The sequence below is a fragment of the Polaromonas sp. P1_F4 genome, from assembly GCF_056405675.1.
This window is the reverse complement of sequence record NZ_JBFUBP010000002.1, coordinates 1-115,343: the sequence shown is the minus strand read 5'-3', so window position 1 is coordinate 115,343 and position 115,343 is coordinate 1. Positions and strand designations below refer to the sequence as shown.

Below are 115,343 nucleotides of genomic sequence, written 5' to 3'. Positions count from 1 at the left end.
CACGACTTTTGTGTTGGTCACCCACGATGACGCTGGCCGTGCGTTCGGGCGGCGGTTCACGCTGGTGCCGGGGCGGCTGCCGGCCTGGGAGTGAGGCGAAGTACCTGTTGCGGCCTGACCTGCGGGCGCCAGAACGGAACAAGGCCATTTACGGCCGCCAGCCCGCACGGCGCTAGACAGGCATAATCCTTGATCCCTCCGCCGCGCGCGTAGGCGTATCGCCTCACTTCGTGAGTCTTTCAACATGCCGTGCAGCTCCCTGCCTGCGGTCCAGGACACAGCCACCTTCGCATGACTGATCACTACACCGCCCTCGGGCTGGACAGCGCGGCAACGCTGGCCGATGTCAAAAAAGCCTTTCGCCTGAAGGCCTCCTTCTGGCACCCGGACAAAAATGCCAGCCCTGATGCACCCGAGCGCTTCAGGGCGGTGCAGCAGGCCTATGAGGTGCTGTCGGACGCCGACAAGCGCCAGGCCTATGACGACAACCGCCGCCGCAACCTGCTTGACAGCCCGATAGACACGGCGCGTGCCATCTGGACCGACTATTTCAACCCGTTACTGTGACCCTGGCTGACCGAAAGAAAAACACCCCATGAAAAACCCGTCAGCATGAGCGTCTCCCCCTATTTCCTTGACCTGCGCTCGGCCTACCAGTCCGAGATGGATGACCTGCGATTCGACTCCGAGGGGCGTGACGTGTTGCACCAGCGCCTGTCTGGCAAACGCCAGGAGATGGCGTTTCTGGTGCAGATGATGGACACCAGCCCCGAGATGGTGGCGGTGGTGTTTCACCAGGGTTTTGATTTCACGGAAAAAGCCGTGATGGAACACCTGCTCACCCACGATGTCGATGGCTTTCCGGGCTGGAACAGCCTGGCAGGTGGCTTTGTGCTGGCGCCCTGGGCCCAGGACCTGGCGCACATCGTTCTGCAGGCACCCGGCGGGGAGAAGTTCCTGACGCTGACGGCGGGGCTGGAATACATGGCCGGGCTGCCGGTGGCCGCGTCCATCGTGAGCGCAGAAGAAGATGATGACGGTGATGACGACGAAGACAGTGATGAGAACGGTGACGGCGCCCTGGTGATGTTTGAGGGCGATGACGATCGTGAGCAAAGCGCCGATGCCCGGGCACGCCACGAGGCAGGTTCCGACTGGCTGGTCCAGCAGGGCTTTGACGCCAAAGACTGACGCAAGCAAGCATGAACTGGAAGGTAAAACCCTGATGACAACGCATCTCGCCCTGATCGAAAAAACCCAAAGCCTGATTGCGGCCGGCGACATCGTCGGCGCCGAGGCTGCACTGGTTGCGCTTGCCGACGACGAAGGTGATGCCGCGCTGATGGTGGTGCTGGAGCAGTTGCCGCCCAAGGACGTCCTGGCCGTCATTCGCGAATACGACAACTCCCGGGAGTCGGTGGTCGGCCTGCTGGTCACGCCCGCGCAGTTTGCCCGCGCCGTGGTGATTGAAAAGCTCTACAAGGACCTGACCCGCACGCATCTGCGCGGCATGGTCAATGCGGTGATCTTCCGGGAGGACGCGGACCCGTTGGAATTTCTCAGCGCGATCGGCGACCTGGAGGGCGGCAGCGAAGCCCTCGCCGATTATTTTTCGGACCAGTGGAGCCGTGTCGAGGGCTTTGCGCGCAGCGGCAGCTTTGAGGCGGCCGACGAGTACGGCAAGATGCTGTCGCAGTCCGCCCTGCTGGCCTCGGCCTACGAAAGGCCGCGTGTCCAGCAAGAGGAGGTCGCCGACAACGACTGGATGCAGCTCGCCTGGCTGCTGCGCTACGAACTGCCGGACCTCTTCATTGAAATGCTGATGGTGCTGCGCGCCAAGGGCAGTGCGCACAAGGCGGCCTCTGATGAGGATGAAGAGAACGAGGACGATGTGCAGGACGACGGTAAGGTCGAGACCGGTGACACCGATCGCGGCAAGGCCACACCGACTGCGCGCGAGTCCGACGAGGAATCGGCGATCTGAACTTGCGCACCCCCATGTCTTCGCCTTCCACCATCTCGCTCTACGATGCGCGCCCTTTTTTTGAGAAGGCGCTGCAGTACGGCGTGCAGCACGGCATCATCAATGCCGAAAAAATCGAAGCCATGCGGGTCGAAGGCCCCAAGGGCATGGTGCAGATCGCGCGTTATTTCGGCAATGAGTTCTTGCGCCCGGACCTGGAAAAGGCCCGCGATCGTATGGTGAACCTGGTCAGCCTGTACCTCGAACATTCCTTCCAGGGCGATCTCCGGCAGGCGGCTGAATCGCTGCGCGATTTCTCGCTGCTGTCTCGCTCCAAGGGCGGCTCGGACATGCTCAAAGCCCTGATCGCCATGCCGCAAAACAGCCACTTCGGCATGAATGAACGCGGCGGCTTCACCGACGAGCACATTCCGCTGCTGGCCAAATGGTCGCTGCGCAACCTGGCCGACTACCAGGCCGAACTTGCCCGGCGCAGACAGGTGGCGCAGGTGGTGGATGCTGCCGTCTGGTTAGCTGGCGAGCTGGGCATGGACGCCGCCGAACTCGAAGAAGCGGGCAAGGACGCCGAAGCGGTGATTCGCACCGCCTTGCTGGTGCTGGCGACGGGTCGCACCGAGATGCCCGACTGGGTCGCGTTCGAGAAGATGATTGCTGCCTTGCGCAAAAAGCACGGGGCCGTTCCGCCTGTGGTTGCGGCTGCGCTGCCGCTCGCCGCTCCGAAAAAGCTGCCTGCCCACCTGCGGGATGTGGTGGAGGCGGTGCGGCAGTCCGTGATGGCCGACGCGCCAAAAATACTTGATCCGGCCTTGCCAACGCGCCAGCTGTTTGACCGCAGCCCGGCCTTCATGGGCCGCTACTTCTGGGTGGAAGACGGCCTGAACGAGGTCGATCACCATGACCGCCAGGCATCCGCCGTGTGGAGCAAGGTAACCGGCGGCAATGCGGACGATGGTTCGCTGCTAACCCTTTTCCTGTGCGTGGCCGCCGGCTCCGCGCCCAAGACCCTGCTGACCGGGAAAAGCGCCGCGACCCTGCTGCGCAAGATCCGCAAATCCGGTTTCAAGCCCGCGCTGGCCCACCAGTACATCGTGGACCACGCGCCGGTGCAGCACCAGGACGCCTACGCCAGCTTGTGGGATGACTTTGTAGAAGAGGCACAGGCCACACTGCAAAGCGATGCCGTTCAGGCGTTTGACGACGCGCTGGCGTTGCTGCGGCGGGAATGCCACGTGCAATAGGCGGTTTGTGCCTGCGATGGCGGCCCGTAGTACACGACCGCTACTCTCTGCCTCGAATCGCGACCCAGAACATCAAACCGGCGAGTGCAAGCAGGAGTCCGCGTATACCCCAGGGGCCAAGAAAATAGTAGGCTGCTTGAAATAGCGGCTCGAGCAGATTGCCGCAACCGGTTGCGCAGAGAGTTGGCTTGGCGAAGCTTAGCAAGGCAACGCAGAGGAGAAAAACTCCGAGCAATGCAGCGATGAGCCTCGAATTCATTGAGCCGAGATCCGATGTTTGGGTTGGGTGCTCACATCCGAACAGCGACCAAGACGGCGTAGCTGGCCTGGCATCCGTTTGATGGGGCGGTTGGGTTGCTGCGACAAGGCCTACGGCTTTACGGCCGGATCCCAGTGCTCAGCAATCTTGCCGGCCTCAATACGGAACATGTCAAACCACGTCGTCGTGTACTTCTTTGACGGATCTTTGGGATCCGTCTGCTCGCGCACAAAACTAAGGATGACCAGGTTTCCTTCCGCCGTAATGGCCACGAGTGGAGCTGCGACCTTGGCTTCTATCGGCTTCAGTTTCTTGAACTTCCCGAAGAATTCGACAAACGCTGCGCGGCCAGTGGGAACATTCGGATTGTGCTGGATGTAATTTTCAGCCAGGTACTTCTCTGCTAGCTCTAGCTGGCCGGCTTCGAAGACTTCGCGCCAGAAGTCATAGACCAGGCGCTTGTTTTCCGAAAGTTTTGGATCTGCGCTTTGCAGAAGGGTGGAATGATCCAGCGCCGCGGTAACAGCAACTTGTGCGAAGGCTGCACTGGCAGCAACAGCGCCAAGAAAAAGGGCAACGATGGTGTTTCTCGTACTCATGAATTACCTCGGTTGTGATTTGGGATACCTGACATTTGGCATGAGCGGCGGCTGGAGACGCGCCAAGCTCGCGTAACTATCGAAGCTTGGGATCCGGAAATGGCAACTGATCTTGCGAGCTGCTCGGCTGGGCCACCCATTTATTGCCGCGGCGGTAAAAATCTGCCTGGGTTGCAGAACTCCCAGCCCCAATTTTCAATGACACCGTGCAGGCCACCTGACCTGGGTGTTTGGCGTCAACGGCCGGGATGCAGGTGCCGAGCTTGAGTTCGGCGGTTTTGTATTCCTGCATCTCCATCATTTCAAGGAATGCCTGCGTAGCCTCTTTTGTATCCGGTAATACGAGTGCAGTGGCACTGGCAGCGGCGGATGTGGTGGCGGGCACTGTGGGTGGGATGACCGCGGTGGGTGGAGACGATGTTTCGCTGCAGGCAGAGCAAAGAAGCAATGTTGACAAGATGACTGTGTAGCGCATGAAGAAATTCTCTGTTGTTGTGTCTGGCGTGAAGATGACCGGACCATAACACCTCGTGGCGAAGGCGCGTTCTGCTATTGAGGGCTCGTGTCGATTGACATGTTAAGCAGCATTGCTGGCCATTGCCTCCAGGCAGCTCGCGTGAATGGTAGCAACGTCAGCTGCGTGCCGCTTACGTATGGATTTGGAAAGGCGCGCGGGTAGTTCTCCTCTATCTGCGACCACCGACAACGCCACAAGAAGCTCTTCCAGGCCTGCGGCCTTGGAAACATTGGTGGCATCGACCGGCCAGAACAAGCCGAGCAGCCGCTTTTCGGGATAGTAAAGGGCGCTGACGTCTTTGCCCTTGCCCTGGTACAGGACGATTTGCTGAACCGCAACCAACCATGCACGCGGGAATAACGGGATGATCGATTCAACGTCGCGGCGAGAGAGGCCGTGTGTGACACCGTTTTGGACAGTTACCTTCATTGGCGCGGCTTGAAGTTGGAGATGACCGGCTGATAGAACGTCCGCGTCGATCGACCTGTTAGACCGTGGTATCCCGGCCGCAGCGAGGTCAGTCGAAATTGAGCGGTAGCCGCCGCGCTCAAGGAGCCAAGTACGCACGTGCCTTTTCCCTCGCCTGGTTTAGTACCTGCGGACTCACGCCTCCAGTCTCCAGGAGTTCTCCCAGCGGGACATACGCGACTTCCTCGAGCGTGGTCATTCCGGCACGAAGGAGCAACACGGCCACTGATTCGGGCACGCCAAGCACGGTCACAAACAAAGAGACTGGGTCTTGATCGTCGTCCATGGGTGCTCCTGCGGTATAGCCTGGCCGCTGAAATCCAGCCAGGTAGTTGTTATCAAAAGACTTCTCGTTCATTTTCGGTTTCGTTCAGCTCGATGAAAAGGAACCCAAACCCCGCACCGATTCTAGGGAGACAGTGTGACCACCGCCTCGGCATGGATCAATGCGGCATAAACCTGCGGGCGCGGGGCGTCGATATGGAGGGAGATTCGGGTTGAACTCATCGAGCAGATTAATGCCAGGCACACATAAGAGCAAGCCCGGCACTCCTGGTGGGCACTCGGCGCTTATGTGGACATCGATGCACCCTTACAACGGCATCAGCCGCATCCGACAAACCGGAACCCCATGATGGGTACGATAGGAATTCTTTGCATCCTGGCGGGCGCCGGGTGCCCATGCTTAACTCTTCAGGAGACAAGAAATGACCAGCAAGAAAGTCAGCAAGAACACCATTTGCCTGTGGTACGACGGTGATGCCCTCGATGCAGCGAACTTCTATGCCAAAACATTCCCCGACAGCACTGTCGGCAGGATCTTTTATGCACCGAGCGACTATCCTGACGGCAAACAGGGAGATGCCCTGACGGTTGAGTTCACTGTTGCGGGTATCCCCTGCATTGGCCTGAACGGCGGGCCGCTGTTTAAGCACAGCGAGGCCTTCTCTTTTCAGATCGCAACCGATGACCAGGCAGAAACCGACCGCTTGTGGAACGCAGTCGTCGGCAACGGTGGGCAGGAAAGCGAATGCGGCTGGTGCAAGGACAAATGGGGCCTGTCATGGCAGATCACCCCGCGCGCGCTCACTGACGGCATAGCCGACCCCGACCCCAAAGTGGCCAAGCGCGTGTTCGACGCGATGATGACCATGAAAAAGATTGACGTCGCCGCGATAGAGGCGGCGCGCCGGGGCTGAGGCGCTTGGTGGGATGACGCGTTTGTGTTCCGTTGCACGTACGCTCCTGTTCAGGCTTGAGAAGTGGTCCGGGCGGGACTTGCATGCGAAATTTCCTCCGGAGGTACCGGGCGTAGTACGTACCGATATCGGGAGTTCGTCCTACACCACAGAACCCGCAGCCTCCTAGCATGAAGACACCAGCAATGAAAAGCCACCCCGGCGTGCAGCCGGTAACCGTGTGCGATTCATTCACGTGAAGAGGCTCTGGCGGCGTGATCAAGCGGCATTTGCTCTTCACTTTCATTAACGTTCTCAAGGAGACTGAAATGATTGGAATCAAACAAACTGCACTTTGCGCGGTGATATTTGCAGGTTTGGCGGGCTGTAGCGGCATGACGACTCAGGAGAAAAACACCGCCATCGGCGCCGGTGTAGGCGGTGTGGCCGGCGCGGCTCTGACCGGCGGCAGTGCCTTGGGGACCGTAGGCGGCGCCGCAGTCGGCGGTGTGATCGGGCACGAGGTCAGCAAACCGAAGAGGTAAACCGGTCCTCGTTCACAGAACGACTCGCACGCGCGTGAGTGTCCTTGTTGGCGCTCCATGCGCGTGCATTCGTACATTGCCGTATGCGCGTCGACACCGTAGAGCATGAAGGCCTGAGCCTGGGCTTGCTGGTGGCAGGTAATTCCGCCAGGCCCGCGATTGTGCTATTGCACGGCTGGCCTCACTGCAAGGAAGTCTATGCACCGGTGGTCGATGCGCTTGCCACCGAACATTTTGTTCTGGCCTTTGACTTGCCGGCGATAGGAGATTCGCGCGGCGCACCGCCTTCTGCCGAAAAAACCATCCTGGCAGATATCGTTGTCAGTGCAGCAGAACGCGCCGGCGCGCGCTCAATGGTGATGGCTGGCCTTGATGTCGGCGGCATGATTGCCTATGCCGCCGCACGCGACCATGGGCACCGCATCGCGGGGGCTGTGGTCATGAATACCGTCATCCCCGGCATAGATCCCTGGGAGAAGGTGCTGTCGGATCCTCGTATCTGGCACTTTGCATTTCATGCGCTGCCGGAGCTGCCGGAGCTGCTGGTTTCAGGCCACCAGCGTACCTACTTTGATTTTTTCACGGACTTCCTGGCGGGCAACAAGGAGGCCGTGACTGAAGCACATCGCGCCGCGTTTGCGCGCGCCTATGAGCGTCCCGAGGCGCTCAAGGCCGGCTTCGACTGGTACCGCACCCTGCAGGCCGATGCCCAGCACAACAGCCGGCACAAGAACATCGAAACACCGATGCTCTACCTCCGCGGCGACGCCGACGGGCGTTCACCGGACGACTACCTACCCGCCTTGAAGACCGCTGGCGCCAGGCGCATCAAAGGCGAGGTGCTGCGCGGCAGCGGCGAATTCGCGCCGCTGGAGGTCCCTGAAGCCTTCACGCAGGCACTGACTTCGTTCGCGAAGGAATGCCAGAAGCATTGAACGGATAGAACTGCGGCAGTCTCAAAGAGGGGATTTTTTGATGTCAGAGAGGCACAGAGAGATTTTGAAGAAGGCCAACGCGGCTATCGCCGAAGGCGATGTTGAAGGATTCCTGAAGTTCTGCACGGAAGATTCGGAATGGGTTTTTGTGGGCGACAGGACGATCAAAGGGAAAGAAGCCGTTCGCCAGTGGATGACAACCGCGTACCAGGAGGCACCGAAGTTTGAAGTCCATCACATGATCGCGGAGCACGACTTTGTCGCGGCGCTCGGTGAAATCACCCTGAAGAACGAAGAGGGAAAGGCGGTGCGCCATGCCTACTGTGATGTCTGGCGCTTTCGGGATGGCAAGATGGCCGGGCTGCGGGCCTTTGTTGTCGAGGCTGGGTCGACCTGATGATCACTTTTGCGTCGTAATCGCTGCTGCCGCAGGGGCTTTGTCTTAAAGAATCCGGTTAAACCACAGCAGCGACAAACTCGCCGACACCAACGCCAGCACGGCGGCAAGCAGCGCCAGCAACCCCGAGACCTCGGTTTCTTTTTTCTCAATCGCCAGGCGCGAACTGAGGGTTTCATACACTTTCTTCAGGTCGGCCGCCGTACCTGCGTAAAAGTACTCGGCCTGTGTTGCACGGGCAATGCCTTTGAGGGTTTCCTCGTCGAGCTTGACGCGCATGGACCAGCCTTCAAAACCAATCGTTTCCCCATCCACCGTGCCCACGCCGACGGTGTAGATGCGGACACCGCGGTCTGCTGCGAGCTTGGCGGCGTCGATTGAATCCACGCCCGTGGTGCGCTGGCCGTCGGTCAGCAGGATGATGGCGGCCGAGGTGTAGGAGCCGGGAGCGACGGGGGTGAATTCTTTCTTCGCGTTCTTGTCGGGGTTCAGGGCCTGGTCCAGCGATGTGCCGCGGGGCTTTTCCCTTCCGTACTGCATGGAGGCGATGTCGATGCCTGCGTCGGGGAACAGCTCGGCCAGCGACACGACGATGCCATTGCCAATGGCGGTGCCGCGCTGCAGCTGGAACTTGTCAATGGCTGCCGTCAGGTCTTCGCGGCTGAGGGTGGGCTGCTGCACGACGGCGGCAGTACCCGCAAAGGCGACGATGCCGACGCGTACATTGCGCGGCAAATCGGCCAGAAAAGCCTTGGCGGCGTTCTGGGCGGCGACCAGGCGGTTGGGCTGCACGTCGGTGGCGCGCATGCTGCCCGACACGTCCATGGCAAGGATGATGGTTTCGCGTTGGGAGGGAAGGCTGATCACGGCGAAGGGGCGCGATGCCGCCACCAGCATGGCGGCGATGGACAGCAAAAAAAGCAGGGGTGGAACATGCCGGCGAAAGCTCTGGCCGCGGCCCATGGCTTCGCGCACGATGGACAGGCTGGCGTAGCGCAGCGCCATCTTTTTTTTGCGGCGCAGCAGCCACACATACACGACCACCAGCAGGGGAATGCCCAGCAGCAGCCACAAAAATTCCGGCCAGAGGAAAGTCGGCAGAGGTAGCTTTGACATGAATGAGGTGAGCCAACTGAAGTTCATAGGTGTTCCTTGGCGGCTTCTTCAGGCGGCGTGTTGCAGGTGGGCTGGCAGCTTGCCGCCCGCTGCGTTGGCGCCTGATGTACGGCTGCGCCGTTTGCGGAGCTCGGTAAACCGCAGGATGGCGTCAACCAGGTTGTCGTCTGTGGACAGCTCCAGCGTGTCCACGCCGGCACGCGCCAGCGACTGCCGCAGCTCGGCCTCGCGCTGGGCCGCGATGCGTGCAAAGCGTTTGCGAAAGCCCGCGTCGTGGGTATCGACCAGCAGTTGCTCGCCGGTTTCGACATCGCGGATGGGAATGAGGCCCAGGTCGGGCAAGTCCAGCTCCAGCGGGTCGAGCAGGCGCACGGCCACCACTTCGTGCCTGCGGGCGAGCTGGCCCAGCGGCTTTTCCCAGCCCGGTTCGCTGATGAAGTCGGACACCACAAACACGGTGGAGCGTCGGCGTATGAAGCTGGCCGCGGACTCGAGCAACTCGTGAAGGCGTGTAGGGCCGAGGTCTGTGGTTTCGGGCCGGGCCTGCAAGGTGTGCAGCAAATGGAGAACGTGGTGGCGGCCGCCGCGTGCGGGGATAACGGCATCAACACCGGAGCCATAGAGCATGGCGCCCACGCGGTTGCCGTGGCGTGTCAGCATGCGGGCCAGCACGGCGACAAATTCAGCGGACACATTGCGCTTTCGCAGCTCGCTGGAGCCAAAGTCCATCGAAGGGCTCAGGTCCAGCAGGAACCAGGCGCTCATTTCGCGGTCTTCGGTAAACACGCGCACATGGGGTTGCTCAAGCCGGGCGGTGACGTTCCAGTCGATATGGCGCACGTCGTCGTGGTGCTGGTACTCACGCAGGTCGGCCAGGTCCATGCCGGTGCCGCGCAGCAAGGTGCGGTAGTCACCCTGCAGCAGGCCGTCAAGCCGACGCAGCACGGTCCACTCCAGCCGGCGCAGCAGTTGTTCGGCGTTGGATGAGGAGCCGTTCACGGACATGCTCCTGACGGTCGCAGAGTCGAGGGGTCTTTAACCAAGCCGGGGCCGCGGAACCGGCTTTGCCGGGCCGCAGGCGCAGCGGCCCCCTCGGGGGGCAGCGACCCGCGTAGCGGCGGAGCGTGGGGGCTCACTTTTTTAGGCTGCGAGTTTTTCATGCTCTAAGGGTTTTGCTGGGGGCGGGATTTTGGCCATGATCTTCGCGACTAGGCCGTCGGCCGACAGACCTTCAGACAGCGCTTCGTAGGACAGCACCAGCCTGTGGCGCAGCACGTCGGGTACCAGGTCGGTCATGTCTTCGGGCAGGGCGTAGCTGCGTCCGCGCAGCATGGCCAGCGCGCGGGCGCCTTCGGTCAGGTTGATGGTGGCGCGCGGGCTGGCGCCGAAGGTGATGAAGCGCTGCAAGTCTTTCAGGCCGTGCTTTGTCGGGTTGCGTGTGGCCGACACCAGCCGTACGGCATATTGCACAAGGGACGGGTCAACGTAGATGCGTCGGCATTCGGCCTGCAGTGCGGCCAGCTGTTCGGTAGTGGCCACCGCGCTCACCGCCACAGCCGGGCCGGTCACGCGCTGGACGATGACGAATTCTTCTTCGTCGGTCGGGTAGTCCACCAGTACCTTCATCATGAAGCGGTCGACCTGCGCTTCGGGCAGCGGATAAGTGCCTTCGGTTTCAATCGGATTTTGCGTGGCCATGACGAGGAAGGGCTCGGGCACTTTGTGGGTGATGCCTGCAATCGTGACCTGGCGTTCCTGCATCACTTCCAGCAGCGCGCTTTGCACCTTGGCGGGCGCGCGGTTGATTTCGTCGGCCAGCAGCAGGTTGGTAAACACCGGCCCGAGCGAGGTGGTGAACTCGCCGGTTTTCTGGTTATAGATGCGCGTGCCCACCAGGTCAGCCGGCACCAGGTCGGGGGTGAACTGGATGCGCTTGAAATTGCCCTGCACGGTGTTGGCCAGCGTCTTGATGGTCAGCGTCTTGGCCAGGCCGGGAACGCCTTCCACCAGCAAATGCCCCTGCGCCAGGATGGCGACCATGACGCGCTCAAGAAAGCGGTCTTGCCCCACCACCACGCGTTTGACTTCATAGAGGATCTGCTCCATCAGCTGCGCGGTGGCGTCATGGCTGGCGGAATGTTCGGGCGTGTGCTGTTCCATGCGTCGATGTCCTTAAAGTCTTCAGAAGGGGGGCATGCCGGCGGCCGAAGCCGCATTTTCAATCGGCACCGCAAAACCGATGCCGACAAACGTGCGCTGCTGGTTGGGGTTGAAGATGGCGGTCACGATGCCGATCACTTCGCCGTCCATGGTGACCAGCGGACCGCCCGAGTTGCCGGGGTTGGCGGCAGCGTCGAACTGGATCAGGTTGCTCATCATCTGCTTGCCTTCGGGCGAGCGGAAGTTGCGCTTGAGACCCGAAATGACACCGGCCGAGGCCGAGGGCCCGATACCGAAGGGATAACCCACGGCCATGACCTGGTCGCCCGGCGCCAGGTCGGCGGTGGAGCGCATGGTGGCGGCAATCAGGTCGTCGGGAATCTTGTGGGCCTGCAGCACGGCCAGGTCGTTTTCGGGTTGCACGCCGGTGATGCTGGCGGTGGACTCCAGGCCGTCCGCGAACGTGACCTTGATGGTTGTTGCGCCCTGCACCACATGCAGGTTGGTCAGGATGATGCCTTTGTCGACGATGACCACGCCGGTGCCCACGCTACGCTCGCCATCTTCCTTGCCGTCCTTGTCTTTACCCAGCCCCACGATGCGCACGACGGAGGGAATGATGGTGTCGTAAGCCCGGGTTCCAGGAGAGGGAAGGACCGTGGTTTCCAGCGTTTTGAGGACGGCCGCGTTGATGTCTTCCTGCGTCAGCTTGCGGGCCGCAGGCCGCAGCGGGGAGGCAAAGCTGATGGCCAGCAGCAGGGCCAGCAGGCCGACGACCGACCAGAGCAGGTAAAGCTGGTTTTGGGCAAGCCGTTTGGCGAGGCGGGAGACCCGGGGGAAACGGGAAGGTGCGGGGGCTGTAATGGCGCCGTCTGGGCCGGCAGCCTGCTCGGGCGGCTGCGCCTGGGCATCACCCGCGCCCTGCGCCGGACGGTTTGAACTGCTGTAAAGGGCTGGCCTGCGCATCCGTTCACCTGTGAGGTCAATGTCAAAACCGGGCTGATACCACCGGGCGTGAAAACCTGCTTCAGGCCCCGTATTTACAGTTGCACCGTATCACGATTTGTGCATCCGTGCACGTGATTTGGGTATAGGCGTAGGGGGCTTTGTAAAGCGCTTGTTACTGCGCAGTCTGGGCTCGATTCGAGCCCGATTTTGGGGCGGCTTGGACTGCTTCAGGCGCTTCAGGCGCCGGGGCTGTCGGCGGGCTTGCGCAGCAGGGTCAGCGCCAAGGCCGCCGAGGCCAGCATCAGGAACAGGCTGACGGCATTGAGCACCGGCGTGGCGCCCTCGCGCATGCGTCCGTACATCATGACGGTCAGCGGTGCGTCCGAGCCGACCAGCATCAGCGTGGTGTTGAAGTTCTCGAAGGACATCAAAAACGAGATCGCTGCAGCGCCGATGAGCGCGGGTTTCAGGTAAGGCAGGGTGATGGTGGCGAAGACCGCGGCGCGGGAGGCGCCCAGGTTATAAGCGGCTTCTTCCAGGGTGATGTCAAAACGTTTCAGGCGGGCCGAAATGATGAGCGTGGCGATGGACACGATGTAGGAAAACTGGCCGAGCACCACCAGCGGCAGGCCTGGGCGCAGGAAATCCAGCTCCAGCCCCCACCAGTCGTCGGCAAACTGGGCCAGGCGGCTGGCAAACGCCAGGATGGAAATACCCAGGATGACGCCGGGAATGACCAGCGGCGCCAGCATCAGCATCGACAGCACCTGTTTGCCCGGAAAGCGGCTGCGTTCAATCAAAAAGGCGTTGGTCGTGCCCACCAGCACCGCCAGCAGCGTGACCCAGCCGGCCACCACCACGCTGGTCCAGAGGCTGGCGAGCATGGGGCCGTCGGCAAAAAGGCCTGTGCGTCCGGACTTGCTGCCAAAAAACCAGTCGAGCGTGAAGCCGCGCCAGGGCGGCGCCGGGTAGGGTGCGTCATTGAAGGCAAACACCGCGACCACGACCAGCGGCAGGAACAAAAAGGCGAAAAAGGCCAGCGCGTACACCACCGTGCCTGTGCGCAGCCAGACGGGCCGGGGCAGGGAGGCGATCATCTAACACTCTCCCCAAGTCTTCGCCAGTGACGGCGCGGAGCCGGCTTTGCCGGGCCGTAGCGGTCGCCCTCTGCCAGCGGGGAGGGAGCTACACGCAGTGAGGTCCAACGGGGGTGTGTCATGTTTTTCTCATGACTTCGCCGAATTTCTGGCCCGTTAATTTAAGGCCAAGCCAGACGATCGCTGTCGACAAACCCAGCAGCAAAAAGCCAAACGCCGCGCCTTGCTCCCAGTTAAAGCGCGTGATGAACTGGGTGTAAATCTGCTCGGTAAACCACAGCGAATTTTTGCCGCCCAGCAAGGTAGGCGTGAGGTAGTTGCCCAGCGTCAGCATAAAGACCACGATGCAGCCCGCCAGGATGCCGGGCGCGGCATGCGGAATGACGATTTGCCGCAGGATGGAGGGGCCATTCCCGCCCAGGTCATAGGCGGCCTCGATCAGCGTGTCGTCCAGGCTTTCAAGGGCGCTGATCAGCGGCACCACCATGAACAGCATGGAGGTATAGACCAGGCCGACCAGGATGGTGGCGTCGCGGTAGAGCAACTCGACGGGTGCATCAGTGAGGCCCAACTGCACCAGCACGGCGGGCAGCACGCCGGATTCGCGCAGCAAAATCATCCAGCCCAGGGTGCGCACGGTTTCGCTGACCCAGAAGGGAATCAGGCACATCACCAGCAGCATTGACTTGGCGCGGCCGCGCACCAGCTTGGCAATCGTCCAGGCGATGGGAAACGCCAGCAGCAGTGTGATCAATGTGGCCAGGATGGACATGACGGCGGTGCGCACAAAGGTGTGCCAGTACAGCGGTTCGTCGATGAAGGTGCGGTACTGCGCGATGCTGGGCGCATATTGCCGCGGTGCGATGCGTTCGCGCAGCGACAGGATGGCCAGGTCGATGTGCGGCAGCACGATCAGGCCCACGAGCCAGATCAGCGCCGGCGCCAGCAACAACAGCAGGATGAGTTTGGCCTGCGCCGATGCGGGTCCGGCATTCGCTGCGGGCAGGGTAGCTGTGGCTTGCATGATCTGCAGGCGCTAGGCGCCGGCTGTCCCGAAACAGGTGGCTTGCGCGGGGTCGAAGCTGAAGGCCACCGTTTCACCGACACGCAAGTCGGCGAAGCGGCCGGTCTGCGGTAGCGCGATGCGAAATTCCGTGCGGCTGGTGGTTTCGCGCAGCAACACGGCCGAATTGGCGCCGTCAAAGAGCAGGCTCTCGACCTGGCCCGCATAGGCGGTGTGGTCAGCGGGCAGCTCTGCGGCGTCGCGGGCCAGGCTGATTGCTTCGGGCCGCACGAAAGCCTGCACGGTCTGACTCGGCAGAACTTTGCCGACGGCACGGGCATGCATGGCAAGGCCCTGGCCGGTGGCTAGCGCCACCACGCTGCCGGCTTCCGCGCCTGCGGCGGCACTGCCTTGCAGCTTGTTGTTGGCGCCCACAAAGCCCGCGACAAAAGGCGTTTGCGGCTGGTAGTACAGCTCTTGCGGTGTACCCACCTGCTCAAAGCTGCCGGCATTCATGACTGCGACATGGTCGGACAGCACCAATGCCTCGGACTGGTCGTGCGTGATGTAGACGAAAGTGGTGCCGAAGGCCGCCTGCAGCTGCTTGAGCTCGACTTTCATGTGCTCGCGCAGCTTTAAATCCAGCGCTCCCAGGGGTTCGTCGAGCAGCAGCAGGGTGGGCTCGAGCACCAGGCTTCGCGCAATCGCCACGCGCTGCCGCTGCCCGCCCGATAGCTGGTCGACGCGCTTGTCCTGCATGCCGGGCAGGCTCACGCGTTCGAGCATGGCGCCGACCTTGGCGCTGATGTCGGCGCGCGAGAGGCCGCGCCGTGCCAGGCCGTAGCCGACGTTTTCACCGACCGACATCATGGGGAACAGTGCCAGGTGCTGGAACACCATGTTGACGGGCCGCTGGTTGGGCGGCACGCCGTTCATGGGTTTACCGCCGATGTGGATCTGGCCCGCATCGGGCGACAGAAAGCCGGCGATCATGCGCAGCAGCGTCGTCTTTCCGCAGCCCGACGGGCCGAGGATGGAAAAGAAGCTGCCGCGCTCCACGGAAAAGGACAAGTCCTTGACTGCGGGCTGGCCGGCGTAGGTTTTACCGACGTGTTCGGCTTGAAGGTCTGCGTGCACCGGTGATAGGCCGGTTGCCGGTTATTGGGCTGCTTTCACGCGGTCTAATACGCGGCCTTCGATGTCCTCGATGCCGGCAGGCACTGCGGGATACCACTTCACGTTTTTCAACGCGGCTTCAGGGAAGCTGGCGGCGAACTGGGCTTTCAGCTTGGGATCGGCCAGCTGGTCGGCACCTTTGGAGGCGGTGAAGTTGCCGGCAGAACCCGCGACCTTGGCAGCGATCTCGGGACGCATGTTGAAGTTGATCCAGGCATAGGCGGCGGCATCGTTGCGGCCTTTGGCGGGAATGGCGAAGGTGTCGATCCAGCCGAGCGCGCCCGACTTCGGTGCGATGAACTGGATTTCAGGTTTTTCGGCATTGAGCTTCCAGCCGCCGGTGTCCCACATCATGGCTCCTACCACCTCGCCGGCGCGCATGCCGTTGAGCAACTGGTCTTTGTTGTCCCAGTAGAACTTGATGTTGCTCTTGCAGGCAATCATGGTCTTGCCGACTTCGTCCATCAGCGCGCCGTAGGCTTTCGGGTCCTTGTAGAGCGCAAACGGGTCTTTGCCGGAAGCAAAGGCGAAGGCCAGCAGGGTGGGGCGCTTCAGGCGCACGGCGGTTTTTCCCTTGACATCGGCCTTGCACAGGTCAGGGTAGTCGGTCATCTTGGCCAGCTTGGTGTTCACCACCAGGCCGTCGGTACCCCAGATGTGCGGCAGGCCGTAGACCTTGCCGTCCAGCGTGGTGTTTTTCTTGGTGGCTTCCAGCATGGACGGGATGAACAGATCTGACTTGATCTTGCTGAGGTCCATGGGTTTGTAGATGCCGAACTCCTGCTGCGGGCCGGTGATGCGGTCCTGCGAGGGCTGGGCCAGGTCGAAGCCGGCGCCGCCTGTGGCGCGCAGCTTGGAAATCATTTCTTCGTTATTGGACAGCGTGAGTTCAACATCGATCCCGGTCTCTTTCTTGAACTGCGCCACGACATCAGCCGGGACATAGTCGGCCCAGGTAATCAGCCGCAACTTCTGGTCTTGTGCCCAGGCGGGGCTGGCCATGCTTGAAACAACGAGGCCGGCTCCGAGAATGTGGCTCATCAGACGGGATAATTTCATGTTGGCTTTTCCTTGGGTTATCAGTCGACGGTGGTTGACAGAGGTTGACGAAAAGAGATCAGGCAGAGGAAAACGGTAACGAATTGCGCGTGAATTTCCTCAAAAAAAGCATAGCGTGTCCCGATTTCATTTCTGTGTCAACATCTTCCGCAAGCAAGGCCTGCGCCAGGTCGTCCCCTTTTCCTGCACCTTTTCTTTTCGCATCCCGGGTGCCTACCGCATTGACTGAATGACTTTCTGGATAGACACACACTGCCATCTTGACGCCGGTGAACTGTCCGCCGATGTCGCTGAAGTTCGTGCGCGGGCTGCCGCTGCAGGCGTTGCACACTGCGTGCTGCCGGCGGTGGGCGTGTTCAATTTCGAGGCAGTCCGTGTGCTGGCATACCGTTTTTCCGACAGCTATGCGCTGGGCATCCATCCGCTGTGTGTGCCCCAGGCGCAAGACGCCGACCTGCAGGCGCTGGATAACGAGCTTGCGTTGAGGCGGTCTGATCCGCGATTGGTCGCGGTGGGTGAAATCGGCCTTGATTATTTTGTGCCTGCCCTGACACAAAGCCCGATGCGTGAACGCCAGGAGCACTTTTACCGTGAACAACTCAAGCTGGCGCGCAAGCACGGCCTGCCGGTCATCCTGCACGTGCGGCGTTCGGCCGACAAGCTGCTCAAGCACCTGCGCGACCTGGCGCCCGAAGGCGGCTGGCACGGCATCGGCCATGCGTTCAATGGCAGCGAGCAACAGGCGGGAGAATTCATCAAGCTGGGCTTGAAGCTGGGCTTTGGCGGCGCCGTCACGTTTGAGCCTGCCTTGCAACTCAGGCGCCTGGCGGCAGAACTGCCCCTGGAGGCGCTGGTGATGGAAACGGATTCGCCCGATATCCCGCCTCACTGGATCTACAAAACAGCGGCGGAGCGCGAAGCGGGTCAGGCCCAGGGCCGCAATGAACCGGGCGAGTTGCCGCGCATTGCGCAGCAGGTGGCGGATTTGCGGGGAATTTCGCTCGCGTCGCTGGCGGCCGCAACGACTGCCAACGCATTGCGGGCGCTGCCGAAACTGGGAGCCCTTCTGGCGTGAAAAAGGGCACCGCGAAACCTGTGTTGGCGGGCTTGGCGCCGCTGGTTTCTCCCGGCACCCGCCTGCTGGTACTGGGGAGCTTTCCGGGCGTCGCCTCGCTGGCTGCGCAGCAGTATTACGGCCACCCGCAAAACCATTTCTGGAAGATTTTGCAAACCATTTGGCCCGATGGGCCAATGGGGACGGGCGCTAGCAGCTATCAAATTCGTAGCGAATGGCTTTTGTCAAAAGGGCTTGGCCTGTGGGACGTGTACGCTGCCTGTGAGCGCGAAGGCAGCCTGGACAGCGCGATCCGCAATGCGCAGGTCAACGACCTCGCCAGCCTGCGGCGACTGTGTCCGGCGCTGGAAGCGATTGCCCACAATGGCGGCGAAAGTTTCAAGCATTCGAAGCACACCTTGCAGCTGGGCCTGCCGGTCTACAAACTGCCTTCTACCAGCCCGGCGAATGCATCATGGAGCTTTGAGCGCAAACTCGCTGCCTGGCGTGAAGTTTTTGAAAAGCATGGATTGGTTTGATGTCGAAAAAAGAAGCAGCGAAAACGGTGGCCGAGTTACCCGAAGTCAATTTCTCCGACTACGGTGAGGTGCGCTTTTTGCACTTAGGCACCGAGTGGGTGCAGGGCTCCATGCTGCGCGATGCACCGTATGACATCGAACTGGAGTACGTACAGCGCATGATGGCGGGGTTGCTGTTCACCGACGCGGCGGCTGTGTCCAAAAAGCATGCGATGCAGCTGGGCCTGGGTTCTGCCGCGCTGACCAAGTTTTGCTATAAAAAGCTGCGCATGAAAACCACGGCGATTGAAATCAATCCGCAAGTGATCACGGCCTGCCGGCTCTGGTTCAAGCTGCCGCGGGACGACCTGAGGCTGCATGTCATTGAGGCCGATGCGGCGCTGGAAATCAAAAAGCCTGCGCACCAGGGGACGGTGGACTTTCTGCACGTCGACCTGTATGACCACGAAGCGGCGGCACCGGTGCTGGATAGCGCGGAATTTTATGAGGACTGCCGTGGACTCCTGGCAGAAGACGGCGTGATGACGGTGAATCTTTTTGGCCGTGACTCGAGCTACTTGCAATCGCTGACAAAAATCGCGGAAGCGTTTGGACCCGAGGCGGTCTGGGCGTTCCGGCCTACGCGCGAAGGCAACACTGTGGTGCTGGCCCAACGCGACCCTACACGTCCCGAGCGGGCCGACCTGCTGCAGCAAGCCGGTGTCATTGAGTCGTACTGGAAGCTGCCTGCCAAAAAATGGCTGCGGCTCTTCGCACCGGCGGCGTAATGATGCGGTCGGGGTGGATGGTAAAGACCCGGGTGGATGGGGTACAGTGCGACCCATGAGCGCCGTGACGCACCCCAAACACCCCAAAGACCTGCACGTGAAAAAGACCCACACCGGGCTGCTGGACTGGCGCATGCTGGTTGAATGGCTCAGTGAAGATGGTGTCATCAGCGCGGCCGAAGCGCAGCGAACGATTGCACGCTGCTCGCAGGTGCAAAGTGCGCAGCCGCCCCTGACCCGGCTTGCCAGTGTCGGCATGACACGTGTGGCCGACGGCAAACCCCTGGACATGGAAACGATTACGCAGTGGCTGGCCGGCCGGGCCGGCCTTGCCTATCTGCGGATCGACCCGCTCAAGGTGGATGTGGGCAAGGTGGCGGACACCATGTCCGCCATGTACGCCGAGCGGCACAAGGTGCTGCCGGTGCAAGTGACCTCCAGCGAAGTGGTGATTGCCACTTCGGAGCCTTTTGTGACCGACTGGGTACAGGAAGTCGAGCGCCAGGCCAAGCGCAGTGTGCGGCTGGTGGTTGCCAGCCCCCTCGAAATCACCAAGTTCACCGCCGAATTTTTTGCACTGGCCAAATCCGTCAAGGCGGCGATCAAGGCCGGCGGTGGGGCGACGTCGGCGAGCTTTGAACAACTGGTTGAGCTGAACAAAAGCAACAAGCAGCTGGACGCCAACGACCAGGGCGTGGTGCAGGTGGTGGACTGGCTCTGGCAGTACGCCTTTGACCAGCGCGCCAGCGACATTCACCTGGAGCCGCGGCGCGAGCAGGGCGTGATCCGCTTTCGCATCGACGGCGTGCTGCATCCCGTGTATCAGCTGCCCATGGGCGTGCACAACGCCATGACCGCCCGCATCAAGCTGCTGGGCCGCATGGATGTGGTGGAAAAGCGCCGACCGCAGGATGGCCGCATCAAGACCCGCAACCCGCGCGGCGACGAAGTGGAGATGCGCCTGTCCACCTTGCCCACGGCCTTCGGCGAGAAGATGGTCATGCGTATTTTTGATCCGGACACCACGGTCAAGGACCTCGATGCGCTGGGGTTTTCGCAGCATGACGCCGAACGCTGGGAGCAACTGGTCAAGCGGCCCTATGGCATTGTCCTGGTCACCGGGCCTACCGGTTCCGGCAAAACCACCACCTTGTATTCGACCCTCAAGCGGCTTGCGACTGAAGAGGTCAACGTCAGCACGATTGAGGACCCGATTGAAATGATCGAGGCCTCCTTTAACCAGACGCAGGTCCAGGCGCACCTGGACTTCGATTTTCCCGAAGGGCTGCGCGCGTTGATGCGGCAGGACCCGGACATCATCATGGTGGGCGAAATCCGCGACCTGCAGACCGCCGAGATGGCCGTGCAGGCGGCGCTGACCGGTCACCTGGTTTTCAGCACGCTGCATACCAATGACGCCCCATCGGCGGTTTCCCGCCTGATGGAACTTGGTATTCCTTCCTACCTGATCAATGCCACCTTGCTGGGTGTGCTGGCCCAGCGGCTGGTACGCACCTTGTGCAGCAATTGCCGCCAGCCCGACGAGGCCGCCTCACGCGAAACACTCGCCGACCTGGTCAAACCCTGGCAAATCAGCGGCGGCTACCGGCCGTACAAGCCGGTGGGCTGTGTGGATTGCCGGATGACCGGGTTCCGTGGGCGCATGGGTCTTTATGAGCTGCTGACCGTCACGGAAGGCTTCAAGGAAAAGGTCTCGAAAGAGCCCAATATCGATGCGCTGCGCCGCCAGGCGGTCAGCGAAGGTATGCGCCCGCTTCGGTTGGCCGGCGCGCTGAAAGTGGCAGAGGGTCTGACTACCATCGAGGAAATTTTGGCCTCCACCCCGCCCTTGTCCTGAGAGACCGCGAGCCAATTCCGGCATTGCGGGTTTTCACAGGGTCCGGTCTCGATGTAAGCAAGAGGTAAGCCAAAAGATTACGAAAGGTAAGTGAAAGCCACATGGCGAGGGCCGGGTGATTGAATGCACAATCCACCGATTCTTTCTTTTATATGTATTGAGGAGACAGCCGTGAATATCAAGAGTCAGAAAGACTTTTTCTCCGGCCTCATGTTCATGGGCGTCGGTGTGGCGTTCGCATGGGGGGCAACCACCTACAACGTAGGTGAAGGTGCCCGTATGGGACCGGGGTACTTCCCCCTCATGCTGGGTATTTTGATGGCTGTTCTGGGAGGTGTTATTACCTTCAAGGCGCTGGTGGTGGAAACCGTAGGCGGCGACAAGATCGGCAAGTGGGCCTGGAAGCCCCTCATTTTCATCATTCTGGCCAATCTGCTATTCGGCATTTTGCTGGCCGGTTTGCCGAGCATCAAGATTCCCGCCATGGGCATGATCGTGGCGATTTATGCGCTGACCTTCATTTCCAGCATGGCCGAAGAGGGCTGGAAGGTCAAAAACACCTTCATTCTTGCGACGGTGCTGGCCATCGGCAGTTACCTGGCTTTCGTCGTCCTGCTCAAGTTGCAGTTCCCGGTCTGGCCATTCTTTATCGGCTAAGGAGAATAAAAAATGGAATTGCTAAATCATTTGTCGATAGGTTTTGGCGTGGCATTCACGCCGATCAATTTGTTGTACTGCCTGATCGGCTGTATTTTGGGTACCTTGATTGGTGTTCTGCCGGGTATCGGCCCTGTGGCTACGATTGCCATGCTGTTGCCGGCCACCTACGCGCTGCCTCCCGTGTCGGCGCTGATCATGCTGGCCGGTATTTATTACGGCGCCCAGTACGGTGGCTCCACCACCGCCATTCTGGTGAATCTGCCAGGGGAGTCGTCTTCAGTGGTGACCTGTATTGACGGGTACCAGATGGCGAGAAAAGGCCGGGCCGGCCCCGCGCTTGCCGCGGCAGGCCTGGGATCTTTCTTTGCCGGTTGCGTAGGCACCTTGATCCTGGCCGCGTTTGCACCGCCGCTGACCGAACTGGCCTTCAAATTCGGCCCTGCTGAATATTTTGCGCTGATGATTCTGGGCCTGATCGGCGCCGTGGTGCTGGCTTCCGGCTCGCTGCTCAAGGCGATTGCCATGATCGTGCTGGGCCTGTTGCTGGGTCTGGTCGGAACCGACGTGAATTCCGGTGTTGCCCGCTTCAGCTTTGACATTCCCGAACTGACTGACGGCATTGGTTTCGTGACCATCGCCATGGGTGTGTTCGGCTATGGCGAGATCATCAGCAATCTGGCGCAACCGGAGCATGAGCGTGAGGTTTTCACCGCCAAGGTCTCGGGACTTTTCCCCACCAAAGAAGACTTCAAGAACATGGCGCCTGCCGTGCTGCGGGGTACTTTCCTGGGTTCGGCACTGGGGATTCTCCCCGGCGGTGGCGCCTTGCTTGCCGCATTTGCGGGTTACGCCCTTGAGAAGAAAATCAAGATGCGGCCTGGTGAAGTGCCTTTCGGTCAGGGCAACATCCGCGGCGTCGCAGCACCTGAGTCGGCCAACAATGCCGGCGCGCAGACCTCCTTCATTCCGCTGCTGACGCTGGGCATTCCGCCCAACGCCGTAATGGCCTTGATGGTGGGCGCCATGACGATTCACAACATTCAGCCCGGCCCGCAGGTCATGACCAGCAACCCTGAACTGTTCTGGGGCCTGATCGCTTCGATGTGGATCGGCAACGCGATGCTCGTGATCCTGAATCTGCCGCTGATCGGGATGTGGATCAAGCTGCTGACTGTGCCTTACCGCTACCTGTTCCCGGCCATCGTGCTTTTCTGCGCGATTGGCGTGTATTCCACCAACAACAACACCTTCGACATCTGGATGGTGGGCATCTTTGGTGTGATCGGCTACATGTTCGTCAAGCTCGGCTGCGAACCCGCTCCCTTGCTGCTGGGCTTCATCCTGGGCCCCATGATGGAAGAGAACCTGCGCCGGGCCCTGCTGCTTTCACGTGGCGACTGGAGCGTGTTTGTGACGCGTCCACTGTCGGCCGGACTGCTGGGAGCCGCCGTGCTGCTGCTGGCCATCGTGCTGCTGCCAAGCATCAAAAACAAACGGGAAGAAGCTTTCGTTGAAGCTGACTGATCAACGGGAAGCACATACAAAAAAGGCACCTTCGGGTGCCTTTTGTTTTGCCTGTTTGCGACATAGTCGGCGCTCAAAATCGTTGCACAATGGCCAGATGAAACGTAGACATATTATTTCCCTGGCTGCGGCTTCCGCCGTGACTCTCGTGGGCCCCGCCATGGCCCAGAACTATCCGTCCAAACCCATTCGCATGATCGTGCCGTTTCCGGCAGGCGGCGCGACGGACATCCTGGCACGGGCCCTGTCGCAAAAGCTGGGCGAGAAAATCGGCCAGACGGTCGTGGTTGAAAACCGGCCGGGCGCCGGCGGCACGATAGGCGCCGATGCTGCGTCCAAATCGCCTGCTGACGGCTACACGCTGCTGCTGGCGACTTCAAGCACCCACAGCATCGGGCCGGCCGTCAACCCCCGGATTCCCTACAACGCGGAAACAGACTTCACGCCGATTGCCTATGTGGCAAGTTCCCCTAATGTGGTGCTGGTGCCTAACACGTCGCCGGCAAAGACCATGGGCGAATTTATCGATCATGCACGCAAGAACCCCGGGCGTTTGAACTACGCGTCCAGCGGCAACGGCACCATCATCCACTTGATGAGCGAATACTTCAAGGCGCAATCGGGGACCTTCATCCTGCACATCCCTTACCGCGGTACGGCACTGGCCATGCCGGACCTGATCAGCGGCAAGATCGACGTGCTGTTCGACTCCTTTGTCACCGGCATGCCGCATGTGAAAGATGGAAAGCTGCGGGCCCTTGCGGTCACCAGCCTCAAACGCACGGCGCTCGCTCCCGATCTGCCGGCGGTGGCGGAAACCCTGCCGGGCTTTGAGTCGGTCACCTGGTTTGGGGTGTACGGCCCCAAAGGTATGGCGCCAGACCTGGCGGGCAAGGTCAACCAGGCGGTGAACGCAGCCCTGGCCGATTCCGATGTGAAAGACCGCTTTGCCAGACTGGGCGCCGAACCCGCGGGCGGCACCCCGCAGGCCTTTGCGGCCATGGTGAAGACGGACACGGCCAGGTGGAAGAAAATCATTGTCGAGCGGAAAATCAGCGCCGATTGATGCCTTTCACCGCATCGCGCCGCCTGGTCGTAACGATGCCGGTCAGTTTGACTTCCCGCCTGCGGTTGCACACCATGACCGCCGGCATCCATTCTTCCTTGCCTTGCCTTCAACAGGTGACCCATGAATTTCAACTACAGCAACCCCTACACCTCCACCCGCCTGCCGCTGTTTGCCCGTAACGTTGTTTCGACTTCGCACCCGTTGGGCGCGCAGGCCGGTTTGCGCATGATGCTCAAGGGCGGCAATGCAGTAGATGCCGCGATCGCCGCTGCCGCCGCCATGACCATCGTCGAACCTGTCAGCAACGGCCTGGGCAGCGATGCTTTCTGCATCCTCTGGGACGGCAAGGAACTGCATGGACTGAATGCATCGGGCCGCGCGCCGCAAAGCTGGACGCCGGATTACTTCAAGCGCAAATACGGCAGCGATGCGCAGACGCCGCCCAAGCGCGGCATGGATTCCGTGAGCGTGCCAGGCGCGGTGGCCGGCTGGGTGGCCTTGAGCGAGCGTTTCGGCAAGCTGCCCTTCGCCGACCTGATGGAGCCTGCAATTGAAATCGCCGAGCGCGGCTATTTGTTGCCGCCCGTGGTGCAGCAGAAGTGGGCGGCCGCTACGGAGGAGTTGAAGTCGCTGCCGGGCTTTGCCCAATCTTTCCTTCCCTGGGGCCGGGCGCCGAACGTCGGTGAACTGTTCCAGTTCAAGGCCGCGGCCAAAGCGCTGCGGTCAATTGCGCAAACCAAGGGCACGGCGTATTACGGTGGTGCCATTGCCCAAGCCATCGAAAAATTCTCTTCACAAAACGGCGGCAGCATCACCGCCAAAGACTTTGAAAGCTACAAGCCGGAATGGGTCAAACCCATCGGCAAGGATTACCGTGGCTACACCTTGCACGAGATCCCACCCAACGGGCAGGGTATTGCGGCGCTGATTGCGCTGGGCATCCTGGATAAATTCGATGTGGCCGGGCTGCCGGTCGATGGCGTGGATTCCCAGCATCTGCAGATCGAAGCCATGAAGCTGGCGTTTGCCGATATTTACCGGTACGTGGCTGAGCCTTCGTCAATGGAGGTGACGGCCGAGCAAATGCTCGATGACGCGTATCTGGCATCCCGTGCCAAACTCATCGACATGAAAAAGGCACAGGACTTTGGCGCGGGAAATCCCGTCAAGGGCGGAACGATCTACCTGACGGCCGCCGATGAAGACGGCATGATGGTGAGCTTCATCCAGAGCAACTACATGGGTTTCGGTTCGGGCTGTGTCGAGCCCGAGTTCGGCATCAGCCTGCAGAACCGCGGACACGCCTTCAGCCTGCAACCGGGCGCCAACCAGGTTGCACCGGGCAAGCGGCCTTTCCACACCATCATTCCGGCCTTCCTCAGCAAGGACGGCAAACCCGTGATGAGCTATGGCGTGATGGGCGCCAACATGCAGCCGCAGGGCCACATGCAGACACTGGTGCGCATGCTGGACTACGGCCAGGGCCCACAGGTGGCTTGCGATGCACCGCGCTGGCGCTACAACGCCGGCCTGGAGATCAATGTGGAAGCCACGATGGACCCGAGTACCGTGCAGGGCCTTGCCGACCGCGGCCACCGCATGGAGGTCATCAACGACTCTTACCAGGACTTCGGCGCCGGCCAGTTCATCTGGCGCGCCGGCAACCCCAAGGTCGAGGGCTATGTGGCGGCGAGTGATCCACGTCGCGACGGCCAGGCCGTGGGTTTTTAAGAAGCGACCTTGAGCGATAAATCTGATACAAAGAGGCTGACAGACCAGGAAGGACGGGCGCAAGCAGCTACTAAAAGCATAGCGCCCGGTTTGCTGCTGGCCACTTTCGGAGCGATTGCCTTCAGCGGCAAGGCCATCATTGTCAAGCTGGCTTACCGCTACGGCGTCGATGCGGTCACGCTGATCATGTACCGCATGCTGTTTGCGCTGCCCATCTTTGCGGTGATGGCGTGGTGGGCCAGCCGGGGCAAGGCGCCGCTGACGCGCAAAGACTGGCTGGGCGTGCTCTGGCTCGGTTTTACCGGCTACTACCTCGCCAGCTTCCTGGACTTCGCCGGCCTGGCATTTATCAGTGCGTCGCTGGAACGGCTGATCCTCTATCTCAACCCCACGCTGGTCTTGCTGCTGGGGCTGGTGATGTACAAGCGCCGCGTCGGCGGGTTGCAAATCATTGGCATGGCCATCAGCTACTGCGGTGTGGTGCTGGTGTTCGGCCACGAGATCACGCTGCAGGGTGCGGACGCTGCCTGGGGTGCGCTGCTGGTGTTCCTGAGCGCGGTGAGCTATGCGCTCTACCTGGTTTACAGCGGTGAGATGGTCAGGCGGCTCGGCTCATTGCGTCTGGTGGGGCTGGCTACCTCTGTGGCCTGCCTGTGCTGCCTGCTGCAGTTCGTGTTGCTGCGGCCCCTGAGTGCAGCGGCCGTGGCGCCGGAGGTAATCTGGCTGTCACTGCTCAATGCCACGCTGTGTACTGCCGTGCCGGTGCTGATGGTGATGATGGCCATTGAGCGCATCGGCGCCGGCATGGCCGCGCAAACCGGCATGGTGGGCCCCATGTCCACCATCCTGATGGGTGTGCTGATCCTGGGTGAGCCGTTCACGGCCTGGGTGGCGGCGGGAACGGTGCTGGTTATCGCCGGCATCTTTGTTTTCACCAGAAGCCGGACATAACAGCAGAGCTCTTCACCAGCAGGGGCCGCAGGCGCAGCGCCCCCTCGGGGGGGGCAGCGAACCACACGAAGTGGGGAGCGTGGGGGCTCTACTTCTTTGCCGTAGGCCGGCGGTTCGAAGCGCTCATTCGCTGCGTTACCGTGACGGACGGCTGGCCCGCGTAAGCATCGAGCCGGTTACCCATGGCCTGCTCAAGCTGGTTCAGGCGAACCTGTGCCGGTGGATGGGTGCTGAGCGACAGGGCAAATAGCGCATCGTCCGGCGCTGCGCTGCGCAGTTGCTGCAGCACCGCCACCAGGCCGTAGGGATCGAACCCAGCGCGCGCGGCGAGAGCCACGCCGGTCCGGTCGGCGTCAAACTCGTCCTGCTGGTCCAGGCCCTTGGTGTACATGTTCTTGCCCAGTGCCAGCAACTGCGACGACACCAGGCCGCCCAGGTCGCTCTTCAGCTGAGAGCTGATCACCTGCGTCAGAAGGCCGGCGCGTGCCGCCTTGTTCATGGCGATCAGGTGGTGCTTGGCTGTGACATGGGTGATTTCATGGGCCAGGATGCCGGCCAGTTCGCTTTCGTCCGCCACGCGGTCCATCAGGCCCTTGGTGACGAAGACATAACCGCCTGGCGTGGCAAATGCGTTGAAGCCGGGGTCGTCGAGGATGGCGAAGGTCCAGGGCAGGTCGGGCCGCGATGACTGCAGGCTGATCCAGCGGCCCAACTGGTTGATATAGCGCTGCGCAGCCACGTCAGGGTAAAGCGGTTTGCTGCCCAGCAGCACGGCTGCCAGTTGCTGGCCGATCTGGATTTCACGTGGCTCGTCAATCTGATCCAGCGATTGTGACAACAGCTGGAACAGGTCACCACCTTGGGCCGCCTGCTGTCCGCCCGGTGTAAGGCTGGCGCCCAGCAATGCGCCGGCCAGGCCGGCCGCAGAATTGGGTTGCGCGGGGGCGGGTTGCGCCGGCTGGTTCGGGCGTATCAGTGACTGGAACAGGCCGCCCAGCGCTTTGCCTGCATCCTGGGCATGAGCGCCCAGAGGGAGCAGGCCGGCCAGCAGGGCCAATACAAAAAACGCACGGCGTGCGGGCGTTGCCAGTGTTTGGAGGGTGTGAAGATTCATTGCGGGGCCTCTTGTCTTGTTTTTAGCCGCCGTATTGTTCGGTCCTGGCGCTGGGTGCGGCAGCCGGCGGTGTGGGTGTGGGCAGGGGATCGACCTGCCGGACGTTCAGCGAGGCACTGCCCGCGAACTGCCGGGCTTGCGCAGCGTTCGCACGGTTGGCGTCGGCTTGCGCCACGGCCGCCAGGTTGGGAACGGCATTGGCCAGGTCTTCCGCACCCAGGCCGCGAATGCCGACGGTGGATGTGGCAACTGCGCCGCCCGGCGCCTGTGCGCTGCCCTTGTTGAAAAAGCTCGACAGGCTGCGCAGTGCACCGGTGCCGGCACCGGCCTGCGAGCTGGGGGCCGTGATGTCAAACATGTGCACCCAGCCGCTGGTGCCGTCGGCTGTGCGGACCTTGATCCACGCGCCGTTGCGCTCGCCCAGCCGGGTCACCGAGGTTTGAACCGGCAGCGGGGCCAGGCTGCGGGCCGATTCGCCCGGACCTTCGCGCAGTTGGGCTGCGCGCTTGATCAGTACGGCCTCGCCTTGCGGCTGGGCCTGTGCCGCCGCACTGAAAACCAGCATGGATGTGAGCAGGGGAGCGATAACCATTCCCGCCTGCATTTTGTATTTACTCAGTATCATGAGCCGCTCTCCCCTGTGGTTGTAATGAGGAATTATTATGGATTTGGGTATTGCAGGCAAATGGGCGCTGGTCTGCGGCGCCAGCAAGGGTTTGGGTCTGGGTTGCGCTGAGGCGCTGGTGCGCGAAGGCGTGCATGTGCTGATCGTGGCGCGCGGCGAGGAAACGCTGAAGGGCGCAGCTGAAAAACTGAAGGCGGACAAGGTCAAACCCGCGGGCACCAGCGTTCAGTATGTTGCCGCCGACATCACCACGCCCGAAGGCCGGGCCGCGGTTTTTGCGCTGCGCAAGGACTTCGACATCGTGGTGACCAATGCCGGTGGCCCGCCGCCCGGTGACTTCCGCGACTGGGACCGTGACGCCTGGATCAAGGCGGTGGATGCCAATATGCTGACCCCCATTGAACTGATCAAGGCCACGGTCGACGGCATGGCGGCACGCGGCTTCGGGCGCATCGTCAACATCACTTCCAGTTCGGTCAAGTCGCCCATCGACATCCTCGGCCTGTCCAACGGCGCGCGCAGCGGCCTGACCGGCTTCGTGGCCGGCGTGGCGCGTACCAAACTCGCGGCGCAAGGCGTCACCATCAACAACCTGCTGCCGGGCGCCTTCGACACCGACCGCCTGCGCGGCACCATGAGCGGCGCGGCGCAAAAAACCGGTCAACCTCTTGAGGCCATCATGGATGCGCGTCGCAAGAACATCCCCGCCCAGCGCTTCGGTACGCCCGAGGAGTTCGGGGCCATCTGCGCCTTCCTGTGCAGCATGCATGCCGCCTACATGACGGGGCAGAACGTGCTGGCCGACGGCGGGGCCTACCCGGGCACCTACTGAGCATTGAGCGCGCCCTTGAGCCTGGACTACCTCCACTTCGATTACGCGGAAGGCAACGACGGCACGGGCACGCTGGAAGCCATGGCCTCCACCTGGCCCGAGCAGGTGCAGGTCGTGCAGGCCGAGGTCGTCCAGGTGCTGGCATGGGCCCACGCGGAGTTCCCCGGGCGGCGCGGTCCGCTCGAGGAAGGCTTTGACTGGGACTACGACCTGCATGGCCTGCAGGAGATGACGGCACCCGAGGCCTTGCACTATGACGAGGCGGCGCATCGCCTGAAGGTGGACGCCGGCAAGCCCGGCAAGCCGCGGCACACGCTGACCCTGTCGCTCAGCGGGATCGCGGAGTTTTGCGATGCGTTCAGGCGGCACTTCGGCCTGGACCAGGATTGAGTGCCGAAGGCACTCAAGTTAGCGTTAACATTCGGGCATGAAGTCACCCACAGAGACTCTGCGAAAAACCAAGCGCGCCCCGCGCCCCGGAACCGGCGGCATCACCCTGAGCGACGTGGCCAGTCTGGCCGGTGTTTCGGCCATCACGGTGTCGCGTGCGCTCAACACACCGGCGGCCGTGTCGCCCGAAACCCTGGAGCGTGTGCGCAGCGCGATTTCGCGCAGCGGCTATGTACCTAACCTCATCGCCGGCGGCCTGGCGTCCAATCGCAGCCGCCTGGTGGCGGCCCTGGTGCCCACCATCGCCGGCCCGGTATTTCTGGAAACCATACAGGCGCTGACCGACGCGCTGGCCGAGGCCGGCTGCCAGCTGATGCTGGGGCAAAGCGGCTACGGCGGCGCGCGTGAAGACGCACTCATTGATGCCATCGTGGGCCGCCGGCCCGACGGCATCGTGCTGACCGGCATCATGCATTCGCCGGAAGGGCGACGCCGCCTGCTGGCCTCGGGTATTCCCATCGTCGAGACCTGGGACATCACGCCCACGCCCATCGACATGATTGTGGGTTTCTCCCACGAGAAAGTCGGCGCGGCGGTAGCGGACTACCTGTACGACCAGGGCTTTCGCCGGCCCGGCGTGGTCATCGCGGAAGACCAGCGCGCCTTGCGCCGCCGCGCCGGATTTGAGGCGCGGCTGGCCGAGCTGGGCGTGCACGGCATCCCGGTCTGTACCGTGCCTGCGCCTTCATCGCTGGCCAACGGCAGGGCCGGTTTCGCCGACCTGCGCGCGCGTCATCCTGATATTGATGTGGTTTTTTGTGGTTCCGACGTCATTGCCCACGGCGTCATCACCGAGGCCCAGGCATTGGGCCTGTCTATTCCGGGTGATGTGGCGGTCATGGGTTTTGGTGATCTCCCGTTTGCTGCTTTTACCCATCCCTCCCTGAGCACGGTGCGTATCGACGGCACATCCATAGGTCGTCAGGCAGCCCGATTCATCCTCGACGTCGCTGAAAATCGCGACGTCGGCGCGCGGGTGCGAGACCTAGGGTTTCTCATAGTAAAAAGAGCCAGCGCCTGACTTGACGCAAGGCGGGCCTTTATTCTAATATTCATTTGTTAGCGCTAACAAATTGGTTGAGGCAATAGTCAATTAATTTCCTGTTGTCAGGCGGCCCCAGCCCCTTGTTTTGCTAATGCGATGCAGGGCACCGACCTTGCCGCCGGCAAATAAAAAGGAGACAAACATGAGTCAGAACACTGTGCGCGCGCGGCGCGGGTTTCTCAAAACCGCTGTTGGCGCCAGGGCTGCGAGGGCCGCTTTTGTGTGCGTGGCTACGGCCATGGGTCTGCTGACCCTTCCAGTTCAGGCCCAGACCGACTATCCGTCGAGGGCGATCAAGCTCATTGTTCCGTTCCCGGCGGGCGGCACCAGCGATGTGATGGGACGCATGATCGCGGATGAGCTGACCAAAGCCCTGAAGCAGCCCGTGGTTGTAGAGAACCTTGGCGGTGCGGGCGGGGTCATTGGCACAGAGAAGGGCGCCAGAGCGGTGCCCGATGGCTATACGCTGATACAAACAGGTGTTGGCCAGAATGCGGTGGCGCACGGACTCAACCCCAAGCTCGGCTACGACTCCGTCAAGGATTTCATCCACGTCACGCAGGTCCATTCAGGACCGAACGTGCTGGTGGTCCATCCTTCTGCGCCCTTTAATACCTTCCAGGAGTTGGTCGCTTACGGCAAAGCCAATCCCGGAAAACTGAGCTATGGCTATGTGCCTGCGGCTTCCGGTCACATGGCGATGGAGCTGCTCAAGCAAACCGTCGGCACCTGCTCGGGCGCCAAAAAAGAAAACTGCAAGCCCCTGTTCATGGTGGGCATTCCCTACCGGGGCGGCGGCCCCATGCTGACGGATATTCTCGGCGGACAGATCCCCTTGATGTTCATCAACCAGGACGTGGCGTTGCCGCATATCAAGGCGGGCAAGCTCCGGGCCCTGGCTGTGACCAGTCTGGCGCGCAATCCGCTGTACCCGGACGTGCCCACCATTCACGAATCGGGTTACCCCGGTTTCTCCGCCTTGTCGTGGTCCGGCCTGTCGCTCCCCAAAGGCACGCCCAAGCCCATTGTGGACAAAATAGAAGCTGCCGCTGTCAACGCGATGCAGTCCCCCGCCATCCGCGCGCGGATGGAGGCCAACGGTTTTGTGCTGCCGGCCCAGGGCAGTACGGAATACACGCAGTTCGTGGCACGGGAGCTGGACCGCTGGACGCGGGTCATCAAGGTCGCCGGCATCAAGGCTGAATGATGGTTGGGCGGATGAAAAGTATCAAAATCAGCGCAGTCCGGATCACGCCCATTGCGTTTCGCGATGCGCCGCTGCTCAACGCCAGCGGTATCCACGAGCCCTGGGCGCTGCGCAGCATTGTCGAATTGGAAACTTCGGACGGGCGCGTTGGCATCTCTGAAACCTACGGCGACGAGCCCATGGTGAAAGTGCTGGAGCAGGCCCGTGCCCTGGTCCTCGGCTTGTCTCCGTTTGAGCTGAACGTCATGGAAGAGCGCGTACGCGCAGCCATCAAGCCCGGACACGCTACCGACGGCAGCGTGCAGTTCGAGCTTGCACCGGGCTCGCATACTGCCAAAAATGCCGACAAGGTCATCAGTGCGATGGAAGTCGCCATGCTCGACCTGCAAGGGCAGATCCTGGGCATGCCCGTGTGCGACTTGCTGGGCGGTGCCGTGCGCGCAGAGGTGCCTTACAGCGCCTATCTGTTCTACAAATACGCAGAGCACGCTGACAAACCTTATGCGCCCGACGCCTGGGGCGAAGCCGTTACGCCTGAGCAGGTTGTGAAGCAGGCGCAGCGGATGGTGAGCCTCTATGGCTTCAAGAGCATCAAGCTCAAGGGCGGCGTGTTCCCACCGGCTGAAGAAATCGCCGCCATGAAGGCGCTGTCCAAGGCCTTCCCCGGTGTGCCCTTGCGGCTGGACCCGAACGCCAACTGGTCGCTGGAGACCAGCATTGCCGCCGCAAAAGAACTCGACGACTTGCTGGAATACTACGAAGACCCGGCACCCGGCCAGGAAGCCATGGCCGAGCTGGCCCGGCACTGCCGCATGCCGCTGGCGACCAACATGTGCGTCACCACGATGGAGGAATTCAAGCGCAATGCCTCCACGCATGCGGTCAGTATCCTGCTGTCAGACCATCACTACTGGGGTGGCCTGCGCGCCACGGCCTCACTGGCGCGCATGTGCAGTGTTTTCGGGATGGGCATGTCCATGCATTCGAACTCGCACCTCGGCATCAGCCTGATGGCCATGACGCACGCCGCCGCCGCGATCCCCAACCTCACCTATGCCTGCGACACGCATTACCCGTGGCAGGAGGAAGAGGTCATCAAGGGCGGGCGGATCCAATTCGACCAAGGCGCCGTCAAGGTGCCGACGGCGCCCGGCCTGGGCGTGGAACTCGATCCGGCCAGATTGGCCGAATTGCACCGGCAATACCTGGATTGCGGCATCCGAAACCGCAACGACCTCGCGCAGATGCGCAAGTACCAGCCGGGGTTTTCCGGCATCAGCCCGCGTTTTTAAGAGGCCGCAACGAGCCTCGAATTTTGAGTCCACAGCAACAACGAAGGAGACAAGACCATGACGAAGTTCAAGCATTTGATGTCCCGCCTGGGAGGGGGCCTGCGGGCCGCCGGTGTCCTGGCAACGATAGCGGGCGTTCCGCTATTCACGGCCGGAACGGCCTATGCGGAGCCCGTGACGCTCAATGTCGTCGATGTGGCGGGCAATCTGGCGTTGACGCAGGAGGCACTGGAGAGCTTTGCAGCGAAAAATCCGAACCTGGTGTCGCGCATTACCTTTACCAAGGCGCCCGCACCCGAGCTTCCCGGGAAAATCAGGGCCATGCAGGCGGCCGGCCGCACCGACATCGACCTGGTACTGACCGGCACCGACGCGCTGGCTGCCGGCATGGCGCTCAACCTGTGGGAGCCCATGCTGCCTGCGCACGCGGCCAAGTTCCCGAACCTGATGGACAACTACCTGCCCAGCGCCCGCAAGATGCAGGACCTGGCCAACGGCCAGGCCGTCATGGTGACCTATATGCCTGCAGGCCCGCTGCTCGAGTACAACCCCGACAAGGTCAAGGCACCGCCTAAAACACCGGCTGAGTTGCTGGCCTGGTGCAAGGCCAACCCCAACAAGCTGATTTACGCTCGCCCCGCCAACTCGGGCCCGGGCCGCACCTTCCTGATGGGCTTGCCCTACCTGCTCGGCGACAAGGATCCCAAGGAACCCCTGGCCGGCTGGGACAAGACCTGGGCTTACCTGAAAGAGCTCAACAGCTGCATCGAGTACTACCCCACAGGCACCGGCGCCGTGATGAAGGAACTCGGAGAAGGCTCGCGCGACATGACTGTCACGGTGACCGGCTGGGATATCAATCCGCGCGCGCTGGGCGTGGTGCCCAAGCAATTCAAGGTGGCGGCGCTGGGCGGCTTCACCTGGGTCAATGACGCGCACTACATGGCGATGCCCAAGGGCTTGCCCGCCGCCCGTCAGGCGGCGGTGATGGAACTGATGGCCTACCTGCTCAAACCCGAGCAGCAGGCGCTGACCTATGACTCCGGCTACTTCTACCCCGGCCCCGCCGTGAAAAACGTCCCGTTGACCGCAGCGCCGCAAAAGAGCCAGGACATCATCAAGGAATACGGCCGCCCCGAGTACGCCGACTGGATCGCCAAGCAGCCGCACACCCAGCCGCTGGATGACAAGGCCATGGTCGCCGCGTTCAAGAAGTGGGACCAGGAAATCGGTTCCGGCAAAGGCAAGTAAGAGCCGCACACAAAACCCTCCTGGCGTTGTTGCGTCGCCTTGCCAGGACCGCTTCGCTGGGTTTTGTGAGCAACTCTAAATAACAAGCAAACCCGCGCTGCGGGCGTGAAGAAGGTTTTTGACATGGTGATGCCCAACACCGCGGGACGGCCCGCGGGAAAAAACGAGTTCAGGCAGTTGCGCCTGGACGGCGTGAGCCGCAGCTTCGGCGGCGCCCACGCGCTCGAGAAACTCTCGCTGACCATAGAGCGTGGCGAGTTCATCGCGCTGCTGGGCCCCTCGGGCTGCGGCAAGTCCACCGCGCTCAACTGCATGGCGGGGCTGTTGCCGCTGTCGGACGGAAGTATCTGGCTGGACCAGCAACGCATCGATACGCTGCCGCCCGAGAAACGCGGCTTCGGCATGGTGTTCCAGAACTATGCGCTGTTCCCGCATCTTTCGGTCAGCCGCAATGTGGGCTTCGGCCTGAAGATGCGCGGCATGCCGGCGGCAGAAATCGACAGGCGCGTGGCGGGGGCGCTGGACACCGTGCAACTGCTGGGACACGCGGACAAGCTGCCCGGGCAGCTCTCGGGCGGGCAGCAGCAGCGCGTGGCCATCGCGCGTGCCATCGTCATCGAACCACCACTGATCCTGATGGATGAGCCGCTGTCCAACCTGGACGCCAAGCTGCGCATTGAAATGCGCTCTGAAATACGCCGCATCCATCGCGCCCAAGGCTGCTCCACGGTGTATGTGACGCACGACCAGGACGAGGCGCTCGCCATGGCTGACCGTGTGGTGGTGATGAAGCTGGGTGTGGTGCAGCAGGTCGGCACGCCGCAAGAGGTGTTCGCGCGGCCGGCCACGCTGGATGTGGCGCGTTTCATGGGCTACCGCAATGTGCTGCCGGCCCGCGTGCTGCGCGCGGACGGCGACCATGTCACGGTCGAAGGTGCGGGCGGTGTGCGCCTGTCGGGAACGGCCATGCAGGCATTGACTGACGGCGCCGGTGTGATGGTGGCCGTGCGACCCGACGAGATCGCGATCGGCGAGGGTGCGCATGCATTCCCGGGCACAGTGGAAACCGCGGAGTACGGCGGCCGTGAATGGCTTCTCCAGGTCAGGACGGCATTCGACGATTTGCTCTACGTGCGTTCCGCGCGCGTGGTCTCGCCGGGCGACACCGTGATGCTGGTTGCGGCGCCGGAACGGGTTCTGGTTTATGCGGAGGAGTCCTGATGGCCACGTTTGCCACGCCCTCGCCGGTTAACCGTTCACGCCCGCCGCTGGACCCGGCCGTGATGCTGGTCGCGCCGGCGGCCGCGGTGATGATCATGTTTTTTGTCTACCCCTTCGCCTACGGCCTGCTGCTGTCCTTTCAGCCGGCGCAGGGCGGAGTGCTGCAGAACTACATTCATTTCTTCCAGACGCGCGACCTGTGGAAGACCATAGGCAACACCCTGCAGCTGGCGCTGCCGGCCACGTTGATCAATGTCGGGTTCGCACTGGCGATCGCCTATGCCACGCGGACCAAAAGCCCTTACCAGCGCCTGTTGTCTACCTTGCTGGTGGTGCCGCTGACGCTGGGCACAGTATTGATCGCCGAAGGCATGCTGACCTACTTCGGCCCGCAGGGCTGGCTGGCGCAGACACTGCGCTGGCTCCATCTTTACGAAGGTTCGATCCGGCTCACGCACAACTATTGGGGCGTGCTGATTTCGCTGGTCATCACCGGTTTCCCGTTTGCCTATCTGCTGATCCTCTCTTACATCACCGGTATTGATCCGGCGCTGCCGCGTGCGGCAGCGACGCTGGGCGCAGACGGCTGGAATCGCTTTCGCTACATTTATCTGCCGCTGCTGACGCCCGGGCTGGTCATGGCCTTCTGTCTGAGTTTTGTGCAGGCCTTCTCGGTCTTTCCTTCGGCGGTACTGCTGGGCTCGCCGGCTGGTACCACGCGGGTAATCGCGATTGCTGCCTACGAAGCTGCCTTTGAGCAGTACGACTATTCGCTGGCCTCAGCTGTCGCCATGATCATGGGCCTGGCTCAACTTGCGATCGTCGCTGCGGCGCTGGGCCTGCGCCGTCTGTTCTACCGCGGTCCTGTTACCGGAGGCAAGGGATGAGCGCCGCGGCACGCAACTCCAGCCCGCTGCGCGATCGTGCCTGGCGTGCGTTGATCTGGGGTGTCATCGCCTTCTTTCTGGTCAACGTCGGCCTGCTGATCGTCGCGGTGGCCACCAATTCGGTGGCCACGCGCTGGCTGGGCACCTGGCTGCCCGAGGCCTACACCCTCAGTTGGTATGTATCGGCGTGGAAGGAATTCCAGCTGGGCCATGTGCTGGTGGTCACGGTGGTGGTGGTGTTCTCGGTGGTCTTTTTGTCGCTGCTGATCGGTGTGCCCGCCGCCTACACACTGGCACGCAAGGACTTTCGCGGCAAAAAGTTGCTCACGCTGCTGTTTCTGCTGCCGCTGATGGTGCCGCCGATTACCTACGGCATTCCGCTGGCCACCGTGATGTACCAACTGCACCTGGCCGGCACCTTGCCGGGCGTGATCATCGCCAACATGATTCCGGCTCTGCCTTTTGTGATCCTGGTGATGACGCCTTTTGTCGAGCAGATAGACACCAATATCGAATCGGCGGCGCGCGTCTTTGGTGCCAACACGCGGCAGATGTTCCTCTACACCCTGGTGCCGCTGCTGGCGCCCGGGGTGCTGGCGGCGGGCCTGCTGGTGCTGGTGCGCACGGTGGCGATGTTCGAGCTGACCTTTCTGGTGGCCGGGCCTGACACCCAGACGCTGGTGGTGGCGCTGTACTACGCGGTGTTTGCAGCCGGCGTCCGTGCAGGGCAGTCGGTCGACGCGATGGCGATGATCTACATGGCGATCACGGTGCTGTGGCTGCTGATTGCGCTGCGTTTCGTCAACCCCACGCAGCTGGTCAGCCGCGTCAAGGAGCATCCGGGCAAGGCTTGATGAACTGAACCGGGGCCTGCAAAGATTTCCGTTGGTGGAAATTGGGCGCGGAAAGCAGCTGGGCTGCTCTCCGTGCTTTTTTTTGCCCACGCGGATCATTCCAGCGAGGGCTCCAGCGATGGTGCCATGCCGCCGACACGCCGCATCAGCGCGTGCTGCAGGCCGAACACCTGAAGCTGCTCCGCATACGGCGCAAGCATCTGTTCTTCCTTCGCGATGGCCACGCCCAGGAGGCTGGCCATTTTCTCTTTGCTCACCTGGCCGTTTTCCAGCAGTTCGTCCACGATGCTCAGTAGCAAGGCCGAATCGGTTTTGAGAATCTCCTGTGCGCGCGCGTACGCCTGCGCGAGCAGGGCCTCGATCTCGGCGTTGGTCGGCTCAACATCGGTGTTGAGGTTGTCGTCCATGTCGTGGGTCACGTCGGTGTGGCTCAGCCGGTTGCCGAAACCGAAGTGGCGCACAAAGCGCGCGGCCAGGGCGGTGGCGTTCTTGAAGTCGCTCTCGCTGCCCGTGGTGCAGGCATCGTCGCCGAACACCAGCGCCTCGGCGGCGCGGCCGGCCAGGCCCACGCAGAGGCGGTCCAGGCAGCTTTGACGTGATTCGGCCTTCATGCGCACATAGCTGTTGTAGCCGCCCTCGAAAGACGCCACGTTGATCTTGACTTCCTGCGGCGCATGGCCGAACAGGCGGCCGTAGGCCAGGCCGTGGCCTGCTTCGTGCACGGCCAGCAAGGCCCGAAAGTCGGGGCTGGCGCGCTGCTTGAGCTGGTTGAGGTCCAGTGGCACGGGGTAGGCGATGCTCCCGCCCCCGCACTCGCCATGACTGACGTGCAGGGATTGCGTGGCGGCGTCCAGCCTGACGTGCAGCGTGGTGTCCGCCGGCACATCATGCTCAAACGCCCACAGCACGGCATTCACCAGCGGCGCACTCAGGATGGCGTGAATCGACGAGAACAGCGGGCGTGTGCCCTGGGCCGGGAAGACCGCATTGGCATAAATTCCCTGGTACACCGATTCATTCAGATCAAAAGACAGCCCTGCACTCGCCTGCATTTCACCAACGTACCTGGCACAGGTGCTGCGGATCAGCCGCTCATACGTGGCCTGGCTCAGCGAGGGGTAGATCACGTGGTTGTTCCCCAGCCGGGCGATCTGCTCGGGCTTGAAGCGCTCTCCCAGGGCCTTCTTGACGTCAATGACCGACAGTTTTTTCGTCAGTGCATGAAAGATGTCGGCATCGGTGTCGCAGTCTTCCACGCGTTTGGCGGTTCCCTCATACATCTCGTCGAGGTTGCCCGAAACGATGATGAGCAAGCGGCTGTAATCCGTTTCCCACGAGTCGGTCGATGCCCTGAACGCCAGCATGCGCTCCTGCAGTTGCTGGGGTGTCCAGGTCATCACCTCCTGTAGTGGTTCCTTGAGCTTGAGGCTTTGCTTGAATTCCTGAGCCTGGTAGGGCGAGAGGGCGAACTTCAGCTTTTTGGCCTGGACGCCGTCCTTGGCAGGCTTTTCATCAGCCTGTTCCTCGCGTTCGTGGTCATACAGCGAGAAAGCCAGAGAGGATTCCAGCTCCTGCAGAAAAGACAGCGACGGCGGCAGGCGCCCGTCGGACAGCAGCTGCCACACGTCCTGGTAGCGTTTGACGGCGACCTCATCGCCCTTTTCGTTGATGGTGCGAAAGCGCTGGAATTCATCCAGCACCAGAATGCCAGGCTCGCTCTCGGCAACGGCGGACTCCGCCAGCATGCCGCTGATGGAGTCGGCGCTGCGCCAGCTGCTGCCGTTGCTGAAGCCGTCCATCTGTACTTCGACAAAGCGGTCGTAGAAACCCAGCTTTTGCGCCAGGCGGCGCGTGAGCTGGGTCTTGCCGGTGCCGGTCAGGCCCCACAGGCACACGATCACCGGGCGGCGAATGATGTGGGGCAGTACATACCAGGCGCGCACGGACTCGATCACCCGGTCGATGATGTCGTCAATACCGAACAGCTCGGTCTTCAGCTCGGTGGCGACCAGGGCCAGCTGGGCACTGCGTTCGCGCATGAGTTCGGGCGGCACGCGGGCTGCGGCCGCCGTCTCGGTTGTCATATCGTTCTTCATGTCAGTCAGTCAAATTTTTGAGGGCTTTTTGCAAAGCCACGGTTTCAGCCCGGCGGTGAGCGCCGGCGCTGCGAATATGTTTGCCCGCACCCGACGTGATGGCACGCTGGACGAGGGCCCGCACCACGGGATTGCGCGGTGTGGGTGGCGGCAAGGTCAAAGCCAGCGGCTGCTTCATGCGCCGCAAATGCTTGACCTTGCCTGCGGCAAAGTCACGGGAAAAAGTTTTGGCACTCATGTGCACGCTCCGAAAAAGCAAAACCCCGGCGAAAAATCAGCCTGGGGTTTGCGGAGCGCGCTTCACACGTGAAGGCACGGCACCGACTGCCCGCAGGGCTGGGTATGGTTGGCACCACATCCAGCCGGGGGCAGTGGAGGGTGCGTCAGGTGTGAGTGAACAAAGTCATGGTCTTGAGGGCTTCAAGGTGTTTACTACGCAAGGTTATTCGTTGCGCAGTGGCTCAAAGCAAGGAACGGATTCTGAAGAGCCCGCGTGGGCTTGGCAAGTTTTACGCGACGGTTTTCCGTAATGTGTTGTGAAAATCAAACCACTGCGTCGAGATTCACCGTTCGGGTCAGCGCCGCGACGACACCACGATGCCGCCCACGATCAGTACAAAAGCCAGCGCGTGGTAGAGGTGCGGCAACTCACCGAGGAAGGCCGCCGACAGCAACGCAGCGAACAGCGGTGTGAGGTTGGAAAAGAAGCCCGCAATCGCCGGTCCGACACGCTGTACGCCCATGCCCCAGCAACGATAGGCAATCACCGCGGGTCCCACGGCCACGTACAGCAGGGCTGCGGCCAGCGGCCAGCCCCATTGGACGTGCGCGTTGGTCAACGCCCATTCGCCGGCGGCAAACGCACCCGACCAGGCCAGTCCGAACACGATTTGCGCGAGCAGGAAGGCCGCCCAGTCGCGGCGGATTTCCGCCGGCTCTTTGGGTTGAGACAGCAGCCAGCTGTAAAACGCCCAGGCCAGTGTGGCCAGCAGCACGTAGAGGTCGCCGGGCACCAGTTGCACCTGCATTAAGAGCTCCCACTGGCCCCGCGAGAGCACCACCAGCACGCCAGCAATCGACAGCACGGCGCCGGCGACTTGGCGCTTCGACACAGCCTGGCCAAAAAACAGCGCCCCCACCACCAGCATCCAGATCGGCACGCTGGACGCCACCAACGTCACGTTGAGCGGGGTGGAGGTTTTGAGTGCCAGATACTGCAAGGCGTTATAGCAACCCACGCCCAGCAGGCCAAGAACCGCGAAACGTTTCCAGTGAGACCACAGGCTGCTGCGCGGTTTGAGCAGGCGCCAGGCCAGTGGCAACAGGATCACGAAGGCCAGGGCCCAGCGCAGGAAGTTGAGCGTCATGGGCGGCACCAGGCCAGTGACGAGGCGGCCGACGACGGCGTTGCCGGCCCAGAGCAAGGGAGGGACCACCAGCAGCGTGGCGGTGGCGGGCGTGAGGCGTTGGGTCATGACGGGGACTTTATCAAGCACGACCGTTTTCCTCTCACCGCACGGGGTTCAACCCTCGGCGCCTGCGGCCCATTTCGATTCATGGCACCATGTCGGCCACCCTTTTTCTTTCTCCATCTGCAACCTTTGCAAGGAAATCCATGGCCTCCATCACCTCCAAAGCCGTACGCATCAACCAGCACGGCGGACCTGAAGAACTCACACTGGTAGATGTGACGGTAGGCGACCCCGGCCCGGGCGAAATACGCATCCGTCACAAGGCCGTTGGCTTGAACTACATCGATGTTTACCAGCGCAGCGGTGTCTACCCGTTTGCCATGCCGCTTCAGCTGGGCATGGAGGCTTCCGGCATCGTCGAGGCTGTTGGTGAGGGCGTGGCTCACCTGAAAGCGGGTGACCGCGCGGCTTACGCCAGCCAGCCGCCCGGTAGCTACTGTGAAGTGCGTGTGATGCCGGCCAAGTGCGTATGCAAGCTTCCCGACGCGATCTCGTTTGAAACCGGCGCGGCCATGATGCTCAAGGGGCTGACCACGCAGTACCTGCTGCGCCGCACACAACCGCAGGGCGGCCTGCAGTCCGGTGACTACGTGCTGTTTCACGCGGCCGCCGGCGGCGTGGGCCTGATTGCTTGCCAGTGGGCCAAAGCTCTGGGCCTGCAACTCATCGGCACGGCCGGCTCTGACGAGAAATGCGCGCTGGCGTTGTCGCGGGGCGCGGCCTTTGCCATCAATTACGCCAAGGAAGACTTCGTGGCCCGCGTCAAGGAGATCACCGGTGGCAAGGGCGTGAAGGCGGTGTACGACTCGGTCGGCAAGGACACCTTCCTCAAGTCACTCGACTGCCTGCGCCCCTTTGGTCTGCTGGCCAACTTTGGCAATGCCTCGGGCAAGACGCCACCGCTGGACATCGGCATGCTGGCTGCCAAGGGCTCGCTCTACGTTTCACGGCCGACGCTCTTTACCCACATTGCGACGCGTGAGACCACACAGGAAATGGCGGATGAATTGTTTGCCATGGTCACCAGCGGCAAAGTCCATATCCCCATAGACCAGCGCTTTGCCCTGGCCGACGTGGCCGAGGCGCATCGTGCGCTTGAAGCCCGCAAGACCACGGGCTGCACCATCCTGACGCTGTAATCACCGGCCCTGGGGCGGTAAACCTGTGTAAAGCCACGGGCGGCATTCAACGCAAGGCGCGGTGGATGCGTTACAAGGGGCGAGGGCCTGTTAACAGACCCCAGGAGAACACCATGCCCACAGCGATCACCCAGGCCGGCATGCTCGCGGCCTTCCTGGCTTGCCTCGCCGCTCCGGCAGCGCAGGCCCAGGCCGATGCCGTGCCGCCGCCGGCCAAGCTTGCCGCCACATGGCGCGCCGCTTCGCGCCTGGGGTATGCGCCCACGCCGGCCTCGACGCAGGCCGCCGCGGCCTCACCCCGCGCCTGGGCGTTGCAGCAGCTGGATGTGGCCTATGCCGCAAGCCTGCGTCCTCCCAACCTTCCCGCCGAACTTGCCGGCATCAACGCACCGCTCAGTGACATTGCGCGCAGCTTCCAGGCCGAGCGGGAGATGCGCCGGGCCGCGCGCGAAACGCCCAAGCCCGGTATGGCCGCCGCGGCCGATACAGGCGGGGAAAAATTCAGCCGCGAGATGGCCCAGGGCGCGGCCGCCTGGCGGCTGATGTCCTGCAGCGATCCGGCGCTGGAAAATCCGCTGCTGGCCCGGATGACCGAGTTCTGGTTCAACCACCTCAACGTGTTCGTCGGCAAGGGCCCGGTGCGCCCCTTTGTCGGCCACTACGAGATCAATGTGATTCGCGCCAACGCCCTGGGCCGTTTTGAAGACCTGCTGCTGGCCAGCGCCAGGCATCCGGCCATGCTGTTCTACCTGGACCAGGCGCAGAGCAACAGCCGCGGCCTCAATGAAAACTACGCGCGCGAGCTGATGGAGTTGCACACCCTGGGCGTGAACAGCGGCTACACGCAAAAAGACGTGCACGAACTGGCCCGTATCCTCACCGGCTGGACGGTGAACCTCAAGGACGGCGAAGGCTTTCGCTTTGCCGAGCGCCTGCACGACAAGGAAGGCAAGGTACTGCTGGGCCGCACCTTCGGCAGCGAAGGCGTTGCGGAAGGCGAGGAAGCCATTCGCTACCTGGCACGGCGGCCTGAAACGGCACGGCGTGTGTCCATCCGGCTGGCCAGTTTTTTTGTGGCCGACAAACCCTCGCCCGCGCTGGTTAACCGGTTGGCGACTGCCTTCACGGCTACCCAGGGCGACATCCGCGCAGTGATGCGCGCCCTGATCGAGTCACCGGAGTTCTGGGCGCAAGACAACCAGTTGTTTAAAACCCCGCTGGACTTTGCCTGTTCGGCGCTCACTGCGGCCGGGGGCGTCAAGGAGCGCCGCGATATCGTGCAAACCCTGGGCTTCCTGGCGCAGGCCGGCCAGCCCATGCATGGCTGGCAAACGCCCGACGGCTACAAAACCGATGCCGGTACCTGGCTTGCGCCCGAGGCTTTGACGCGCCGCGCCGATTACGCCATGGGCCTGGCCCAGCGCACAGCTGAGCCGTCTTACCTCAACGCCTTTTTCAGCATTGCGACGCGCGAGCGCATTGCGCAGGAACCCGCGCAGATGCGCACCGGCCTGATGCTGGCCAGCCCTGACTTCATGCGCAAATAATTCCATGTCCAAATCAAACGTGCACTTTGTCGGCCCGCCTTGCCGTGCTGTAGCACTGTCTGCAGCGGGCCTTCGCGTTCACGCTTGATCTGGACATGGAATATGCCGCAACAAGGACTCCTATGAACCCCAATTTTTCTTCATCGGCGAATCTGCTGCAACGCCGCCAGCTGGTGGGCCTGGGCGCGTTGTCCGCCTTGTCGCTGGCAGCGCCCGGCGTGTGGGCGCAAGCCTTGCCCGCAAGCCGATCAAGCCTGGACGGCGGGCGCCTCGTCGTCGTCTTCCTGCGCGGCGCGTATGACGGTCTGTCGGCCTTTGTGCCCTACGCAGACAAGGACTACTACGCTTTGCGCCCCAACATCGCGATTGCGGCGCCCGACGGCACGACGCAAACCGCCTTGAAGCTCGACAGGACTTTTGCCCTGCATCCCGCGCTGGCTCCACTGCTGCCGCTGTGGCAGCAAGGCGTTCTGGGTTTTGTGCCTGCGGCCGGCCTGCCTGCGCCCAACCGTTCGCATTTCGATGCGCAGTACCAGATGGAGATCGCGCAGGGCGGCAAGACCAGCAGCGCACCCGGGTGGCTCAACACCACGGCGGGCCTGGGCAAAGCCGCTGCACCGGGCGCCACCGCTCTCGGCGTGGGCGAGGCCAACCCCGCCATTCTGGGCGGGCAGGCTGCCGTCAGGTTGATCCCTCGCGGCCAGTCGGCCGAGCGCACCGGCGTGCTGGCCAACGACCGAACCCGCCAGGCGCTGATGGACCTGTATGCCGGTGACGACAAGATCAGCGAAGCCTTCCGCCAGGGTGCGGGTAGCCGCATGCAGAGCGCGCAGGAGCTCACGGAACAGAAAAACGCCAGGGCCGAAAAAATGGCGGAAGACAGTAAACGCATGGCAGACAAGCGCCTGGACCGCGACGGCACGCCCGGCAATCCGCAGGCCCTGAATGCGCAAATGCAGGCGGCCAGCAACGGCGCGGCCGACCCTGTGGGCCTGCAACTCGATGCGCAGCACCTGGGCACGCTGATGCGCAACGACCGAAAATTACGCCTTGGTTTTTTGTCGGCCGGCGGTTGGGACACGCATGCCAACCAGGGCGCCGCCACCGGCCAGCTGGCCAACAACCTAGGCAACCTGGCGCGCGGCATCGCGCAGCTGCGCCAGGATTTCTCCGAACCCGGCGACGTGGTCGTAGTGATGAGCGAATTCGGCCGCACCAGCGCCGAAAACGGCACACGCGGCACCGACCACGGCTTTGGCAATGCCATGTGGCTCATGGGCAACCGCGTCGCAGGTGGGCGATGGCATGGCCAGTGGACGGGCCTGGCCCAACTCAACGAAGGCCGTGACTTGCCGGCCCACCATGATTACCGCGCGGTGCTGGCGCAGGTGCTGCGGGGAACCTTTTCGTTTGGCGACGCGCAGCTGGCTGATGTGTTGCCGGGAGCCAGGTGGGACAAGCGCCTGGACGGTTTGTTCGTCAAGGCTTGACCCAGCAGGTCGGGATTTAAGGGTTTTTGCCGTTCTGCCCAATAGGAACGTGCGCAAGCAGCTATTAAATTAATAGCAAATAAACTTCCGGAAGGTGATGCGTCGTGTTTTACCGGAAGGCTTGCAGCGGCGATGGATACGGGCGAAGTAAACTGCTCAGCAGAATCCCGGCTGGCCTGCTGCCCTCCGGTCTTTTGCATATCCACGGCCTGCCTGGCCCCAAGGACGCATGATGATGCCGCCTGCTTTTGATGCCCGATGGCTGCAAGCCCTGCGCGCTGGAGCGATCCAGCCACCGCTGCGCCCACGTGTGCCGCTGTGGGCCGGTGAATCGGTGATCGGCTCGGTGGAGCCCGGCTTCTTCCACAAGCGGGCCCTCCACGCCATGACAGACGGCCACCATCCCCTGCTCAAGGAAGAACACCCAGGTGGCCTGGGCTGGCGCTTGATGGGCGATGTGACCACCAGCCTGAACAAAATCGCGATCGCGCTTCATGAGGCCGGCCTGGCTGGCGCGTGGCGCAACGAACAGCTCGCGGTGCCCGACCAGTTCGGCCACCGCAAGGGCACGGTGGAGCGCGCGGCTGTGCGGCCGCTGGGCATCACCACGCTGGCGGTGCACCTGGTGGGGCAGTCACCTGACGGGCGCTTCTGGGTGCAGCAGCGTGCTTTCAACAAATCGAATGATCCGGGCCTGTGGGACACGCTGATGGGCGGCATGGTGTCGGCGGCCGATACGGTGGAAACCGCGCTCGTGCGCGAGACCTGGGAAGAGGCCGGCCTGCACACGGCCGCGCTGCAGGCTATGCGCTACGGCGGGCGCCTGGCGGCGCGGCGGCCGGCCACCGACGGCAACGGCGCGGGTTATGTGGTGGAGGACATCGACTGGTATGTCTGCACCGTACCCGAGGGCATGGTGCCCGACAACCAGGACGGCGAGGTCGAGCAGTTTCGCTTGATGGAGGCCGGGGACTTGCTCGAGGCCATGCAGCGCGGCGAATTCACGGCCGAAGCGACGCTGATTCTTTCAGACGCCATGGGCCTTACTTAGGCCTGGTCGGTCAGTGCCGGCTGGCGCAAGCGATTGGGGGCCAGTGCGCCGGCCGAATCCAGGATCGGGTAGGCGATCGAGCAGATGTGCGAGTTGATGCGCTTGAGTTCGCTGATGAGGTCAATGTGCAGCGAGCTGGTTTCCAGGCTCTGCACCGTATTGGCTGATAGCCGACCCAGGTGGGTCGTGGCATAGGCACGTTCCAGGTCGCGGAAACGGGCTTTTTCTTCCAGCAGCTTTTGCGCGTCGCGCACCGTTCCATTGAGGAACACGCTCATGCCCAGGCGCAAGTTGGCCACCAGGCGCTCGTGCAGTTCGACGATTTCAGCCATGCCGGCGTCCGAGAAGTTGCGGCCTGGTTTGATCTTTTTGTCTTCGATATCGATCAGTACGCGCTCGATGATGTCGCCGATCTGCTCCATGTTGATGGTAAAGCTGATGATGTCTGTCCAGCGGCGGCTTTCTTCCTCGGCCAGTGCTTCGCGTGAAATCTTGGTGAGGTAGTACTTGATCGACGAATACAGCTCGTCGACGGCATCGTCCATCTTGCGCAGGTCTTCGGCCAGCTTGAGGTCGTTCTTCTGGATGACCGCCAGCACGCCCAGCAGCATGGTTTCCACCACGTCGGCCTGGTGCAGCGCTTCACGGGCCGCGCAGGAGATGGCCAGCGACGGCGTGGCCAGTGCGGAAGGGTCGAGATGATGGGGGCGGCCGCCGGCCTTGTTTTTGTCGGGCTTGGGCAGCAGCTTTTCCACCCAGCGCGCGATCACCTGCGTCCAGCCAATGAATATGGCACCCACCACCATGTTGAAGGTGAGATGGAACAGCACCACCACGGTGGCGGCTTCGCCAAGGTAGGGGCGCACGTGGCGCAGCCACAGGCCGATGAAGGGCGCCGCGACGATGATACCCAACAGCTTGAAGAACAGGTTGCCCAGCGGAACCTGCCGCACCTCAACGGCCGAGCGCAGTGTGGTCAGCACCGCCAGCAGCCCGCTGCCGAGGTTGGCGCCCAACACCAGGCCCAGCGCCACGTCGATGGGAATAACGGCCGAGGCGGCCAGCGTGGCCGTGAGCAGCACAATCGCCAGGCTGGAATACGACACCACGGCCAGGAAGGCACCTGCGGTGATTTCGAGCAGCAGGTCGCTGCTGAGGGAACCCAGCAGGGCTTTCACGGCCGGTGCCTGTGTCAGGACTTCAGTGGAGGCCGTGACCAGCCGCAAGGCCAGCAACATCAGGCCCAGGCCGATCAGCACCCGGCCGAAGCGGCCGACATTGGTGTCCTGCCGCGAGATGAACAGCACGACGCCGACAAAGATAAAGAGCGGCGACAGCCAGGACAGGTCAAAAGAGAACACCACGGCCATCAGGCTGGTGCCGATATCTGCCCCCAGCATGACGGCCAGCGCCAGTGGCAGGGTGACCAGGCCCTGCCCGACAAATGACGAAACGATAAGGGAGGTGGCGGTGCTGGACTGCACCAGGGCCGTCACTCCAATGCCCGAGACGGCCGCAGCCAGCCGGTTGCTGATGCTGACCGCCAGCACGTGGCGCAGATTGGCACCGAACACCCGCAGGATGCCGGTACGAACGAGATGGGTGCCCCACACGAGCAGCGCAATGGCTGCCAAAAGATTCAACAAATGCTTCATAAGGTCGGAACCACTATACCCTTGAACCGGATGGCTGCAAGCGGTTCGGCTCCTGTTTATCGGGTACGCCGAACCCGGAGCAGCTCATCCAGGATGAGGCAGACAGCGCCTACGGTGATGGCGGCATCGGCGATATTGAACGAAGGAAAATACCAGCCGTGCCAGTGGAACTGCAGGAAATCCACCACATAGCCATGCAGGGTGCGGTCAACGACATTGCCGACAGCGCCGCCCAGGACGCAGGCCAGCGCGAAGGAAAACAGCTTTTGCCCGGCATGCGAGCGCAGCATCCACACAATAAAGAGCGCCGCGGCAACCCCGATGGCGGTGAAAAACCAGCGCTGCCAGCCAGAGGCTTCGGCCAGGAAAGAAAACGCCGCACCGGTGTTGTGCACCCGCACGACATTAAAAAAGCTCGTCACATAGGTGGAGTCGCCCAGGCGGTAGTAGCCCAGGATCAATACCTTCGTGAACTGGTCAGCGATCAGGATCAGCAGTGCCAGGCCCAGCCAGGGGAGCATGCTGCCCTCTGATTTGATGAAGGTCATCTTGGCCATCAGGCGAACTTCCTGTCTTCACCGGCACCATACAGGTTGCTGGTGCAACGGCCGCAAATGGTCGGGTGGGCGGGGTCGTGTCCCACGTCACTCCGGTAGTGCCAGCAGCGCTCGCATTTGATGTCAGAACTGGCTGAAACCCGCGTTGATACTGCGCTAGCAGCTATTAAATCAATAGCGGATGTGATGAAGACAAATTTGAGATCTTCACCGAGCGAGGCCAGCAGTGCATGGTCTTCGGCGGCCACTTCCAGCGCGACATTGGCCTGCAGCGAAGAGCCTACCTTGCCGTCGGTGCGCAGGGCTTCGATGTCCTTGTTGACCGTGTCGCGGATTTCGCGGATGCGTGACCACTTGGCCAGCAGCGCTGCGTCGGGCGCGGGGAACTCGGCATAGGTTTCCATGAAGATGGACTCGGACTGCCCGAACACCTTCCACGCTTCTTCGGCTGTGAAGCTCAGGAAGGGCGCCATCCAGCGCAGCATGGCGTGCGTGATCTGCCAGAGCGCAGTTTGCGCGCTGCGGCGGGCCAGCGATTTGGGGCCGGTCGTATACAACCGGTCTTTCAGGATGTCGAGGTAGAAGGAGCCCAGGTCTTCGCTGCAATAGATCTGCAGCTTGGAGACCACCGGGTGGAATTCATACACCTCGTAATGCGCCAGGATGTCGGCCTGCAGCTGCGATGCACGGCTGAGCGCGTAGCGGTCGATTTCCAGCATCTGCTCAAACGGCACGGCGTCTTTGGCCGGGTCGAAGTCGCTCACGTTGGCCATCAAGAAGCGCAGCGTGTTGCGGATGCGGCGGTAGGCGTCCACCACGCGGGCCAGGATCTTGTCGTCGATGCCCAGGTCGCCCGAATAGTCGGTCGAGGCGCACCAGAGGCGGATGATCTCGGCGCCCAGCTTGTCGCTCACCTCTTGCGGTACCACGACATTGCCTTCGCTCTTGCTCATCTTGCGGCCCTTGCCGTCGACGGTGAAGCCGTGCGTGAGCAGCCCTTTGTAAGGCGCACGGTCGTACATCGCGCAGGCGGTGAGCAGCGACGAGTGGAACCAGCCGCGGTGCTGGTCGTGGCCTTCCAGGTACAGGTCGGCCGGCCAGGTTGATTGCGCGGCGTGGCTGTGACGCAGCACGTGGTCGTGCGTGGTGCCCGAGTCAAACCAGACGTCGAGGATGTCGGTGCTCTTGATGTAATCCGGCGCATCGGCGCCGATGATGGACTCGGCCGTGGCCTTGCTCCAGGCCTCGATGCCGCCGGCCTCCACCATGGCGGCTGCCTGGTCCATGATTTCCATGGTGCGCGGGTGCAGCTCGCCGGTGGCGGTGTGGATGAAAAAAGGCAGGGGCACGCCCCAGTTGCGCTGGCGGCTGATGCACCAGTCGGGCCGGCCGGCAATCATGTCGCGCAGCCGGACTTTGCCGTTTTCCGGGTAGAAGCTGGTTTCTTCGATGGCGGCCAGGGCCAGTTTGCGCAGCGTTTGCGGCGCTTTGTCTTTGGTGAAAACGCCTTCGCCCTCGTCCATGCGCACAAACCACTGGGCAGCCGCGCGGTAGATTACCGGCGTCTTGTGGCGCCAGCAGTGCGGGTAGCTGTGCAGGATGTCTTGCGTGGCAAAGAGTCGTTCGTGCTCACGCAGCTTGTCGATGACCAGCGGTGCCGCCTTCCAGATATTGAGCCCGCCGAACATCGGCAGTTCGTCGACATAGCGGCCGTTGCCCTGCACCGGGTTGAGGATGTCGTCGTAGGCGATACCGTTGGCCACGCAAGAGTTAAAGTCTTCCACCCCATAGGCGGGCGAGGAGTGCACGATACCGGTGCCGTCGTCGGCGGTGGCGTAGTCGGCCAGGAAGACCGGGCTGAAGCGCCGGTAGCCTGCATCGACGTCATAAAAGGGATGCTGGAATTTCAGCAGCGCCAGGTTTTTGCCCAGCGTGGTGGCCAGCACGGTGCCAGTGAGCTGGTAGCGCTCAAGGCATTTCTCGACCAGCACGGAGGCCAGCAGCAGGATGCCGCGCTCGGTGTCGACCAGTGCGTATTCGAGCTCGGGGTTCAGGTTGAGTGCCTGGTTCGCCGGGATGGTCCAGGCGGTGGTCGTCCAGATCACGGCGAAGGCGTCTTTGGCCAGGCTCTTGAGGCCGAATGCGGCTGCGAGCTTTTCGGGTTCGGCACACTTGAAGCCGACATCCAGCGTCTGCGATTTCTTGTCGGCGTACTCGATCTCAAATTCGGCCAGCGACGAGCCGCAATCAAAGCACCAGTACACCGGCTTCAGGCCGCGGTAGACAAAGCCGCGCTCCATGATGCGTTTGAGCGCGCGGATTTCATTGGCCTCGTTGGCGAAGTCCATCGTGCGGTAGGGGTTGTCCCATTCGCCGAGAACGCCCAGGCGCTTGAAGTCGGCCCTCTGGCCCTCGATCTGCTCGGTGGCGAAGGCTCGGCTCTTGGCCTGCACTTCGTCCCTTGGAAGATTGCGTCCGTGCAGTTTTTCGATGGCATTTTCGATGGGCAGGCCGTGGCAGTCCCAGCCCGGCACGTAGATCGCGTCCAGGCCCTTGAGCTGGCGCGCCTTGACGATCATGTCTTTCAGGACCTTGTTGACGGCGTGGCCGATATGGATCTTGCCGTTGGCATAGGGTGGGCCGTCGTGCAGCACGAACCTGGGCTTGCCGGCGCGCACGTCGCGCAGCTTCTTGTAGATGCCTTTTTCGTCCCATTCCTTGACCCAGCCTGCTTCGCGCTTGGGCAGGTCGCCGCGCATCGGGAAGGGTGTGTCGGGCAGGTTCAGGGTGCTGCGGTAATCGGTTTTGGTCTCGGACATGGGATGCTTTTGGAATGCTGTTGTTAGGGCGGCCTGAAAAGGCGGGCCGCCGGAAATACGGTGGGGAAGTAAGCCGCTCGCCAGTGGAAGGCAAAGCGAGGGCCAGAGGCGACGAGATCGTCTAAATTCGGTCGCGCGTGGTCTGGCGGCTGGTTTCCGTGTGCATCGAAGCCGAAAACGACTTGGGCGGCTGGGCAAAAAACGCCCGCGCTTCGTCACAGTCTTTGGCAATGCCTGTTTTCAGGCTGTCCAGGCTGTCGTATTTCAGTTCGTCGTGCAGTTTGTGCAGCAGTTCCACACGGATGATTTTACCGTATGCCCCCTCGGAGCCCAGGCTGGTCGGCCATTCGAGGCAGTGGGTCTCCAGGAGCACGCGCCCGCCGTTGATGTCTGCAGGGTCCAGCGAGGGCCGGATCCCCAGGTTGGCTACGCCGGGAATGGGCTGGTCGGCGAGGCCGTAGACCTGCACCGCAAAAATCCCGCTGGCCGCCGGTTTCCAGTGGGAAAACCGCAAATTGAGGGTGCGAAAACCGAGGTCACGGCCCAGCTTGCGGCCATGCACCACATGGCCGGAGATGCTGTAAGGTCGCCCCAGCAGGCTGGCCACACGGGTCATCTGGCCCCGCGCCAGCGCCTCGCGCACGGCCGAACTGGAGACCCGGGTGTTGCTGACCTCGTAGCTGTTCATGCGGGCTACGTCAAAGCCCAGGCGCTCGCCGGCGGCGTCCAGCATGGCGTAGTCGCCCACCCGTTTGGCGCCAAAGCGGAAGTCGTCGCCCACCAGCACGTACTTCACGCCCAGGCCTTTGAGCAACACATCTTCAATAAACGATTCGGCCGGCTGGGATGCGAGTGCTGCGTTGAAGGGCAGCACAACGCATTGGTCGATGCCGCAGCGCGCCAGCTCGGTCAGCTTGTCGCGCAGCGTGGCGATACGTGCGGGGGCCAGCTCGGGTTTGCGGGCCACGCCGGCGAAATAGTCGCGTGGATGCGGCTCAAAACTCATGACGCAGCTGGGGACCCCGCGGTGCTGTGCCTCATTTTTCAGCAGCGCCAGCATGGCCTGGTGGCCGCGGTGCACACCATCGAAATTGCCGATGGTCAGGGCGCATTGCGCCGCCAGCTGGGGATGGTGGTAGCCGCGGAAAATTTTCATGGGGCAATTATCGTTTTTATAGCGCTGGAGGCCGTCTCAACGGGGCTTCAAAGTGGTTTATGGGGGATTTGAACCTGTTTGTCATGATTTCACTGTATATTGATACACAGTCAGCCGAACGCCGTGTTTCCATGCGTCATCCACCATGATGGAGGTTCGTTTTGAAGGTCTTGAAGCTCTCAGCCCAGGGGTTGCCGCAATCCTGGATCAGCCTTGAACAAGCCGTGTTGCATTACGCGGCCGACGAGGTGCGCTGGGAGATGGGCGCGCGGGTCGTCACCTTCCATGGCGGTCACAACGCCATCACGGGTGAGCAATCCATCATTACCGTCAACAGCATCATCGGCACCAAGGGCGTGCCCAACATCAACCCGTTTGACCTGAAGCCGGGCCTGACCAACGGCAAGCTTTTCGCCCGCGACCGCAATGTGTGCGCCTACTGCGGCGGGCATTTCCATGAAGAAGACCTGACGCGCGAGCACATCATTCCGTTTGCGCAAAAGGGCATAGACACCTGGATGAACGTGGTGACGGCCTGCCGCGCCTGCAACCACCGCAAAAGCAGCCGTACGCCCGAGCAAGCCCACATGCCGCTGCTTTACACGCCTTATGTGCCTAGCCTCTGGGAAGATTTCATCCTGCGCAACCGCCGCATCCTGGCGGACCAGATGGAGTTTTTGATGGCGCATATTCCGAAAACGTCACGCCTGCACGCGTGACGCCTTCCATCCCCTCACGCCTGCACGCGTAACTCTCCTGATAGGGTAGCGCGGCCGGGCCAAGGCCACCGCGGAACCGGCTTCGCCGGGCCGCCAGTGGCGCCCCCTTGAGGGGGAGGCGGCCGCAGGCCGCTTCGGGGGGGAGTGTTGCTCTAGGCAAATACGCCGGCCGTCTCCTGCATGCGGCTCGACACTTCGCCGAGTTGATGCAGCGTGTCGCCAAACGTCATTTCCAGCTGCGTCAACTTCTTGAAGTAGTGGCTCACGATGTACTCGTCGGTCACGCCGATGCCGCCATGCAGCTGCACCGCCTGTTGGCCGACAAAGCGCATCGACACGCCCAATTGGTACTTTGCGCGCGCCAGCGCACGGGCGCGTTCATCGGCCGGCGCATTGAGCTTGAGTGATGCGTAGTAACTCATCGAGCGCGCCAGCTCCAGCTGCATCTTCATGTCGGCCACGCGGTGGCGCAAGGCCTGGAAGCTGCTGATGGCCACGCCGAACTGCTTGCGGGTGTTCATGTATTCGACGGTGATGGCCAGGGTCTTGTCCATCACGCCGACGGCTTCGGCGCAGGTCGCGGCAATGCCGATGTCGATACCGTGGGCCAGGGCCGTGAGGCCGTCCAGTGTGACCAGGGTGGCGGGCGCGTTTTTAAGCGTGATCTCGGCAGCCCGGCCGCCGTCCTGCGTACTGTAGCCCGTGGTTGTTACGCCGGCAGCGCTGCGCTCCACCAGAAACAGCGCCAGCTTGCCCCTGGCCATGGCGGGAACGATGAAGGCATCGGCTTTATCGCCGGCCGGCACTATGCTTTTGATAGCTGTTAGCGCCCATCCATCGCCGGCTGCAGCCGCATTTGCCTCGCATTTTTTGAAGTCGTAGCGCGCGGCGCGTTCCTGGTAGGCCAGTACCACCAGGCTTTCACCTGCGGCGATTTTCGGCAACCAGGCTGCTTTGACGGCTTCGGGGGCGTAGTTCGACAGCACGCCGCCGGCAATCAATGTCTGCGCCAGGGGTTCCAGCACAATGCCGCGCCCCAGCTCTTCCATCACCACCATGCCCTCGACGGGGCCCATGCCGAGGCCGCCGTCGGCTTCTGGGATGTAGAGCCCGGTCAGGCCCAGCTCGGCGATCTGGCCATAGGCCTCGCGCGAGAAGCCGCCCGCCTTGGCGATGCCGCGGCGGCGTTCAAAGTCGTAGCCCTTGTCGACCCATTTGCGCACGGCGTCGCGCAGCTGTTCCTGGTCGTCGGTGAAATCGAAATCCATGGTGTGTTTCCTGTTTTCTGGTGCGACCAAATCAGCCGAGAACGACTTGCGAGACGATGTTGCGTTGTACTTCGTTGGAGCCGCCGTAAATCGTGGTCTTGCGCATGTTGAAGTAAGTGGACGCCAGCGGCGCATCGCCAGGCAGACCGCCGGGGAAGTCGCCCTGCCAGCCGGCCTCCATGGCCTCTTCGATAAAGGGCAGGCTGAAGGGGCCGGCGGCCAGCATCATGAGCTCGCTGTAGCGTTGCTGGATCTCGCTGCCGCGAATCTTGAGCAGGCCCGCGATGTCCAGCGAGTTCTTGCCTGATTTTTCGGCCGAGAGCACGCGCAGCACCAGCATTTCAAGCGCCACCACGTCGACCTCGAGCTTGGCGATCTCGTCGCGAAAGCGTTGGTCTTCATAGACGCCTTCGGCCTTGGCGATGCGTTTGAGGCGCTCCAGCTCGCGCTTGGCGCGGTTCACGTCGGCGATGTTGGTGCGCTCGTGGCTCAGCAGGTGCTTGGCATAGGTCCAGCCCTTGTTCTCTTCGCCGATCAGGTTGTTGGCCGGCACCTCGACGTTGTCGAACCAGACTTCGTTGACCTCGGCCTCGCCGTCCAGCAGCACGATGGGGCGCACCGTCACGCCGGGCGACTTCATGTCGATCAGCAAAAACGAAATGCCGGTTTGTGGTTTGCCTTCAGTGCTGGTGCGTACCAGGCAGAAAATCCACTCGCCGTACTGGCCCAGCGTGGTCCAGGTCTTCTGGCCGTTGACGATGTATTTGTCGCCCTGGCGCTCGGCCCGGCATTTGACGGACGCGAGGTCCGAACCCGAACCCGGTTCGCTGTAACCCTGGCTCCACCACACTTCGCCGCTGGCGATGCCGGGCAGGAAGCGCTTTTGTTGTTCGGGGCTGCCGAAGGCCATGATGACGGGTGCCACCATCACGGGGCCGAAGGGCACCACGCGCGGCGCGCCGGCCAGCGCGCATTCTTCTTCAAACAAATGCTTTTGCACCGCGTTCCAGCCCGGGCCGCCGAACTCTTTGGGCCAGCCGTGGCCGAGCCAGCCCTTTTTCCCGAGGATTTTGGCCCAGCGCTGCATGTCGTCACGCGACAGGCGCAGGGCGTTGTGCACCTTGTGCGAGATGTCTTTGGGCAGGTTGGCGTGAACCCAGGCGCGTATCTCTTCGCGAAAGGCCTGTTCTTCAGGGGTGAAAGCTAAATCCATGGCGGGGTTGTCTCCAGGCGGTTGGCAGGCATTTCTGCGGTCGATTTCTTATTTTTAGCACGGTCGTTCGTAATTTTATGTCTCAGGTGGGACATAACGCAAAGGCCGGGCAACGAGAAGGCAGTTTGCCTTTTTCTTTGCCCTTCAGCCGCGTTCTAAACTAGAGGGCTATGGCAACTGCGCAGAAAAACATCGTCATCCTGATTTCGGGGGGCGGCTCCAACATGGCGGCCATCGCCCGCGCCGCTGAAAAAGAGGACTGGCGCAGCAAATGGGGGGTGCAGGTAGCCGCGGTCATCAGCAACAAAGCGGACGCCCCGGGGCTGGCCCTGGCCCAACGCCTGGGAATTGCTACCGAAGCTGTGCCGCACAAGTCTTTTGATTCCCGGGAGGCTTTTGATGCGGAACTCATGGCCCGCATTGACCGGTATTCGCCCGCGCTTGTGGTGCTGGCCGGTTTCATGCGCATTTTGACGCCGGGCTTTGCGCAGCACTACGCTGGCCGCTTGATCAACATTCACCCTTCGCTGCTGCCGGCCTTCACGGGGCTGGACACCTACCAGCGCGCCATCGATGCGGGCTGCAAGGTGGCGGGCGCTACGGTGCATCAGGTCACGGAGGTACTGGACCACGGCGCCATCCTGGCGCAGGCGGTGGTGCCTGTGCTGCCGGGCGACACTGCCCAGACGCTGTCTGCCCGCATCCTCACGCAGGAACACCTGATTTTCCCGCAGGCTGTGCGCGCGTTTTTTGAACCTGCCGCCTGAGCTCTGCCCGCGCGCCCGCGCGGCGAAAAGCGTTGATGCATCCTGATTGATACGTTTGATTTGAATCCAGCCGGTCTTCGGCCCCGTATTCATGTCAGCCGCTTTGAAAACCCTTCCGGTTGCGGCTTGCGTATCTACTTCATCAACATCAGTTCAAAGGTATTCACATGCAGACAAAACACAAACTGGCATCCGTCGGCGTGGCCATCGCCCTGTCATTGGCTGCCGCATCTTCCTTCGCCCAGGTCATGGTGGGCGGTGCGCCCATGCTGGCCAGCAAGGACATCATCGACAACGCTGTCAACTCCAAAGACCACACCACGCTGGTCGCCGCGGTCAAGGCCGCGGGCCTGGTCGACACGCTCAAGGGCCCGGGTCCGTTCACCGTGTTCGCGCCCACCAATGCGGCCTTTGCCGCATTGCCCGCCGGCACGGTCGACACCCTGCTCAAGCCCGAAAACAAGGGCATGCTGACAGGCATCCTGACCTACCACGTCGTGCCCGGCAAGTGGGACGCTGCAGCCATCAGCAAGATGATTGCCGATGGCAAGGGCATGGCCACCATCAAGACGGTGGCCGGTGGCACGCTGGTGGCCAAATCGGCCGGCGGCAAGGTCACGGTGACCGATGAAAAAGGCGGCTGGGCCACCGTGACCATCGCCGACGTGTACCAGTCCAACGGCGTGATCCACGTGGTCGACAAGGTGCTGCTGCCCAAGTAAGCCGGCACTTCTTTCCCGAGCCCGCGCGCGGCTTGCTGCGCGCGGGTTTTCGCGCGTCGGCCTACTTCTGGTTCAGCATGTGCAGCGCTGCCTTGACGATGCTTTGCGCGTCGACGCTGAAAAATTCACGCAGCGCGGCGCGTGTGTCGCTGCGGCCAAAGCCGTCGGTGCCCAGGGTAAGGTAGCGCCTGCCTTCGGGCACAAAGGCACGAATGCTTTCCGGCACAGCGCGCACATAGTCGGTGGCGGCCACGATGGGGCCGGTGCTGCCTTGCAACTGCTGAGCGATGAAGGGCGCAGTCACAGCGCCGTCATTGATCGCCTCTTGCTGGCAAGCTGCACCATCACGCGCCAGCTCACTCCAGCTGGTCACGCTGAGGACCGTGGCCTCAATGCCCTGCGTGGCCAGCTGCTGCGCAGCCTTGATCACTTCGGTCAGGATCGCTCCAGAGCCCATTAAAACGACTTTTTGGACCTTTTTTTGAGGTGTTTTAGCGCTGGGGGGCAATAAATCCGGGCGCGACCAGCTATTGAATTGATAGCACCCGCGAATAATGTCCGCCTCGGAACCGGCTTGCAAATCAGGCTGGGCGTAGTTCTCGTTCATCAGCGTGACGTAATAGAAGACGTCTTTTTGTTCGACCATCATCTCCTGCATGCCGTGGTCCAGGATCACGGCCAGCTCGCCCGCGAAAGCCGGGTCGTAGGCCTTGCAGTTGGGAATGGTCGCGGCGATCAGGTGGCTGGTGCCGTCCTGGTGCTGCAGGCCTTCACCGCCCAGCGTGGTGCGGCCCGAGGTGGCGCCCAGCAGGAAACCGCGGGCGCGCTGGTCGGCGGCAGCCCAGATCTGGTCGCCCACACGCTGAAAGCCGAACATCGAGTAATAGATGTAGAAGGGCAGCATTGCCAGGCCGTGCACGCTGTAGCTGGTGGCCGCGGCCGTCCAGCTGGCCATGGCGCCGGCTTCGCTGATGCCTTCTTCCAGGATCTGGCCGTCGAGCGCCTCGCGATAACTCAGCACCGAGCCAATGTCTTCCGGCGCATAACGCTGGCCCACGCTGGAGTAAATGCCGACTTGCTTGAACAGGTTGGCCATGCCGAAGGTGCGTGCCTCGTCGGCCACGATGGGCACGATCTTGGGGCCCAGCGCCGGGTCTTTCAGCAAGCCGCCCAGCATGCGCACAAAGGCCATGGTGGTGCTCATTTCCTTGCCGTCGGCCGCCAGCGCGAATTGTGCGTAGGAGGGCAGGGCGGGGATGTTCACGATGTCGGCCGCCGTTTCACGCCGCGGCAAATAGCCACCCAGTGCTGCGCGTTTCGCGTGCATGTATTGCATCTCGGCGCTGTCTGCAGCGGGCTTGTAAAAGGCCAGGTTTTTGGCTTGCTCGTCAGACAGTGGCAAATTGAAGCGGTTGCGAAATTCGATCAACTCTTCGCCGTCGAATTTTTTCTGCGAATGCGTGGTCATCTTGCCCTGGCCGGCGCTTCCCATGCCGTAGCCTTTTTTGGTGTGCGCCAGGATCACCGTGGGCTGCCCCTGGTGGCTGGCCGCCGCGGCGTAAGCGGCATGGATCTTCACCAGGTCGTGGCCGCCGCGTTTGAGGCGATCGATTTGTTCATCTGTCATGCCTTGGGCCAGGCGTGTGAGTTCAGCGTTCTGGCCGAAGAAGTTGTCGCGGTTAAAGCGCCCGTCTTTGGCGGCAAAGGTCTGCATCTGGCCGTCCACCGTCTGCGCAAAAGTTTTGGCCAGTGCGTCCGTCAGGTCGCGCGCAAAGAGGCCGTCCCAGTCGCTGCCCCAGACCAGCTTGATGACGTTCCACCCGGCGCCGGCAAAAAGCTTTTCCAGCTCGTCGATGATGCGGCCGTTGCCGCGCACCGGGCCGTCGAGCCGTTGCAGGTTGCAGTTGACGACCCAGACCATGTTGTCCAGCCCTTCGCGCGCGGCCAGGGTTAGCGCGCTCATCGATTCGGGCTCGTCCATCTCGCCATCGCCGAACACGCCCCAGACCTTCCTGCCCGTGCAATCCAGCAAGCGCCGGTGCGTGAGGTAGCGCATGAAACGCGCGTGGTAGATCGAGCTGATCGGGCCTATGCCCATGGAGCCGGTCGGGAACTGCCAGAAGTCCGGCATCAAATAAGGGTGCGGGTAGCTGCACAGGCCTTGCGCGCCCTGGCTGGGCGCGGTGAGTTCCTGGCGGTAAAAGCCCAGGTCTTTTTCATCCAGGCGGCCTTCCAGGTAGGCGCGTGCATACACGCCCGGTGCGCTGTGCGGCTGGAAGAACACCAGGTCGCCGCGGTGCTGGTTAACACCGTCAAGTTGGCCCACGCCTTCGCGTGCGCGAAAGAAATGGTTGAAGCCGGTTTCAAACAGGTCGGCTGCACTGGCGTAGCTGGCGATGTGGCCGCCGAGTTCGGCCGAGCCGCCGGTCTCGGCCTGGTTGGCGCGCACCACCATGGCCAGCGCATTCCAGCGCATCAGCGAGGCCAGGCGCTCTTCCATCGCCAGGTCGCCGGGGAACACGGGCTGCTCGTCTACGCCAATGGTGTTGACGTAAGGCGTGGCCAGTTCGGGCTGCCAGCCGATGCGCTGCTTGCGCGCGACGCGGCTCAGCTCGTGGAGCATTTCCCGCGCGCGGGCCGGGCCTTGCGTGAGGGCCAGGGCTTCAAATGCCTCGCGCCATTCGGCGGTTTCCTGTGGGTCAGGGTCAGCGGAAGAATCGGTGTAAGAAGCGGCCTGCATCAGTAAATGGTGGGGTGTGGAGTCGTTCATGGCACCAATCACTTTACGCAGAATCACCCGGAAGGTGTTGCTTCAATATCGGGCAGTGACACCATTTAAAAGCATAAAATGCTGTAAATAACGAATTTTAAAGATGATACAGCTCGATAACCTTGATTTGAAGATTCTGGATGAGTTGCAGCGAGATGGCTCGCTGACCAACGTGGAGCTGGCGCGCCGCGTGCACCTGAGCCCTTCGCCGTGCCTGGCCCGCGTCAAGGCGCTGGAGGCCGGCGGCGTGATCGACCGCTACGTGGCCATTGCCAACGCGGCGGCGCTGGGTTTGGGCCTGAATGTGTTCATCTCCATCAGCCTGCGCACGCAAAGCAAGGAGTCGCTGGCCGACTTTGAACGGCGCATCGCCGAGCACGACGACGTGATGGAGTGCTATTTGATGTCGGGAGACAGCGACTACCTGATTCGTGTGGCTGTGGCCGATATCGGTGCGTTGGAGAAGTTCATCCTGGAGCAACTGTCGCCGATTCCGGGCATCGAGAAAATACGCTCGAGCTTTGCGCTCAAGCAGGTCAGGTACAAGACGGCCTTGCCCTTGCCTGTGGCAAGGGCGCCTGAACCCACCGCCAGGGTGTCAGCGGCCCGGGGCTGACGTCTGTTCGCTGGCCAGGGCCGGGTGCGAAATTTCAATTTCGTTGATCTTGGCCAGCAGGTCTTCCCGGCGGCTCATGTCTTCTCCTGCGGCACTCACGGTATCGCTCGGTGAATCGACAAACTGCACATAGCGCTTTGTTCCAGAGGACATCTGGTGCAGGCGGGACTTGAGCCTTTCAACCACTTCCTGCGCGGTCGTCTGGGCGGTGGGCGTGTCATGCCAGAGGGCGACGTGCAGGTTAAAGGCATTGGCCTCGCCCAGCTTTTCAGAGGCGCGTATGCAGTCGGCCAGGATCTTGGTTGAAACTTCCGACAGGGTTGTGCGGTTGACCGGGCCTTCGATCAGCATCATGAAGTCGTTTTCGCCATGGCGAACCACGGTGTCCACGTCGCGTGCTGCCCCGCGCAGGATTTCGCCGATGCGGGAAAGTGCGGCACCGCGCTTCTGGTCGCTTGCCGCGTCATGGCTCGGGGACTGGTCGAGCCAGCGCAACATCAATACGCCGAATGCCGACTTCTGCCGCCGCGCGCGAAGCAGCATGGGCGGCAGCCTGTCGTCGATGATCCGCGGCAACATCAGCCCGCTGGCCGGGTCGTATGTCGCCAGTGCGGCGCTGCGGTGGTTGGCAAACAGCGCCGCCCGGCTGCGCCATGCCAGCACGAGAAAAACCCAGAGCAGGCCGATCATCGCTGACAGGACACCGGCTGCCTGTGCCGCTTCAACATTCCAGACCCAGCCCGCGTTATAGGAAAGCCGGGCCAGCGCGGCCAGCCCGATGGGCGCGGCGCCCAGCAAGATGAGGAGGTTCCAGGTCTGTCCCCGCAAAGACATCCACAGGAGGCTTCCCATGATGGCCAGGGTGGAAAACGCCAGCCACAGGTTGCGAAGATCGCGCGGCACGAGGTTCTGGCTCGCAGCCATCAGGCAAGCCATGAACAGACTGCCCGCCGCCACGACAAGCAGCAGGCGGTGTATGCGCGGGTAGCCGCTCTTGGCATAGCTGGCCTGGGTGCAGAACCACGCACCGGCGGCCATGCTCACCGAGGCCAGCACCCAGCCCATGACCTGGTTCAGGTGTGCGCTGTGCGGCCAGATGCGCCAGCCGCCGTAGCCGATCAGCACCAGCTGCGTGAACATGAGCGTGACCACGACGGCGCCGAACCACAAAAATACCTTGTTATGCGCCATGACGAACGCGGCCAGGCATAGAAAGGCCAGCAGGCTGAACATTCCCCACATCAATCCGATCACCACGCCAACCCGGGACGCGCCGTCGATGTACTCAATGGGCGACAGCAGCATGGGCCGCGCCGTGATGGCCCTGCGGTGCTCAAAGCGCAGGTAGTAGGTCTGCATGCCGTCGCCGCGCGTTTGCAGTTCAAAACTCGGCACGCGTGTACGCAAGGCCCATGCGGCCGGAGCAATCGCTTCGCCGGCGGATTGGACCAGCCAGCCGCCTTGCGGGTTGCGCGAAAAAAGGCTCGCCTTGAAGATCGCCTGGCCCGGCATCCGGATGTACCAGGTCTGCAGGGCTTCGGTGGCCGGCAGTGAAAAAGTGGCCCAGACATCCTGCGTGTTCGAGGTGGGGAGGATGGAGTCGTCTGTATAGGGCTGGAAGGTCCACGGCCCGGTTGCGGGATCGCCGGCTGTCAAGGCATCAGGTGACTCGATGGAATCCTTGGGCACCGCGACCCATTGCAGCGGCTGGGCCAGTGTGATTGTGGGACTGTCTTCGTACAGGCGGTCAAAGACCTGTGCATGGGCTGCGCCGAAGAATGCGCAGAGCAACATCAGGAAAAAAGCACGCAGGCTTGCCGTTCGATACATCTGCATAGCTTATTGCAAAAAAACGGCCTGCCCGCAAGGCCGTGGCCCTGCCGTGCAAACGCCCGATGCGGACCCGGGGCGCTGTGTGTAATCAGCGCGTCACATGCGTTGGCCACCATCCGCTTTTCATCAACAGTGGATTGCCCATGCCTTCTTCCCGTTTTGCCGCCAACCGGCGCCCCGCATTCAAATCTGTCTTCAAAGCCATCTTTCCTGCGCTGGCAGCCGTTGCGCTGGCTGCGCCGCTGCAAGCCCAGACCGCCTTTCCGGCCACGCTGGCCGGCCATGTGGTGGCGCCCGCCCGGTCGTTTATTGCCGCGCCCAAAGATGCACCGCAGGACCTGCAGGTCAGCGGCAAGTTCACCAATGGCAAGCGCACGGAAGCGCTGGGCACGGTGGAAGGCCTGTCTGCCGGCAGGCCTACGGGTGTGAGTGTGCCTTTCAAGGGCCAGCCCTTGCAGGGCCATTCAGGCATCAAAAAAATGCCCGATGGCAGCTTCTGGATCCTGACCGACAACGGCTTTGGCTCCAAAGCCAATTCGCCGGATGCCATGCTGTACCTGAACCGCTACAAGGTTGATTTCAAGGCTGGTGCCATGAAGCGGCTGGAAACGATTTTCCTGCACGATCCCGACAAAAAAGTGCCGTTTCGCATCGTCCATGAAGGCACGAAGCAGCGCTACCTCACGGGCAGCGACTTTGACACCGAAAGCTTCCAGTTCGCCGGTGGCGCCTTGTGGATCGGCGACGAGTTCGGCCCCTTCCTGATCAAGGCCGACATGAAAGGCAAAGTGCTGGCGGTGTTTGACACGCTGGTTGACGGCAAGGCCGTGCGTTCGCCCGACCATCCCGCCGTGACGACTCCCGGTGTGCCGGGCGGTGCGGTGGATTTCCAGGTTCGCCGCTCCAAGGGGTTTGAAGGCATGGCCGCTTCGAAAGACGGCAGCAAGCTGTATGCGCTGCTCGAGGGAGCCCTTTATGACGCCGCCACCAAGGGCAATGAAAACGTGGGCGGCAAGGACTACCTGCGCGTGCTGGAGTTTGACGTGAAGAGCGAATCCTGGACGGGCCGCCACTGGAAATACATGCTGGAGAGCAACAGCCACGCGATCGGCGACTTCAACATGATCGACGGCACGACCGGGTTGATCATTGAGCGCGACAACGGCGAAGGCACGGCCGACAAGGCCTGCCCGGAAGGCCAGAAGCGCACCGACTGCTTTCATGACATCGCCAGGTTCAAGCGTGTCTATAAAGTGGAACTGAGCGACGCCAATGCCGGCGGCGCGCTGCGCAAGATCGGCTACATCGATTTGATGGCCATTGCCGACCCGGCGAAGCTGGCGCGCAAGCCCCTGAACAACGGCGTGCTGACCTTCCCGTTCTTCACCATTGAAAACGTGGACGTGGTGGATGCCACGCACATCGTGGTGGGCAACGACAACAACCTGCCGTTTTCCAGCAGCCGCGAGCCCAACAAGGCGGACGACAACGAGCTGATCCTACTGGAAGTGGGCGATTTCCTCAAGGCCCAGTAAGCCGGTGCGTCACGGAACGAGCACAGGTCGCTATAAATTTTATAGCTGCTTGCGCCCGTCCTGATTGGTCTGCAGGCCAAAAATGCTTACATTTTTGACTGAAAAACCAGCCCGGCGTGCTCGCGCAGCGCATGGAACTTGATCTTGGGCCACTGCTGCTCCACCGCGCGCAGGGTGGCGCTGTGGTCCACAAGCAGGGTGGGGGCATCGACCGCATCCAGTGCCACGCGGTGGGCATTAGCGTCCATGAATTTCTTCAGTTCGTTCGGGTCCTCGGACGTTACCCAGCGGGCCAGGTTGAAGTTGCTGCCCATGATGCGGGCCTTGACGCCGTATTCATGCTCCAAGCGGTGAGCCACCACTTCAAACTGCAGCTGGCCGACAGCGCCCAGCAGCAGCAATGAGCCGGCAATCGGACGGAACACCTGGATCGCGCCTTCTTCACCCAGCTGGGTGAGGCCGGCGCGCAGCTGTTTGCTGCGCAGCGGATCGGCCACCTCGACGGCGCGAAACATTTCAGGCGCAAAGAAGGGCAGGCCGGTGAACTGCAGGGCTTCGCCTTCGGTCAGCGTGTCGCCCAATTGCAGCACGCCATGGTTGGGAATACCGATGATGTCGCCGGCGAAGGCGGTGTCGAGCAGCTCGCGGCGCTGGCTCATGAAGCTCACCACGGTGTTGGGCCGCAGCTCTTTGCCGCTGCGCACCACCTTCAGGCGCATGCCGCGGGTGAACTCGCCGCTGGCCACACGTAAAAACGCGATGCGGTCGCGGTGCGCCGGGTCCATGTTGGCCTGGATCTTGAAGACCACGCCGGAGAATTTTTTCTCTTCGGGGTGCACCACGCGCTGGATGGCTTCGCGCTCGGCAGGCGCGGGCGCCAGGTCGACCAGCGCATCCAGCACTTCCTGCACGCCGAAGTTGTTGATGGCCGAGCCGAAGAACATGGGCGTCTGTTTGCCGGCCAGGAATTCGGCGCGGTCGAACTCGGGCGTGGCGCCGGCCACGAGTTCGATCTCGCCCTGGGCCTGGGCGTATTCGGCGCCAAAACGCCTGGCGGCTTCGGCGTTGTCCAGACCGGCCAGGATTTCATCGTCGCCGCCGGCTTTCTCTTCGCCGGGGCTGAAGACGCGCATGCGGTCTTCGCGCCTGTCGTAGACGCCGTGAAAGAGCTTGCCCATGCCGACCGGCCAGGTGAAGGGTACGACCGTCATGCCGAGCTCGCGTTCGATCTCGTCCATCACGCTCATCGGGTCCTGCACCTCACGGTCCATCTTGTTGACGAAGGTCAGGATGGGCGTGTTGCGTGCGCGGCAGACCTGCAGCAGGCGGCGCGTCTGCGGCTCAACGCCGTTGGCCGCGTCGATCACCATCAGCGCCGCGTCCACGGCGGTCAGCACGCGGTAGGTGTCTTCCGAGAAATCCTGGTGGCCTGGTGTATCAAGCAGGTTGATCACGCAGTCGCGGTATTCCATCTGCATGACCGAGCTGGCGACCGAGATACCCCGCTGCTTTTCAATTTCCATCCAGTCGGAGGTCGCGTGGCGCGCAGCCTTGCGGGCCTTGACGCTGCCGGCGATCTGGATCGCGCCCGAGAACAGCAGCAGCTTTTCGGTCAGCGTGGTTTTACCCGCGTCGGGGTGGGAGATGATGGCAAACGTGCGGCGGCGCTTGACCTGTTTTTCAATTTCAGTGAATTCGGACATAACCCACGATTATCGGTGAGATGGCCCCCACGCTCCGCCGCTACGCGGGTCGCTGCCCCCCGAGGGGGCTGGCCTTGCTTGGGACGGCCCGGCGCGGCGGCCGCCGTTTCTCTTATTGGGGATGCGGTGCTTAACCAGGTTGCCGGGCGAAACGCGGTTGTTTCACCCCGTCGATCACGACCTCTTCATTGAACATGCCAGCAGGCCGCACCCACAGCCCTTTTTCACCGTAGAGCGCGCGGTACAGCGTCATCGGCTCCAGGCTTTCGCTGTGGCGCACGGTGCCGACCACCTCATACAACATGCCCTTGTAGTGGCGGTACAGGCCGGGCGGGGTTTCGATCAGGGGCGGCAATTCTTCTGCGGGGATTTCAGGCATGGGCAGTCTGGGTTCCAAAGGGCTTTAAAAACGGTGCGGCGAGACCGCAGTGGGACAATAGGGGCTATGCATCCTAAAGCCTTACTCGACAGTTGTTCCGAGCTTCTCAAGCAGGTCCTCAAATTTGATCATCCCGCCGACATGGTGGTGTCACGCTATTTCCGCGACTACCGCCTCGGCCCCCGCGAACGCGCCACCGTGGCGGAAACGATTTACGGCGTTCTGCGCAAGAAAAATCTTTATACCTATCTGGCGCAGCATGGCAGCGGCGCGCCGGAGCGGCGTCTTGCGATTCTCGGTTTTGCGGCGGACCGCGACTTTCTTTTAGGCGCGTTGACTGACCAGGAGAAAGACTGGCTGGCACGCTGTGACCAGGTCAAGCCATCGGACCTGATGGAGCTGCACCGCCACAACCTGCCGCAGTGGCTGGTGGAGCCACTGAAAGAGCAGCTGGGTGATGATTTCTGGCCGCTGGTCGAAAGCCTGAACGCACCGGCCGGGCTTGACTTGCGCGTCAACACGCTCAAGGACAAACGGGCTGATGTCCAGAAGGAACTTGCGAAAGCAGCTATCAAAACCGTAGCAACACCGTATTCGCCCTGGGGCCTGCGGATTGCCGACGGCAAGCCCCAGCTGGGCAAACTGGATGCCTTTACGCGTGGCGCCATTGAAGTGCAGGATGAAGGCTCGCAGCTGCTGGCCCTGCTGGTCGATGCCAAGCGCGGTGAGATGGTGGTCGACTTCTGTGCCGGGGCAGGTGGCAAGACCCTTGCCTTGGGGGCTTCCATGCGCAATACCGGTCGCCTTTATGCGTTTGATACGTCGGGGCACCGGCTCGACGCGCTCAAGCCGCGGCTGGCGCGCAGCGGCCTTTCCAATGTTCATCCGGTGGCCATTGCCCATGAACGTGACGACCGGATCAAGCGCTTGGCCGGGAAGATAGACCGGGTCCTGGTAGATGCTCCGTGCTCAGGGCTCGGCACTTTGCGGCGTAATCCTGACCTCAAATGGCGGCAAACGCCCAAGGCGATTGAGGAGCTCAGGGCCAAGCAAACTGCCATTTTGCAAAGCGCTGCGCGGCTTTTAAAGCCCGGCGGACGCCTGGTTTACGCGACCTGCAGCGTTTTGCGTGAAGAAAACGAAGCCATCGCTGAAGCCTTCAGTGAGGCGAATAAAGAGTTCAACGTCCTTGAAACAGGCCCCTTGTTGACTCATCTGGGGGTGGAACACGCGGAAAAACTCTGCCGCGGACCTTACCTTCGGCTGTGGCCCTACCTGCATCAGACGGACGGGTTTTTCGCAGCAGTATGGCAAAAGTCGTGATATTTTTGGCGACAAAAGACGACAGATAGGCTGATGTTACATATTCATTCGTGATTTTTCGCACTGTTTTACCCTTGGGGCCTGTACTGAAAGTGACTTGGTATTTGTGGGGGATCGCCTTACAATAAGGGGTTATTTTTTGCAGCGCCTGGAGACACATCTGGATAGGCGACTGCTTCAGATTGTTTAAAGGATTTTTATGATCTTGTTTGATGCGGCCCTCGACTGGCTTGCCAATGGGTTGCTTGCCGCCAGCTGGTGGCAAATCGTGTTGTACACGCTGGTGACCACCCATATCACCATTGCCAGCGTCACCATCTATCTGCACCGTCACCAGGCGCACCGCGCCATGGACCTGCACGCGATTCCTTCGCATTTTTTCCGCCTTTGGCTCTGGCTGGGTACGGGCCAGGTCACCAAGGAATGGGTGTCCATTCACCGCAAGCACCACGCCAAGTGTGAAACCTCTGAAGATCCGCACAGCCCGCAGGCTTACGGCATCAAGAAGGTTTTCTGGGAAGGCGCCGAGTTGTACCGCGCCGAAAGCAAAAACAAGGAAACCATGGCCAAGTTCGGCCACGGCACGCCCAATGACTGGATTGAGCGCAACGTCTACACCCGCTATAGCTGGCAGGGCGTGGGCCTGATGATGATCATCGACCTGGCGCTCTTCGGTGCTGCAGGCCTGGCTGTCTGGGCCGTGCAAATGGCCTGGATCCCCGTGACGGCGGCCGGCATCATCAACGGCATCGGCCACTATTGGGGCTATCGCAATTTTGAGGCGCCTGATGCCAGCACCAACATTTCGCCCTGGGGCATCATGATTGGCGGCGAAGAGCTGCACAACAACCATCACACCTACCCGACGTCGGCCAAGTTCTCGGTCAAGCCCTACGAATTCGACATCGGCTGGGTGTATATCCGTGCCATGGAAAAAGTTGGCCTGGCCTCCGTCAAGAAGGTCCCGCCCAAGCTCCAGCTGGGTTCCATCCAGCCTGTGGCAGATGAAAAAACCCTGGAAGCCCTGATCGCCCATCGCTATGAAGTCATGGCGGGTTTCGCGCGCGAACTGCGCCGCGCCGGCAGGGCCGAACTCGAAGTGCTGAAGGCCAGGAAAGCCGACGTGTCCGTGTTGCGCGCAGCCAATCGCTGGCTGCACCGCGATGACGACAAGGTGCCGGCTGCAGCCAAACCCCAGCTGGCGCAGGCCCGCGCCGAACATCCCGTGCTGGACAAGATGGTCACCATGCGGGAAGAACTGCGCCAGATGTGGCTGACCACCTCGGCCTCCCGTGAGCAGCTGGCTGCGGACCTGCAGGCCTGGTGCCACCGCGCTGAGGAAAGCGGCATCGCCGCTTTGCGCGAATTCTCGATGAAGCTGCGGGCTGCCCGCACCTGACCTGACGCTACATATCCGACCTGGTCACCCGGTCGAAACTTCAAGGCCGCTTCCGGAGAAATCCAGGAGCGGTTTTTTATTGTTCGGCGCAAAGTACGGGTTCCATGATCGAGCGCCCCAAGATTTGGTAATGGTAGGGTCGCTACCAGCGCACTGATCAGGGCGTCCGAGATTAGTCATCTTCTGCACACAGAAGAGCCTTCTCACGTGAATTGCGCTGAACCTGACACACTCTCGAGGTGAAAGCGCTGTCCCCACATTCGACAGCTGGTGGTCGCGCCCACTGACGAGCCAAACGCTGCCACCGGCAGGTCGTAGTGCTTGAGGTTCTTCCTCCAGGAAGCCGGCTGTTTGCCAATACTCGAGGCAAGAATCGCGGAAGCAGCGGCGCACCTTGATGCAGATCCCACACACACGCAACTCAAAACGGGCTATTGGGTCGATGTTCCGCGGCGTAAATGGTCGTCTGGCAGGTGACTTCACACCCACTTCATACAGTTCATCAAGACCTCACAGATGCGTATCAGACTGCACCTATCGAAAGCCGAGTGCATCAAATCTGGTGTTTTCATTCGAAGAAAGGTCGGTCTGTGAGTTCAATCTGTAGCGTCGCTACTCTTCCGCCATACACAAGAATTTTCGGCCCGGTGACGACAAGAAAGACTGTCCGGCTTCTAAAACTGTATCTGCTGCTCGTTACGGGCGGCTCGGCTTTGCTGCTTTTCGCGCATCAGGATGCCTTGCAGATTTTCGGCTTGGGGTTGATGGTGCCGGGCGGTGGATTTCTGGCGCATGCTGATATCTGCACAGGCGGTGGCATAGGTCATATAGCCGCGTGGCTGTGTTCGGTTGGTGCCTTGGCGTTGGCGCTGTTGGTCTGGTTTGGCACGGGCAACGTGTTGCTGCCTCCGTTTGTATGGCTCGGTTCGGCATTTTGGGCCGCGAGCATGAACCATGGCGCAATTCAGCCAGGGGTGGTAATTAATGTGTACTACGCGCTCATGCTGTTTGCTGCAGCAGGCTACCTGTCGATGCTGGCCTGGTTTATGTTTTCAGGCCGGCAAAGGCGCATCGATAACGACTACTTGATCCGACAAACGGCTCGATTGGACACGATCTTCACAGCCCAATCACCAAGGAAAAAACCGGAAATGTCTTTGGCGCATCTGCATCGTGTGAGGTTCGCACTCGATCGGGCTCTGCAACCTTTAGATAAATTTTCCGGATTCGAGCAACGCGATCAATTTCAGACGGCGGCGCTTCGCTATCAAGTCAACTTTCTGGCTTATGGCATTGCCTTGACGCAGGCACGCTTCACGCCTGCGTTAGGCGGGTACATGAGCGACGCGCAAAGCAAGCTGCTGAACAAGCAGACACAGCATCGCGCATGGGCCTACTGGTCGCTGGAAAATCTATGGGGAAACTTCCGATGGAACTCCGACCCTACGGTCCGTGAAAACATCATGTACACGGGCTTCGTGGCGCTGCAGATGGCCCTGTTCCAGGCCAGCACAGGAAGTCAGGAATTTTCGAAAAAAGGTGCCTTTACGCTGGTGCACCCGAACGGAAAACGCTACGAACACAGTTTTGAGTCCTTGCTGTCCAGGTTGGAAAAAGAATACGAACGTTCACCCTTCTATTTGATGGCCTGCGAGCCCAACTGGGTCTATCCCCTGTGCAACACAATGGGGGCCGCGGCATTGCGTGCCCACGATGCGCGGTACGGTCAGATGAAATGGGCCGGTCACGCGTCAGAGTTTCGCCGGCAGCTGGAGGCGGAGTTTCTGGATGGTACGGGTCGCTACGTGCCATGCCGTTCTACGTATACGGGATTGGCCTTGCCCGCCATTGGTGGCGCAATGCCCCTCGCGATGCCCTGCTACTTTTTGAATGCGCTGGAACCTGACTTGGCGCGTCGCCAATGGCTGTTGTTGAGACGTCAGCTGTTCGATGGTCATGAGCGACTACGACGCAGTGAATTCTGGCCCATCGACACAGGAAACTATGGTTTCTCAAGAGGCAGTGCCTACGCAGTGACGGCCTTGGCGGCGGCAGAGTTGGGCGATGAGTGTGTGTATCAAAACTGCATGGATGCCCTGGAGCGCGAGTGTCCAACTACTCTCAGTCATGGGGTCGCTCACAGGAATAAGGCCTCGGTATGGGCGCATGGCGTCGAGCTGATGGCGCACTCCGGAGGGCGCGACAGTTTTCGAGACTTGATCAACAACCCACTTTCATCAAAAGGTCCCAGGTTGGAACCCCTGTCCTATCCCGATGTGCTGGTCGCATCTGCGCACTCCGATGCTGTAAGCAGCTCTTTGCAAGCGGTGCTGTACGGCGGAGCCGGCGATGGCATTAAGAGCTTGGGCGTGTCGGGCTTGCGTCCGTTAGCACCTTATCGGGTCACAGGCGCATGCCTGACGCAGGTTCTGGCTGACGACACGGGAAATGTGTGCTTGCAGATTCCGCTTGCTGGGCGCACCTGTTTGACGCTGGAGCCGGCCGGCGCGCTGTGATGGGTTGCTGTATTTTGATGGCCACGGTATGGGGCTGCTTGTATGGGTTGCAGGTTATGCAGGTGTGCACTGTTCGACGTTCATGTGTTGCCCAGGCTTGGCGGTTGGTAAATAGGAAGGACGGGAAATGAAAGAAGTCCCTTATGCCCGCGCGCCGCAACGATTCACTCTGGTCGCACGCCTCAAGAGCTTTGGTTATGCCTTCGAGGGGATTGCTTTGATGCTTAAAACACAGCACAACGCATGGCTGCATCTAATCGCCACAATGCTGGTGACGGGATTGGCCGCTTGGTGCCGAGTGGACGCCGGCGATTGGCGCTGGCTGATTGGTGCGATGACCATGGTTTGGATGGCAGAGGCCATGAACACTGCAGTGGAGTCGCTCTGCGATGTTGTGTCGCCACAATATTCATTGGCAGTCAAATGCGCAAAGGATATTGCCGCCGGCGGCGTGTTGATTGCGGCTTGTGCAGCAGCGGCAACCGGTGTCATAACCTTCTGGCCCTATTTTGGAAATAGTCTATAAATTTCCGTCGATGGCTCTGCTCTTGGAGTTAGCCTGAGTTGGCTGCGGATGTGGCTTGCCAGATGATTGCGTTGTGGCGCTGTGCGTGGTGCGCCGCCTTGGTGGTAAGACTTAAACCAAAAATGGGCTTATGTGGACCAGATTTCGACAGGATTCAAACAAGCCACGTGGCAACCTGCTTATTTGGTGGGAGTTTTGCTTTCTAGATCCCAGAAAAAAAGGACACCGAGGTGTCCTTTTTTTCTGGGTGTGCCGACCGAGCGGGTAGTTTTTAACTAGGCACGGATTCGTAACTATTTATTTCAGCTTGATTTCTTTGTATTCCACGTGCTTGCGTGCCTTGGGATCAAATTTCATGATCAGCATCTTGTCGGGCGTGGTTTTCTTGTTTTTGGTGGTCGTGTAGAAATGACCCGTACCGGCAGTCGATTCCAGCTTGATTTTTTCGCGTGCGCCTTTAGCCATGATGCTTCTCCTTAGACTTCACCGCGGGCACGAAGGTCCACCAGGACCGCATCGATGCCTTTTTTGTCGATCAAGCGCAGACCAGCGCTGGTGATGCGCAGGCGCACCCAGCGGTTTTCGCTTTCAACCCAGAAGCGGCGGTACTGCAGATTAGGCATGAACCGGCGCTTGGTTTTGTTGTTTGCGTGAGAAACATTGTTTCCCACCATCGGGCCTTTGCCCGTTACCTGACAGACGCGTGCCATGAGCACTCTCCGTAAAAAATTAGAAATCGGATGCTGGCAAAGGGTAAATCTGCACGAGACAGACCTGCAAATGCCCAGCTAAGCCATAGATTATAGCCTGAAAACTGATTTGTTCCAATTCCGCCGATTGAGAGCCTCGGCAGGGCGGCAAAAGAGCTGGAAAAAAGAGACAAAAGAGGAAGTCAGCGCTTCCTCTGGCTTTTAGGAGCCTTGCTCCAGGAAGCGCTGGGCATCCAGCGCCGCCATGCAGCCTGTTCCGGCACTGGTAATTGCCTGGCGGTAAATATGGTCCTGCACGTCGCCGGCAGCGAAGACGCCCGGAACGCTGGTCATGGTGGCAAACCCCTGCAGCCCGGTTTTGGTGATGATATAGCCGTCTTTCATTTCCAGCTGCCCTGCAAAGATGTCTGTGTTCGGCTGGTGGCCGATCGCGATAAAACAGCCTTTGAGGGTGATGTCCTGCGAGGCATCGCTGTTTGTGCTCTTCAGGCGGACGCCTGTCACCCCTGAAGCGTCACCGAGCACCTGCTCCAGCGTGTGGTGCAGTTTGAGTTCGATCTTGCCTGCGGCCACTTTTTCGTGCAGTTTGTCGATCAGGATGGCTTCGGCCTTGAATTTGTCGCGGCGGTGTACCAGCGTGACCTTGCTGGCGATGTTGGATAAATACAGTGCCTCTTCGACGGCGGTGTTGCCGCCACCCACCACGCAGACCTCTTCTCCGCGGTAGAAGAAGCCGTCACAGGTGGCGCAGCCGGAAACGCCGCGGCCCATGAATGCCGTCTCCGACTCCAGGCCCAGGTACTTGGCGGAGGCACCGGTAGCGATGATCAGCGAGTCGCAGGTGTAAGTCCCGCTGTCGCCCGTCAGGGTAAAGGGGCGTTTGCTGAAGTCGACCTTGTTGATGTGGTCAAAAATAATCTCGGTCTTGAAGCGCTCGGCGTGCTCCAGAAAGCGCTGCATCAGGTCGGGCCCCTGCACGCCATGCACGTCGGCCGGCCAGTTGTCGACCTCAGTGGTGGTCATGAGCTGACCGCCTTGCGCAATGCCGGTGATCAATACCGGGTTGAGATTGGCGCGCGCTGCGTAGACGGCTGCGGTATAACCCGCAGGCCCTGAACCGAGGATGAGGACTCTGGAATGTTTCATGATGAAAAACTGATTGGGAAAGTGTAAGAACTCATGTAGAGTCATGCCGCATAAGTGCAGCGTCAAGTAAAAACAGCTGCTGGTACTTTTCAGGCATTTGATTTCTTATGAGATTGCGTGCCATTGTAAGAACTCACACGACTAGCCGTCCGATGTGAGGTTGGGAGATATCTGCTATGACAACGATGGTGTCTAACCTGGAATTGATTCGCCGGGTCCCGCTTTTTTCCGTGTTGACTGCCAGCCAGGCTGCATCGGTCGCCGATACCGTGGTCAAGCGCCGGTTCAAGCGCGGCGAGCCTATCGTGGAGCAGGGCAAAAAATCCAACGCCCTTTCCATCATCCTGACTGGCCGCGCACGCGTTATCACCACAGATTCCCGGGGCCGCGAGGTCATTCTGGCCACCATGCACCCTGGTGACTACGTGGGTGAAATGAGCCTGATCGACAATGAACCTCACTCCGCCACGGTGCGTGCCGAGATCCAGACTGATGCCCTGATTCTGGGCCGCCTGGAGTTTGCACGTTGCCTTCCGGAAAACAGCTCCATGGCCTATGCCGTGCTGAAGGGGCTGGTCCAGCGACTGCGCCATGCAGACCGGCAGATTGAGTCGCTGGCCCTGATGGATGTGTATGGCCGTGTGGCCAGGGCATTGCTCGAATTCGCCAATGAAGACGGCAGCGGAAATGCCGTGATCCGCGACAAGGTTTCCAGGCAGGATCTGGCCAAGATGGTCGGCGCTTCGCGCGAAATGGTCAGCCGGGTGATGAAGGATCTTGAAGAGCGCGGATTCATCGAAACCCGCGACGATGGCTCGCTTTTGGTGAAAGAGCGTCTTCATACGCTGGGATAGTGCCCTGACAGACCCTGCCGTACGGTTTGGCGTCTCTGGCGCTCCCTCAAAGCCCTTACCCAACTGCGGTAAGCTTGGTACTGCAACCCGGAAATATCGAAACATGAATGCGCGTCTTCGTACCTATGGCGGCGTTGCAAGCCTTGCGAAGGCATATAGCCTTCGCTGCGGCTCGCGCCTTGCCTTGGGCACGAATCCATCCCTTTCATTTTGTCTCGCTACTTCCGGCTTGCAGTACTAGCCGGGCCATGACTTACTCACTCGATACCCTGAACTCCAGAAATTCCCCAGCCGTGGGCGCGCCCAGCGGCATCAAACGCTTTGCCCATGAAGTCAGCCTGATTCTGGGTCTGCTCGGCCTGATTTTCTGGCTCGCGGCATTGCTCAGCTATTCACCGCAAGACGCTGCCTGGTCAACATCCGGTACCGCGGACATCCTGGGCGGCGCCCAAGCTGCGGCCCGCAACTGGGGTGGCCGCCTGGGCGCATGGCTGGCAGATGCGAGCTATTTCCTGCTGGGCTTTTCCGTCTGGTGGGCATTGGCGGCAGGCGCACAGGTCTGGCTGTCTTCATTGGCGCGCTGGCTTCGCGGCGAACCCCTTGCTCCCGATTCTTCCCACTCCGCCGGCCGGATCCGGTTTTGGCTGAGCCTGCTCCTGCTTTTGCTGGCCAGCGCGGCGCTGGAATGGTCACGGCTGTACCGTTTTGAATTCAGATTGCCCGGTCACGCTGGCGGCGTGCTGGGTTACCTGGCTGGAACGCAGGGCGAGAAATGGCTGGGTTTTGCTGGCTCAGGCCTGGTCTTCATTGCGCTCGGCGTTATCGCCGTGTCCGCCGTATTTGGCTTTTCCTGGGGGCATGTGGCCCTGCGTGTTGGCGCGTGGATTGACAACCTGATTGACTCCCGTCGCGAAAAGCGCGAAATTGCCGAAGACCTCGCCTTCGGCAAACTGGCTGCGCGTGAGCGCGAAGAGACCTTGATAGACGAGCGTATCGAGATTGAAGAGCACCACCCGGTGCCGGTCCTGATCGAGCCCGTGCTCGTGGACATTCCCAAAAGCGAGCGCGTGGCAAAAGAACGGCAAAAACCGCTCTTCAGTGAGATGCCCGACTCCAAGCTGCCGCAGGTTGACCTGCTCGATGGTGCGTTGACGCGCCAGGAGACCGTGGCCCCCGAGACGCTGGAAATGACCTCGCGGCTGATCGAGAAAAAGCTGAAAGATTTCGGCGTCGAGGTGCGTGTCGTGGCCGCTGCGCCAGGCCCCGTCATCACCCGTTATGAAATCGAGCCGGCGACGGGTGTGAAGGGTTCGCAGGTCGTTAACCTGGCCAAAGACCTGGCGCGCGCCCTCAGCCTGGTTTCCATTCGCGTGATCGAAACCATTCCCGGCAAAAACTACATGGCGCTGGAGCTGCCCAACGCCAAGCGCCAGTCCATCAAGCTCAGTGAAATCCTGGGTTCACAGGTCTACAACGAAGCCAAGTCCATGCTCACCATCGGCTTGGGCAAGGACATCAGCGGCGCTGCGGTGGTGGCTGACCTCGCCAAGATGCCGCACTGCCTGGTGGCCGGTACCACCGGCTCGGGCAAGTCGGTCGGCATCAACGCCATGATCCTGAGCCTGCTCTACAAGGCCGATGCACGTGACGTGCGGCTGCTGCTGATCGACCCCAAGATGCTGGAGATGAGTGTCTATGAAGGCATTCCGCATTTGCTGGCGCCGGTCGTGACCGACATGCGCCAGGCCGCCCACGGCCTGAACTGGTGTGTGGCCGAAATGGAAAAACGCTACAAGCTCATGAGCAAGCTGGGCGTGCGCAACCTGGCTGGCTACAACGCCAAACTCGACGAGGCCAAGGCCAAGGGCGAATTCATCTACAACCCCTTCAGCCTCACGCCCGAGCAGCCCGAGCCGCTGGAGCGCCTGCCTTACATCGTGGTGGTGATCGACGAGCTGGCCGACCTGATGATGGTGGTCGGCAAGAAGATTGAAGAGCTGATTGCCCGCCTGGCGCAAAAAGCCCGGGCTGCCGGCATCCACCTGGTGCTGGCTACCCAGAGGCCAAGCGTGGATGTGATTACCGGCCTGATCAAGGCCAATATTCCCACCCGCCTGTCTTTCCAGGTCAGCAGCAAGATCGACAGCCGGACCATTCTTGACCAGATGGGCGCCGAGGCTTTGTTAGGAATGGGTGACATGCTTTACATGCCGAGTGGTACAGGCTTTCCAATTCGGGTGCATGGTGCGTTTGTGAGTGATGACGAAGTGCACCGCGTGGTGGCCTACCTCAAGCAGCAGGGCGAACCCAATTACATCGAAGGCGTGCTCGAAGGCGGTACCGTCGATGGCGAGGACGGCGACTTGCTGGGTGATGGCGGCAGTGGCGGCAACGGCGGTGGTGAAAAAGACCCGATGTACGACCAGGCCGTGGAAGTTGTACTGAAGAACCGCAAGGCCAGCATTTCGCTGGTGCAGCGTCACCTCAAGATCGGCTACAACCGCGCGGCGCGGTTGGTCGAAGACATGGAAAAAGCCGGGCTGGTCAGTGCCATGAGTGGCAGCGGTCAGCGCGAAATCCTGGTGCCCTCGCGGGCGGAGTGACGATCATGAAGAAATATTTTGCTACTGTTTTGATAGCTGCTTGCGCCCATCCTGTATGGGCCAATGGCCTGGAAAGCCTCGAAACTTTCGTGAAGACCGTCAGCAGCGGCCGCGCCGAGTTCACCCAGGTGGTGACGGCGCCGGGCAAGGACGGCCAGGCTGCACGCAGCAAGACGTCGAACGGTACGTTTGAGTTTTCGCGGCCCAACCGTTTCCGCTTTGTCTATAAAAAGCCTTTTGAGCAAACCATCGTGGCCGATGGCCAGACCTTGTGGCTCTACGACGCAGACCTCAACCAGGTCACCTCGCGCAAGCAGTCCAGCGCGCTGGGCTCGACGCCAGCTGCCTTGATCGCTGCGGCTCCTGATTTGCGCGCGCTGCAGGCCGATTTCACCCTGGCTGCGGCGCCCGACGCCGGCGGTCTGCAGTGGGTAGTTGCCACGCCCAAGGCCAAAGATGGGCAACTGCAGACCGTGCGTGTGGGCTTTCGCCCCGGCGAAAAGTCGTCAGGCCTCGCTGCGCTTGAAATCCTCGACAGCTTCGGGCAGCGCTCCGTGTTGAGCTTCAGCAAGGTCGAAGTCAACCCCAGCCTGCCAGCCGATACGTTTCGCTTCGTACCGCCCCCCAAGGCGGATGTGATCAAGCAGTAAAGACGGGTAACACGGCGCCGGTGCCGCCCGCGAAGCGTCAGGTGCTCAAGGCGGGACAACGCAAAGACTCATGGCCACCAAATCCTCCCACCAGCCACTGGCCGAACGCTTGCGCCCCCAAAACCTGGGCGAAGTGATCGGTCAGCAGCACCTGCTGGGTGAAGGCATGCCACTGCGCATCGCGTTCGAATCGGGACAGCCGCACAGTTGCATCCTTTGGGGCCCGCCCGGCGTCGGCAAGACCACCATCGCGCGGCTCATGGCGAGCAGTTTTGATGCTCACTTCATCACTATTTCCGCCGTGCTGGGCGGCGTCAAGGACATCCGGGAGGCAGTCGAGCAGGCGTCTGTCTGGCAGGGGCAGGGCGGCAAGCGCACGATTGTGTTCGTCGATGAGGTACACCGCTTCAACAAAAGCCAGCAGGACGCATTTTTGCCCCATGTGGAAAGCGGCCTTTTCACCTTCATTGGCGCCACCACTGAAAACCCATCGTTCGAGGTGAACTCGGCCTTGCTCTCGCGCGCGGTGGTGTACGTATTGCAGCCGCTGGGTGAAGCGGATCTCAAGAAAATAGTGGCCAAGGTGCTTGCGGAACGGGCGCTACCAGCTATAGAAACCATAGCAGATGAGGCCGTTGACAGGCTGGTTTCCTATGCCGACGGCGACGCCCGCCGCCTCTTGAACACGCTGGAGTCCCTCAGCGTGGCGGCCAAGGCCGAGAAAGTCACCGAGGTCACCGACGCCTGGCTGCTCAAGGTACTGGGCGAACGCCTGCGCCGTTACGACAAGGGCGGCGAACAGTTCTACGACACCATTTCCGCCCTGCACAAGTCGGTGCGCGGCTCAGACCCCGACGCGGCGCTCTACTGGTTCATGCGCATGCTCGACGGCGGCGCCGAACCGCGCTACATGGCGCGTCGGCTGGTGCGCATGGCCAGCGAAGACATCGGGCTGGCCGACCCGCGTGCCTTGCGCATGGCGCTGGATGCTGCGGAAGTCTACGAACGCCTCGGTTCCCCCGAGGGCGAGCTGGCGCTGGCCCAGTGCGTTATCTATCTGGCAGTCGCGCCCAAGTCCAATGCCGTCTACAAGGCCTTCAACGAGGCCAAGGCTTTCATCGCCAAAGACGGCACCCGCCCGGTGCCTCTGCATTTGCGCAATGCACCAACAAAGCTCATGAAACAGCTGGATTACGGCAAAAACTACCGTTACGCCCACGACGAGGAGGACGGCTTTGCCGCGGGTGAGAATTATTTTCCGGAAGGCATGTCACCTCCAGGTTTCTATCGCCCCGTCAACAGGGGGCTGGAGATACGCATAGCTGATAAGTTAAATGAGTTGAAAATTAAGAACAATAAGAAAGGCTAATAAAAAACAAAAGCCGCTGATAAAGGCTGATCCAGCCCCGAAAATACACTCCCTCAAGGGTAAACCCCGCGAAAACCGCACCGCTGGCTCGATTCTCGCTAGAGACGCTTGGCTACAATTTGCGGATTAGCTCGCCAACTTCACCAGCCATCCGGCTTTGATAGGCGGGCTTTTTGTTAACTCGCGCCAGCCGCCGGTGATCCCGGCAGCTGGCGGTCGCCAGGCAGAGTTGGCAATTTCATCAAACGGACGGAGAGTGAGTTATGGAAATATTGCTACAGCAGATCATCAATGGTCTGGTGCTGGGCAGCATGTATGCCTTGATCGCCTTGGGCTACACGATGGTGTACGGCATCATCAACCTGATCAACTTCGCACACGGCGAAGTACTGATGGTGGGGGCTTTGACCAGCTGGACCATCATCGGCCTGATGCAGGATTCCATGCCGGGCACGCCAGGCTGGATTATTTTGCTGATTTCGCTGCTGATCGCCTTTGTGGTGTGCGGCGCCCTCAATTTCGCGATTGAGAAAATCGCCTACCGGCCCTTGCGAAACTCTCCCAAACTGGCCCCGCTGATCACCGCCATCGGCATGTCGCTGCTGCTGCAGACCCTGGCCATGATCATCTGGAAGCCCAACTACAAACCCTATCCCACGCTGTTGCCTTCCGAGCCTTTCCAGGTCGGCGGTGCCGTCATCACCGTGACCCAGCTCTTCATCCTGGGCGCAACCGTTGTCTCCCTTTCCGTGCTCATGTGGCTGGTGCATTACACCAAGCTGGGCCGCGCGATGCGTGCCACCGCTGAAAACCCCCGCGTCGCGGCACTGATGGGCGTGCGGCCCGACACTGTCATCTCGGCCACCTTCATCATCGGCGCCATCCTCGCCGCGCTGGCCGGCGTCATGTACGCCTCCAACTACGGGACGGTGCAGCACACCATGGGCTTCCTGCCCGGCCTCAAGGCCTTCACGGCGGCTGTGTTCGGCGGCATCGGCAACCTGGGCGGCGCGGTGCTCGGCGGCATTTTGCTGGGCCTGATCGAATCCATCGGCGCCGGCTACATCGGCCCGCTAACGGGCGGCGTGCTGGGCAGCCAGTACTCCGACATCTTTGCTTTCATCGTGCTGATTTTTGTGCTCACGCTGCGGCCGTCGGGCTTGCTGGGTGAGCGTGTAGCGGACCGGGCGTGACGCCGCGTCCATCCGGTACACAAGGAGAACATTCATGAATTCTGTCAAATCGAAAAAACTCATTACCTTCCTGATCGTCGCGGCGGCGCTGCTGGTGCTGCCCCTGATCCTGCAGCAGGGCGGCAACGCCTGGGTGCGGATTGTCGACATGGCGCTGCTGTATGTGCTGCTGGCCCTGGGCCTGAACATCGTGGTTGGTTACGCCGGCCTGCTGGACCTGGGTTACGTTGCCTTCTTCGCGGTCGGCGCCTACCTGTTCGCGCTGCTCGGCTCGCCGCACCTGGCCGACGCCTTTCCCTGGATTGCAGCGCAGTTTCCGAACGGGCTGCATTTGCCGATCTGGGCGATCATCCCGGCCGCAGCGGCCCTCGCCGGATTCTTTGGCGTTGTGCTGGGCGCACCGACCCTCAAGCTGCGTGGCGACTATCTCGCCATCGTGACACTGGGCTTCGGTGAAATCATCCGCGTGTTCCTGAACAACCTGGACCGCCCCATCAACCTGACCAACGGTCCCAAGGGCATCAACCAGATCGACTCGATGAAGTTCTTCGGCTTCGACCTGGGCAAGCCGCATGAGTTTTTCGGCTTCGAAGTCAACTCGGTGTCGATGTACTACTACCTCTTCCTGGTGCTGGTGATCGTCTCGGTTGTGGTTTGCCACCGCCTGGAAAACTCCCGCATCGGCCGCGCCTGGATGGCGATCCGTGAAGACGAAATCGCCGCCAAGGCCATGGGCATCAACACCCGCAACCTGAAGCTGCTGGCCTTCGGCATGGGCGCCACTTTCGGCGGTGTGTCAGGCTCCATGTTTGCCGCCTTCCAGGGGTTTGTATCTCCCGAATCCTTCAGCCTGATGGAGTCGGTCATGATCGTCGCCATGGTGGTGCTGGGTGGCATCGGCCATTTGCCCGGCGTCATTCTGGGTGCCTTGCTGCTCGCGGCCTTGCCTGAAGTGCTGCGCCATGTGGCCGGCCCGCTGCAGGCCATGACCGACGGCCGGCTTGACTCCGCCATCCTGCGTCAGCTGCTGATCGCGCTGGCCATGATCAGTGTCATGCTGATGCGTCCGCGCGGCCTGTGGCCCGCTTCCGAGCACGGCAAGTCGCTGAACAAGCCCGTCGGCCCGGACCCTATCCAGTCAATCAACCCCTAAGGAGAATGGACATGAGCGAAACCATTCTTAAAGTCTCGGGTGTCTCCAAGCGCTTCGGCGGTTTGCAGGCCCTTTCCGATGTCGGCATCCATATCGAGCGTGGCCAGGTGTATGGCCTGATCGGCCCCAACGGCGCCGGTAAAACCACCTTCTTCAATGTATTGACGGGCCTTTACACGCCCGACAGCGGCACCTTCGAGCTCGCCGGCAAGCCCTACAAGCCGACGGCGGTCCACGAAGTGGCCAAGGCCGGCATTGCCCGTACCTTCCAGAACATCCGTCTGTTTGCCGACATGACCGCCCTCGAAAACGTCATGGTCGGCCGTCATATCCGTACCAGCTCGGGCCTGATTGGCGCCGTGCTGCGCACCCCCGGTTTCAAGCACGAAGAAGCCGCCATCGCCAAGCGCTCGCAGGAGCTGCTGGACTATGTCGGCATCGGCAAATACGCCGACTTCAAGGCGCGCACCCTGAGCTACGGCGACCAGCGCCGCCTCGAAATTGCCCGGGCTCTCGCGACCGACCCGCAGCTTATTGCGCTGGACGAGCCGGCCGCCGGCATGAACGCGACCGAAAAAGTGCAGCTGCGCGAACTGATCGACCGGATCCGCAAGGACAACCGCACCATCCTGCTGATCGAACACGACGTGAAGCTGGTCATGGGCCTGTGCGACCGGGTCACCGTGCTCGACTACGGCAAGCAGATCGCCGAAGGCGCGCCCGCGGACGTACAAAAAGACGAAAAAGTGATCACCGCCTATCTGGGCACAGGTCATTGAAGGAAAGCAAGAACATGGCAAACACACTCCTTAAAGTGACCGGCCTGAAGGTCGCCTACGGCGGCATCCAGGCGGTCAAGGGCGTTGACTTCGAAGTCAACGACGGCGAACTGGTCACCCTGATTGGCTCCAACGGCGCCGGCAAGACCACCACCATGAAAGCGATCACCGGCACGCTGCCGATGCTGGGCGGCGACATTGAATACCTGGGCAAGAGCATCAAGGGCCGCGGCGCCTGGGATCTGGTCAAAGAAGGCCTGGCCATGGTGCCGGAAGGCCGCGGCGTGTTCACCCGCATGACCATCACCGAAAACCTGCAGATGGGCGCCTACATTCGCAGCGACAAGGCGGACATCGCCGAAGACATGGAAAAGATGTTCGTACTTTTCCCCCGACTGCGTGAGCGCAAGGACCAGCTGGCCGGCACCATGTCGGGCGGCGAACAGCAGATGCTGGCCATGGGCCGCGCATTGATGAGCCGCCCCAAGGTGCTGCTGCTGGACGAGCCCTCCATGGGCCTTTCGCCCATCATGGTCGACAAGATCTTCGAAGTGGTCAAGGACGTTTCAGCCCGCGGCGTGACGGTGCTGCTGGTCGAGCAGAACGCCAGCCGCGCACTCGGCATTGCCAACCGCGGCTACGTCATGGAGTCGGGCAACGTCACCATGAACGGTGACGCGAAAGACCTTCTGAACGACCCGCGCGTGAGGGCCGCTTACCTCGGCGAGTAACCAGGCGTCCCGCACTCCGGCAGGCATTGCGGGACGTACGTTTCCACCAAATCTGGCGAACCAGCGCGAGGGCATAAATGCCTTGCGGCGCCTAATATTTACGCATAAAGTTCGAAGGGTACGCACCACGCGCACCCTTGTTGAACCTTGGGGAAGCCAAAAATGAACCAGTATGTTGTCCGCACTGCTGTCGTGATGTTCGCCTTTCTGGCCTCATCCTTTTTCACCGGGGCTTCGGCCCAGTCACTGCGCTGCAAGGGCGACCTCGCGCAGATCGGCAATTCCAAAGGCACGATCCTGCAGAAATGCGGCGAGCCCGTCATGAAAGACACGTTCTGCAAAGCCACGCCTGACACCGTGTCCAGCTCGACCGTCGTGACGCCAAATACCGCAGGTTCCACCGCCAGCACCACGACCAACGTGACGGTCAACACCTGCCAGCAGGTGGAAGAGTGGACTTACAACCCGGGTTACGGGCAGTTCATGACCATGCTGCTGTTTGAGGGCGGTTCCCTGAAGAGCATTCGATACGGGGATCGAGTCACGCGTTGAGCCCCCACGGTCGCTCACTGCGTGTAGCTTCCTGCCCCCCGAGGGGGCCGCTGCGCCTACGGCCCGGCAAAGCCGAAAAATTGGCACACCCCTATCGAGCTCACTGCGTGTAGCTCTTTTCCCCTTGCAGGGGACCGCGCCAGCGGCCCGGCAAAGCCGGTTCCGCGGCACCCGCTGGCTTGAAGAATTCGGTGGGTACGACCAGTGATGAAGGTATTTCACCAGTGGGGGCCGAGGGTCCGGCTTCGCCGGCCCCAGGCGCCGCCCCCTGAGGGGGGAACAGGCTACACGCAGTGAGCCTGGAAGGGGGTGGACCTATTTCAATCCACCTTCGCGCCTGACGCCTTCACCACTTTTTCATACTTCGCCATTTCGCTTTTCATGAAGGCGCCGAACTGCTCGGGCGTGTTGCCTACGGGTTCGGCCATCAGTGTGGCAAAGCGGGTTTTGGCTTCGGGTGAATTCAGCGCGGCGACGAATGCCTGGTTGAGTTTGGCGATCACGTCTTTCGGGGTGCCCGCAGGCGCCACCAGTCCCCACCAGGTGTCGATCTCAAAACCCTTGAGCGTTTCGGCCACGGTGGGCACATCGGGCAGCATGGCGCTGCGCTTCGCTGTGGTGACTGCCAGCGCCTTGAGCTTGCCGGCCTTGATGTTGGCCGATGCCGTGGCCAGGTTGTCAAAGTTGTAGTCCACCTGGCCGCTCAGCAGCGCCAGTTGCGCCGGGTTGCCGCCGTTGTAGGGAATGTGCAGCGCAAAGATGCCGGCCTGCGCCTTGAACATTTCGCCGGCAAGGTGCCCGGCGCTGCCGTTACCGCCGCTGGCGTAATTGAGCTTGGCCGGGTTGGCTTTGGCGTACTTGATCAGATCGCCCAGCGAGTTGATGTTCAGGCGCCGCGCGGAGTCGGCGTTGATCACCAGCACATTGGGCACGCGCACCAGCTGCGTGATGGGCGCAAAGTCGGTGGCCGCGTTGTACGGCATCCTGCTGTAAAGCCAGGGGTTGATGGCGTGGGTGGCGACAGCGGAAATGCCGATCGTCATGCCGTCGGGTTGCGCCTTGGCGATGGCGTCGACGCCGATGTTGCCGCCGCCGCCGGGTTTGTTTTCAATGATGACCGGGCCAAGCGTGTCCTTGACGCGTTCGGCCATCAGGCGGGCCGTCACGTCGATCGGGCCACCGGGGGCATACGGCACGATGATGCGCATGACCTTGGGCTGGGCGTGCGACAGAGGGGCCGACAGTGCCATGCCGGCAATCAAAAGAGCACCCAGGCATTTGCCGGGCAGGGAAGTGAGGAGGGAAACGGGTCGAATGTTCATGCTTCGTATTGTTGCAAATAATCAGGCCTCGCCGGCTTGCAGCGAACCCGGCTTTTCATGAGCCGGAGCGCATTCCCATAAAAATGCCCCGGCTGACGCATCAGCCGGGGCACTTCTTTTTTCTTCTTGTTTGTCGGGTGTGTGTGCGCCGTTCAGGTCTCGGCGGGCACGGTTGCCTGCGCTTTTTCTTTTTCAGTCACAAAAGAGTCGGCATAAAACTCGTCCTCCGGCAATCCTGCAGTCGTGTAAGCCGCCTTGGCCGAATCCACCACGATGGGCGCGCCGCAGGCATACACCTGGTGGCCCGACAGGTCGGAAAAATCTTCCAGCACGGCCTGGTGGACGAAGCCGGTGCGGCCCGTCCAGTTGTCCTCGGGCAGGGCATTGGAAATCACCGGCACGTAGCGCAAATTCGGCATTTCCGCTGCCTTGGCCTTGACCCATTCGTCCATGTACAAATCGGCCGGGCGGCGGCCGCCCCAGTACAGCACGGCAGGGCGCGTGATGCCTTTGTGTTGCAGATGCTCAATCAGCGCCTTGATGGGCGCAAAGCCGGTGCCCGATGCCAGCAGCACCATGGGTTTGTCGCTGTCTTCGCGCAGGTAAAAGCTGCCAAAGGGGCCTTCGATGCGCAGGATTTCTTTTTCTTTCATGGGGCCGAATACGTGCTCGGTGAACTTGCCGCCCGGCATGTGGCGAATGTGCAGCTCTACGCCCGGGTTGTTGGCCTGGGTGTGTGGTGCGTTGCCCATCGAATACGCGCGGCGGTCGCCGTCGCGCAGCAAAAACTCCACATACTGGCCAGCGTGGTACTTGAACACATCGCTGGCCGGCAATTGCAGGCGCACCACCATCACGTCGTGCGAGGCCTTGGCCAGGCTGTTGATGCGCACCGGCATCTTCTTGACCGGGAAGGCGCTTTCATCGGTGACGTGGCGTGATTCGAGGACGATATCGCTCGTCGCCCTGGCGCTGCAGGTCAGGATGAAGCCGTTCGCCTCTTCCTCGGGTGACATGGCCTTGACCTGGTGCGCGCCATGGAGGACGGTGCCCTCCAGCTTTTTGGACTTGCAGGAGCCGCAGGCGCCATCCTTGCAGCCATAGGGCAGGCCAATGCCCTGGCGAATGGCGGCTGCCAGCAGCGGTTCATCCGCCTCGGCGATGAATGTCCGGCCACTGGGTTGCACGGTCACGGTAAAGCTCATATTCGGTATCCTTGCGGTATCTGTTCTCGACTCGGCCGGTTTCCCGGCAACCCCCAATTTTGCCCTCAAACCTGAACCCCTTAGGCGCACTGCCTTTCCGCTTCCGCCGCGAGCGGATTTTGATCGTTGGCTGCGGTGATGTGGGCCTGCGTGTGGCCCGGCTGCTGCCGCGCAATATCCGCCTGATGGCGCTGACCTCGTCGCCGGAGCGCTCGCCGGCCTTGCGCGCACAGCGCATCACGCCGCTGCAGGGCAACCTGGACGACGCTGCCTCTCTGCGGCGCCTGGCGGGGCTGGCTACACGGGTGGTGCACCTGGCGCCGCCACCCGGCGACCAGCCCGACTGGCGTACGGACCCACGTACGCTGGCGTTGCTGCGCGCCCTGCGCCTGCGCAGCCTGCCGCAGTCCCTGGTGTATGGCTCTACCAGCGGGGTGTATGGCGACTGTGGCGGCGAGTGGGTGCGCGAGACGCGGCCATTGAAGCCCCACACACCGCGTGCCCAGCGGCGTTTACATGCCGAGGCGCATCTGCGGCTTTTTGGCCGGGCCACCGGCACCCGTGTGCACCTGCTGCGCATCCCGGGCATCTATGCGCCCGACCGCGAAGGCGGTACGCCGCGTGGCAGGTTGCTCAAGGGCACGCCTGTACTGCGTGCCGAAGACGACGTCTACACCAACCATATCCACGCCGACGACCTGGCCCGTGCCTGCCTGGCGGCGCTGTGGCGCGGCAAGCCCCAGCGCGCCAGTAACGCCAGCGACGACACGCAGCTGAAGATGGGCGACTATTTCGACCTGGCGGCGGACCTCTATGGCCTGCCGCGGCCGCCGCGCCTGGCACGGGGCTCGGCACAGGAAGAGTTGCCGCTGATGCTGCTGAGCTTCATGAGCGAGTCGCGCCGGCTGGACAACACCCGCCTGAAGCAGGAGTTGCGGCTTCGTTTGCACTACCCGACAGTAGCAATTGGCCTGCGCGATCAGTGAGTACGCCAGCCGCGCGGGCGCAACGCAATAAATGCCATTGACCGCCTGAAATGAACGGGTTGCCACCATGGCAGCCCGTTTTCTCATTTTGGGTGTCTTTTTTTGGCAACGGCGCTGCGGTCGAATGTTACAACCAAAGCGGTAACAAATTGCAACTAACTTGGTCGACCTGGAGCACGTTTCTATTAACTGCAAAAAGAACTTTTTTTAACCCGATGTGCCGGGTTTCCTTTGTGAATACCATCACATCGAGTGCCTCTTTCTTGCAACCGGCTGACGCAAGGGGACTCGCGGGATGTGAAAAATGCACAAAAAAAGTTCGAAAAATGCGCGTACGGCAGCTCAATTTGTAACAATTATCGGCCAGCGTGCACCTACCGCGGCGCCGCCGTTTTTTGATGCACTGGGACGGATGGCCGGTAGCGCCTCAGGCAGATGGACCCTGCGCAAGCCGGTAACGGCCGTTTTGCTGCTGGGAGCAGCAACAGCGCAGGCCGGCCCGGTAGACGGGCAGGTCACGTCGGGCGCAGCCAGCATCTCGCAGAGCGGCTCCGCCACCACCATCAATCAATCCAGCCAGAACGCTTCGCTGACCTGGAAGAGCTTTAACGTAGGCGCGCAGGAAAGCGTCAACTTCGTGCAGCCTTCGGCCAGCGCGATCGCGGTCAACCGCATCCTGGACACCCATGGCAGCCAGATCCTGGGTCAGCTCAATGCCAACGGGCAGGTCTTCCTGATCAACCCCAACGGCATCCTGTTTGGCGCCGGCGCCCAGGTCAATGTGGGCGGGCTGGTGGCGTCAACGCTGGATGTCAAGGATGCCGACCTGAGCAGCGGAAAGCGCAGCTTCAGCGGCGCAGGCGCAGGCAGTGTGGTCAACCAGGGCACCATCAATGCAGCCAAGGGTGGCTACGTTGCACTGGTCGGCAATACCGTGCGCAACCAGGGCACTATCAACGCCCCGCAGGGCAGCGTGGCGCTGGCGGCAGGCAGCGCGGCTACTTTGACCTTCCAGGGCAACCAGCTGCTCAAGGTCGAGGTGGACCAGAGCGTTCTTAACAGCCTGGCCGAGAACGGCGGGTTGATTCTGGCTGACGGCGGGCAGGCGCTTATGAGCGCCGGTGCCAAGGATTCCCTGCTGGCCAGCGCAGTCAACAACACCGGGGTGATCCAGGCGCGCACGGTGGAAAACCGCAGCGGCACCATCATCCTGCTGGGCGGCATGGCCGCCGGCACCGCCAACATTGCGGGCACGCTGGACGCCTCGGCGCCCAACGGCGGCAACGGCGGCTTTGTGGAAACCTCGGGTGCGCAGGTGAACATTGCCGACGGTGCCCGGATCACCACGGCGGCCCCCGCGGGCCAAAGCGGCACCTGGCTGATCGACCCGGTGGACTTCACCATCGCCGCTGCGGGCGGGAACATCACGGGTGCGGCCCTGAGTGCCAACCTGGCCTCAGGCAACGTCGTTATCCAGAGCAGCAGCGGGAACACGGGCACGGCGGGCGACGTCAACGTCAACAACGTGGTGAGTTGGAGCGTCAACCAGCTGACGCTCAACGCGCAGAACAACATCAACATCAATGCCAACCTCAACGCCTCGGGCACAGGCAAGCTGGCGCTGGAATACGGCCAGGGCACCGGGCCCGGTACCGGTACCGGCTACAACTTCAACAACGGCGCGAAGATCAACCTGCCGGCGGGCAACAATTTCAGCACTAAACAGGGCAGCAGCGGCACCACCTTCACGTATACCGTCATCACCGACCTTGGTGCCGCAGCCAGCACCACCGGCACCGATTTGCAGGGCATCAGCGGCAATCTCAACGGGCGCTATGTGCTGGGTTCCGACATCGACGCATCGCCGACCAGCACCTGGAACACCGGGAGTGGATTCACGCCGCTGGGCAACAGCGCGGCGCAGTTCACCGGCACACTGGACGGCCTGGGCCACTCCATCAATGGCCTGTCCATCAACCGGCCCACCGCCGACGAAATCGGCTTGTTCGGCCGCGTGAGCAACTCTGGCCGCATCAACAATCTGGGCCTGGTCGGCGGCAGTGTCTCGGGCCGCACCAAGGTGGGCGCGCTGGCGGGATGGCTCGGCGGCAAGATCTACAACAGCTACACCGACAACACACCTGTGACGGGCAGCGGCAGCGAGGCTGGCGGGCTGGTTGGGTTGAGCCAGGGGACCATCACGAACAGTCACGCCGGTGGTGCGGTGAGCGGCGGGCTCTCCGTGGGTGGACTGGTCGGTTGGAACCAGGAGGACATCATCAACAGCTATGCCACCGGTAACGTCACTGCCTCGGATCAGTGGGCTGGCGGTCTGGTCGGCGACATGCTCAACAGCGCGACCATCAGCGGCAGTTACGCAAGCGGCAACGTCACCAGCACCAGCCGGGCCGTCGGCGGGCTGGTGGGGCGTTGGAACAGCAATGGCGAAGCTTCTGCGGCTATCAATAACAGCTATGCGACCGGCGCGGTGACCGGTAACCGCTATGTCGGCGGCCTGGTCGGGTTCAAGTTCAATGCCGGCGGTACCATCAACAACAGCTACGCGACCGGCGCGGTGACCGGCGCCAACGACCTGGGCGGCCTGGTCGGCATGTGGGACGCCGGAACGGCCATCAACAACAGTTTCTGGGACACCGTCACAACTGGGCGGGCCACCAGCTCGGGCGGCGGCATGGGCATGACCACAGCCCAGATGCAACAACAGGCCAACTTCAGCTCGGCCACGGCTGCCAACGGCAACGTCAACCCGAACTGGGATTTCACCAGCGTCTGGCGTATTTATGAGGGAAATAGCCGTCCCCTGCTCAAGGCGCTCATGAAGGCCACCACGGTCACGGTCGGCAGCACCAGCAAGACCTACGACAAGCTGTCCTGGAACGGCGGAACCGGCATCAGTTGCTCCAATACGGCTTGCGGCAGCTTGTCGGGAAGCATCAGTTTCGGCGGAACCGCCCAGGGCGCGGTCAATGCCGGAAGCTACACGGTGACGGGTTCCGGCCTGTATTCCAACCAGCAGGGCTACGACATCAGTTACGCCAATGGCACGCTGACAGTCAATCCCGCCAGTTTGGCTGTCACAGGCGTGAGCGCAAACAACAAGGTGTATGACGCCGGCACCACCGCCACCCTCAACGGCACGGCCAGCGTCACAGCCATCGCCGGCGACACGGTGAGCATCGCCGGCACCGGCAGCGGTGCTTTCGCCGACAAGAACGTGGGCAACGGCAAGGCCGTGACCGTCACCGGCTACACGCTGAGCGGCGCAGATGCCGCCAACTATGTCGTCGTACAGCCCACGGGCTTGACCGCGAACATCACGCCGGCCAGCCTTGCCGTTGGCGGTGTGACGATCCAGAACAAGGTGTACAACGCCAGCGACGCCGCCACCATCAACGGCACGGCCAGCGTTGCAGCTTTCGCCGGTGATACGGTGAACGTGGCCGGCACGGGCATCGGCCGGTTTGCAGACAAGAACGTGGGCAACGGCAAGGTGGTTACCGTGACCGGCTACACGCTGGGCGGCGCCGATGCCGGCAACTACACCGTGGTGCAACCCACAGGTTTCACGGCAAACATCACGCCGGCCAGCCTGGCGGTTACCGGCGTAGGCGCAAACAACAAGGTTTACGACACGACCACCACAGCGACGCTGAGCGGGACAGCAGCGGTGACGGCTTTGAGTGGTGATACCGTGACSGTGGGCGGYACCGGCAGCGGMAMYTTYGCCAACAARAACGTGGGTAACGGMAAGGCCGTCACCGTCACCGGCTACACACTGGGCGGCGYCGAYGCYGGCAACTACACCGTGGTGCAGCCCACCGGCGTGACAGCCAACATCACACCGGCCAGCCTGGCTGTCACGGGTGTGAGTGCAAACAACAAGGTTTACGACACGACCACCACAGCGACGCTGAGCGGGACAGCAGCGGTGACGGCTTTGAGTGGTGATACCGTGACCGTGGGCGGTACCGGCAGCGGAAATTTCGCCAATAAGAACGTGGGCAACGGCAAGGCCGTCACCGTCACCGGCTACACACTGGGCGGCGCCGACGCTGGCAACTACACCGTGGCGCAGCCCACGGCGGTGACAGCCAACATCACACCGGCCAGCCTGGCTGTCACGGGTGTGAGTGCAAACAACAAGGTCTACGACACAACGACCACAGCGACGCTGAGCGGGACAGCAGCGGTGACGGCTTTGGGTGGCGATACCGTGACCGTGGGCGGTACCGGCAATGGCGCCTTCGCCAACAAGAATGTGGGCAATGGCAAGGCGGTGACTGTGACCGGCTACACGCTGGGCGGTGCCGACGCCGGCAACTACACCGTGGTGCAACCCGCGAGCTTGACCGCCAATATCACACCGGCCAGCTTGACCGTCACGGGTGTAGGCGCAAACAACAAGGTCTACGACACCACCGCCACCGCCACCCTGAACGGAACGGCGGCAGTGACGGCCCTGGGTGGCGATACCGTGACCGTGGGCGGCACCGGCAGCGGCACCTTCGCCAACAAGAATGTGGGCAATGGCAAGGCGGTGACTGTGACCGGCTACACACTGGGTGGGGCAGACGCCGGTAACTACACCGTGGTGCAGCCCACTGCGGTGACCGCCAATATCACACCGGCCAGCCTGGCTGTCACGGGTGTGAGTGCAAACAACAAGGTCTATGACACCACCACCACGGCCACGGTGAGCGGAACAGCCGCCATTACGGCCCTGGGTGGCGATACTGTGACGGTGGGTGGCACCGGCAGCGGCAATTTCGTCAACAAGAATGTTGGCAATGGCAAGACTGTCACCGTCACCGGCTACACACTGGGCGGCGCTGATGCCGGCAACTACACCGTGGTTCAACCCACCGGCGTCACAGCCAACATTACGCCGGCCAGCCTGGCTGTCACGGGTGTAGGCGCAAACAACAAGGTTTACGACACCACCACCACCGCCACACTCAATGGCGCGGCGGCCGTCGCGGCCCTGAGCGGTGATGTGGTGACGGTTGGCGGTGGCAGCGGCACCTTTGCCGACAAGAATGTGGGCAACGGCAAGACCGTCACTGTCACCGGTTACACACTGGGCGGTGCCGATGCCGGCAACTACACCGTGGTGCAACCCACGGGACTGACCGCGAACATCACGCCAGCTGGCCTGGCTGTCACCGGCGTAGGCGCGAACAACAAGGTGTATGACACCACCACGACGGCGACGCTGAGCGGAACGGCAGCCGTCACGGCCTTGGGCGGTGACGTCGTGGCCGTGGCCGGCACGGGCAGCGGCAGCTTCGCCAACAAGAACGTGGGCAACGGCAAGGCTGTGACCGTCACCGGCTATACGCTGAGCGGTGCGGACGCCGGCAACTACACCGTGGTGCAACCCACGGCGGTGACCGCGAACATCACGCCAGCCAGCCTGGCTGTTACCGGCGTAGGCGCCAACAACAAGGTCTACGACACAACGACCGCCACCACGCTCAGCGGAACGGCGGCTGTTACGGCCCTGGGGGGTGATGTCGTGACGGTTGGCGGTGGAAGTGGTGCTTTTGCCGACAAGAATGTGGGCAACGGCAAGGCCGTGACGGTCACCGGCTACACGCTGGGCGGAGCCGATGCTGGCAATTACACCGTGGTCCAACCCACAGGGCTGACCGCCAACATCACCCCCGCCAGCCTCACGGTCACAGGCGTGAATGCCAACAACAAGGTCTACGACACCACGACTGCGGCCACGCTGAGCGGAACAGCCGCGGTGACGGCCTTGGGTGGCGACACGGTGACGGTAGGCGGCGCCGGCAGCGCCAGCTTCGCCAACAAAAACGTAGGAAATGGCAAGGCCGTGACCGTCACCGGCTACACGCTGGGCGGTGCCGACGCCGGCAATTACACCGTGGTGCAACCCACGAGCTTGACCGCCAACATCACACCGGCCAGCTTGGCTGTCAGCGGTGTGAGCGCAAACAACAAGGTCTACGACACCACCACTACGGCCACGCTGAGCGGAACAGCAGCGGTGACGGCTTTGGGTGGCGATGCCGTGACCGTGGGCGGCACCGGCAGCGGTAATTTTGTCAACAAGAATGTGGGCAATGGCAAGGCCGTCACCGTCACCGGCTACACACTGGGCGGCGYCGAYGCCGGCAACTACACCGTGGTGCAGCCAACAGGTGTCACGGCCAACATCACGCCCGCCAGCCTGGCTGTCACAGGTGTGGGCGCCAACAACAAGGTGTATGACACCACCACCACGGCTACCCTCAATGGCACCGCTGGTGTTGTTGCCCTGGGCGGTGATGTCGTGACGGTTGGCGGTGGCAGCGGCACCTTCGCCGACAAGAATGTGGGCAACGGCAAGGCTGTGACGGTCAGCGGCTACACACTGGGTGGAGCCGATGCCGGCAACTACACCGTGGTGCAGCCCACCGGCGTCACGGCCAATATCACACCGGCCAACCTGGCGGTCACAGGCGTGGGGGCCAACAACAAGGTGTATGACACCACCACGACGGCGACGCTGAGCGGAACGGCAGCCGTTACGGCCCTGGGTGGCGATACCGTGACGGTAGGCGGCACCGGCAGCGGAAATTTCGCCAACAAAAATGTAGGCAATGGCAAGGTCGTGACGGTGACCGGCTATACGCTGAGCGGAGCAGACGCCGGYAACTACACCGTGGTGCAGCCCACAGCTGTCACGGCCAACATCACGCCAGCCAGCCTGGTAGTCACAGGTGTGGGCGCCAACAACAAGGTGTATGACACGACGACCACAGCGACGCTCAACGGAACGGCGGCTGTCACAGCYCTGGGCGGCGATACCGTGACGGTGGGCGGCACCGGCAGCGGCAMYTTYRMYAACAAAAACGTGGGYAAYGGWAAAGCYGTSACSGTYACCGGCTACACACTGGGCGGYGCCGACGCCAGCAACTACACCGTGGTGCAGCCTACGGCAGTGACTGCCAACATCACACCGGCCAGCCTGGCGGTTACGGGCGTGGGGGCAAACAGCAAGGTGTATGACGCGGGTACTGCCGCCACCCTCAATGGCACAGCCGCTGTGGCTGCTTTGGGTGGTGACGTGGTGAGTGTGAGTGGCGGTAGCGGCACTTTTGCTGACAAGAATGTGGGCAACGGCAAGGTCGTGACCGTGACCGGCTATACCTTGGGCGGAGCCGACGCCGGCAACTACACCGTGGTGCAACCCACCGGCCTCGCAGCCAACATCACGCCGGCCAGCCTGGCTGTTACAGGCGTCGGGGCCAACAACAAGGTCTACGACACCACCACTACCGCCACGCTTAACGGAACGGCGGGGGTCACGGCTTTGGGCGGTGATGTGGTGACTGTGGGCGGCACCGGCAGCGGCACCTTTGCCAACAAAAACGCGGGCAACGGCAAGGTCGTGACGGTGACCGGCTATACGCTGGGCGGAGCCGACGCCGGCAATTACACCGTGGTGCAACCTGCAGGTGTCACGGCAAACATCACCCCGGCCAGCCTGGCTGTCACCGGTGTGAATGCGCAGAACAAGGTTTTTGACGGAACGACTGCGGCCACCTTGGGCGGTACCGCCGCCGTAGCCGCCCTGGTCGGTGACGTGGTTAGCGTCAGCGGCGGCAGCGGTGCTTTTGCCAACGCGAATGTGGGCAACGCAAAGCCCGTGACCGTGACCGGCTATACCCTGGGCGGGGTTGACGCGGCCAACTACACGGTGGTGCAACCGACCGGGCTGACGGCATCCATCACTCCCTTGCCTGTCACAGCTGTGCCCGCACGGGCGGGAACGCTTGGGAGGGGGGGCGCCGATGATGGTGCCGACGCCGCCATGCAACAGGCCGTGGATGGAACACGTTCCAAGTCAGGTCTCGTCGAGGTATCGCCCGTCCTGCGGGTTACCCGCAGCGCAAGCTCCGATGCCTCTGGTGGAGGCGAGCTGGTGGTTTCCGGCGGGGCCGTCGAGGTGTTGCAGGATGTGGCTGCCACAGTAAGAAAAGATCCGCGCCTGCACATCGTTGACGGCGGCGTGCAGCTGCAAAACGGTGTGCTGGCCGCTCAAAAGTAAGTACGGCCACCCACAAAAGTTTTCTCATGAAATGCAACGTATCCGGTAAGCAGGCTGTACTGCTGTTGGCAGCCGCGCCTCTGTTCGCGGCCCAGGCGGCTGACCCAATGCCGGTTGATATCGGCACCATCCTCCAGCAGGTCCAGCCGTCCCAGCAAGCCGTCCCATCGCCCCGCGGAGAAAGGCCGCCCCTCAGCAACGAGGGGAATGTCCCGCCGCCACCTGCGCGTCCCGCCGTGACGGTGGATGTCAAATCAATCAACATCATCGGCAACACCCTGTTCGAGACAGCCACGTTGCATGCACTGGTGGCCGATGCTGAAGGCAAAAGCCTGACGCTTGACCAGCTCGACGAAATGGCGGGGCGCATAAGCCAGTACTACCACAGCAGGGGCCAGACCTTTGCCCGGGCCGTGGTGCCTGCGCAGGTGATCCAGTCGGGCGTTGTTCGCTTTCTGGTGATCGAGGCGCGTTACGGCAAGGTCGGTGTCAACAACCAGACGCGCGTGAACGACCTGCTGCTGCAGGCGACGGTAGCGCCGCTGAAAAACGGGCAACCAGTCGACCAGGCCTTGCTGGACAAGTCCCTGCTGTTGCTGTCGGACATACCCAGCGTGGTGGTGCAGGCAACCTTAAGACCCGGCGACGGGATGGGCACCTCCGATCTGAGTATCGATACCACGCCCGGCCCGGCGGTTTCAGGAAGCCTGGTTGTGGACGACTACGGCAACAGCTATACGGGAAGAGCCCGCCTGGGCGGTACGGTGTACGTCAACAACCCCTTGAAGCATGGCGATGTCCTGAGCCTGAGCGGCCTGAATTCCGGGAAGGGGCTGAACTACGGACGGGTGGGCTACGAATCATTGCTGAACGGCCAGGGCACCCGCGCAGGAGCCGCCTATTCCTTGCTGGACTACAAAGTTGGCGGGTCTCTTGAAATACTTGGCGCGCACGGTTCCGCCGAGACCGGCAGCCTCTGGGGCAAGCATCCGCTGGTGCGAAGCCAGACGGTCAACCTCTACGGACAGGTTCAGTACGACACGGTGCAGTTGCGCGAGCGTGTCGACGTAGCGGGAATAAAAACAGACCGGCATCTCGACTCCTGGACGTCGAGCCTGACCGGGGACTGGCGGGACACCTTGTTGTCCGGCGGCATCAACACCTGGAGCCTGGGATGGACCCGGGGCAGGGTGGTTTTCGACGCCGCGGAGGCGCAGCTGGACGATGCGGCCAGCGCACGAACGCAGGGCTGGTTTTCAAAGGCCAATCTGGGCTTTTCCCGCCTGCAGCGCCTGGGGCAAAACAGCACGCTGCATTTTTCATGGGCAGGCCAGTGGGCCAACACCAACCTCGATTCGTCGCAAAAAATGTCCGTGGGCGGACCCTACTCGGTGCGCGCCTACGATGTGGGTGCGCTGTCGGGTGATACGGGTTACCGCACAAGCGTTGAGCTGCGCTACGACCTGGGGCAGGTTGTCGGCGGCAAGCTCCAGGCGGTGGCGTTCTGGGACGGTGCCTACCTGAAGGTCAATCAACGGCCGTGGGTGACAGGTGCGAACAGCGCAACGCTCAGCGGAGCGGGGGTCGGCCTTGACTGGACCGGGCTCAACCAGTGGCGGGCCCGTGCCTATCTGGCCTCGCCCCTGGGGCCGACACCCGAGCTGGTCAGGACGACAGATTCAACGCGTATGTGGACCGAGGTCGCCTACCGTTTTTGAACGCTGCGCTGCTTGTGCCCATTCCTGGCTTGTGGTGCCAGGGCTGCCAATTGGCGTGGCCCTGTAGTGCTATTAAATCAATAGCTGCTTGCGCCCGTCCTATCTGGGCTACAGCCTATTTTGTTCCAAAAATTAGATGCCGGCGGGCTTCTTGAGCGTCAGCATCCTGTCCTGGGCCTTGAGCACAATGGTTTTGACTTCCGCACCTTGCAGCACCGTCAGCCTGACTTCTGCGTCGGGCGCGGGCCGGTCCCACAGCTTTTTATAAAAAGCCTCGAGCGTGGCAACCTTGGCGTCGTCTACTGCCAGTACCACGTTGCCCGCCTCCAGCCCGGCCAGGTCTGCGGGGCTCTCCTTGCTGACCCGCAGAATCTGTATGCGCCCGCCCTGGTCATTGGAGGTGATGCCCAGCCACGGCCTGCGGCTTTTCGTGCTGGCGCCTGAACGCTGCAGCTCCGCGAGGATGGGGCGCAGCAAATCGACCGGCACAAACATATTGCCCGGCAGGCGGCGGTTTTCGCCGGTTGCATCAGACACGAGCAGCGAGCCTATGCCCATCAACTCACCTTTCTGGTTGAAGAGCGGGGCGCCACTGTGGTTGCCGCCACTGGCCATCACGGGTGGGCTGGTGAACAGCGCCGATTCGATGTGGTATTCCCAGCTGCCGGAAAATGCGCGCCGGCTGACCAGCCGGGTCATGCTCACGTCGCCGTCCTCATCAGCCTGCGGGCCGGTGACGGCCATCAGCGGTTCGCCCGGCTGCAGGTCTTTGCCGTTGCCCAGCGCTGCCACACCCACACCGCGCAGCGGCAGCAAGGGGCGCAACAGCCCGAAGCCGGTAGCCAGGTCATAGGCGACGGCGCGCGCCGGCAAGGTGCGGTTGTCTTGCGTCACGATCTCAATGTGTTCGGCCTCCAGCATCAGGTAGCCGATGGTGAGGATCAGCCCGTCCTGGCTGATCTGCACACCCGAGCCGGCACGGCGCAGGCCCAGCGTTTCGGCCGAACGCGCATCTTCCATCGCCGTGACCTTGACGCCGACCACTGCTGTCGTGGCGCGGGTCAGTGCATCCATCATGGCCTGTGCCGCCGGCGGTTGCACAGTGGCCGCGTGCGCTGTGGCCAGCCACGGCATGCCGGGCACTAACGCAGACATGAACGCGCTTGAAAGGACGATGCAGAGCCACTGACGCAAGGTGTACATGACGGACTCCTGAACGGAAGGAACAATCCCAACGCAGCTCAAGAATGCACGCTAATAAATGGCGTTACAAGCGGCAGGGTCAAAAGAATCTCGGGAAGTGCGTAACAAACATTCAGCGCATTCACTACCCAACTTGCCAGGTCTTGTTTGTTGACCTCAACGGGGTCTGCAAAAGGAGGGGGGACGGGCGAAAAAAATTCTTAGCCAGCTAAGTAGTGACGGCACCAAGTTCAAAAGCAATATCTATTTCCGTAGTTTGGAAATGACTAAGTAATTAGTACCCAAATTGGTATTGAAAATAACGTAACTGGCTGCTGCAAGCTCTGTGTATTGCGATACAGTTTGGAACAAATAACAGGGAGGGGCCCCGTACGGGCGCCTTGGGACATGCCAGACAAAAAAGCTTACCGCGGAAGATTTGCGCCAGCCACATGTGCGATGGCACCTGTGCGTTCGCAGCGATTCCTTCGCTGTGGCCGGGGCTTCAATTGACCGCTGCGAGCGCGGTAGCCCAGGAGTCCCCGCCCCCGCTGTCAGCGGCGCCGGGAACTGAAGAGCCGGCACCCCCGATCAACGCGCTGGCTGCTTTGTGCCTGGTGGCGCGCTTTCACCAGGTTGCCGCAGACCCCCATACCCTTGCCCATCAACTGGGCGTTTCCCCGAGTGACGATATTGACGCCAGCATATTGCTGCGTGCGGCCAAACACCTCGGGCTCAAAGCCAAACTCTCCAAATCCAAACCCGACCGCCTGAAGCTGGTTCCGCTGCCGGCCCTCGCTTTCCTGAAGCCCGCAGACGACGCAGCAAGCAGCACCGGTGCCGCTGGCAAGCAAGTCCGCACTGTCATCCTGGCGCAGTGCGATGGCCAGCGTGTGCTGTTTCAGGACCCGGCCACACCTTCGAACAGGCCAACGATCGAATCGGTAGAAGTCTTCGCAAGCCAGTGGACAGGCGAGCTGATCCTCATTACCAGTCACGCTGCGCTGGCGGGCGAGCTTGCCAAGTTTGACTTTTCCTGGTTTGTGCCCAGCCTTGTCAAATACCGCAAGTTGCTCGGCGAGGTGCTGCTGATTTCCTTCATGCTGCAGCTGTTCGCTTTGGTCAGCCCGCTGTTCTTTCAGGTGGTGATGGACAAGGTTCTGGTGCACCGGGGCCTCACCACGCTCGACGTACTGGTTATTGGTCTCGTGGTCGTCGTGCTGTTTGAAAGCATCCTCAACGGCCTGCGTGCCTACGTCTTCAGCCACACCACCAGCCGCATTGACGTAGAGCTGGGCGCGCGCCTCTTTCGCCACCTGGTGCAGCTACCGCTGGCGTACTTCCAGGCGCGGCGCGTGGGCGACTCGGTGGCGCGCGTGCGCGAATTGGAGAACATTCGCAGCTTTCTCACGGGCAATGCACTCACGGTGGTGCTTGACGTACTCTTCTCGGTCATCTTCATCGCCGTGATGTTGTTCTACAGCGTGCCGCTGACCTTGATCGTCATGGTCAGCCTGCCGCTGTACTTTGGCCTGAGCCTGGCCGTGGTACCCATCCTGCGCCAGCGGCTGGATGTGAAGTTTGCGCGTGGCGCCGAGAACCAGTCCATGCTGGTCGAAACCATCACCGGCATACAGACCGTCAAAGCCAGCGCACTTGAGCCCAGCTTTGGCAAACGCTGGGACAACCAGCTTGCCGCGTATGTCAGCGCCAGCTTCAAAACGCAGAACCTGGCCACGTGGGCGCATGAAGGCATCAACCTGATCGGCAAGCTCGTGAACGCTGCCACGCTCTGGTACGGCGCGCACCTGGTGATGAACAACGAACTCACCGTTGGCCAGTTCGTGGCCTTCAACATGTTTGCCCAGCGCGTGGCCCAGCCCATCATGCGCATGGCACAGCTGTGGACGGACTTTCAGCAAACCGGAATTTCCGTCGCGCGCCTGGGCGACATCCTGAACACCCGCACCGAAGTGCCGCCCACCAGCGCCGCGCAGCTGCCACCCATCAAGGGCCGCATCACGCTCGACGGTGTGGTGTTCCGCTACCGGCCCGAAGCGCCACCGGTGCTGCATGGCATCAGCCTCGATGTGAAACCCGGCGAGATTATCGGCATCGTCGGCCGCTCCGGCTCCGGCAAAAGCACGCTGACCAAGCTGGTGCAGCGCCTCTATTCACCCGAAGGCGGCCGCCTGCTGGTTGATGGCATCGACATCAGCCTCATCGACGCCGCGCAGTTGCGCCGCCAGGTCGGCGTCGTGCTGCAGGAAAATCTGCTGTTTAACCGCAGCGTGCGCGAGAACATTGCCATCACCGACCCAGCCGCGCCGATTGAGGCCGTGGTGCGCGTGGCGCAACTCGCCGGCGCGCATGAATTCATCAGCGAGCTGCCCGAAGGCTATGACACGCATGTGGGCGAGCAGGGCAGCTCACTCAGCGGCGGCCAGCGTCAGCGCATCGCCATTGCACGGGCCCTTTTTACCAACCCGCGCATCCTGATTTTTGACGAAGCCACCAGCGCGCTCGACTATGAAAGCGAAGCCATCATCCAGCGCAACATGGCCCACATCTGCAAAGGCCGCACCGTGCTCATCATTGCCCACCGCCTGAGCGCCGTGCGCCACGCGCACCGCATCATCGTGATGGACAAAGGCAAGATCGTTGAAGCCGGCCCGCACGACGCGCTGATCCAGAAGCCGCAAGGCCTCTATGCGCACCTGTGGCGCATGCAGGACGGCAAGCAACCGATGGAAGGGGCATCGGCATGAGCACCGGTTCTGAAGATCAAAAACCGGTAGCTGTGAGTACCGCACCGGCCGAAGCCGCTGCCCCCGCTGAAGAGCGAGAGAAGCATCAGATGAAGCAACCTGCGCCTGACGTGGAAGACATAACCGCCAAAGGTGAAGCACCGGCTGAAGTTCCCCAGGAAGCCGCCGTACCCGCCAAGCCCCGCCATCCGGTCATCGAACTGCTGGCCCGCTACCGCGCGATCTTTGGCGCCGCCTGGGCGCATCGCGACGAACTCGCCGGCCCGCGCCGCTTGAGCGACGAGGCCGCCTTTTTGCCCGCCGCCCTCAGCCTGCAAGACACGCCGGTGCACCCAGCGCCGCGCCGCCTGGCCTATCTCATCATGGGTTTGTTTGTCATAGCGCTGATCTGGTCCATCTTCGGCAAGATCGACATCGTGGCTGTGGCGCCCGGGCGCGTGGTCGTGAGCGAGCGCACCAAGCTCATCCAGCCGCTGGAGCGCAGTGTGGTCAAGGCCGTGCTGGTCAAAGACGGCGACCATGTGGTGGCTGGCCAGCCTTTGGTAGAGCTTGACCCAACCGCCGCGAGCGCCGACAAAACCACTGCGCACGACCAGCAAAAATCAGCCCTTTCGGAAGTGCTGCGCGCCCGCGCCATCCAGCAGGCGCTACAAAATTTGCAGCAGCTTGCGCCCGCCAGCATTGGGTTGCCGGCCAAATACATGCCTGAATTCCCCAAAGAATGGTCTGCAGCCGAGACTGCGGCCGCTCAGGCGCAACTGCAAGGCGAGTGGGGCGACGTAACGGCCAAGCTCGCCAAACTGTCAGCAGAAATCGGTCGCCGTCAGGCAGAAATCGTCACGGCACGCGCCGTGGTTTCCAAACTCGAAACCACCGTGCCTATGGCCCAGGCGCGTGAGACAGACTTTAAAAAGCTGGTAGACCAAGGCTACATCTCCGGCCACGCCACCCAAGACAAAACCCGCGAACGCGTAGAGCTGGAGCGCGACCTCGCCACCCAGCGCGCCAACCTGCTGCAAACCCAGGCCACCCTGCGCGAAAGCGAGAACAGCCGCGCCGCCTATTTGGCCGAAGTGCGCCGCACGCTGTATGAGCGCGAAGCCCAGGCCGACCTCAAACGCCAGCAAGCCACGCAGGAACAAGCCAAAGCCACCCAGCGCGAAAACCTCACCACGCTGAAAGCACCCGTCGCCGGCGTGGTGCAACAACTCGCCATTCACACCACAGGCGGCGTCGTCACTGAAGCCCAAGCCCTGATGATCATCGTTCCCGAAGGCGCACAAGTCACAGCCGAAGTCACGCTAGAGAACAAAGACATCGGCTTCGTCAACGTAGGCAATGGCGCCGAGATCAAACTCGAAACCTTTCCCTACACACGCTACGGCACCGTGCAGGCCAGCGTAGATCGCGTCACAGCCGATGCCGTCAACGACGAAAAACGCGGGGCAATTTTCCCCGTCACGCTGGCCTTAAAGACCAAGCAGATCGACGTGGATGGAAAAATGATCCAGCTCGTCCCCGGCATGAACTTGACTGCAGAGATCAAGACCGGCCAGCGGCGGGTGATTGAGTATCTGCTGAGCCCGATTCAGCGGGCAGGTAGTGAGAGTTTGAGGGAGCGGTGAGTGTTGAGGATATGTGAACCCGTCGATTTGAATAATTTGACTGACTCGCGGAGTACCAATTATTCAAAGGGTCGCATTGAGTAGATATTGAATCGATGAATTCCTTTGGAGGAGCCGGAAATGATCAGCCTGTTAATGCGGACGCCATGGATGTTTTCATGGTTAGGACTAGCTTGTCTATGTACAGTTGCGAGCGCTGCATCTTTTAGCTGTGGTCTTGTCTCTAGCTCAGTAGAAAAGCTTATTTGCCTAGACTACCGTCTTTCGGATCTGGATTCTCAAATGGCTGCAGCGTACGTAGCCAAGCAAGCCCAACCGGATACTGAATTGCGATCCAGTCAAAGTAAGTGGCTAGCTAATCGCAATCGCTGCAGATCGTTCTCATGTGTGCGCGATGCTTACATTGACCGTATCTCCATACTGCAACCTGCGGTCGGTGAAACTTACGCCACTCTGCGCGTACCCTCCCCAAAACGCTGGGAATATGTTCCTCCCGATGGATCAACAATTGATGGCCGTTTTATTTTGAACGGTCGAATGCTTGCCATGCAAAGAGGATCGTTTGGATCAGATAAATGGGAGTGGGTATCGCTAGATGAGGGGAAAACTATTCCCCGCGAATTTGTAGACAAACTCCCGCCGTATGAACCCTTACTCCTTAATGATCGAACAGAGAACTTAGGGGGGAACTTTGTCCTTTCCACTGCGGGCCCCAGCATGTGTTTAACAAAAGTTGGGGAGTTGGGGTTAAAAGTTATAAACGCGAAGAGCCTTTCCGGATCGGAGGCCTCTCGAGTATTGGTGGCCTTGGTATCTGAAAAGTGGACCAATTCGGAACCGTCGGCAAACTGTTTTGAATTGGAATTGAGTTACAGACGAGCAAGCTTTGCTCAATCAACTGTTTATGAAAATTCGCTGTACTGGCTAGACAAAAAATTCTCAATCCGCTTTGATCAACGGTTGTGGACCCAATCCGATCTAGTGGGCAAGAAGGTCTTTCTTGTGTGGGGAGGCGATTTGAGTGCAATGGTGGAAGCGCACTGCAAAGCTTTTGATCGTGAGTGCGCGGATAAGCGCTTTAGAGAATTGCTTGAGAACGTTTCGAGTTTTTACCGGTAAGAAGGAATAGTTCGCCATGTACACAACTGATCAACGCATTCGCATACTTGCTGAAATTCTCAAGAACACGGAAGCCAAAAGTGGCGTCTGGTTTAAGCTAAGCAACGCTGGTTTCGTTGAGAGTAACTGGCAAACTGGCCAAACACTTAGAGATACCAGGGATGGGATTACAGTCGCTAGTAAATTGAAGGGAAATAGCGGTTTCTCGGTAGGGCTGGTGCAATTTGACTTTGCATCAGGAAACGCATTTGAAGGAGCTGTGCGAGCTGCTATCCGGGATAGAGCGGTTGCGCTCAACTTGTTGACTCAAAATGACGCCGAGAAACTTTATGAGGCACTCGGTAATTTTCACGCCCGTAATCTATCTGGATTCTCGAATTCGACAGCCTTTCTGAGCGGGCAAGTTAGCTCAGCCGTTCAGACAACGGCTGAAGCACAATTTGCCTTGATCTCCGCGAACAGATCTTTGATTGAGACTCTGTTGTCGAGCGATCCCATCGTGAATCGAGCTTTGAGCGTTGCGACTCTGAATCAAATCAAAGCCATTGACGCGCAGGCAGTAGCCGCAGTGGCAAATGCAGAACAGCAGCTTGCGAGTCAAGGGGTAACTTCACAGTTGCTCGCTGCTAATAAGGACTCTGTGCTGTTGCTCCTGGGTGATGTCGCTAATCAAGGCCCTGCGAATCTTGCTCAATATACCAATTGGCTTGTAAACAACCCACAGGGCAGTTTTGATGAATTGCGCGGTATTGGGCGTCCAGACGCTGGCAAGCGATTTGACGACGTCTCATCGGTCGTTGGCTTGTTTGTATCGGGGAAGATCGATCCGAATTCCCCCTTTAGTTTGGGCGGTGCTACTGCTGGAGGCGCAATTGGCGTTATCACCAATTATCCCGATATTGCAGCTCCGGGCGGCACCCTTGTCTTTGCTAATGGCGCGACTCTGACGTATGGAAGCGAGAGCCAAGTAACTGTAGCCAATGATGGCGGCTTCGCTACCGTTGTCCAGGTGCTCGATGCAGCCGTAGGTATTCAGATCGAATACAGGATCGATGCTTTTGGGCAGTCGTCAGGTGGTCAATTGTCCATAGCGGATCCCAGCGTCGCTGGGGGTCGAAAAATTTACTCTTTCACTGATCAATCACAGATCAGGCTGGCGCCGGGTGGTGGTGCTTTCTTGCTCAATGATGGCGTCAGCGGAATGTATTTCAATATGGCGGCGGGGGATGCGGCGGGGAATGGGAATGGTGGGCGCGTTATTCTGTACTTTGATCCCGCAACCGGACAAGGCAATCTTTATCGCCAGAATTCCTTGAATGCTGGTTTTACGATGGAGGTAATACCCGCCGGCAGCCGAATTGAGATGCAGCTCAGTGGCAGTCTTCTCATCACCAAGCCGGACAACAGTGCCATCAGCGTGGCTGCTCCCGGTGTCGCCTCTCCGCTCGGCGGTTCTGTTGTATCTGGCTATCAGATCATCAGAGAAGTCGCGCCTGGGCTTTTTCTTGGTCGCTCCAATGCTGGCGGGGGCGCACAAATGCTCTATACCCAAGACACAGGGGACAACAACCCGGTAGTCGCCTGGGTGCCTGTCGGAGCCAAAATCGAAGCGCTTAAAACGAATCCCACCGACAGTTACGCCAGTGTAATTCTCATCACCGACCCAGCAACAAAGGCTCAGACTTACTACGACATCGTTACTCGTACCAGTGGGCGATTTGATGGGCAGGGTAATGGCGAATTCATATTGCCTGACGGTACCAGGCAGAAAGTAGCTGCCGGTGAATGGTATGTCACGTCCAATGGCACGGCAGCCATCTACAACAAGGACGGCAGCGTTTCTATGCTGTCCAAGGTAGGCGATACCGTATCGTTTGATACCTACGCGGGGCCGGAGCTTCGCAGATTGTCTTCGCTGCCACAAGCACAGGTGGGCACTGGTGCCAATACCGATGGTAGTCCCCGCGTTACGCAAGCGGGCCAAGTAGCATGGAGCACGGGTAGCAATCCCCAGGAGTTTGCCAATCTTGTGGGTGGGCAGCTACTACAGGCATTGGGCGTACAAGGCCAGGCACAAATCGACGCCAGCAAAGCTGCCTTGCAGCAGCTGACCTCCAGCTACGGCGAACCAACGAGCGCCACCATTCTGAGCAATGGAACAGTGCTGGTAGAAATTAATGGTCAGAAATACGCCGTTAATGGTGCGGAGGCAGCTCGCTTCAGTCTCGACGAATTCAATACTTTGCGAATTACGGTAGTAACGGGTCCCAATGCCGGTCAGGTCGCTACTTTTGACAACTTCACTGCCTTCGCTTCGGCCAATCCAGATAGCAAGCTAGGAGGCATTATTCCTACCAGTGCCGTTCTGCAGAGTGTGGGTGCTGCTGCACTCACGACTCACTTCAGCGGCGTTGAGGACGATAGCGGTTCCATTTCGTATTCTGGCGACGTGCAATACCACGTGGATAGTGATGGCTACATCGTGGACAACGAAATTGAGAATGTTGTGGGAACGATTTCCACTGGTTCCGGTGTTCTGCAGTTCAGCGTGGATTGGACAGATTCCGGTTTCGAGGTGGGACAAATTCTTGCCATAAATGGGCACGAGCTGACGAGCAGTCCAAACTCAATCAGTATGCAAGATATAGGTCTGAGTTTGGATGACATGGTTGATACCCGTCACGAAGGGTTTGGTACGGGGAGTGGCGTTACTTGGGTAGACAGTGCCCTTTCGCAACTGGTTCTCAATCTGGATCCTGCCGTGATCCAGTCCAATGGCTGGGCTTACCCGCAGTTGGTTACTACCGACCTCGGCGACGGCTTGACTCAACGCAGCGTGACGCTGGGAAACGGTACGGTTTTATCCAGCGTACGTAACGAAGATCGACTGCTCATTAGCGCCTCGCAGGTTCAGGAGTTTGGCGACGGCTCCTCTATTACAACGACTAACTATCCGAACGGCAACAGTCAAGCTATCACTACCGATTCGGATGGGAGTGTGTACCGGCGTAGCGAAACTCAAGTCATCAATCCGGGATTGCTGCAAACCAGGACTTACGACGGCGCGGGTGCGTTGCTAAGTACAGGAACCAGACAAACCTTTAACGACGGTGATGTTTTGGAGAGCGTCGCCACGACAACTAGTGGTAGCGCAGGTACCGTCATTGTTACGACCGACATTAAGCGACACGACGGAGCTGGGGATTTTGCTGGTCACAACATTGTTAGCGTGACCACCAACGCTGCAGGTCTGCAGTTGGGGATGGTTGACGTTAGCTATAACGAGCAGGGGCAGATCACCCAAACTCGGGTAGCCGAATCGCTTCCGAATGGAACCCAAGCCATTACCGTCCGTGATGCTCAAGGCAATACGGTGTCCACCGGTACTTTGCAGATTTTTGACGACGGCAGCACTCTGGAGGTCATCAATCCCGCAGGTGGCGGCCAGTCGATTCTGCGTGCTACGGATCATGCGAGTCAAGTCAGAAACGCGGACCTGTTAGCGGTGACACCTGGACAGTCAGAGCAAGACCGTCAAAAACTTGAGGCGACTCTGTATGCCGACGTTGGAGCACTCTTTGGCGCGCTCCGAGCAAAGGACAATCTGGGCGCGTTTCTTTATGGAGCCAAGATAGTCGTCGATCAGCAAATGCTGAGTAACAACACCCCGACGCTACAGGGAATAAATAGTGGACTGAGCGCTGCCACTAGTGTTCTCGGAGTGATTGGTGCTCTACGGGGCCTGCAGTCGAACAACGCGCTGACGCAGATTGGTAGCGCTGTGAGTTTGTTAACCAGCGCCAACAACCTCTATGCCAGTTTCAATAACGGCGCAGGATTCATGCTTCAAGGCTCAGACTCTATGAGGCTGCTTGGCCAAATTGGAGCGATCCTTAGCATTGCCAATCTGGCAAACCTTGGGGATATGCTCGACCATGGCCAGTATGGTTCAGCACTATCTACGGTGACTGGTGCTTATAGTGGCCTCTCAGCGTTAACCTACTCTGCCGGATCAGCTGCAACTGCCACATCGCCGGCGGTGGCCGCATCGGGATTGGTACCCATAGACCCTTACACGCTGGTGATCATTGTTGTGGCCAGTTTTATTCTGGACGAGATGTTCGCCGAAGAAGAACCGCCTCCACCCCCTCCGGTTGGGGAGGCATTTTTCACACGCCTTCAAGATGGCAGTTTGAGTTACCAAATTGTCAACGCTGGAAACGGCGGTGCCGAGATTCTTGCCGCCAAGATGGAGGCAATGATCGCCAAGCTCACTCAGCAGGTGGCGCAAGCCAACAATGGCAATACGGATCCCGATCAAGCACTGGCGCTCATCGCGAGCCGTATGCCAACTGTGAGAATCCAGAGTTGGCCCAGCCGCGTTGAGAACGGTGTCAGTAACTTCTTCTTCGTGCTGGAGCAGATTCATCCGCAAACCGGCGAGAAAATGTATAACGGCGTCGCTCGGCAGGACCTCGTGGATCACTACGCAGAGTCGCTGATTGCGCCCGAAGCAATTGTCAGTCGGTGGCAAATCAATCACCTGACGGCCAAGTTCGGCGCCGACGAAGCCAATTGGAAAACCGAAGGCCAGTGGCTGTCGGCCATGAGCCCCATTGAGCAGCAGCGCCATGCCTTGCAGCAGGCGCTCTCGAATGCGGACGCCGCACTTGAAAGTGCCAAACAGTCCAACCTGGCGCTGGGCAGCTGGGTCGCCGTAGGCGCTGTAACAGGGAATGTGGAGCAGGGCGCAGCCAATGTGCCAAGTGTGGTCACGGCGGCCGAAGCTGGGCTGGCTGCCGCCACCGCGGCGTTGAAAGCCTATGAGGCACAACACCCCGGCGACCCGCAGCTTGCGGCGCGCATTGTGGATGCCGCCATCACTGACCCGGTGCAGCGTGCGGCCGCCATTGAGAGCGCTTCGCGCCAGTGGCTCAAAGTCATTGCGGTTGACCTCGGCGGTGACGGTATTACCAAGACGGCGCTGCCAGCCGTCGTCAAGCAAGACTACGACAGCCTGCAAAGCGACGGCGTGGCGCGCTTTGATGCCGACAATGATGGTTACCGCGAGGCCACCGAGTGGATTGCGCCTTCGGAAGCCATGCTGGGCATTGACCGCGACGGCAATGGCCTGATCGACACGGCCAGCGAGTTGTTTAACGGCGTCAGCACGCCGTTTGACCAGCGCGGCTTGGCCAGTTTGAAGTATTACGACAGCAACAACGACGGCAAGATCGATGCGTCGGACCCGGTGTACAAGCTGTTGCGTTTGTGGATAGACCTGAACGGCGATGGCAGTGCCGGGAGCATGGAAATCTATGACCTGCAGATGCGCCACCCGGGCGTGGATATGGCAGCGCTGCGTGCGCGACTGGATGCGGCAGGGCAGGCAGCCATGGATGCGCTGGCTGGCAGCGCCGTGCAATCGATTGACCTGACGACCTTCAAGCTGCGCCTGGCTGACGGCACCGACGCGCAGGCCAGCGAGGTAGGCCTGCAAGCCCAGACAGAAGGCATTGCGGTGGTGGTAGACCAGGCCACGCAAAACGTCAGCATCCTGCATGAAAACGGCCTGCGTGAAAACTACATCACGCTGGTGCAAGACATGAGCGTGCTGCTGGAGTTGCAGAACGCGAACATCACCACGGCGCGCCGTGCAGAGCTCGAAGCCCTGGCTTTGCGCTACGGCCTCAATACGCAGTCGGCCGACTTCATCAATGTGGTGAAAAGCCTGCGGGCCGGCGGCGAGAACATCGGCGCCAGCGGCATGGCGATTTACATCGGCGACAGCGATGTCTGGGTAGATGCGAATGTGCGCTCCAGGCTGGAGCAGATGCGCTTCAGCTTCCACGCGGCATCGACCGTGGGCGGCGCCGACGTGTTCGGCACGGCGCACCTGAGCCCGCCTGTGTGGGCCGGCCCCAGCACAGACACGCCTGTTTTTGATGACCAGTGGGCTTTGAGCCACCATGTGACGACCGGTGAGGTCACCAGCGACACGGCCACGGCAGGCCCACCCGCGCCGCCCAACCCGCAGCAGTGGGTGCTGCCTTCCGACGTCTACACGCTGGACTATGTGGTCAAGGGCGCGCAGCTGGGCGGCCTGGTCACGCAGCAGGCGGTGATTGCCAGCAATGCCGCCACGCCCGGTGCGCCGGCGCAGACCATTCAGGTTTACACCACGGCTTCGCCCACCTCGTCGCTGGGAACGGCCGTTGTGGTCGGCAAGGAAGACGAGCAGTTCGCCTTCGGCTATGAGCAGCTCGAGCAGGAAGCCCGCACGCTGATTGCCGGTGCCACGCCTTACACCACGGTGCGCCTGCTGGGTGTGCGCGAGGTTCGGCACGGGTACGTCGAGGTAGACGACGTTACGGGGCGTATCCGCTTTATTGCCGATGCCAATTACTTTGGCACTGAGGCGGGCTTCAGCTACGCCGTGATGGACGGCCAGGGCCAGGTGATGGAGCGGCGCATCAACTTCAACCTGGCAGAAGTCAATGACGCGCCGAAGTTGCTGGGTGAAACCATCCAGGCGCAGGAAGATGTGCCGCTGCTGCTGGACGCCGCTACCTTACTGGCCAACGACACCGATCTGGAAGGCGACACGCTCACCATCATCGGCATAGGCCGCGTGGGCATGGGCCGCGCCGAGCTGCTGGCCAATGGCCAGATCAGCTACAAGCCGCCTACAGACTTGTATGGCGTGACCGACACCATTGAATACATCGTGCAGGACTCGCGCGGCGCCAGCGCCGTGGCGGTCATCAAGATCAAGCTGACGGCAGTGAACGACGCGCCTACGGTGGTCAGCGAAGTGATTCGCAATGCCAAGGAAGACACCAACCTGCGTATTGATGCGGCTCTGCTGCTGGCCAATGACTTTGACCCTGACTTCAATGCGCAGGCCGGCGCCGCGCCGCTGCATATCACGGCAGTGGGCAATGCCGTTCACGGCCAGGCGTTTGTGGATGGCACGGGCCAGATCATTTTTGTGCCCGATGAAAACTTCAACGGCACAGCCACGTTTGAATACACCGTAACGGACGACACCGGCCTTTCCACCGTCGGCAAGGCCGAAGTGGAAGTCGGCGCTGTCAATGACGGGCCGCGTGCTTTCGGTGAGGTCATTACCAGCAACGAAGACGAAAAGCTCGTTATCGACGCCGACTTGTTGCTGGCCAATGAAGAAGATGCGGATATTCAGCGCGGTGAACAGCAACACCTGATGGTGGTGGCCGTCGACCAGGCCGTTAACGGAACGGTGGCACTGGAAGGCGGGCACATTGTGTTCACGCCAGCCTCCAATTATTCGGGTGAAGCCAGCTTCCGCTATACCGTCAGCGACGGCGCGGGTGGTTTGTCGCAAGCCGTGGCCAAGGTCAATATCGCGGCCGTCAACGACGCGCCGACCCTGTTCAACCGGGCCTTCCAGGGTACGGAAGAAACACCGCTCAACATCACGGTCAGCCAGCTGCTCGCGGGGGTGCTTGACCCTGAAGACGGAGCGGCCGGCATCAGCCTGGTGGAAGCCCGCAATGCAGTGGGCGGAACACTGGAAAGAAGCGGAGATACCTTCACGTTCACGCCGGGCGCCAACTTCACGGGCGCCGCGCATTTTGACTATGTGGTGCAAGACGCGCAGGGCAATGAGTCCGTTGCCGTCGTGACGATGAGCTTTAACAACGTCAACGATGCGCCGGTGTTTGTGGCGGGTAGCCATCTGGCCAAGGCCGGCCAGGAAGACCAGGAAGTGCGCATCTCGCTGTCGGCGCTCAAGCAGATGTTTGTGGACGTGGATGGCGACGCGATTACGGTAGACACCGCCAATCTGGTGGCCGTCAACAGCGGCGACACCATCCGCTTTGATGCGCAGACGCAAGAGATTGTGTTCAAGGCCAAGGCGAACGCCAATGGCACGCGCCAGTTTGATGTGCGGGTGCAGGATTCAAACGGCGTTTACAGCGCATACGAACGTCTGGACATTGGTATCCAGGCGCTGAATGACGCACCCATTGTGAACGCGGTGGGCTTCCAGATGCTGGAAGACGGAGGTTATAACGACCCGAACCTGCAGGCGTGGAGCTATATCTCGTACAGCAGTTTGCTGTCTGGTGCCAGCGATGCAGATGGGGATGGGCTCAGTATTCTGGGGGCCGCCAATGGGCGAACCCTGAATGGACGCTTGGTCAACATCGTGAACGATGCGGCCAATAACCGCGTCGGCATCCTGGCTCCGTTGAACTACAACGGCGCCATCACTTTTGACTTTACGGTGGGTGATGGGCACGGCGGGCAGGCAAGCCAAAAGGCGTATGGCAACGTGGTCGCAGTGAATGATTTGCCTACGGCCAATGTTGTCGCACTCGGCGCGCCACTCTTGTTTGCCGGGGGGCGTATATCTGAATATTACCGTCTGGACACTTACGATGTAGAAGACGGTTCCAACTCGACCGTCACGATTGAGCGGAATCCATTGTGGGCCCCGGTATATCAGGGGGTGACTGCTGCCTATGTTTACGATACATATCTCGGGGAAAACGGTCAGGTCATTACGCTGGATGAGGGTGGTTGGAAAGAGGTGGCGGCTCCGGCGAACTATTTCAGCATTCCCGCGTCCCGCGTGGGGCAGAGCGCCAGCGATTCAGTCACTTTCCGGATTACTGATTCACAAGGTGGATTTAATTTCCGTTCCGTGAATTTTTTCATTCAAGGTTATGACCCGGTGGTGATTGACCTGGGTGGAGACGGGCTGGAGTTCCTGGATATTGATGAAAGCCAGGTGACCGTCGACCGGGACGGCGATGGCGTTGCGCAGAAAGTCGCATGGATTGGTGCCAACGAAGGCATCCTGGCATGGGACCACAACCACGACAACCAGATCAACCAGGCCGACGAAGTTGAATTCTGGTCGCACGTCAACCCCCAAGACCCGGCACGCACCGATCTTCAGAGCCTGGCGCGGCCCGAATTTGATACCAACCAGGATGGGAAATTTGACAGCTCGGATGCCAAGTGGTCTGAGTTCAAGCTTTGGCGCGACCTGAACGGCAACGGGGTAAGCGATGCGGGAGAGTTGCAGACGCTGGCTGACGCCGGATTAAAAGCACTTCACCTGAATGCCAATGTCTTGAACCGCCGGTATGGCGAAGACGTGCTGGTACGGGGCTATACCCGGGCCGAAATGACGGACGGCCGCATGCTGCAGGCAGGCGACGTGCAGCTTGATATTGAAGATCTTTCGCAAATTCCTGTCGCCAACACGCCGACACAATCGCAGCAAGAGGCGCAAGTAATTGCGGTAACCGACGTACAGGCGTTGGCGCAACAGCAGCAACAGCAGCAGGCTGCGGCCATGCGTGCCGGGTCACCGGAGTTCAGCGGTGCTTTGCGTGACCAGAAGGTCCTGACCGGGCAGGCTTACCGCTATGTGTTGCCGGAAGCACTGTTTACAAATCTGGGTGCGGGTGCGCACTACGCGGTAACGCTGGCCAGCGGCCAGCCGCTCCCCGCCTGGTTGCACTTTGATGCGGCAACACGCACATTGAGCGGCTCCCCCACAGAGGGGCAGGCCGGGGAATGGACGATCAAGGTAATTGGTACGGACGCGAGTAACGCAGTAAGTGCGGGTGTGATGACCTTGAGCGTCGCGCAGTTCAACCAGGCGCCGGTGGAATACGGAAATGTTCCCATCCAGTTCGCCGATGAAGACCAGTTGTTTACCCTTGATATTGCGCCCAACTTCTTCATTGACAAGGACACGGGCGACCAGATCCATTTCAGTGCCACGCTGGCAAATGGGTCACCTTTGCCGGATTGGCTGCATTTTGATGCGCAGGCGATGCGTTTTTATGGGACGCCGGGCGGGGGCCATGTTGGCACCCTTGAGATCAAACTAACCGCCGCGGATGAAGCGAATGCCACGGCAGATACCCGTTTCAAGATCGTTGTCGCGGGCATCAACGATGCGCCTTATCTGACCGGGCCGGTGCCCACCATTGGCATGACGGCCGGGGTGGCCAACAGCTTTGTCATGCCGCAGAATCTTTTTGCAGACCAGGATCTCGGGGACGTTCTGCGACTGAGCGTGTCTGTGGCAGACGGCTCCCCCTTGCCGGCCTGGCTGACGTATGACAGCGCGACGCGCACGCTTTCTGCGAACCCCACTGCAGAACAAATCTCTGCACCGTTGCAACTGCGCGTTACCGCAACCGATCTGGCGGGTGTTTCGACATCCACCTTGATGACGGTGGCCTCGATGATCCAGGGAACGGCCGCTGATGATGTGCTCAATGGGTCGGCATACAGCGAATACATCTGGGGCGACGCGGGCAACGACCTGTTGGACGGGCAGGCCGGAGCGGACCGCCTGATTGGCGGTTTGGGCGATGACCGCTATGTCGTTGATGCGCTGGATGTGGTGGTCGAAAGAGCCAATGAAGGGCTGGACACGGTCTTTTCTGCTGGAAACTGGACGCTCGGTGACAACCTCGAAAACCTGACGCTGACCGGCCACCTGGCTGTGAACGCCACGGGTAACAGCCTGGCCAATGTGCTTTCCGGCAACAGTGCTGACAACATTTTGTCGGGCGGCGCGGGTGACGATGTCTATCTGTTTGGCTTTGGCAGCGGCCACGACACGCTGGTTGAAAGTGCAGAAGCCGGGGCTGGCACTGACAGAGTTCAATTCATGGCCGGTGTCGCTGTTGGCGACGTCTGGGTAAGCGCAGATGCAAATTACGTGTATCTGAACCTGGTCGATGGCACCAACCGCCTGGCCATCCAGCGCGTGGCTGGCGGCGGTATTGGCGTGGAGTCTGTGCGTTTTGCGGATGGAACAAACTGGGACCAGGCCGCGGTCATGTCCAGAGTCGTGCCTAACCCGGCTCCGCTTTCTGCGGCGCCAGGATACTTCCGGATCGCAACGGAAGACCTGCTGTTTGAAGATACCTCGCCGGGTACCTGGTTTACGACCAGTTCTCCGTCACTGACGTATTGGGCGAAGCTTGGCAACGGAGACGCGCTACCTTCCTGGTTGACCCTTGACCCGGTCAGCGGAAAGTTCAGCGGACTTCCGCAGAATGGAGACGTTGCCGCGTTTGAAGTTCGCTTGTACGCCAAGGACTCTTACGGTGCGGTCAGTAGCACGCTGGTGCAGTTCCTGGTGACCAACACCAATGACGCCCCGACGGCCGCGGCGCCGGGCAACCAGCAGGTAGGCAAAAACCAGCCGTTTGTGTACGTGTTGCCGAGCAACACTTTCGCGGACGTTGATGTGGAGGATGCCTTGACGCTCGAAGCGACGCGATCAAATGGCGCACCCCTGCCGTCATGGCTGACCTTCGACGCGACGACCCGCACTTTTTCTGGAACGCCGCCCGCGAATGCAGACGAGACAGTGAAGATTTCAGTGAGAGCAACCGACGGCTCGGGTGCATATGCACTGACCGGTTTCTCGCTCGAGATAGGCAACATGCTGACCGGCACGGCTGCAGCAGAAACGCTGACGGGCACGTCGGCCCGAGACCTGGTGTACGGGCTGGACGGCAACGACACGCTCAACGCCGGCGCAGGCAACGACCTGCTGGACGGCGGGGCGGGAGCGGATGTGCTCAACGGCGGTGCAGGCGACGACATCTATGTGGTGGACAACGCCGCTGACAGCGTGGTGGAGACCACCAGCACGACGATCTATGTGGACCAGGGGCAGTACGTCACGACGT

The 115,343-nt window shown here is 61.2% G+C and carries 89 protein-coding genes (1 of these 89 running past the window's edge); 55 read left to right on the top strand and 34 right to left on the bottom strand.

Going from position 1 to position 115,343, the window contains the following annotated elements:
* Positions 1-25 carry the 5' portion of a hypothetical protein gene (locus AC1DYQ_RS05515; RefSeq protein ID WP_477685942.1) on the bottom strand. Its footprint begins 689 nt before the window's first position, so 25 of the gene's 714 nt are visible here — the first part of the coding sequence; its start codon is at positions 23-25; the stop codon falls past the left edge of the window.
* Between the two features lie 266 nt (positions 26-291).
* Here AC1DYQ_RS05515 and AC1DYQ_RS05510 point away from each other — a divergent pair, with 266 nt between their 5' ends.
* Genes AC1DYQ_RS05510 through AC1DYQ_RS05495 form a run of 4 tightly spaced genes read left to right on the top strand, consistent with a single transcriptional unit; the run spans position 292 to position 3,222 of the window.
* Positions 292-567, top strand: coding sequence for a DnaJ domain-containing protein (locus tag AC1DYQ_RS05510; protein ID WP_477685941.1), 276 nt, complete (start codon positions 292-294; stop codon positions 565-567).
* Between the two features lie 45 nt (positions 568-612).
* On the top strand, positions 613-1,191 hold the full coding sequence (locus AC1DYQ_RS05505) for a hypothetical protein (protein WP_477685940.1): 579 nt from the start codon (positions 613-615) through the stop codon (positions 1,189-1,191).
* Positions 1,192-1,225: 34 nt separating this feature from the next.
* On the top strand, positions 1,226-1,984 hold the full coding sequence (locus tag AC1DYQ_RS05500; RefSeq protein ID WP_477685939.1) for a hypothetical protein: 759 nt from the start codon (positions 1,226-1,228) through the stop codon (positions 1,982-1,984).
* Positions 1,985-1,998: 14 nt separating this feature from the next.
* A complete protein-coding gene (locus AC1DYQ_RS05495; protein ID WP_477685938.1) occupies positions 1,999-3,222 on the top strand; it encodes a hypothetical protein in 1,224 nt (407 codons plus the stop codon).
* A 369-nt stretch (positions 3,223-3,591) separates the two neighbouring features.
* On the opposite strand, the gene AC1DYQ_RS05490 is transcribed toward AC1DYQ_RS05495, so the two are convergent.
* The 4 genes from AC1DYQ_RS05490 to AC1DYQ_RS05475 all read right to left on the bottom strand — a co-directional run bounded on the left by AC1DYQ_RS05490 (position 3,592) and on the right by AC1DYQ_RS05475 (position 5,423).
* Positions 3,592-4,080 carry a nuclear transport factor 2 family protein gene (locus tag AC1DYQ_RS05490; RefSeq protein WP_477685937.1) on the bottom strand — a complete coding sequence of 163 codons (489 nt, stop codon included), beginning with the start codon at positions 4,078-4,080 and terminating at the stop codon, positions 3,592-3,594.
* Positions 4,081-4,156: 76 nt separating this feature from the next.
* Positions 4,157-4,555: a hypothetical protein gene (locus tag AC1DYQ_RS05485; RefSeq protein ID WP_477685936.1), complete on the bottom strand. Its 399-nt coding sequence runs from the start codon at positions 4,553-4,555 to the stop codon at positions 4,157-4,159.
* 102 nt (positions 4,556-4,657) lie between these two features.
* Complete coding sequence (locus tag AC1DYQ_RS05480) at positions 4,658-5,026, bottom strand: hypothetical protein (RefSeq protein WP_477685935.1); 369 nt, start codon at positions 5,024-5,026, stop codon at positions 4,658-4,660.
* A gap of 118 nt (positions 5,027-5,144) precedes the next feature.
* The gene (locus AC1DYQ_RS05475; protein WP_477685934.1) at positions 5,145-5,423 is read right to left on the bottom strand and encodes a hypothetical protein; all 279 of its coding nucleotides are present in this window, start codon (positions 5,421-5,423) and stop codon (positions 5,145-5,147) included.
* Between the two features lie 349 nt (positions 5,424-5,772).
* On the opposite strand from AC1DYQ_RS05475, the gene AC1DYQ_RS05470 reads away from it, so the two are divergent.
* From AC1DYQ_RS05470 to AC1DYQ_RS05455, 4 genes are all read left to right on the top strand, one after another.
* On the top strand, positions 5,773-6,264 hold the full coding sequence (locus AC1DYQ_RS05470; RefSeq protein ID WP_477685933.1) for a VOC family protein: 492 nt from the start codon (positions 5,773-5,775) through the stop codon (positions 6,262-6,264).
* A gap of 308 nt (positions 6,265-6,572) precedes the next feature.
* The gene (locus tag AC1DYQ_RS05465; RefSeq protein WP_477685932.1) at positions 6,573-6,788 is read left to right on the top strand and encodes a glycine zipper 2TM domain-containing protein; all 216 of its coding nucleotides are present in this window, start codon (positions 6,573-6,575) and stop codon (positions 6,786-6,788) included.
* A gap of 83 nt (positions 6,789-6,871) precedes the next feature.
* Positions 6,872-7,723, top strand: a complete 852-nt coding sequence (locus tag AC1DYQ_RS05460) for an alpha/beta fold hydrolase (protein WP_477685931.1) — start codon at positions 6,872-6,874, stop codon at positions 7,721-7,723.
* Between the two features lie 64 nt (positions 7,724-7,787).
* Positions 7,788-8,120 carry a nuclear transport factor 2 family protein gene (locus AC1DYQ_RS05455; protein WP_477685930.1) on the top strand — a complete coding sequence of 111 codons (333 nt, stop codon included), beginning with the start codon at positions 7,788-7,790 and terminating at the stop codon, positions 8,118-8,120.
* Positions 8,121-8,165: 45 nt separating this feature from the next.
* Here AC1DYQ_RS05455 and AC1DYQ_RS05450 read toward each other — a convergent pair whose 3' ends face one another.
* From AC1DYQ_RS05450 to AC1DYQ_RS05415, 8 genes are all read right to left on the bottom strand, one after another.
* Positions 8,166-9,236 (bottom strand): VWA domain-containing protein, encoded by a 1,071-nt coding sequence (locus AC1DYQ_RS05450; protein WP_477685929.1) that lies wholly within the window; start codon positions 9,234-9,236, stop codon positions 8,166-8,168.
* Positions 9,237-9,284: 48 nt separating this feature from the next.
* Entirely contained in the window at positions 9,285-10,241 is a 957-nt protein-coding gene (locus tag AC1DYQ_RS05445) for a DUF58 domain-containing protein (RefSeq protein WP_477685928.1), read from the bottom strand.
* A gap of 135 nt (positions 10,242-10,376) precedes the next feature.
* The gene (locus AC1DYQ_RS05440) at positions 10,377-11,396 is read right to left on the bottom strand and encodes an AAA family ATPase (protein ID WP_477685927.1); all 1,020 of its coding nucleotides are present in this window, start codon (positions 11,394-11,396) and stop codon (positions 10,377-10,379) included.
* Positions 11,397-11,417: 21 nt separating this feature from the next.
* Positions 11,418-12,362 carry a S1C family serine protease gene (locus AC1DYQ_RS05435; protein WP_477685926.1) on the bottom strand — a complete coding sequence of 315 codons (945 nt, stop codon included), beginning with the start codon at positions 12,360-12,362 and terminating at the stop codon, positions 11,418-11,420.
* A 218-nt stretch (positions 12,363-12,580) separates the two neighbouring features.
* The gene (locus AC1DYQ_RS05430; protein WP_477685925.1) at positions 12,581-13,441 is read right to left on the bottom strand and encodes an ABC transporter permease; all 861 of its coding nucleotides are present in this window, start codon (positions 13,439-13,441) and stop codon (positions 12,581-12,583) included.
* 118 nt (positions 13,442-13,559) lie between these two features.
* The gene (locus AC1DYQ_RS05425; RefSeq protein ID WP_477685924.1) at positions 13,560-14,465 is read right to left on the bottom strand and encodes an ABC transporter permease; all 906 of its coding nucleotides are present in this window, start codon (positions 14,463-14,465) and stop codon (positions 13,560-13,562) included.
* Between the two features lie 12 nt (positions 14,466-14,477).
* Positions 14,478-15,581 carry an ABC transporter ATP-binding protein gene (locus tag AC1DYQ_RS05420; protein ID WP_477685923.1) on the bottom strand — a complete coding sequence of 368 codons (1,104 nt, stop codon included), beginning with the start codon at positions 15,579-15,581 and terminating at the stop codon, positions 14,478-14,480.
* Positions 15,582-15,602: 21 nt separating this feature from the next.
* On the bottom strand, positions 15,603-16,679 hold the full coding sequence (locus AC1DYQ_RS05415; RefSeq protein ID WP_477685922.1) for an extracellular solute-binding protein: 1,077 nt from the start codon (positions 16,677-16,679) through the stop codon (positions 15,603-15,605).
* Positions 16,680-16,908: 229 nt separating this feature from the next.
* Between AC1DYQ_RS05415 and AC1DYQ_RS05410 the strand changes: the two genes are divergently transcribed.
* The 9 genes from AC1DYQ_RS05410 to AC1DYQ_RS05370 all read left to right on the top strand — a co-directional run bounded on the left by AC1DYQ_RS05410 (position 16,909) and on the right by AC1DYQ_RS05370 (position 26,832).
* Positions 16,909-17,754, top strand: coding sequence for a TatD family hydrolase (locus tag AC1DYQ_RS05410; protein ID WP_477685921.1), 846 nt, complete (start codon positions 16,909-16,911; stop codon positions 17,752-17,754).
* Positions 17,751-18,272 carry a DNA-deoxyinosine glycosylase gene (locus AC1DYQ_RS05405; RefSeq protein WP_477685920.1) on the top strand — a complete coding sequence of 174 codons (522 nt, stop codon included), beginning with the start codon at positions 17,751-17,753 and terminating at the stop codon, positions 18,270-18,272. Before AC1DYQ_RS05410 ends, AC1DYQ_RS05405 begins: the two co-directional genes overlap by 4 nt.
* Positions 18,272-19,039 carry a class I SAM-dependent methyltransferase gene (locus AC1DYQ_RS05400; RefSeq protein WP_477685919.1) on the top strand — a complete coding sequence of 256 codons (768 nt, stop codon included), beginning with the start codon at positions 18,272-18,274 and terminating at the stop codon, positions 19,037-19,039. The genes AC1DYQ_RS05405 and AC1DYQ_RS05400 overlap by 1 nt, the downstream gene beginning before the upstream one ends.
* A 55-nt stretch (positions 19,040-19,094) precedes the next feature.
* Complete coding sequence (tfpB, locus tag AC1DYQ_RS05395; RefSeq protein ID WP_477685918.1) at positions 19,095-20,897, top strand: type IV pilus assembly ATPase TfpB; 1,803 nt, start codon at positions 19,095-19,097, stop codon at positions 20,895-20,897.
* Positions 20,898-21,068: 171 nt separating this feature from the next.
* On the top strand, positions 21,069-21,554 hold the full coding sequence (locus tag AC1DYQ_RS05390) for a tripartite tricarboxylate transporter TctB family protein (RefSeq protein ID WP_477685917.1): 486 nt from the start codon (positions 21,069-21,071) through the stop codon (positions 21,552-21,554).
* A 12-nt stretch (positions 21,555-21,566) separates the two neighbouring features.
* Positions 21,567-23,081, top strand: a complete 1,515-nt coding sequence (locus AC1DYQ_RS05385; protein ID WP_477685916.1) for a tripartite tricarboxylate transporter permease — start codon at positions 21,567-21,569, stop codon at positions 23,079-23,081.
* Between the two features lie 97 nt (positions 23,082-23,178).
* Complete coding sequence (locus AC1DYQ_RS05380; RefSeq protein ID WP_457279524.1) at positions 23,179-24,147, top strand: Bug family tripartite tricarboxylate transporter substrate binding protein; 969 nt, start codon at positions 23,179-23,181, stop codon at positions 24,145-24,147.
* Positions 24,148-24,270: 123 nt separating this feature from the next.
* Entirely contained in the window at positions 24,271-25,881 is a 1,611-nt protein-coding gene (locus tag AC1DYQ_RS05375; protein ID WP_477685915.1) for a gamma-glutamyltransferase family protein, read from the top strand.
* 36 nt (positions 25,882-25,917) lie between these two features.
* Positions 25,918-26,832 carry a DMT family transporter gene (locus tag AC1DYQ_RS05370; RefSeq protein WP_477686273.1) on the top strand — a complete coding sequence of 305 codons (915 nt, stop codon included), beginning with the start codon at positions 25,918-25,920 and terminating at the stop codon, positions 26,830-26,832.
* 88 nt (positions 26,833-26,920) lie between these two features.
* Here the strand turns inward: AC1DYQ_RS05370 and AC1DYQ_RS05365 are convergent, their stop codons facing one another.
* Positions 26,921-27,946: a M48 family metalloprotease gene (locus tag AC1DYQ_RS05365; RefSeq protein ID WP_477685914.1), complete on the bottom strand. Its 1,026-nt coding sequence runs from the start codon at positions 27,944-27,946 to the stop codon at positions 26,921-26,923.
* A gap of 22 nt (positions 27,947-27,968) precedes the next feature.
* Positions 27,969-28,571, bottom strand: coding sequence for an SH3 domain-containing protein (locus tag AC1DYQ_RS05360; RefSeq protein ID WP_477685913.1), 603 nt, complete (start codon positions 28,569-28,571; stop codon positions 27,969-27,971).
* A 37-nt stretch (positions 28,572-28,608) separates the two neighbouring features.
* On the opposite strand from AC1DYQ_RS05360, the gene AC1DYQ_RS05355 reads away from it, so the two are divergent.
* The 9 genes from AC1DYQ_RS05355 (at position 28,609) to AC1DYQ_RS05315 (ending at position 37,610) form a co-directional block, all read left to right on the top strand.
* A complete protein-coding gene (locus AC1DYQ_RS05355) occupies positions 28,609-29,403 on the top strand; it encodes an SDR family oxidoreductase (RefSeq protein WP_477685912.1) in 795 nt (264 codons plus the stop codon).
* Positions 29,404-29,418: 15 nt separating this feature from the next.
* Positions 29,419-29,793, top strand: a complete 375-nt coding sequence (locus AC1DYQ_RS05350) for a hypothetical protein (protein ID WP_477685911.1) — start codon at positions 29,419-29,421, stop codon at positions 29,791-29,793.
* A gap of 37 nt (positions 29,794-29,830) precedes the next feature.
* Positions 29,831-30,874, top strand: a complete 1,044-nt coding sequence (locus AC1DYQ_RS05345; RefSeq protein WP_477685910.1) for a LacI family DNA-binding transcriptional regulator — start codon at positions 29,831-29,833, stop codon at positions 30,872-30,874.
* A gap of 166 nt (positions 30,875-31,040) precedes the next feature.
* A complete protein-coding gene (locus AC1DYQ_RS05340; protein ID WP_477685909.1) occupies positions 31,041-32,105 on the top strand; it encodes a Bug family tripartite tricarboxylate transporter substrate binding protein in 1,065 nt (354 codons plus the stop codon).
* A gap of 11 nt (positions 32,106-32,116) precedes the next feature.
* Complete coding sequence (locus AC1DYQ_RS05335) at positions 32,117-33,397, top strand: glucarate dehydratase family protein (RefSeq protein WP_477685908.1); 1,281 nt, start codon at positions 32,117-32,119, stop codon at positions 33,395-33,397.
* Between the two features lie 57 nt (positions 33,398-33,454).
* Positions 33,455-34,648, top strand: a complete 1,194-nt coding sequence (locus AC1DYQ_RS05330) for an ABC transporter substrate-binding protein (RefSeq protein ID WP_477685907.1) — start codon at positions 33,455-33,457, stop codon at positions 34,646-34,648.
* 123 nt (positions 34,649-34,771) lie between these two features.
* Entirely contained in the window at positions 34,772-35,869 is a 1,098-nt protein-coding gene (locus AC1DYQ_RS05325) for an ABC transporter ATP-binding protein (RefSeq protein WP_477686272.1), read from the top strand.
* Positions 35,869-36,756 carry an ABC transporter permease gene (locus AC1DYQ_RS05320; RefSeq protein ID WP_477685906.1) on the top strand — a complete coding sequence of 296 codons (888 nt, stop codon included), beginning with the start codon at positions 35,869-35,871 and terminating at the stop codon, positions 36,754-36,756. Before AC1DYQ_RS05325 ends, AC1DYQ_RS05320 begins: the two co-directional genes overlap by 1 nt.
* A complete protein-coding gene (locus AC1DYQ_RS05315; protein WP_477685905.1) occupies positions 36,753-37,610 on the top strand; it encodes an ABC transporter permease in 858 nt (285 codons plus the stop codon). The genes AC1DYQ_RS05320 and AC1DYQ_RS05315 overlap by 4 nt, the downstream gene beginning before the upstream one ends.
* Positions 37,611-37,705: 95 nt before the next feature.
* Here the strand turns inward: AC1DYQ_RS05315 and AC1DYQ_RS05310 are convergent, their stop codons facing one another.
* The 3 genes from AC1DYQ_RS05310 to AC1DYQ_RS05300 form a co-directional block, all read right to left on the bottom strand.
* On the bottom strand, positions 37,706-39,694 hold the full coding sequence (locus AC1DYQ_RS05310) for an AAA family ATPase (RefSeq protein WP_477685904.1): 1,989 nt from the start codon (positions 39,692-39,694) through the stop codon (positions 37,706-37,708).
* A gap of 13 nt (positions 39,695-39,707) precedes the next feature.
* Positions 39,708-39,944, bottom strand: a complete 237-nt coding sequence (locus AC1DYQ_RS05305; RefSeq protein WP_477669692.1) for a hypothetical protein — start codon at positions 39,942-39,944, stop codon at positions 39,708-39,710.
* Positions 39,945-40,281: 337 nt separating this feature from the next.
* A complete protein-coding gene (locus AC1DYQ_RS05300; RefSeq protein ID WP_477686271.1) occupies positions 40,282-41,181 on the bottom strand; it encodes a DMT family transporter in 900 nt (299 codons plus the stop codon).
* A 140-nt stretch (positions 41,182-41,321) separates the two neighbouring features.
* Here AC1DYQ_RS05300 and AC1DYQ_RS05295 point away from each other — a divergent pair, with 140 nt between their 5' ends.
* The 4 genes from AC1DYQ_RS05295 to AC1DYQ_RS05280 all read left to right on the top strand — a co-directional run bounded on the left by AC1DYQ_RS05295 (position 41,322) and on the right by AC1DYQ_RS05280 (position 46,405).
* Positions 41,322-42,317 carry a quinone oxidoreductase family protein gene (locus AC1DYQ_RS05295; protein WP_477685903.1) on the top strand — a complete coding sequence of 332 codons (996 nt, stop codon included), beginning with the start codon at positions 41,322-41,324 and terminating at the stop codon, positions 42,315-42,317.
* A gap of 113 nt (positions 42,318-42,430) precedes the next feature.
* Positions 42,431-43,864 carry a DUF1800 domain-containing protein gene (locus AC1DYQ_RS05290; protein WP_477685902.1) on the top strand — a complete coding sequence of 478 codons (1,434 nt, stop codon included), beginning with the start codon at positions 42,431-42,433 and terminating at the stop codon, positions 43,862-43,864.
* A 122-nt stretch (positions 43,865-43,986) separates the two neighbouring features.
* Positions 43,987-45,354: a DUF1501 domain-containing protein gene (locus AC1DYQ_RS05285; RefSeq protein ID WP_477685901.1), complete on the top strand. Its 1,368-nt coding sequence runs from the start codon at positions 43,987-43,989 to the stop codon at positions 45,352-45,354.
* 229 nt (positions 45,355-45,583) lie between these two features.
* A complete protein-coding gene (locus AC1DYQ_RS05280) occupies positions 45,584-46,405 on the top strand; it encodes an NUDIX hydrolase (RefSeq protein WP_477685900.1) in 822 nt (273 codons plus the stop codon).
* Here AC1DYQ_RS05280 and AC1DYQ_RS05275 read toward each other — a convergent pair.
* From AC1DYQ_RS05275 to AC1DYQ_RS05260, 4 genes are all read right to left on the bottom strand, one after another.
* Positions 46,402-48,060 carry a Na/Pi cotransporter family protein gene (locus AC1DYQ_RS05275; RefSeq protein ID WP_457279510.1) on the bottom strand — a complete coding sequence of 553 codons (1,659 nt, stop codon included), beginning with the start codon at positions 48,058-48,060 and terminating at the stop codon, positions 46,402-46,404. The genes AC1DYQ_RS05280 and AC1DYQ_RS05275 overlap by 4 nt on opposite strands.
* A gap of 56 nt (positions 48,061-48,116) precedes the next feature.
* Positions 48,117-48,617, bottom strand: coding sequence for a signal peptidase II (lspA, locus tag AC1DYQ_RS05270; RefSeq protein ID WP_477685899.1), 501 nt, complete (start codon positions 48,615-48,617; stop codon positions 48,117-48,119).
* On the bottom strand, positions 48,617-51,436 hold the full coding sequence (ileS, locus tag AC1DYQ_RS05265) for an isoleucine--tRNA ligase (RefSeq protein WP_477685898.1): 2,820 nt from the start codon (positions 51,434-51,436) through the stop codon (positions 48,617-48,619). The genes lspA and ileS overlap by 1 nt, the downstream gene beginning before the upstream one ends.
* 121 nt (positions 51,437-51,557) lie before the next feature.
* The gene (locus AC1DYQ_RS05260; protein ID WP_457279507.1) at positions 51,558-52,592 is read right to left on the bottom strand and encodes a bifunctional riboflavin kinase/FAD synthetase; all 1,035 of its coding nucleotides are present in this window, start codon (positions 52,590-52,592) and stop codon (positions 51,558-51,560) included.
* Positions 52,593-52,753: 161 nt separating this feature from the next.
* Here AC1DYQ_RS05260 and AC1DYQ_RS05255 point away from each other — a divergent pair, with 161 nt between their 5' ends.
* Positions 52,754-53,311 (top strand): HNH endonuclease, encoded by a 558-nt coding sequence (locus AC1DYQ_RS05255; RefSeq protein ID WP_092128654.1) that lies wholly within the window; start codon positions 52,754-52,756, stop codon positions 53,309-53,311.
* Between the two features lie 152 nt (positions 53,312-53,463).
* Here AC1DYQ_RS05255 and AC1DYQ_RS05250 read toward each other — a convergent pair whose 3' ends face one another.
* Together AC1DYQ_RS05250 and AC1DYQ_RS05245 are read right to left on the bottom strand one after the other, a co-directional pair.
* Positions 53,464-54,579: an acyl-CoA dehydrogenase family protein gene (locus tag AC1DYQ_RS05250; protein WP_477685897.1), complete on the bottom strand. Its 1,116-nt coding sequence runs from the start codon at positions 54,577-54,579 to the stop codon at positions 53,464-53,466.
* 31 nt (positions 54,580-54,610) lie between these two features.
* A complete protein-coding gene (locus tag AC1DYQ_RS05245) occupies positions 54,611-55,792 on the bottom strand; it encodes an acyl-CoA dehydrogenase family protein (RefSeq protein WP_477685896.1) in 1,182 nt (393 codons plus the stop codon).
* Between the two features lie 170 nt (positions 55,793-55,962).
* Between AC1DYQ_RS05245 and purN the strand changes: the two genes are divergently transcribed.
* Both purN and AC1DYQ_RS05235 read left to right on the top strand, forming a co-directional pair.
* Positions 55,963-56,559, top strand: coding sequence for a phosphoribosylglycinamide formyltransferase (gene purN, locus AC1DYQ_RS05240; RefSeq protein WP_477685895.1), 597 nt, complete (start codon positions 55,963-55,965; stop codon positions 56,557-56,559).
* A gap of 167 nt (positions 56,560-56,726) precedes the next feature.
* Complete coding sequence (locus AC1DYQ_RS05235; RefSeq protein WP_477674094.1) at positions 56,727-57,281, top strand: fasciclin domain-containing protein; 555 nt, start codon at positions 56,727-56,729, stop codon at positions 57,279-57,281.
* A 61-nt stretch (positions 57,282-57,342) separates the two neighbouring features.
* Here AC1DYQ_RS05235 and mdeB read toward each other — a convergent pair whose 3' ends face one another.
* Positions 57,343-60,051 (bottom strand): alpha-ketoglutarate dehydrogenase, encoded by a 2,709-nt coding sequence (gene mdeB / locus AC1DYQ_RS05230; RefSeq protein ID WP_477685894.1) that lies wholly within the window; start codon positions 60,049-60,051, stop codon positions 57,343-57,345.
* Between the two features lie 106 nt (positions 60,052-60,157).
* On the opposite strand from mdeB, the gene AC1DYQ_RS05225 reads away from it, so the two are divergent.
* A complete protein-coding gene (locus tag AC1DYQ_RS05225; protein WP_477686270.1) occupies positions 60,158-60,667 on the top strand; it encodes an Lrp/AsnC family transcriptional regulator in 510 nt (169 codons plus the stop codon).
* On the opposite strand, the gene AC1DYQ_RS05220 is transcribed toward AC1DYQ_RS05225, so the two are convergent.
* The gene (locus tag AC1DYQ_RS05220) at positions 60,650-62,497 is read right to left on the bottom strand and encodes a 7TM diverse intracellular signaling domain-containing protein (RefSeq protein ID WP_477685893.1); all 1,848 of its coding nucleotides are present in this window, start codon (positions 62,495-62,497) and stop codon (positions 60,650-60,652) included. The genes AC1DYQ_RS05225 and AC1DYQ_RS05220 overlap by 18 nt on opposite strands.
* A 146-nt stretch (positions 62,498-62,643) precedes the next feature.
* Here AC1DYQ_RS05220 and AC1DYQ_RS05215 point away from each other — a divergent pair, with 146 nt between their 5' ends.
* The gene (locus tag AC1DYQ_RS05215; protein WP_477685892.1) at positions 62,644-64,035 is read left to right on the top strand and encodes an esterase-like activity of phytase family protein; all 1,392 of its coding nucleotides are present in this window, start codon (positions 62,644-62,646) and stop codon (positions 64,033-64,035) included.
* 86 nt (positions 64,036-64,121) lie between these two features.
* On the opposite strand, the gene AC1DYQ_RS05210 is transcribed toward AC1DYQ_RS05215, so the two are convergent.
* Positions 64,122-65,738, bottom strand: coding sequence for a peptide chain release factor 3 (locus AC1DYQ_RS05210; protein WP_477685891.1), 1,617 nt, complete (start codon positions 65,736-65,738; stop codon positions 64,122-64,124).
* Positions 65,739-65,868: 130 nt separating this feature from the next.
* Positions 65,869-66,117: a DUF1653 domain-containing protein gene (locus tag AC1DYQ_RS05205; protein WP_477685890.1), complete on the bottom strand. Its 249-nt coding sequence runs from the start codon at positions 66,115-66,117 to the stop codon at positions 65,869-65,871.
* A gap of 66 nt (positions 66,118-66,183) precedes the next feature.
* Here AC1DYQ_RS05205 and AC1DYQ_RS05200 point away from each other — a divergent pair, with 66 nt between their 5' ends.
* From AC1DYQ_RS05200 to AC1DYQ_RS05185, 4 genes are all read left to right on the top strand, one after another.
* Positions 66,184-67,440, top strand: coding sequence for an RsmB/NOP family class I SAM-dependent RNA methyltransferase (locus AC1DYQ_RS05200; protein ID WP_477685889.1), 1,257 nt, complete (start codon positions 66,184-66,186; stop codon positions 67,438-67,440).
* A 199-nt stretch (positions 67,441-67,639) separates the two neighbouring features.
* A complete protein-coding gene (locus AC1DYQ_RS05195) occupies positions 67,640-68,839 on the top strand; it encodes a DesA family fatty acid desaturase (RefSeq protein WP_477685888.1) in 1,200 nt (399 codons plus the stop codon).
* Positions 68,840-69,486: 647 nt separating this feature from the next.
* Positions 69,487-71,355 (top strand): linalool dehydratase/isomerase domain-containing protein, encoded by a 1,869-nt coding sequence (locus tag AC1DYQ_RS05190; protein ID WP_477685887.1) that lies wholly within the window; start codon positions 69,487-69,489, stop codon positions 71,353-71,355.
* A 127-nt stretch (positions 71,356-71,482) separates the two neighbouring features.
* Positions 71,483-71,881 carry a diacylglycerol kinase family protein gene (locus AC1DYQ_RS05185; protein WP_477685886.1) on the top strand — a complete coding sequence of 133 codons (399 nt, stop codon included), beginning with the start codon at positions 71,483-71,485 and terminating at the stop codon, positions 71,879-71,881.
* 297 nt (positions 71,882-72,178) lie between these two features.
* Here the strand turns inward: AC1DYQ_RS05185 and rpmG are convergent, their stop codons facing one another.
* The 3 genes from rpmG to trxB all read right to left on the bottom strand — a co-directional run bounded on the left by rpmG (position 72,179) and on the right by trxB (position 73,737).
* On the bottom strand, positions 72,179-72,346 hold the full coding sequence (gene rpmG / locus AC1DYQ_RS05180; protein ID WP_007863188.1) for a 50S ribosomal protein L33: 168 nt from the start codon (positions 72,344-72,346) through the stop codon (positions 72,179-72,181).
* A gap of 11 nt (positions 72,347-72,357) precedes the next feature.
* On the bottom strand, positions 72,358-72,591 hold the full coding sequence (rpmB, locus tag AC1DYQ_RS05175; RefSeq protein WP_293403299.1) for a 50S ribosomal protein L28: 234 nt from the start codon (positions 72,589-72,591) through the stop codon (positions 72,358-72,360).
* Between the two features lie 201 nt (positions 72,592-72,792).
* Positions 72,793-73,737, bottom strand: a complete 945-nt coding sequence (trxB, locus tag AC1DYQ_RS05170; protein WP_457279492.1) for a thioredoxin-disulfide reductase — start codon at positions 73,735-73,737, stop codon at positions 72,793-72,795.
* A gap of 176 nt (positions 73,738-73,913) precedes the next feature.
* Between trxB and AC1DYQ_RS05165 the strand changes: the two genes are divergently transcribed.
* From AC1DYQ_RS05165 to AC1DYQ_RS05125, 9 genes are all read left to right on the top strand, one after another.
* Positions 73,914-74,591: a Crp/Fnr family transcriptional regulator gene (locus tag AC1DYQ_RS05165; RefSeq protein ID WP_431097946.1), complete on the top strand. Its 678-nt coding sequence runs from the start codon at positions 73,914-73,916 to the stop codon at positions 74,589-74,591.
* A gap of 248 nt (positions 74,592-74,839) precedes the next feature.
* Positions 74,840-77,194, top strand: a complete 2,355-nt coding sequence (locus AC1DYQ_RS05160; protein ID WP_477685885.1) for a DNA translocase FtsK — start codon at positions 74,840-74,842, stop codon at positions 77,192-77,194.
* 5 nt (positions 77,195-77,199) lie between these two features.
* Complete coding sequence (gene lolA / locus AC1DYQ_RS05155; protein ID WP_477685884.1) at positions 77,200-77,844, top strand: outer membrane lipoprotein periplasmic chaperone LolA; 645 nt, start codon at positions 77,200-77,202, stop codon at positions 77,842-77,844.
* Positions 77,845-77,914: 70 nt separating this feature from the next.
* Complete coding sequence (locus AC1DYQ_RS05150) at positions 77,915-79,213, top strand: replication-associated recombination protein A (protein WP_477685883.1); 1,299 nt, start codon at positions 77,915-77,917, stop codon at positions 79,211-79,213.
* Positions 79,214-79,476: 263 nt separating this feature from the next.
* Positions 79,477-80,406, top strand: a complete 930-nt coding sequence (locus AC1DYQ_RS05145; RefSeq protein WP_457279487.1) for a branched-chain amino acid ABC transporter permease — start codon at positions 79,477-79,479, stop codon at positions 80,404-80,406.
* Positions 80,407-80,440: 34 nt separating this feature from the next.
* The gene (locus AC1DYQ_RS05140) at positions 80,441-81,559 is read left to right on the top strand and encodes an ABC transporter permease subunit (protein ID WP_457279486.1); all 1,119 of its coding nucleotides are present in this window, start codon (positions 80,441-80,443) and stop codon (positions 81,557-81,559) included.
* A gap of 11 nt (positions 81,560-81,570) precedes the next feature.
* A complete protein-coding gene (locus AC1DYQ_RS05135) occupies positions 81,571-82,338 on the top strand; it encodes an ABC transporter ATP-binding protein (protein WP_477685882.1) in 768 nt (255 codons plus the stop codon).
* Between the two features lie 14 nt (positions 82,339-82,352).
* Entirely contained in the window at positions 82,353-83,069 is a 717-nt protein-coding gene (locus tag AC1DYQ_RS05130) for an ABC transporter ATP-binding protein (protein WP_477685881.1), read from the top strand.
* Positions 83,070-83,231: 162 nt separating this feature from the next.
* Positions 83,232-83,621 (top strand): DUF2845 domain-containing protein, encoded by a 390-nt coding sequence (locus tag AC1DYQ_RS05125; protein WP_477685880.1) that lies wholly within the window; start codon positions 83,232-83,234, stop codon positions 83,619-83,621.
* A gap of 320 nt (positions 83,622-83,941) precedes the next feature.
* Here the strand turns inward: AC1DYQ_RS05125 and AC1DYQ_RS05120 are convergent, their stop codons facing one another.
* A complete protein-coding gene (locus AC1DYQ_RS05120; RefSeq protein ID WP_477685879.1) occupies positions 83,942-84,943 on the bottom strand; it encodes a Bug family tripartite tricarboxylate transporter substrate binding protein in 1,002 nt (333 codons plus the stop codon).
* A gap of 152 nt (positions 84,944-85,095) precedes the next feature.
* Entirely contained in the window at positions 85,096-86,148 is a 1,053-nt protein-coding gene (locus tag AC1DYQ_RS05115) for a CDP-6-deoxy-delta-3,4-glucoseen reductase (RefSeq protein WP_477685878.1), read from the bottom strand.
* Between the two features lie 59 nt (positions 86,149-86,207).
* Here AC1DYQ_RS05115 and AC1DYQ_RS05110 point away from each other — a divergent pair, with 59 nt between their 5' ends.
* The 3 genes from AC1DYQ_RS05110 (at position 86,208) to AC1DYQ_RS05100 (ending at position 96,929) form a co-directional block, all read left to right on the top strand.
* Positions 86,208-87,134, top strand: coding sequence for an SDR family oxidoreductase (locus tag AC1DYQ_RS05110; RefSeq protein WP_477685877.1), 927 nt, complete (start codon positions 86,208-86,210; stop codon positions 87,132-87,134).
* A gap of 304 nt (positions 87,135-87,438) precedes the next feature.
* Complete coding sequence (locus tag AC1DYQ_RS05105; protein ID WP_477685876.1) at positions 87,439-95,211, top strand: YDG domain-containing protein; 7,773 nt, start codon at positions 87,439-87,441, stop codon at positions 95,209-95,211.
* Positions 95,212-95,237: 26 nt separating this feature from the next.
* Positions 95,238-96,929, top strand: a complete 1,692-nt coding sequence (locus AC1DYQ_RS05100; protein ID WP_477685875.1) for a ShlB/FhaC/HecB family hemolysin secretion/activation protein — start codon at positions 95,238-95,240, stop codon at positions 96,927-96,929.
* A gap of 132 nt (positions 96,930-97,061) precedes the next feature.
* Here the strand turns inward: AC1DYQ_RS05100 and AC1DYQ_RS05095 are convergent, their stop codons facing one another.
* A complete protein-coding gene (locus AC1DYQ_RS05095) occupies positions 97,062-98,132 on the bottom strand; it encodes a S1C family serine protease (protein WP_477685874.1) in 1,071 nt (356 codons plus the stop codon).
* A gap of 530 nt (positions 98,133-98,662) precedes the next feature.
* Here AC1DYQ_RS05095 and AC1DYQ_RS05090 point away from each other — a divergent pair.
* The 4 genes from AC1DYQ_RS05090 to AC1DYQ_RS05075 form a co-directional block, all read left to right on the top strand.
* Positions 98,663-100,879, top strand: a complete 2,217-nt coding sequence (locus AC1DYQ_RS05090; RefSeq protein WP_477686269.1) for a type I secretion system permease/ATPase — start codon at positions 98,663-98,665, stop codon at positions 100,877-100,879.
* The gene (locus tag AC1DYQ_RS05085; protein ID WP_477685873.1) at positions 100,876-102,504 is read left to right on the top strand and encodes an HlyD family type I secretion periplasmic adaptor subunit; all 1,629 of its coding nucleotides are present in this window, start codon (positions 100,876-100,878) and stop codon (positions 102,502-102,504) included. The genes AC1DYQ_RS05090 and AC1DYQ_RS05085 overlap by 4 nt, the downstream gene beginning before the upstream one ends.
* 120 nt (positions 102,505-102,624) lie before the next feature.
* Positions 102,625-103,623: a lysozyme inhibitor LprI family protein gene (locus AC1DYQ_RS05080; RefSeq protein ID WP_477685872.1), complete on the top strand. Its 999-nt coding sequence runs from the start codon at positions 102,625-102,627 to the stop codon at positions 103,621-103,623.
* 16 nt (positions 103,624-103,639) lie between these two features.
* Positions 103,640-115,343: tandem-95 repeat protein (locus tag AC1DYQ_RS05075; RefSeq protein ID WP_477685871.1), on the top strand; the 11,704-nt coding region annotated here is incomplete at its 3' end.

What these genes read in the sequence shown, in the direction of transcription:
- AC1DYQ_RS05510 (WP_477685941.1), top strand. Translation starts at nt 292, where the DNA reads ATGACTGATCACTACACCGCCCTCGGGCTGGACAGCGCGGCAACGCTG.
- AC1DYQ_RS05505 (WP_477685940.1), top strand. Translation starts at nt 613, where the DNA reads ATGAGCGTCTCCCCCTATTTCCTTGACCTGCGCTCGGCCTACCAGTCC.
- AC1DYQ_RS05500 (WP_477685939.1), top strand. Translation starts at nt 1,226, where the DNA reads ATGACAACGCATCTCGCCCTGATCGAAAAAACCCAAAGCCTGATTGCG.
- AC1DYQ_RS05495 (WP_477685938.1), top strand. Translation starts at nt 1,999, where the DNA reads ATGTCTTCGCCTTCCACCATCTCGCTCTACGATGCGCGCCCTTTTTTT.
- AC1DYQ_RS05490 (WP_477685937.1), bottom strand. Translation starts at nt 4,080, where the DNA reads ATGAGTACGAGAAACACCATCGTTGCCCTTTTTCTTGGCGCTGTTGCT.
- AC1DYQ_RS05485 (WP_477685936.1), bottom strand. Translation starts at nt 4,555, where the DNA reads ATGCGCTACACAGTCATCTTGTCAACATTGCTTCTTTGCTCTGCCTGC.
- AC1DYQ_RS05480 (WP_477685935.1), bottom strand. Translation starts at nt 5,026, where the DNA reads ATGAAGGTAACTGTCCAAAACGGTGTCACACACGGCCTCTCTCGCCGC.
- AC1DYQ_RS05475 (WP_477685934.1), bottom strand. Translation starts at nt 5,423, where the DNA reads ATGAACGAGAAGTCTTTTGATAACAACTACCTGGCTGGATTTCAGCGG.
- AC1DYQ_RS05470 (WP_477685933.1), top strand. Translation starts at nt 5,773, where the DNA reads ATGACCAGCAAGAAAGTCAGCAAGAACACCATTTGCCTGTGGTACGAC.
- AC1DYQ_RS05465 (WP_477685932.1), top strand. Translation starts at nt 6,573, where the DNA reads ATGATTGGAATCAAACAAACTGCACTTTGCGCGGTGATATTTGCAGGT.
- AC1DYQ_RS05460 (WP_477685931.1), top strand. Translation starts at nt 6,872, where the DNA reads ATGCGCGTCGACACCGTAGAGCATGAAGGCCTGAGCCTGGGCTTGCTG.
- AC1DYQ_RS05450 (WP_477685929.1), bottom strand. Translation starts at nt 9,236, where the DNA reads ATGTCAAAGCTACCTCTGCCGACTTTCCTCTGGCCGGAATTTTTGTGG.
- AC1DYQ_RS05445 (WP_477685928.1), bottom strand. Translation starts at nt 10,241, where the DNA reads ATGTCCGTGAACGGCTCCTCATCCAACGCCGAACAACTGCTGCGCCGG.
- AC1DYQ_RS05440 (WP_477685927.1), bottom strand. Translation starts at nt 11,396, where the DNA reads ATGGAACAGCACACGCCCGAACATTCCGCCAGCCATGACGCCACCGCG.
- AC1DYQ_RS05435 (WP_477685926.1), bottom strand. Translation starts at nt 12,362, where the DNA reads ATGCGCAGGCCAGCCCTTTACAGCAGTTCAAACCGTCCGGCGCAGGGC.
- AC1DYQ_RS05430 (WP_477685925.1), bottom strand. Translation starts at nt 13,441, where the DNA reads ATGATCGCCTCCCTGCCCCGGCCCGTCTGGCTGCGCACAGGCACGGTG.
- AC1DYQ_RS05425 (WP_477685924.1), bottom strand. Translation starts at nt 14,465, where the DNA reads ATGCAAGCCACAGCTACCCTGCCCGCAGCGAATGCCGGACCCGCATCG.
- AC1DYQ_RS05415 (WP_477685922.1), bottom strand. Translation starts at nt 16,679, where the DNA reads ATGAAATTATCCCGTCTGATGAGCCACATTCTCGGAGCCGGCCTCGTT.
- AC1DYQ_RS05410 (WP_477685921.1), top strand. Translation starts at nt 16,909, where the DNA reads ATGACTTTCTGGATAGACACACACTGCCATCTTGACGCCGGTGAACTG.
- AC1DYQ_RS05400 (WP_477685919.1), top strand. Translation starts at nt 18,272, where the DNA reads ATGTCGAAAAAAGAAGCAGCGAAAACGGTGGCCGAGTTACCCGAAGTC.
- tfpB (WP_477685918.1), top strand. Translation starts at nt 19,095, where the DNA reads ATGAGCGCCGTGACGCACCCCAAACACCCCAAAGACCTGCACGTGAAA.
- AC1DYQ_RS05385 (WP_477685916.1), top strand. Translation starts at nt 21,567, where the DNA reads ATGGAATTGCTAAATCATTTGTCGATAGGTTTTGGCGTGGCATTCACG.
- AC1DYQ_RS05380 (WP_457279524.1), top strand. Translation starts at nt 23,179, where the DNA reads ATGAAACGTAGACATATTATTTCCCTGGCTGCGGCTTCCGCCGTGACT.
- AC1DYQ_RS05375 (WP_477685915.1), top strand. Translation starts at nt 24,271, where the DNA reads ATGAATTTCAACTACAGCAACCCCTACACCTCCACCCGCCTGCCGCTG.
- AC1DYQ_RS05365 (WP_477685914.1), bottom strand. Translation starts at nt 27,946, where the DNA reads ATGAATCTTCACACCCTCCAAACACTGGCAACGCCCGCACGCCGTGCG.
- AC1DYQ_RS05360 (WP_477685913.1), bottom strand. Translation starts at nt 28,571, where the DNA reads ATGATACTGAGTAAATACAAAATGCAGGCGGGAATGGTTATCGCTCCC.
- AC1DYQ_RS05355 (WP_477685912.1), top strand. Translation starts at nt 28,609, where the DNA reads ATGGATTTGGGTATTGCAGGCAAATGGGCGCTGGTCTGCGGCGCCAGC.
- AC1DYQ_RS05345 (WP_477685910.1), top strand. Translation starts at nt 29,831, where the DNA reads ATGAAGTCACCCACAGAGACTCTGCGAAAAACCAAGCGCGCCCCGCGC.
- AC1DYQ_RS05340 (WP_477685909.1), top strand. Translation starts at nt 31,041, where the DNA reads ATGAGTCAGAACACTGTGCGCGCGCGGCGCGGGTTTCTCAAAACCGCT.
- AC1DYQ_RS05335 (WP_477685908.1), top strand. Translation starts at nt 32,117, where the DNA reads ATGAAAAGTATCAAAATCAGCGCAGTCCGGATCACGCCCATTGCGTTT.
- AC1DYQ_RS05330 (WP_477685907.1), top strand. Translation starts at nt 33,455, where the DNA reads ATGACGAAGTTCAAGCATTTGATGTCCCGCCTGGGAGGGGGCCTGCGG.
- AC1DYQ_RS05325 (WP_477686272.1), top strand. Translation starts at nt 34,772, where the DNA reads ATGGTGATGCCCAACACCGCGGGACGGCCCGCGGGAAAAAACGAGTTC.
- AC1DYQ_RS05320 (WP_477685906.1), top strand. Translation starts at nt 35,869, where the DNA reads ATGGCCACGTTTGCCACGCCCTCGCCGGTTAACCGTTCACGCCCGCCG.
- AC1DYQ_RS05315 (WP_477685905.1), top strand. Translation starts at nt 36,753, where the DNA reads ATGAGCGCCGCGGCACGCAACTCCAGCCCGCTGCGCGATCGTGCCTGG.
- AC1DYQ_RS05310 (WP_477685904.1), bottom strand. Translation starts at nt 39,694, where the DNA reads ATGACAACCGAGACGGCGGCCGCAGCCCGCGTGCCGCCCGAACTCATG.
- AC1DYQ_RS05305 (WP_477669692.1), bottom strand. Translation starts at nt 39,944, where the DNA reads ATGAGTGCCAAAACTTTTTCCCGTGACTTTGCCGCAGGCAAGGTCAAG.
- AC1DYQ_RS05300 (WP_477686271.1), bottom strand. Translation starts at nt 41,181, where the DNA reads ATGACCCAACGCCTCACGCCCGCCACCGCCACGCTGCTGGTGGTCCCT.
- AC1DYQ_RS05295 (WP_477685903.1), top strand. Translation starts at nt 41,322, where the DNA reads ATGGCCTCCATCACCTCCAAAGCCGTACGCATCAACCAGCACGGCGGA.
- AC1DYQ_RS05290 (WP_477685902.1), top strand. Translation starts at nt 42,431, where the DNA reads ATGCCCACAGCGATCACCCAGGCCGGCATGCTCGCGGCCTTCCTGGCT.
- AC1DYQ_RS05285 (WP_477685901.1), top strand. Translation starts at nt 43,987, where the DNA reads ATGAACCCCAATTTTTCTTCATCGGCGAATCTGCTGCAACGCCGCCAG.
- AC1DYQ_RS05280 (WP_477685900.1), top strand. Translation starts at nt 45,584, where the DNA reads ATGATGATGCCGCCTGCTTTTGATGCCCGATGGCTGCAAGCCCTGCGC.
- AC1DYQ_RS05275 (WP_457279510.1), bottom strand. Translation starts at nt 48,060, where the DNA reads ATGAAGCATTTGTTGAATCTTTTGGCAGCCATTGCGCTGCTCGTGTGG.
- lspA (WP_477685899.1), bottom strand. Translation starts at nt 48,617, where the DNA reads ATGGCCAAGATGACCTTCATCAAATCAGAGGGCAGCATGCTCCCCTGG.
- ileS (WP_477685898.1), bottom strand. Translation starts at nt 51,436, where the DNA reads ATGTCCGAGACCAAAACCGATTACCGCAGCACCCTGAACCTGCCCGAC.
- AC1DYQ_RS05260 (WP_457279507.1), bottom strand. Translation starts at nt 52,592, where the DNA reads ATGAAAATTTTCCGCGGCTACCACCATCCCCAGCTGGCGGCGCAATGC.
- AC1DYQ_RS05250 (WP_477685897.1), bottom strand. Translation starts at nt 54,579, where the DNA reads ATGGATTTCGATTTCACCGACGACCAGGAACAGCTGCGCGACGCCGTG.
- AC1DYQ_RS05245 (WP_477685896.1), bottom strand. Translation starts at nt 55,792, where the DNA reads ATGGATTTAGCTTTCACCCCTGAAGAACAGGCCTTTCGCGAAGAGATA.
- purN (WP_477685895.1), top strand. Translation starts at nt 55,963, where the DNA reads ATGGCAACTGCGCAGAAAAACATCGTCATCCTGATTTCGGGGGGCGGC.
- AC1DYQ_RS05235 (WP_477674094.1), top strand. Translation starts at nt 56,727, where the DNA reads ATGCAGACAAAACACAAACTGGCATCCGTCGGCGTGGCCATCGCCCTG.
- mdeB (WP_477685894.1), bottom strand. Translation starts at nt 60,051, where the DNA reads ATGAACGACTCCACACCCCACCATTTACTGATGCAGGCCGCTTCTTAC.
- AC1DYQ_RS05220 (WP_477685893.1), bottom strand. Translation starts at nt 62,497, where the DNA reads ATGTATCGAACGGCAAGCCTGCGTGCTTTTTTCCTGATGTTGCTCTGC.
- AC1DYQ_RS05215 (WP_477685892.1), top strand. Translation starts at nt 62,644, where the DNA reads ATGCCTTCTTCCCGTTTTGCCGCCAACCGGCGCCCCGCATTCAAATCT.
- AC1DYQ_RS05210 (WP_477685891.1), bottom strand. Translation starts at nt 65,738, where the DNA reads ATGTCCGAATTCACTGAAATTGAAAAACAGGTCAAGCGCCGCCGCACG.
- AC1DYQ_RS05205 (WP_477685890.1), bottom strand. Translation starts at nt 66,117, where the DNA reads ATGCCTGAAATCCCCGCAGAAGAATTGCCGCCCCTGATCGAAACCCCG.
- AC1DYQ_RS05200 (WP_477685889.1), top strand. Translation starts at nt 66,184, where the DNA reads ATGCATCCTAAAGCCTTACTCGACAGTTGTTCCGAGCTTCTCAAGCAG.
- AC1DYQ_RS05195 (WP_477685888.1), top strand. Translation starts at nt 67,640, where the DNA reads ATGATCTTGTTTGATGCGGCCCTCGACTGGCTTGCCAATGGGTTGCTT.
- AC1DYQ_RS05185 (WP_477685886.1), top strand. Translation starts at nt 71,483, where the DNA reads ATGAAAGAAGTCCCTTATGCCCGCGCGCCGCAACGATTCACTCTGGTC.
- rpmG (WP_007863188.1), bottom strand. Translation starts at nt 72,346, where the DNA reads ATGGCTAAAGGCGCACGCGAAAAAATCAAGCTGGAATCGACTGCCGGT.
- rpmB (WP_293403299.1), bottom strand. Translation starts at nt 72,591, where the DNA reads ATGGCACGCGTCTGTCAGGTAACGGGCAAAGGCCCGATGGTGGGAAAC.
- trxB (WP_457279492.1), bottom strand. Translation starts at nt 73,737, where the DNA reads ATGAAACATTCCAGAGTCCTCATCCTCGGTTCAGGGCCTGCGGGTTAT.
- AC1DYQ_RS05165 (WP_431097946.1), top strand. Translation starts at nt 73,914, where the DNA reads ATGACAACGATGGTGTCTAACCTGGAATTGATTCGCCGGGTCCCGCTT.
- AC1DYQ_RS05160 (WP_477685885.1), top strand. Translation starts at nt 74,840, where the DNA reads ATGACTTACTCACTCGATACCCTGAACTCCAGAAATTCCCCAGCCGTG.
- lolA (WP_477685884.1), top strand. Translation starts at nt 77,200, where the DNA reads ATGAAGAAATATTTTGCTACTGTTTTGATAGCTGCTTGCGCCCATCCT.
- AC1DYQ_RS05150 (WP_477685883.1), top strand. Translation starts at nt 77,915, where the DNA reads ATGGCCACCAAATCCTCCCACCAGCCACTGGCCGAACGCTTGCGCCCC.
- AC1DYQ_RS05145 (WP_457279487.1), top strand. Translation starts at nt 79,477, where the DNA reads ATGGAAATATTGCTACAGCAGATCATCAATGGTCTGGTGCTGGGCAGC.
- AC1DYQ_RS05140 (WP_457279486.1), top strand. Translation starts at nt 80,441, where the DNA reads ATGAATTCTGTCAAATCGAAAAAACTCATTACCTTCCTGATCGTCGCG.
- AC1DYQ_RS05135 (WP_477685882.1), top strand. Translation starts at nt 81,571, where the DNA reads ATGAGCGAAACCATTCTTAAAGTCTCGGGTGTCTCCAAGCGCTTCGGC.
- AC1DYQ_RS05130 (WP_477685881.1), top strand. Translation starts at nt 82,353, where the DNA reads ATGGCAAACACACTCCTTAAAGTGACCGGCCTGAAGGTCGCCTACGGC.
- AC1DYQ_RS05125 (WP_477685880.1), top strand. Translation starts at nt 83,232, where the DNA reads ATGAACCAGTATGTTGTCCGCACTGCTGTCGTGATGTTCGCCTTTCTG.
- AC1DYQ_RS05120 (WP_477685879.1), bottom strand. Translation starts at nt 84,943, where the DNA reads ATGAACATTCGACCCGTTTCCCTCCTCACTTCCCTGCCCGGCAAATGC.
- AC1DYQ_RS05115 (WP_477685878.1), bottom strand. Translation starts at nt 86,148, where the DNA reads ATGAGCTTTACCGTGACCGTGCAACCCAGTGGCCGGACATTCATCGCC.
- AC1DYQ_RS05100 (WP_477685875.1), top strand. Translation starts at nt 95,238, where the DNA reads ATGAAATGCAACGTATCCGGTAAGCAGGCTGTACTGCTGTTGGCAGCC.
- AC1DYQ_RS05095 (WP_477685874.1), bottom strand. Translation starts at nt 98,132, where the DNA reads ATGTACACCTTGCGTCAGTGGCTCTGCATCGTCCTTTCAAGCGCGTTC.
- AC1DYQ_RS05085 (WP_477685873.1), top strand. Translation starts at nt 100,876, where the DNA reads ATGAGCACCGGTTCTGAAGATCAAAAACCGGTAGCTGTGAGTACCGCA.
- AC1DYQ_RS05080 (WP_477685872.1), top strand. Translation starts at nt 102,625, where the DNA reads ATGATCAGCCTGTTAATGCGGACGCCATGGATGTTTTCATGGTTAGGA.